Source organism: Dickeya zeae NCPPB 2538 (genome assembly GCF_000406165.1).
GTDB classification, from domain to species: domain Bacteria; phylum Pseudomonadota; class Gammaproteobacteria; order Enterobacterales; family Enterobacteriaceae; genus Dickeya; species Dickeya zeae.
In genome coordinates this window covers 3,680,808-3,796,150 of record NZ_CM001977.1, presented here as the reverse complement: position 1 = coordinate 3,796,150, position 115,343 = coordinate 3,680,808, and the positions used below count along the sequence as shown (strand labels likewise).

95 protein-coding genes and 1 CRISPR repeat array (1 of these 96 only partly in view) are annotated in these 115,343 nt (G+C 55.4%); of the genes, 51 read left to right on the top strand and 44 right to left on the bottom strand.

Annotated features, from left to right (window positions below):
• From ilvI to cra, 3 genes are all read left to right on the top strand, one after another.
• A protein-coding gene (gene ilvI / locus DZE2538_RS16635) for an acetolactate synthase 3 large subunit (protein ID WP_016940608.1) crosses the window boundary here: on the top strand, positions 1-1,243 show its 3' portion. 479 nt of this gene lie to the left of the window's left edge; 1,243 of the gene's 1,722 nt are visible here — the last part of the coding sequence; its start codon lies off the left edge, out of view; it ends in the stop codon at positions 1,241-1,243.
• 2 nt (positions 1,244-1,245) lie between these two features.
• On the top strand, positions 1,246-1,737 hold the full coding sequence (gene ilvN / locus DZE2538_RS16630; protein ID WP_013319477.1) for an acetolactate synthase small subunit: 492 nt from the start codon (positions 1,246-1,248) through the stop codon (positions 1,735-1,737).
• A gap of 243 nt (positions 1,738-1,980) precedes the next feature.
• Positions 1,981-2,985: a catabolite repressor/activator gene (gene cra, locus DZE2538_RS16625; RefSeq protein WP_019843379.1), complete on the top strand. Its 1,005-nt coding sequence runs from the start codon at positions 1,981-1,983 to the stop codon at positions 2,983-2,985.
• Positions 2,986-3,146: 161 nt separating this feature from the next.
• Here the strand turns inward: cra and DZE2538_RS16620 are convergent, their stop codons facing one another.
• The gene (locus DZE2538_RS16620) at positions 3,147-3,608 is read right to left on the bottom strand and encodes an L-alanine exporter AlaE (RefSeq protein WP_019843380.1); all 462 of its coding nucleotides are present in this window, start codon (positions 3,606-3,608) and stop codon (positions 3,147-3,149) included.
• 867 nt (positions 3,609-4,475) lie between these two features.
• Between DZE2538_RS16620 and mraZ the strand changes: the two genes are divergently transcribed.
• From mraZ to lpxC, 16 genes are all read left to right on the top strand, one after another.
• A complete protein-coding gene (mraZ, locus tag DZE2538_RS16615) occupies positions 4,476-4,934 on the top strand; it encodes a division/cell wall cluster transcriptional repressor MraZ (RefSeq protein ID WP_012886172.1) in 459 nt (152 codons plus the stop codon).
• Between the two features lie 2 nt (positions 4,935-4,936).
• On the top strand, positions 4,937-5,878 hold the full coding sequence (gene rsmH, locus DZE2538_RS16610) for a 16S rRNA (cytosine(1402)-N(4))-methyltransferase RsmH (protein WP_019843383.1): 942 nt from the start codon (positions 4,937-4,939) through the stop codon (positions 5,876-5,878).
• The gene (ftsL, locus tag DZE2538_RS16605; protein WP_012886170.1) at positions 5,875-6,198 is read left to right on the top strand and encodes a cell division protein FtsL; all 324 of its coding nucleotides are present in this window, start codon (positions 5,875-5,877) and stop codon (positions 6,196-6,198) included. The genes rsmH and ftsL overlap by 4 nt, the downstream gene beginning before the upstream one ends.
• A 22-nt stretch (positions 6,199-6,220) precedes the next feature.
• Positions 6,221-7,984: a peptidoglycan glycosyltransferase FtsI gene (locus DZE2538_RS16600; protein ID WP_019843384.1), complete on the top strand. Its 1,764-nt coding sequence runs from the start codon at positions 6,221-6,223 to the stop codon at positions 7,982-7,984.
• Positions 7,971-9,455 carry a UDP-N-acetylmuramoyl-L-alanyl-D-glutamate--2,6-diaminopimelate ligase gene (gene murE, locus DZE2538_RS16595; RefSeq protein ID WP_019843385.1) on the top strand — a complete coding sequence of 495 codons (1,485 nt, stop codon included), beginning with the start codon at positions 7,971-7,973 and terminating at the stop codon, positions 9,453-9,455. Before DZE2538_RS16600 ends, murE begins: the two co-directional genes overlap by 14 nt.
• Positions 9,452-10,813 carry a UDP-N-acetylmuramoyl-tripeptide--D-alanyl-D-alanine ligase gene (gene murF, locus DZE2538_RS16590; RefSeq protein ID WP_038916822.1) on the top strand — a complete coding sequence of 454 codons (1,362 nt, stop codon included), beginning with the start codon at positions 9,452-9,454 and terminating at the stop codon, positions 10,811-10,813. Before murE ends, murF begins: the two co-directional genes overlap by 4 nt.
• Positions 10,807-11,889: a phospho-N-acetylmuramoyl-pentapeptide-transferase gene (gene mraY, locus DZE2538_RS16585; RefSeq protein ID WP_019843387.1), complete on the top strand. Its 1,083-nt coding sequence runs from the start codon at positions 10,807-10,809 to the stop codon at positions 11,887-11,889. Before murF ends, mraY begins: the two co-directional genes overlap by 7 nt.
• A 2-nt stretch (positions 11,890-11,891) precedes the next feature.
• Positions 11,892-13,205, top strand: coding sequence for a UDP-N-acetylmuramoyl-L-alanine--D-glutamate ligase (gene murD, locus DZE2538_RS16580; protein WP_038916821.1), 1,314 nt, complete (start codon positions 11,892-11,894; stop codon positions 13,203-13,205).
• On the top strand, positions 13,205-14,407 hold the full coding sequence (gene ftsW, locus DZE2538_RS16575; protein WP_019843389.1) for a cell division protein FtsW: 1,203 nt from the start codon (positions 13,205-13,207) through the stop codon (positions 14,405-14,407). Before murD ends, ftsW begins: the two co-directional genes overlap by 1 nt.
• A complete protein-coding gene (gene murG, locus DZE2538_RS16570; RefSeq protein ID WP_038916820.1) occupies positions 14,404-15,495 on the top strand; it encodes an undecaprenyldiphospho-muramoylpentapeptide beta-N-acetylglucosaminyltransferase in 1,092 nt (363 codons plus the stop codon). Before ftsW ends, murG begins: the two co-directional genes overlap by 4 nt.
• Positions 15,496-15,546: 51 nt before the next feature.
• On the top strand, positions 15,547-17,007 hold the full coding sequence (gene murC / locus DZE2538_RS16565; RefSeq protein ID WP_016940596.1) for a UDP-N-acetylmuramate--L-alanine ligase: 1,461 nt from the start codon (positions 15,547-15,549) through the stop codon (positions 17,005-17,007).
• Between the two features lie 7 nt (positions 17,008-17,014).
• Positions 17,015-17,170, top strand: coding sequence for a hypothetical protein (locus DZE2538_RS21095; protein ID WP_162830906.1), 156 nt, complete (start codon positions 17,015-17,017; stop codon positions 17,168-17,170).
• Between the two features lies 1 nt (position 17,171).
• Positions 17,172-18,026, top strand: coding sequence for a cell division protein FtsQ (gene ftsQ / locus DZE2538_RS16560; RefSeq protein WP_019843392.1), 855 nt, complete (start codon positions 17,172-17,174; stop codon positions 18,024-18,026).
• Positions 18,023-19,279 carry a cell division protein FtsA gene (gene ftsA, locus DZE2538_RS16555; protein ID WP_012768377.1) on the top strand — a complete coding sequence of 419 codons (1,257 nt, stop codon included), beginning with the start codon at positions 18,023-18,025 and terminating at the stop codon, positions 19,277-19,279. Before ftsQ ends, ftsA begins: the two co-directional genes overlap by 4 nt.
• Before the next feature lie 73 nt (positions 19,280-19,352).
• Positions 19,353-20,504, top strand: coding sequence for a cell division protein FtsZ (gene ftsZ, locus DZE2538_RS16550; protein WP_012886159.1), 1,152 nt, complete (start codon positions 19,353-19,355; stop codon positions 20,502-20,504).
• A gap of 94 nt (positions 20,505-20,598) precedes the next feature.
• On the top strand, positions 20,599-21,516 hold the full coding sequence (lpxC, locus tag DZE2538_RS16545; RefSeq protein ID WP_012886158.1) for a UDP-3-O-acyl-N-acetylglucosamine deacetylase: 918 nt from the start codon (positions 20,599-20,601) through the stop codon (positions 21,514-21,516).
• 18 nt (positions 21,517-21,534) lie between these two features.
• Here the strand turns inward: lpxC and DZE2538_RS16540 are convergent, their stop codons facing one another.
• On the bottom strand, positions 21,535-22,056 hold the full coding sequence (locus DZE2538_RS16540; RefSeq protein ID WP_012886157.1) for a DUF721 domain-containing protein: 522 nt from the start codon (positions 22,054-22,056) through the stop codon (positions 21,535-21,537).
• 27 nt (positions 22,057-22,083) lie between these two features.
• Between DZE2538_RS16540 and secM the strand changes: the two genes are divergently transcribed.
• The 3 genes from secM to mutT all read left to right on the top strand — a co-directional run bounded on the left by secM (position 22,084) and on the right by mutT (position 25,848).
• Positions 22,084-22,590, top strand: coding sequence for a secA translation cis-regulator SecM (secM, locus tag DZE2538_RS16535; RefSeq protein ID WP_019843394.1), 507 nt, complete (start codon positions 22,084-22,086; stop codon positions 22,588-22,590).
• 96 nt (positions 22,591-22,686) lie between these two features.
• Positions 22,687-25,380, top strand: coding sequence for a preprotein translocase subunit SecA (secA, locus tag DZE2538_RS16530; RefSeq protein ID WP_038916819.1), 2,694 nt, complete (start codon positions 22,687-22,689; stop codon positions 25,378-25,380).
• Positions 25,381-25,446: 66 nt separating this feature from the next.
• Positions 25,447-25,848 carry an 8-oxo-dGTP diphosphatase MutT gene (gene mutT, locus DZE2538_RS16525; protein ID WP_019843396.1) on the top strand — a complete coding sequence of 134 codons (402 nt, stop codon included), beginning with the start codon at positions 25,447-25,449 and terminating at the stop codon, positions 25,846-25,848.
• A 126-nt stretch (positions 25,849-25,974) separates the two neighbouring features.
• Here mutT and yacG read toward each other — a convergent pair whose 3' ends face one another.
• Genes yacG through coaE form a run of 3 tightly spaced genes read right to left on the bottom strand, consistent with a single transcriptional unit; the run spans position 25,975 to position 27,589 of the window.
• Positions 25,975-26,160, bottom strand: coding sequence for a DNA gyrase inhibitor YacG (gene yacG, locus DZE2538_RS16520; protein ID WP_033581335.1), 186 nt, complete (start codon positions 26,158-26,160; stop codon positions 25,975-25,977).
• A 60-nt stretch (positions 26,161-26,220) separates the two neighbouring features.
• Positions 26,221-26,970 (bottom strand): cell division protein ZapD, encoded by a 750-nt coding sequence (gene zapD / locus DZE2538_RS16515; RefSeq protein ID WP_019843398.1) that lies wholly within the window; start codon positions 26,968-26,970, stop codon positions 26,221-26,223.
• Positions 26,963-27,589: a dephospho-CoA kinase gene (coaE, locus tag DZE2538_RS16510; protein ID WP_019843399.1), complete on the bottom strand. Its 627-nt coding sequence runs from the start codon at positions 27,587-27,589 to the stop codon at positions 26,963-26,965. Before coaE ends, zapD begins: the two co-directional genes overlap by 8 nt.
• A gap of 165 nt (positions 27,590-27,754) precedes the next feature.
• On the opposite strand from coaE, the gene DZE2538_RS16505 reads away from it, so the two are divergent.
• Positions 27,755-28,795 (top strand): GMP reductase, encoded by a 1,041-nt coding sequence (locus DZE2538_RS16505; RefSeq protein WP_019843400.1) that lies wholly within the window; start codon positions 27,755-27,757, stop codon positions 28,793-28,795.
• 24 nt (positions 28,796-28,819) lie between these two features.
• On the opposite strand, the gene hofC is transcribed toward DZE2538_RS16505, so the two are convergent.
• From hofC to DZE2538_RS16480, 5 genes are all read right to left on the bottom strand, one after another.
• Positions 28,820-30,025, bottom strand: coding sequence for a protein transport protein HofC (gene hofC / locus DZE2538_RS16500; RefSeq protein WP_038916818.1), 1,206 nt, complete (start codon positions 30,023-30,025; stop codon positions 28,820-28,822).
• 9 nt (positions 30,026-30,034) lie between these two features.
• Positions 30,035-31,471 carry a type II secretion system protein GspE gene (gene gspE, locus DZE2538_RS16495; protein ID WP_080638995.1) on the bottom strand — a complete coding sequence of 479 codons (1,437 nt, stop codon included), beginning with the start codon at positions 31,469-31,471 and terminating at the stop codon, positions 30,035-30,037.
• Between the two features lie 5 nt (positions 31,472-31,476).
• Positions 31,477-31,920 carry a prepilin peptidase-dependent pilin gene (ppdD, locus tag DZE2538_RS16490; protein WP_019843403.1) on the bottom strand — a complete coding sequence of 148 codons (444 nt, stop codon included), beginning with the start codon at positions 31,918-31,920 and terminating at the stop codon, positions 31,477-31,479.
• 261 nt (positions 31,921-32,181) lie between these two features.
• A complete protein-coding gene (nadC, locus tag DZE2538_RS16485; protein ID WP_019843404.1) occupies positions 32,182-33,072 on the bottom strand; it encodes a carboxylating nicotinate-nucleotide diphosphorylase in 891 nt (296 codons plus the stop codon).
• Positions 33,073-33,257: 185 nt separating this feature from the next.
• Positions 33,258-34,121: a nucleoside-specific channel-forming protein Tsx gene (locus DZE2538_RS16480; protein ID WP_038914620.1), complete on the bottom strand. Its 864-nt coding sequence runs from the start codon at positions 34,119-34,121 to the stop codon at positions 33,258-33,260.
• Between the two features lie 414 nt (positions 34,122-34,535).
• On the opposite strand from DZE2538_RS16480, the gene ampD reads away from it, so the two are divergent.
• Both ampD and ampE read left to right on the top strand, forming a co-directional pair.
• On the top strand, positions 34,536-35,096 hold the full coding sequence (gene ampD, locus DZE2538_RS16475) for a 1,6-anhydro-N-acetylmuramyl-L-alanine amidase AmpD (protein ID WP_026357740.1): 561 nt from the start codon (positions 34,536-34,538) through the stop codon (positions 35,094-35,096).
• 6 nt (positions 35,097-35,102) lie between these two features.
• Positions 35,103-35,957, top strand: coding sequence for a beta-lactamase regulator AmpE (ampE, locus tag DZE2538_RS16470; RefSeq protein WP_019843407.1), 855 nt, complete (start codon positions 35,103-35,105; stop codon positions 35,955-35,957).
• 127 nt (positions 35,958-36,084) lie between these two features.
• On the opposite strand, the gene DZE2538_RS16465 is transcribed toward ampE, so the two are convergent.
• Positions 36,085-37,431: an amino acid permease gene (locus tag DZE2538_RS16465; RefSeq protein WP_038916816.1), complete on the bottom strand. Its 1,347-nt coding sequence runs from the start codon at positions 37,429-37,431 to the stop codon at positions 36,085-36,087.
• 653 nt (positions 37,432-38,084) lie between these two features.
• On the opposite strand from DZE2538_RS16465, the gene pdhR reads away from it, so the two are divergent.
• From pdhR to DZE2538_RS16440, 5 genes are all read left to right on the top strand, one after another.
• Complete coding sequence (gene pdhR, locus DZE2538_RS16460) at positions 38,085-38,849, top strand: pyruvate dehydrogenase complex transcriptional repressor PdhR (protein ID WP_019843409.1); 765 nt, start codon at positions 38,085-38,087, stop codon at positions 38,847-38,849.
• Between the two features lie 132 nt (positions 38,850-38,981).
• Positions 38,982-41,645: a pyruvate dehydrogenase (acetyl-transferring), homodimeric type gene (gene aceE, locus DZE2538_RS16455; RefSeq protein WP_023640751.1), complete on the top strand. Its 2,664-nt coding sequence runs from the start codon at positions 38,982-38,984 to the stop codon at positions 41,643-41,645.
• 13 nt (positions 41,646-41,658) lie between these two features.
• Positions 41,659-43,545, top strand: coding sequence for a pyruvate dehydrogenase complex dihydrolipoyllysine-residue acetyltransferase (gene aceF / locus DZE2538_RS16450; protein WP_023640750.1), 1,887 nt, complete (start codon positions 41,659-41,661; stop codon positions 43,543-43,545).
• Between the two features lie 215 nt (positions 43,546-43,760).
• On the top strand, positions 43,761-45,185 hold the full coding sequence (gene lpdA, locus DZE2538_RS16445) for a dihydrolipoyl dehydrogenase (protein ID WP_012886138.1): 1,425 nt from the start codon (positions 43,761-43,763) through the stop codon (positions 45,183-45,185).
• 186 nt (positions 45,186-45,371) lie between these two features.
• Positions 45,372-46,550, top strand: coding sequence for a dienelactone hydrolase family protein (locus DZE2538_RS16440; protein WP_038916815.1), 1,179 nt, complete (start codon positions 45,372-45,374; stop codon positions 46,548-46,550).
• 62 nt (positions 46,551-46,612) lie between these two features.
• Here the strand turns inward: DZE2538_RS16440 and DZE2538_RS16435 are convergent, their stop codons facing one another.
• Positions 46,613-47,944, bottom strand: coding sequence for an MmgE/PrpD family protein (locus DZE2538_RS16435; protein ID WP_038916814.1), 1,332 nt, complete (start codon positions 47,942-47,944; stop codon positions 46,613-46,615).
• A 466-nt stretch (positions 47,945-48,410) separates the two neighbouring features.
• Here DZE2538_RS16435 and acnB point away from each other — a divergent pair, with 466 nt between their 5' ends.
• From acnB to DZE2538_RS16420, 3 genes are all read left to right on the top strand, one after another.
• The gene (gene acnB / locus DZE2538_RS16430; protein ID WP_023640747.1) at positions 48,411-51,008 is read left to right on the top strand and encodes a bifunctional aconitate hydratase 2/2-methylisocitrate dehydratase; all 2,598 of its coding nucleotides are present in this window, start codon (positions 48,411-48,413) and stop codon (positions 51,006-51,008) included.
• 100 nt (positions 51,009-51,108) lie between these two features.
• Positions 51,109-51,471: a protein YacL gene (gene yacL, locus DZE2538_RS16425; RefSeq protein ID WP_019843414.1), complete on the top strand. Its 363-nt coding sequence runs from the start codon at positions 51,109-51,111 to the stop codon at positions 51,469-51,471.
• 576 nt (positions 51,472-52,047) lie between these two features.
• Positions 52,048-53,691, top strand: coding sequence for a methyl-accepting chemotaxis protein (locus DZE2538_RS16420; RefSeq protein WP_038916813.1), 1,644 nt, complete (start codon positions 52,048-52,050; stop codon positions 53,689-53,691).
• A 130-nt stretch (positions 53,692-53,821) separates the two neighbouring features.
• Here the strand turns inward: DZE2538_RS16420 and DZE2538_RS16415 are convergent, their stop codons facing one another.
• The 6 genes from DZE2538_RS16415 to DZE2538_RS16390 form a co-directional block, all read right to left on the bottom strand.
• Entirely contained in the window at positions 53,822-54,505 is a 684-nt protein-coding gene (locus tag DZE2538_RS16415) for an SDR family NAD(P)-dependent oxidoreductase (protein WP_038914614.1), read from the bottom strand.
• A 5-nt stretch (positions 54,506-54,510) separates the two neighbouring features.
• Entirely contained in the window at positions 54,511-54,984 is a 474-nt protein-coding gene (locus DZE2538_RS16410) for a NanQ anomerase/TabA/YiaL family protein (RefSeq protein WP_012886131.1), read from the bottom strand.
• A 69-nt stretch (positions 54,985-55,053) separates the two neighbouring features.
• Positions 55,054-56,238, bottom strand: coding sequence for a sialidase family protein (locus DZE2538_RS16405; protein ID WP_019843418.1), 1,185 nt, complete (start codon positions 56,236-56,238; stop codon positions 55,054-55,056).
• A 6-nt stretch (positions 56,239-56,244) separates the two neighbouring features.
• Positions 56,245-57,666 (bottom strand): sodium:solute symporter family protein, encoded by a 1,422-nt coding sequence (locus tag DZE2538_RS16400; RefSeq protein WP_023640742.1) that lies wholly within the window; start codon positions 57,664-57,666, stop codon positions 56,245-56,247.
• A gap of 37 nt (positions 57,667-57,703) precedes the next feature.
• The gene (locus DZE2538_RS16395; RefSeq protein WP_038916812.1) at positions 57,704-58,588 is read right to left on the bottom strand and encodes a dihydrodipicolinate synthase family protein; all 885 of its coding nucleotides are present in this window, start codon (positions 58,586-58,588) and stop codon (positions 57,704-57,706) included.
• Between the two features lie 138 nt (positions 58,589-58,726).
• On the bottom strand, positions 58,727-59,863 hold the full coding sequence (locus DZE2538_RS16390; RefSeq protein ID WP_038916811.1) for an iron-containing alcohol dehydrogenase: 1,137 nt from the start codon (positions 59,861-59,863) through the stop codon (positions 58,727-58,729).
• A gap of 215 nt (positions 59,864-60,078) precedes the next feature.
• On the opposite strand from DZE2538_RS16390, the gene dtnK reads away from it, so the two are divergent.
• From dtnK to DZE2538_RS16370, 4 genes are all read left to right on the top strand, one after another.
• Entirely contained in the window at positions 60,079-61,365 is a 1,287-nt protein-coding gene (gene dtnK / locus DZE2538_RS16385) for a D-threonate kinase (RefSeq protein WP_038916810.1), read from the top strand.
• Positions 61,358-62,338 (top strand): D-threonate 4-phosphate dehydrogenase, encoded by a 981-nt coding sequence (locus DZE2538_RS16380; RefSeq protein ID WP_038914611.1) that lies wholly within the window; start codon positions 61,358-61,360, stop codon positions 62,336-62,338. Before dtnK ends, DZE2538_RS16380 begins: the two co-directional genes overlap by 8 nt.
• Before the next feature lie 28 nt (positions 62,339-62,366).
• On the top strand, positions 62,367-63,191 hold the full coding sequence (locus DZE2538_RS16375; protein WP_016940560.1) for a DeoR/GlpR family DNA-binding transcription regulator: 825 nt from the start codon (positions 62,367-62,369) through the stop codon (positions 63,189-63,191).
• 206 nt (positions 63,192-63,397) lie between these two features.
• Positions 63,398-63,895 (top strand): VOC family protein, encoded by a 498-nt coding sequence (locus DZE2538_RS16370; protein WP_038914610.1) that lies wholly within the window; start codon positions 63,398-63,400, stop codon positions 63,893-63,895.
• 46 nt (positions 63,896-63,941) lie between these two features.
• On the opposite strand, the gene DZE2538_RS16365 is transcribed toward DZE2538_RS16370, so the two are convergent.
• The 4 genes from DZE2538_RS16365 to DZE2538_RS16350 form a co-directional block, all read right to left on the bottom strand.
• Entirely contained in the window at positions 63,942-64,508 is a 567-nt protein-coding gene (locus tag DZE2538_RS16365) for an LOG family protein (RefSeq protein ID WP_038916809.1), read from the bottom strand.
• A 269-nt stretch (positions 64,509-64,777) separates the two neighbouring features.
• A complete protein-coding gene (locus DZE2538_RS16360; protein WP_038916808.1) occupies positions 64,778-65,656 on the bottom strand; it encodes a metal ABC transporter substrate-binding protein in 879 nt (292 codons plus the stop codon).
• A gap of 41 nt (positions 65,657-65,697) precedes the next feature.
• Complete coding sequence (locus DZE2538_RS16355) at positions 65,698-66,552, bottom strand: metal ABC transporter permease (RefSeq protein WP_016940557.1); 855 nt, start codon at positions 66,550-66,552, stop codon at positions 65,698-65,700.
• Positions 66,549-67,250 carry a metal ABC transporter ATP-binding protein gene (locus DZE2538_RS16350; RefSeq protein ID WP_023640729.1) on the bottom strand — a complete coding sequence of 234 codons (702 nt, stop codon included), beginning with the start codon at positions 67,248-67,250 and terminating at the stop codon, positions 66,549-66,551. Before DZE2538_RS16350 ends, DZE2538_RS16355 begins: the two co-directional genes overlap by 4 nt.
• Before the next feature lie 398 nt (positions 67,251-67,648).
• On the opposite strand from DZE2538_RS16350, the gene DZE2538_RS16345 reads away from it, so the two are divergent.
• Together DZE2538_RS16345 and DZE2538_RS16340 are read left to right on the top strand one after the other, a co-directional pair.
• Positions 67,649-68,584 (top strand): extracellular solute-binding protein, encoded by a 936-nt coding sequence (locus DZE2538_RS16345; protein WP_019843427.1) that lies wholly within the window; start codon positions 67,649-67,651, stop codon positions 68,582-68,584.
• A 6-nt stretch (positions 68,585-68,590) separates the two neighbouring features.
• Entirely contained in the window at positions 68,591-69,352 is a 762-nt protein-coding gene (locus tag DZE2538_RS16340) for a molybdate ABC transporter permease subunit (protein ID WP_038916807.1), read from the top strand.
• Positions 69,353-69,399: 47 nt separating this feature from the next.
• Here DZE2538_RS16340 and DZE2538_RS16335 read toward each other — a convergent pair whose 3' ends face one another.
• Genes DZE2538_RS16335 through DZE2538_RS16325 form a run of 3 tightly spaced genes read right to left on the bottom strand, consistent with a single transcriptional unit; the run spans position 69,400 to position 72,161 of the window.
• Positions 69,400-70,293: a glucosamine kinase nucleotide-binding domain-containing protein gene (locus DZE2538_RS16335; protein ID WP_038916806.1), complete on the bottom strand. Its 894-nt coding sequence runs from the start codon at positions 70,291-70,293 to the stop codon at positions 69,400-69,402.
• Positions 70,290-70,823: a glucosamine kinase gene (locus tag DZE2538_RS16330; protein WP_236616972.1), complete on the bottom strand. Its 534-nt coding sequence runs from the start codon at positions 70,821-70,823 to the stop codon at positions 70,290-70,292. Before DZE2538_RS16330 ends, DZE2538_RS16335 begins: the two co-directional genes overlap by 4 nt.
• 30 nt (positions 70,824-70,853) lie before the next feature.
• The gene (locus DZE2538_RS16325; protein ID WP_023640724.1) at positions 70,854-72,161 is read right to left on the bottom strand and encodes an ABC transporter substrate-binding protein; all 1,308 of its coding nucleotides are present in this window, start codon (positions 72,159-72,161) and stop codon (positions 70,854-70,856) included.
• 541 nt (positions 72,162-72,702) lie between these two features.
• Between DZE2538_RS16325 and DZE2538_RS16320 the strand changes: the two genes are divergently transcribed.
• The 6 genes from DZE2538_RS16320 to DZE2538_RS16295 are packed head-to-tail and all read left to right on the top strand — an operon-like array spanning position 72,703 to position 80,555.
• On the top strand, positions 72,703-75,183 hold the full coding sequence (locus DZE2538_RS16320; RefSeq protein WP_038916804.1) for a hypothetical protein: 2,481 nt from the start codon (positions 72,703-72,705) through the stop codon (positions 75,181-75,183).
• 1 nt (position 75,184) lies between these two features.
• The gene (bglB, locus tag DZE2538_RS16315) at positions 75,185-76,288 is read left to right on the top strand and encodes a beta-galactosidase BglB (protein WP_023640722.1); all 1,104 of its coding nucleotides are present in this window, start codon (positions 75,185-75,187) and stop codon (positions 76,286-76,288) included.
• Positions 76,289-76,334: 46 nt separating this feature from the next.
• The gene (locus DZE2538_RS16310) at positions 76,335-77,435 is read left to right on the top strand and encodes an ABC transporter ATP-binding protein (RefSeq protein ID WP_012886109.1); all 1,101 of its coding nucleotides are present in this window, start codon (positions 76,335-76,337) and stop codon (positions 77,433-77,435) included.
• Positions 77,436-77,450: 15 nt separating this feature from the next.
• A complete protein-coding gene (locus tag DZE2538_RS16305; RefSeq protein WP_012886108.1) occupies positions 77,451-78,452 on the top strand; it encodes a carbohydrate ABC transporter permease in 1,002 nt (333 codons plus the stop codon).
• Between the two features lie 15 nt (positions 78,453-78,467).
• Positions 78,468-79,517 carry a carbohydrate ABC transporter permease gene (locus DZE2538_RS16300; protein WP_012886107.1) on the top strand — a complete coding sequence of 350 codons (1,050 nt, stop codon included), beginning with the start codon at positions 78,468-78,470 and terminating at the stop codon, positions 79,515-79,517.
• Positions 79,518-80,555 carry a LacI family DNA-binding transcriptional regulator gene (locus DZE2538_RS16295; RefSeq protein ID WP_038916803.1) on the top strand — a complete coding sequence of 346 codons (1,038 nt, stop codon included), beginning with the start codon at positions 79,518-79,520 and terminating at the stop codon, positions 80,553-80,555.
• Between the two features lie 53 nt (positions 80,556-80,608).
• Here DZE2538_RS16295 and DZE2538_RS21510 read toward each other — a convergent pair whose 3' ends face one another.
• The 15 genes from DZE2538_RS21510 to DZE2538_RS16220 all read right to left on the bottom strand — a co-directional run bounded on the left by DZE2538_RS21510 (position 80,609) and on the right by DZE2538_RS16220 (position 102,454).
• Positions 80,609-83,071 carry a hypothetical protein gene (locus DZE2538_RS21510; protein ID WP_038916802.1) on the bottom strand — a complete coding sequence of 821 codons (2,463 nt, stop codon included), beginning with the start codon at positions 83,069-83,071 and terminating at the stop codon, positions 80,609-80,611.
• A gap of 58 nt (positions 83,072-83,129) precedes the next feature.
• The gene (locus DZE2538_RS16285) at positions 83,130-86,984 is read right to left on the bottom strand and encodes a contractile injection system tape measure protein (protein WP_038916801.1); all 3,855 of its coding nucleotides are present in this window, start codon (positions 86,982-86,984) and stop codon (positions 83,130-83,132) included.
• Positions 86,981-89,437 (bottom strand): hypothetical protein, encoded by a 2,457-nt coding sequence (locus DZE2538_RS16280; RefSeq protein WP_038916800.1) that lies wholly within the window; start codon positions 89,435-89,437, stop codon positions 86,981-86,983. The genes DZE2538_RS16285 and DZE2538_RS16280 overlap by 4 nt, the downstream gene beginning before the upstream one ends.
• A 2-nt stretch (positions 89,438-89,439) precedes the next feature.
• Positions 89,440-90,267, bottom strand: a complete 828-nt coding sequence (locus DZE2538_RS16275) for a hypothetical protein (RefSeq protein WP_023640717.1) — start codon at positions 90,265-90,267, stop codon at positions 89,440-89,442.
• A gap of 51 nt (positions 90,268-90,318) precedes the next feature.
• Positions 90,319-94,443: a baseplate J/gp47 family protein gene (locus DZE2538_RS16270; protein WP_038916799.1), complete on the bottom strand. Its 4,125-nt coding sequence runs from the start codon at positions 94,441-94,443 to the stop codon at positions 90,319-90,321.
• Between the two features lie 63 nt (positions 94,444-94,506).
• Positions 94,507-94,926, bottom strand: a complete 420-nt coding sequence (locus DZE2538_RS16265) for a GPW/gp25 family protein (RefSeq protein WP_038916798.1) — start codon at positions 94,924-94,926, stop codon at positions 94,507-94,509.
• Between the two features lie 2 nt (positions 94,927-94,928).
• On the bottom strand, positions 94,929-95,228 hold the full coding sequence (locus tag DZE2538_RS16260; protein WP_016940542.1) for a PAAR domain-containing protein: 300 nt from the start codon (positions 95,226-95,228) through the stop codon (positions 94,929-94,931).
• A 364-nt stretch (positions 95,229-95,592) separates the two neighbouring features.
• Positions 95,593-97,383, bottom strand: coding sequence for a type VI secretion system tip protein VgrG (vgrG, locus tag DZE2538_RS16255; RefSeq protein ID WP_038916797.1), 1,791 nt, complete (start codon positions 97,381-97,383; stop codon positions 95,593-95,595).
• 12 nt (positions 97,384-97,395) lie between these two features.
• Positions 97,396-98,043 carry a CIS tube protein gene (locus DZE2538_RS16250; RefSeq protein ID WP_038916796.1) on the bottom strand — a complete coding sequence of 216 codons (648 nt, stop codon included), beginning with the start codon at positions 98,041-98,043 and terminating at the stop codon, positions 97,396-97,398.
• A 14-nt stretch (positions 98,044-98,057) separates the two neighbouring features.
• Positions 98,058-98,258 carry a hypothetical protein gene (locus tag DZE2538_RS16245; RefSeq protein ID WP_038914591.1) on the bottom strand — a complete coding sequence of 67 codons (201 nt, stop codon included), beginning with the start codon at positions 98,256-98,258 and terminating at the stop codon, positions 98,058-98,060.
• Positions 98,259-98,278: 20 nt separating this feature from the next.
• Complete coding sequence (locus tag DZE2538_RS16240) at positions 98,279-98,737, bottom strand: phage tail protein (RefSeq protein WP_023640712.1); 459 nt, start codon at positions 98,735-98,737, stop codon at positions 98,279-98,281.
• A 106-nt stretch (positions 98,738-98,843) separates the two neighbouring features.
• Positions 98,844-99,314 (bottom strand): phage tail protein, encoded by a 471-nt coding sequence (locus tag DZE2538_RS16235; protein WP_012886094.1) that lies wholly within the window; start codon positions 99,312-99,314, stop codon positions 98,844-98,846.
• Positions 99,315-99,375: 61 nt separating this feature from the next.
• Positions 99,376-100,929 carry a phage tail sheath family protein gene (locus DZE2538_RS16230; RefSeq protein ID WP_019843445.1) on the bottom strand — a complete coding sequence of 518 codons (1,554 nt, stop codon included), beginning with the start codon at positions 100,927-100,929 and terminating at the stop codon, positions 99,376-99,378.
• A 137-nt stretch (positions 100,930-101,066) separates the two neighbouring features.
• Positions 101,067-101,876 (bottom strand): hypothetical protein, encoded by an 810-nt coding sequence (locus DZE2538_RS16225; RefSeq protein ID WP_038916795.1) that lies wholly within the window; start codon positions 101,874-101,876, stop codon positions 101,067-101,069.
• Positions 101,873-102,454, bottom strand: a complete 582-nt coding sequence (locus DZE2538_RS16220) for a Pvc16 family protein (RefSeq protein WP_038916794.1) — start codon at positions 102,452-102,454, stop codon at positions 101,873-101,875. Before DZE2538_RS16220 ends, DZE2538_RS16225 begins: the two co-directional genes overlap by 4 nt.
• A gap of 228 nt (positions 102,455-102,682) precedes the next feature.
• Between DZE2538_RS16220 and DZE2538_RS16215 the strand changes: the two genes are divergently transcribed.
• The 3 genes from DZE2538_RS16215 (at position 102,683) to DZE2538_RS16205 (ending at position 104,766) form a co-directional block, all read left to right on the top strand.
• A complete protein-coding gene (locus tag DZE2538_RS16215) occupies positions 102,683-103,336 on the top strand; it encodes a hypothetical protein (RefSeq protein ID WP_038916793.1) in 654 nt (217 codons plus the stop codon).
• 182 nt (positions 103,337-103,518) lie between these two features.
• Complete coding sequence (locus DZE2538_RS16210; RefSeq protein WP_038916792.1) at positions 103,519-104,148, top strand: Rossmann-fold NAD(P)-binding domain-containing protein; 630 nt, start codon at positions 103,519-103,521, stop codon at positions 104,146-104,148.
• A gap of 42 nt (positions 104,149-104,190) precedes the next feature.
• A complete protein-coding gene (locus DZE2538_RS16205) occupies positions 104,191-104,766 on the top strand; it encodes a flavin reductase family protein (RefSeq protein ID WP_038916791.1) in 576 nt (191 codons plus the stop codon).
• Positions 104,767-104,826: 60 nt separating this feature from the next.
• Here DZE2538_RS16205 and DZE2538_RS20045 read toward each other — a convergent pair whose 3' ends face one another.
• The 3 genes from DZE2538_RS20045 to DZE2538_RS16195 all read right to left on the bottom strand — a co-directional run bounded on the left by DZE2538_RS20045 (position 104,827) and on the right by DZE2538_RS16195 (position 106,429).
• Positions 104,827-105,516 carry a hypothetical protein gene (locus tag DZE2538_RS20045; protein WP_050568708.1) on the bottom strand — a complete coding sequence of 230 codons (690 nt, stop codon included), beginning with the start codon at positions 105,514-105,516 and terminating at the stop codon, positions 104,827-104,829.
• A gap of 61 nt (positions 105,517-105,577) precedes the next feature.
• Positions 105,578-105,775, bottom strand: a complete 198-nt coding sequence (locus DZE2538_RS20510; RefSeq protein WP_236305780.1) for a hypothetical protein — start codon at positions 105,773-105,775, stop codon at positions 105,578-105,580.
• A gap of 105 nt (positions 105,776-105,880) precedes the next feature.
• The gene (locus DZE2538_RS16195; protein WP_012886084.1) at positions 105,881-106,429 is read right to left on the bottom strand and encodes a single-stranded DNA-binding protein; all 549 of its coding nucleotides are present in this window, start codon (positions 106,427-106,429) and stop codon (positions 105,881-105,883) included.
• A 242-nt stretch (positions 106,430-106,671) separates the two neighbouring features.
• Here DZE2538_RS16195 and uvrA point away from each other — a divergent pair, with 242 nt between their 5' ends.
• Together uvrA and DZE2538_RS16185 are read left to right on the top strand one after the other, a co-directional pair.
• A complete protein-coding gene (gene uvrA / locus DZE2538_RS16190; protein ID WP_023640702.1) occupies positions 106,672-109,503 on the top strand; it encodes an excinuclease ABC subunit UvrA in 2,832 nt (943 codons plus the stop codon).
• Positions 109,504-109,925: 422 nt separating this feature from the next.
• Entirely contained in the window at positions 109,926-110,345 is a 420-nt protein-coding gene (locus DZE2538_RS16185) for a secondary thiamine-phosphate synthase enzyme YjbQ (RefSeq protein ID WP_019843456.1), read from the top strand.
• A 43-nt stretch (positions 110,346-110,388) separates the two neighbouring features.
• Here the strand turns inward: DZE2538_RS16185 and DZE2538_RS16180 are convergent, their stop codons facing one another.
• A complete protein-coding gene (locus DZE2538_RS16180; RefSeq protein ID WP_019843457.1) occupies positions 110,389-111,957 on the bottom strand; it encodes a sensor domain-containing diguanylate cyclase in 1,569 nt (522 codons plus the stop codon).
• A 1,001-nt stretch (positions 111,958-112,958) separates the two neighbouring features.
• Here DZE2538_RS16180 and DZE2538_RS16175 point away from each other — a divergent pair.
• Positions 112,959-114,629: a methyl-accepting chemotaxis protein gene (locus tag DZE2538_RS16175; RefSeq protein WP_038916790.1), complete on the top strand. Its 1,671-nt coding sequence runs from the start codon at positions 112,959-112,961 to the stop codon at positions 114,627-114,629.
• Positions 114,630-114,996: 367 nt separating this feature from the next.
• Positions 114,997-115,324: direct repeats of the CRISPR family, unit length 28 nt; unit sequence TTTCTAAGCTGCCTATCCGGCAGTGAAC.
• Between the last annotated feature and the right edge of the window lie 19 nt (positions 115,325-115,343).

The window sequence follows — 115,343 nt, the reverse complement described above, 5'->3', positions numbered from 1 at the left end:
TTTGCCAAAAGACATTCTTAACCCGGCTAAGAAGCTGCCGTATGCCTATCCTGATCAGGTAAGTCTGCGCTCTTATAACCCGACGGTGCAGGGGCACAAAGGCCAAATCAAACGCGCCTTGCAGACGCTGCTGGCTGCCGAACGCCCGGTTATTTACAGCGGTGGCGGCGTTGTTAACGCCAATTGTCATCAGGAACTGCGCGAGTTGGCGGAAAAACTCAACCTGCCAGTGGCAAGTTCGTTGATGGGGCTGGGAGGTTTCCCGGGCACGCATCGCCAGAGCCTGGGGATGTTGGGTATGCACGGTACCTACGAAGCCAATATGGCGATGCATAACGCTGATGTTATCTTCGCCGTCGGGGTTCGTTTTGACGACAGAACCACCAATAATCTTGCGAAGTACTGCCCGAACGCCACCATTTTGCACATCGATATCGACCCGGCCTCCATCTCTAAAACGGTGGCGGCGGATATTCCGATCGTCGGCGATGCTCGTCAGGTGTTAAGCCTGATGCTGGAACTGCTGACGCAAGGCGGCGAGGTTCAGCAGAAATTCGACGCAATGCGTGACTGGTGGTTGCGCATCGAGCAGTGGCGTTCCCGTCAGTGCCTGAAATACAACACCGATGGTGACGCGATCAAACCGCAGGCGGTTATCGAAACGCTGCATCGCCTGACCCAAGGCAAGGCTTACGTGGCATCCGATGTGGGGCAGCATCAGATGTTCGCTGCGCTGTATTATCCGTTTGACCAGCCGCGTCGTTGGGTTAACTCCGGCGGCCTGGGGACGATGGGATTCGGTTTGCCTGCCGCGCTGGGGATCAAGCTGGCATTGCCGGAAGAAACGGTTATCTGCGTGACCGGTGACGGCAGTATCCAGATGAATATTCAGGAGCTGTCTACCGCATTGCAATATGACCTGCCGATTGTGGTGGTGAGCCTGAACAACCGCTTCCTCGGTATGGTGAAACAGTGGCAGGACATGATCTACTCCGGCCGTCACTCCAGCTCTTACATGGAATCTCTGCCGGACTTCGTCAAGCTGGCGGAAGCCTACGGCCATGTCGGCATCACTATCGATACCCCGGATGAGCTGGAGCCGAAGTTGAAAGCGGCGCTGGAACAGAAAAATCGGCTGGTGTTTGTGGATGTACGAGTAGACAGCAGCGAGCATGTCTATCCGATGCAGATCCGCGGCGGCGGGATGGATGAGATGTGGCTAAGCAAAACGGAGAGGACCTGATCATGCGTCGTATTTTGTCGGTATTGCTGGAGAATGAATCGGGTGCTCTGTCGCGCGTGATTGGCCTGTTTTCTCAACGCGGCTACAACATTGAAAGCCTGACCGTCGCCCCGACGGATGACCCTACCTTGTCGCGGATGACCATCCAGACAGTGGGTGACGAGAAAGTGCTCGAGCAGATTGAAAAGCAACTGCATAAACTGGTGGACGTGCTGCGAGTTAGCGAACTGGGTCAGGGCGCGTATGTCGAGCGTGAACTGATGCTGGTGAAATTGCAGGCCACCGGTTATGGCCGCGAAGAAGTTAAACGCAGTGCGGAAATCTTCCGCGGACAGATAGTCGATGTCACCGCCTCGCTGTATACCGTGCAATTGGCGGGGACCAGCGAGAAGCTGGATGCGTTTCTTAATAGCGTGCGCGAAGTGGCTGAAATTGTTGAAGTGGCGCGTTCCGGCATTGTAGGCGTATCGCGCGGAGACCGCGTTATGCGCTGACGCGGTGCTGAAATGTCGTCGATTGTTTGACGATTTGCTGATTTTCATACAGCAATACCTGCTTTTCTGATGGTATTATTGAGCCCGGCCATGAAGCCGGGCTTTTTTGATCCTGATTGCTGTAAATAATAAAAGCGGTTGCCCGTCAGTGTTTTCTGCGTTTAGATCGGTATCATATCCACGGTTAATGCATGGTTATCTTTCCATTCTTTGTTTTTTGTCCGGCTTATTAAGGGGTTGCCAGTGAAACTGGATGAAATCGCGCGTCTTGCTGGAGTTTCGCGTACGACGGCCAGTTATGTGATTAACGGTAAAGCGAAACAGTATCGTGTCAGCGATAAGACCGTTGAGAAAGTGATGGCGGTGGTCAGGGAGCACAACTACCATCCGAACGCCGTCGCAGCCGGTCTGCGCGCAGGGCGTACCCGTTCTATCGGGTTGGTCATTCCAGATCTGGAAAACACCAGTTACACCCGCATCGCCAATTATCTGGAGCGTCAGGCCCGGCAGCGTGGTTATCAGTTGCTGATCGCCTGTTCTGAGGACCAACCCGATAATGAGATGCGCTGCATTGAACATCTGTTGCAGCGTCAGGTAGATGCCATCATCGTGTCGACGGCGCTGCCGCCGGAACACCCGTTTTATCAGCGCTGGGCCAACGATCCTCTGCCGGTGATCGCGCTTGATCGAGCACTGGATCGTGAGCATTTCACCAGTGTGGTCGGCGCAGACATGGAAGACGCTGAGATGCTGGCGCAGGAGTTGCGTAAAGTGCCTGCTGAATCGGTTATGTACCTGGGCGCACTGCCGGAACTGTCGGTGAGTTTTTTGCGTGAGCAAGGATTCAGACGTGCCTTCGCAGAGGATCCGCGTCAGGTGAATTATGTCTATGCCAACAGCTATGAACGCAGTGCGGCGGCAGCAGTGTTTGAAGAATACCTGAAAACCCACCCCATGCCGCAGGCGCTGTTTACTACCTCATTTCCGTTGCTGCAAGGTGTGATGGATGTAACGCTCAGGCAGAGTGGTCGCTTGCCGAACAATCTGGCTATTGCCACATTCGGCGATAATGAATTGCTGGATTTCCTTGAGTGCCAGGTGCTGGCGGTAGCGCAGCGTCATCGTGAAGTGGCTGAGCGCGTACTGGAACTGGTACTAGCCAGTCTGGATGAACCGCGTAAGCCGAAGCCGGGTTTATACCGTATTCGCCGGAATCTCTATCGTCGTGGTTTTTTGAGCCGTCGTTGAGAGACATCATGCGGTGCGGGAGTCATTTTTCACTCCGCGCCGCATGAGATAATTCTTATTTTTATCTTTATACCCAAAATGATTTGGGCTTCAGGAATGACGCCAAAACACCTGTAACGTGAAATGACGGGTATATTGATATGGCTGTTTATTGTTCAGAATTAATGGCCGACAATTTGTGCACGAGAAGAAACATCCACCCGAAACAGGCGACGGCAATATTCCAGAAAATAACCGTACGCTACTCCCATCACCATCGAGATTATCGCATTGCTGGCGACCGCTTTCAGAATTTGTGATGGTTCTGCACCAATCGTTAACAGAATAGCGACATAAACCGGCGACTGAAAACTGACGTAGGCAAACAGGTCCGCTATATTTTTCCCCCAGCGCGAATTGGCGTTCAGGCGTAACGCCAGTGCAACAATCCAGTCCCGATAAAGTCCGTAAGGCCAGGCAATCACAATATTGACCGGAATCGACAGTAATCGGGAGGAAAGTGACTGCTCGAAGGTCATTCCTGACAATACGATTTCGATTGCCATACCCGTCAGGAAGCAATACACCACCATGGCTACCGTATCGGCGACGATGCCACGCATGCGCGAAATAAAGGAAAACATATCGTAGGGCTCCGTGGTGAAGGACAATAACGTTGCTTATGGTGCGATTTATTGGTGTTTCATTTTGCTTTATTGGTTTTTTTGTAGTGTACATAACTATTTATTATGTTTTAACTAGCTTAAAAAACTTATTTTTGTTCGTTTTTTGTTCAAGGGCGCGACTTTATGGTTGCAAATCATCTTTTTCGTTCGTTTATCGTGAATCATGTGCCTAATTTCATATAAAACAAATGATTAGTAATACTGGGGTCCGGTGGGAAAATAAGAAATCGGAAAAGAAAAAGATTGCAGCGGAAACGTTGCTGGATGGTAAATTGCAAGTGAATGTGAATGGCACTGGAAATAAAACCAGTTATTCTATCTGGCAAGGGTAAGACAGCGGGTTAATGTTTCAGGCATGAATAGATAACCTGAGTTGAAGTGGCTGACACTGTGGTTCAGGTCAAAAAAATGCGATCCCAGAGGCGATAATTTCATTTTTATGGCCATGATTTTTGCTGGCGGGAATAATTATTTCTAAAAATGCTTAAAAATCAGCCTATAAAAATATTTCGACATCGTTAGAATATTTAAGAAATAGGTATCGAACGGTGACAGTCAAAATAATATTGCACCGAAGGAAAAATCCTATATCTTTAGCCCCCTCGCTGAAAGCCATTAATTTTCCTTAAATAATCACAGCGTTAATCCGCATTATTTTTTCGTGGTGGTTTTTGAACTGTTTTTTCACTCTCGAACCTGGCGGGAAATAATGCCCGGGCGCATCCGTGCTGGCTTGACAAGGTTTTCATCCCCTCCGTAAACTCTCAATAGTGGGGATTTGTGGGGCAAAGTGGTAAAAAGGGTCATGAAGGACTAAATACTGTCATGTTTCGTGGGGCGACGCTGGTCAATCTCGACAGTAAAGGGCGGCTTGCCGTTCCTACCCGTTACCGGGACTTACTGAACGAGGAAGCTCAAGGTCAAATGGTATGCACCATCGACCTGCATCAGCCCTGCCTGCTGCTTTACCTGCTACCTGAATGGGAAATTATCGAACAGAAACTTTCTCGCCTGTCGAGTATGAACCCTGCTGAGCGTCGCGTTCAGCGCCTGCTACTCGGGCATGCCAGCGAATGCCAGATGGATAATGCCGGAAGGATATTAATTGCATCGACGCTACGTCAGCATGCGGGTCTTACGAAAGAAGTGATGCTGGTTGGGCAGTTCAACAAATTTGAACTGTGGGATGAACAGACCTGGTATCGACAAGTCAAGGAAGATATTGACGCGGAGCAGTCAACTCAGGAGCCCTTGTCCGAGCGGCTGCGGGACTTATCACTATAGTCATGGCAGAAACGTTTAAGCACACTACCGTGTTGCTGGATGAGGCCGTCAACGGCCTGAACATTCGCAGCAACGGTATCTACATCGACGGTACGTTTGGCCGGGGTGGCCACTCCCGTCTTATTCTGTCCCAGCTTGGGCCGGAAGGTCGTTTGTTAGCTATCGATCGCGATCCTCAGGCGGTTGCTGTGGCTAATACCATTGATGACGCTCGCTTTTCTATTATCCACGGACCTTTTTCCGAACTGGCCGATTACGTCGATGAACGTGGGCTGACCGGCAAAATCGACGGTATTTTGTTGGATTTGGGCGTGTCTTCACCTCAGTTGGATGACCCGGAACGCGGATTCTCGTTTATGCGCGACGGGCCACTGGATATGCGCATGGACCCCACGCGGGGCCAGTCCGCCGCCGAATGGCTGATGAAAGCGGAAGCAGACGATATTGCCTGGGTGTTGAAGACATTCGGCGAAGAGCGTTTTGCCAAGCGTATCGCTCGCGCGATTGTGGAGCGTAACCGCATCGACCCGTTGACCCGTACCAAAGCGCTGGCGGAGTTGATTGCAGCTGCCAGCCCGATTCGGGAAAAGCACAAACACCCGGCGACACGGTCATTTCAGGCTATCCGCATTTACATCAACAGTGAGCTGGAAGAGATCGAACGGGCGTTAGACGGCGCATTGAAAGTGCTGGCTCCCGAAGGGCGTTTGTCGGTAATCAGCTTTCATTCGCTGGAAGACCGTATTGTGAAACGTTTTATCCGTCAGCATAGCCGGGGGCCGCAGGTGCCAGCCGGTTTGCCGTTGACGGAAGAACAACTGCGTAGTCAAGGCGGCCAGACGCTCAAGTCTATCGGTAAAATGATGCCGCCGGATGATGAGGTGGCAGAAAATCCACGTGCGCGCAGCTCGGTATTGCGCTTTGCCGAGAGGCTGCCGTCGTGATCGGGAATGAACGCCATTCGCTGGGCGGTGTCATCGGTGATGACCTGCTGCGTCATGGCAAGTTACCGCTGTTGCTGCTGATAGCGGTATTGGTGTCCGCCATCATGGTGGTCACCACCGCACATCGTACACGTCTGTTGACGGCAGAGCGTGAGCGGTTGTTGCTGGAGCGTGATGCGCTGGATATCGAGTGGCGCAACCTGATTTTGGAAGAAAACGCCCTGGGCGATCACAGCCGTGTCGAGCAGATCGCCACCGAGAAACTGCATATGGTGCACGTTGATCCTTCACAGGAAAATATTGTGGTTAAACAACAATGAATTAGCAGGTATCGCCTAAATTATGAGAGCAGCGCGACCAGGAAAAGTGAAACGTCAGGAAGAACATGCCAGCTTCGTCAGCTGGCGTTTTGCGTTGCTTTGCGGCGGTATTTTGTTGTGCATGTTGGGATTGATGTTACGCGCCGCATACTTGCAGGTGATCGCGCCTGATAAGCTGGTACGTGAAGGGGACATGCGTTCCCTGCGCGTACAAGAAGTGCCGACCGCTCGCGGTATGATCAGTGATCGTGCAGGCCGACCGCTGGCGGTGAGCGTACCGGTCAATGCAGTCTGGGCTGACCCGAAAGACGTGAATGATCATGGCGGTATCTCGCTGGACACGCGCTGGAAGGCGCTGGCAGATGCATTGGAAATCCCGCTGGATCAGATAGCCACTAAAGTGAACGCCAACCCGAATGGCCGTTTTGTCTATCTTGCCCGTCAGGTAAACCCGGCGATCGGCGAATACATCCACAAGCTGAAGCTGCCGGGCATCAACCTGCGTCAGGAGTCCCGTCGTTATTATCCTTCCGGTCAGGTAACGTCGCACCTGATCGGTTTTACCAATATCGACGGTCAGGGCATTGAAGGAATTGAGAAGAGCTTCGATCGCTGGCTGACTGGCCGCCCCGGTGAGCGTACCGTGCGCAAAGACCGCTTTGGGCGCGTCATTGAAGATATTTCTTCGGTGGACAGTCAGGCGGCGCACAACCTGATGCTCAGTATCGATGAGCGCCTGCAGGCATTGGTATACCGTGAACTGAATAACGCCGTGGCGTTCAATAAGGCTGAGTCAGGTACTGCCGTACTGGTTGATGTGAATACTGGCGAAGTGCTGGCCATGGCCAACAGCCCTTCTTACAACCCGAACAACCTGAGCGGCACGCCGACCGACGTTATCCGTAACCGCGCTATCACCGACATTTTTGAGCCCGGTTCCACCGTAAAACCTATGGTGGTGATGACGGCGCTACAGCGTAATGTGGTCAAGGAAAATGCGGTACTTAATACACTGCCGTATTACATCAACGGTCATGAGATCAAGGACGTTGCGCGTTACAGCGAGCTGACATTGACCGGGGTGTTGCAGAAATCCAGTAACGTTGGTGTATCGCATCTGGCACTGGCGATGCCTGCTTCCGCATTAGTGGACACTTACTCTCGCTTTGGGCTGGGTAAAGCCACCAATTTGGGGTTGGTGGGCGAAAGTCTGGGGCTGTACCCGAACCGTCAGCGCTGGTCGGATATTGAGCGCGCTACCTTCTCGTTTGGCTATGGCCTGATGGTCACACCGCTGCAACTGGCGCGTGTCTACGCGACCATTGGCAGTTTCGGCATCTACCGCCCGCTTTCCATTACCAAGGTTGACCCGCCGGTACCCGGAGAGCGTGTGTTCTCTGAACAGATTGTTCGTACCGTGGTGCACATGATGGAAAGTGTCGCCCTGCCCGGTGGCGGTGGTACCAAGGCCGCGGTGAAAGGCTACCGCATCGCGATTAAAACCGGTACGGCGAAAAAGGTCGGCCCGGATGGCAAGTACATCAACAAATACATCGCCTATACCGCAGGGGTGGCACCAGCCAGTAACCCGCGCTTTGCGCTGGTGGTGGTGATTAACGACCCACAGGCGGGGAAATACTACGGTGGTGCGGTGTCGGCACCGGTATTTGGCGCGATCATGGGCGGCGTGCTACGCACCATGAATATCGAGCCTGATGCGTTGGCGACCGGTGAAAAAAGTGAGTTTGTAATCAACAGAAAAGAGGGTTCAGGTGACAGATCGTAACTTGCGCGATGTCCTGGCTCCGTGGGTGAACGACGCCCCAGAGCGCGCGCTGCGGGAAATGACATTAGACAGCCGCGTGGCGGCTGCCGGGGATCTGTTTGTGGCTGTGGTCGGCCACAAGACGGATGGGCGGCACTATATTCCGCAGGCCATTGCGCAGGGCGTCGCGGCGGTTGTCGCGCAGGCGGATGATGCTACGCCCGATGGCACCCTGACTGAAATGCACGGCGTACCGGTGATTTACCTGGCGCACCTCAACCAGCGTTTGTCGGCGTTGGCGGGGCGCTTCTACCGCCAGCCATCGACTTCGTTGCAATTGATTGGCGTCACCGGGACTAACGGTAAAACGACGACGACCCAGTTACTGGCGCAGTGGAGTCAGGCTCTGGGTAAAACCAGTGCGGTCATGGGCACAGTGGGTAATGGACTGCTGGGGCATGTGGCACCTTCGGAAAATACCACCGGTTCGGCGGTGGATGTACAGCAGATCCTGAGCCAGTTGGTGGAGCAAGGGGCCGACTTCGCTGCCATGGAAGTGTCTTCCCATGGGCTGGTGCAGCATCGGGTTGAAGCCTTGTCGTTTGCCGCCACTGTCTTTACCAACCTGAGCCGCGATCACCTCGATTATCACGGCGACATGGCGAATTACGAGGCCGCAAAGTGGCGGTTGTTTGCCGAGCATCAGGTCGGTCAGAAAATCATTAACGCCGACGATGAGGTCGGTCGTCGTTGGTTAAGCCGTCTGCCAGACGCCGTGGCGGTGAGTGTGGCGGGCAGCATCGATAGCTCACGGGCGCGTTGGCTGAAAGCCACCCACATCGATTATCACGACAGCGGTTTTACGGTGCAGTTTGATTCCAGTTGGGGAGCCGGTTCCATCAATAGCCGTCTGATGGGGGAGTTCAACGTCAGTAACCTGTTGCTGGCCCTGGCGACACTGTTGTCGTTAGGGTATCCGCTGGAGCAACTGGTGGAGGCCGGTTCTGCGTTGCAGCCTGTTTGCGGTAGAATGGAAGTTTTTCTTGCCAGCGGACGCCCGACGGTCGTGGTGGATTATGCCCATACCCCAGATGCGTTGGAAAAAGCACTGGCGGCGGCACGTTTGCATTGTCGGGGAACGTTATGGTGCGTCTTCGGGTGTGGCGGCGATCGCGACAGAGGTAAGCGCCCACTAATGGGAGCGATTGCAGAACAACTGGCAGATCGGGTGATTGTGACCGATGACAACCCGCGTAGCGAAGACCCGCAGGCGATCGTGACGGATATTTTGAGTGGGCTGCTGGATGCCGGTCGGGTGCAGGTGATCGCCGGACGTGCGGAAGCTGTCACCAGTGCGGTGATGCAGGCGGTGGCCGATGATGTGGTACTGGTCGCCGGTAAAGGGCATGAAGATTACCAACTGGTAGGAAATGAGCGATTGGATTATTCGGATCGCATTACGGTCGCACGTTTGCTGGGGGTTATCGTATGATCAGCGTGTCGTTGCGACAGTTGGCTGATGTGCTGGGTGCCCGTCTGGTGGGCGAAAACCTGACTATCAGCGATGTTGCTACCGATACCCGCAAGCTCAATGCCGGGTGTCTGTTCGTCGCGTTACGCGGCGAAAAATTTGATGCTCATGATTACGCGGCGGATGCCGTTAATAATGGGGCAGCGGCATTATTGGTGAGTAAGCACTTACCAATTAATGTGCCGCAATTGGTGGTAGACGATACGCGTTTGGCGCTGGGTGTAATGGCCGGTTGGGTGCGCCAGCAAAGTCGTGCGCGCGTCGTGGCGCTGACGGGGTCATCGGGAAAAACGTCCGTTAAGGAAATGGCCGCATCGATTCTGCGTCAGTGCGGTAACGTGCTTTACACCGCCGGTAATTTCAATAACGACATCGGTGTGCCGTTGACGTTATTTCGCCTGACGCCAGAGCATGACTACGCCGTTATCGAGCTGGGCGCCAATCATATTGGCGAAATCGCCTACACCACGGCGATGGTACGACCGGAGGCGGCATTGGTGAATAACCTGGCTGCTGCGCATCTGGAAGGCTTTGGTTCGCTGGAAGGGGTGGCCCAGGCCAAAGGTGAAATTTTTGGCGGCTTGCCCGCTCGGGGTGTGGCGATCGTCAATGCGGACAGCAACGATGAAGCCCGCTGGCAGAATGTGCTGACAGGGAAAACGCTGTGGCGCTTTTCCCCACAGGGACGTGCTGGGGTTGATTTTTACGCCAGTGATATCCGTGTCAGCGAACGGGGTACCGATGCAGTGTTGCACACGCCGATGGGCGATATCGCCGTGACGCTACCGTTACCGGGGCGTCACAATATCGCCAACGCGCTGGCCGCAACGGCGCTGGCGCTGGCGGTCGGGGCATCACTTGAGGCGGTGAAAGCGGGCCTTGAGCAGTTACAGGCGGTGTCTGGGCGCTTGTTCCCCATTGCGCTGGCCCCCGGGAAGCTGTTGCTGGACGACAGCTACAACGCCAATGTCGGCTCAATGACGGCTGCCGCGCAAGTGCTGGCGGAAATGCCCGGCTATCGGGTGATGGTGGTCGGCGATATGGCAGAGTTGGGTCAGGACGCTCAGGCATGCCATCGCCAGGTGGGTGAAGCAGCCCGCAAGGCGAACATTGATAAGGTGCTGAGCGTGGGAACACTGAGTGCGTTGATTGGTGAGGCGAGCGGCACCGGCGAGCATTTTGATAATAAAGCAGCGTTGATTGAGCGTTTGCGTGGGCTGGTAACGCAACATAATACCATTACCGTCTTAATTAAAGGTTCACGCAGTGCTGCGATGGAACAGGTAGTACACGCATTACAGGAGAATGCTACATGTTAGTTTGGCTGGCCGAGTATCTGGTCAAGTTTTATTCCGGCTTCAACGTCTTTTCGTATCTGACGTTTCGGGCCATTGTCAGCCTGCTGACGGCATTAATTATTTCCCTGTGGATGGGGCCGCACCTGATTGCCTGGCTGCAACGTCTGCAAATCGGTCAGGTGGTGCGTAACGAAGGGCCAGAATCCCATTTTAGTAAGCGTGGTACCCCGACCATGGGCGGCGTGATGATTCTCGCGTCGATCATTATTTCGGTGTTGTTGTGGGTCAATCTGGCTAACCCCTATGTCTGGTGCGTACTGCTGGTGCTGGTGGGATACGGCATCGTCGGGTTTGTGGATGACTATCGCAAGGTCGTGCGTAAAGACACCCGTGGACTGATTGCCCGCTGGAAGTATTTCTGGCAATCAGTGCTGGCGCTGGCCGTGGCGTTTTCTATGTACGCGATTGGTAAAGACACCCCGGCAACACAACTGGTGGTGCCGTTCTTCAAAGACGTAATGCCACAGCTGGGCCTGATGTATATCGTGCTGGCCTATTTCGTGATTGTCGGCACCAGCAACGCGGTTAACCTCACCGACGGTCTGGATGGGTTGGCTATCATGCCAACGGTGTTTGTGGCGGTGGGTTTTGCGCTGGTGGCCTGGGCGACCGGTAACATGAATTTCGCCAGCTACCTGCACATTCCGTATATCCGGCATGCCAGTGAACTGGTGGTGGTGTGTACCGCGATTGTCGGCGCCGGGCTCGGGTTTTTGTGGTTTAACACTTACCCTGCGCAGGTATTCATGGGGGATGTCGGCTCACTGGCGCTGGGTGGCGCATTGGGCACTATCGCCGTGCTGCTGCGTCAGGAGTTTTTGCTGGTGATTATGGGCGGGGTTTTCGTGGTGGAAACGCTGTCCGTTATTTTGCAGGTCGGCTCTTTCAAACTGCGTGGCCAGCGGATTTTCCGCATGGCACCGATCCACCACCACTATGAACTGAAAGGGTGGCCGGAGCCGCGAGTTATCGTGCGGTTCTGGATTATTTCGCTGATGTTGATGCTCATCGGACTGGTAACGCTCAAGGTACGGTAAAAATGGACTATCAGGGTAGAAAGGTTGTCATTATCGGGTTAGGGCTGACAGGGCTCTCCTGTGTTGATTTTTTCCTTGCACGCGGGGTAGTGCCGCGCGTGATGGATACCCGTATCAGTCCGCCGGGTCTGGATAAACTGCCTGATTCCGTTGAGCGTCATCTTGGCGGCCTTAATGATGAATGGTTGCTGTCTGCTGACCTGATCATTGCCAGCCCCGGTATCGCATTGGCGACGCCGGTGCTGTGCGATGCGGCGACGGCCGGTATTGAGATTATCGGCGATATCGAATTGTTCTGCCGTGAGGCACAGGCACCGATTGTCGCGATTACCGGCTCTAACGGCAAAAGCACTGTCACCACACTGGTGGGGCAAATGGCGCACGCGGCCGGTTGGGCTGTCGGTGTGGGCGGTAACATCGGTGTTCCGGCACTGGAATTGCTCAAGCAAGAAAGCCAGCTGTATGTGCTGGAGTTGTCGAGCTTTCAACTGGAAACCACCCACAGCCTGCATGCGGCTGCCGCAACGATCCTCAACGTCACTGAAGATCATACCAACCGTTATCCGCTTGGTTTGCAGCAATACCGTGCCGCCAAGCTGCGCATTTATGAAAATGCCAAAGTCTGCATTGTGAACGCCGATGACGCCCTGACGATGCCGGTACGCGGCGCTGATGCACGTTGTCTGAGCTTCGGGGTGGATGTGGGCGATTATCATCTGAACCGGCAACAGGGTGAAACCTGGCTGCGGGTGAAAGGTGAACGGGTGTTGAATACCCGCGAAATCAAACTGGTCGGGCAGCATAACTACACCAATGCGCTGGCAGCGCTGGCGCTGGCGGATGCGGTGGGTATCCCGCGCTCATCGGCCTTGACCGCGCTGACCACCTTTACTGGTCTGCCGCACCGTTTCCAGTTGTCGCTGGAGCGTAACGGTGTGCGCTGGGTGAATGACTCTAAAGCCACCAATGTTGGTAGCACCGAAGCGGCATTGAGTGGGCTGCATGTCGATGGAACGTTGCACCTGTTGCTGGGCGGGGACGGAAAATCGGCTGATTTCTCTCCGCTGCTGCGTTACCTGCAAGGTGATCGTATTCGGCTGTACTGCTTTGGTCGTGACGGCGGGCAACTGGCGGCGTTACGCCCGGAGATTGCCGAGCAGACTGACACCATGGAGCAGGCCATGCGCCTGATAGCCAGCTGTACTCAACCGGGGGATATGGTGTTGCTGTCACCGGCCTGTGCCAGTCTCGATCAGTTCCGTAGTTTTGAACAGCGGGGCGATGAGTTCGCTCGTCTGGCGGAGGAGTTGGGATAATGCGCCTTATCGGGGCCAGCCTGTTCGGGCGTCTTAAGAGCTGGGTGATGGGGACGCGTGAAAGCGACAACCTCAGCACTGTGCTGTATGACCGGACGTTGTTGTGGTTGACCCTGGGGCTGGCGGTTATTGGTTTTGTGATGGTGACGTCGGCGTCGATGCCTGTCGGGCAGCGTCTGGCCAGCGATCCCTTCCTGTTCGCCAAGCGTGATGCGCTGTATCTCGGGCTGGCGTTCGGTTTATCGCTGGTCACCATGCGCGTACCGATGGAAGTCTGGCAGCGTTACAGCGTGGTATTGCTGCTGGTATCGATAGTGATGTTGTTGATCGTGCTGGTGGTAGGGAGCTCGGTGAACGGGGCGTCACGCTGGATTTCTCTGGGGCCGTTGCGTATCCAGCCTGCGGAATTATCGAAGTTGTCGTTGTTTTGCTACCTCTCCAGTTACATGGTGCGCAAAGTCGATGAGGTGCGAAACAACTTCTGGGGATTTTGTAAGCCGATGGGCGTGATGGTGGTGCTGGCGGTATTACTGCTGGCCCAGCCGGACCTCGGTACGGTGGTGGTGTTGTTTATTACGACGCTGGCGATGTTGTTTCTTGCCGGAGCGAAGTTGTGGCAGTTTCTGGCGATCATCGGTTGTGGCATCTTCGCCGTCGCGCTGTTGATTATCGCAGAGCCTTATCGTGTGCGTCGTGTCACCTCGTTCTGGAACCCGTGGGACGACCCGTTCGGCAGTGGTTATCAGTTAACGCAGTCACTGATGGCGTTTGGGCGCGGTGAATTGTGGGGGCAGGGGCTCGGTAACTCGATACAGAAACTGGAATATCTGCCGGAGGCACACACCGACTTTATTTTCTCCATTCTGGGGGAAGAGCTGGGCTATATCGGTGTGGTTTTAGCGTTGTTAATGATATTCTTCGTCGCTTTTCGAGCGATGTCGATTGGGCGTCGCGCACTGGAAATCGACCAGCGTTTTTCGGGTTTTTTGGCGTGCTCCATCGGTATCTGGTTTAGCTTTCAGACGCTGGTGAACGTTGGTGCCGCCGCCGGTATGTTGCCGACCAAGGGGCTGACATTACCGCTTATCAGCTACGGTGGGTCCAGTTTGCTGATTATGTCGACAGCCATTGTGTTGTTGTTGCGAATTGATTATGAAACGCGCCTGACCAAAGCGCAGGCGTTTACGAGAGGTGCCCGATGAGTGGCGAAGGCAAGCGTTTGATGGTGATGGCTGGCGGGACGGGGGGACATGTGTTTCCCGGTTTGGCCGTAGCGCATCACTTGATGGCGCAAGGCTGGCAGGTCCGCTGGCTGGGCACGGCTGACCGGATGGAAGCGGATCTGGTGCCGAAGCACGGTATCGACATCGACTTTATCCGCATTTCCGGTCTGCGTGGCAAGGGGCTGAAAGCCTTGTTGCTGGCACCGGTGCGTATTTTCCGGGCGGTGCGGCAAGCGCAGGCGATTATGCGTCGCTATCAGCCGGATGTGGTGTTGGGTATGGGCGGTTATGTTTCCGGCCCTGGCGGTTTGGCGGCCTGGCTGTGTGGTATCCCGGTAGTGTTGCATGAGCAAAACGGTATTGCCGGATTGACTAACCGCTGGCTGTCCCGCATCGCCAAAAAAGTGTTACAGGCGTTTCCGGGGGCATTTCCGAATGCGGATGTAGTCGGGAATCCGGTACGTACTGACGTACTGGCGCTACCATCCCCGACAGAACGGTTAGCCGAGCGCAGTGGCCCGGTGCGAGTCTTGGTTGTTGGCGGAAGTCAGGGTGCCAGGGTATTGAATCAAACCCTGCCTGGCGTGGCGGCGCGATTACATGATGCGGTTACCATCTGGCATCAAACCGGCAAAGGGGCACAGGCGGAAGTAGAGGCAGCCTATGCAAAAGCCGGTGAGTCTCAACACCGGATTACCGAGTTTATCGACGACATGGCGGCGGCGTATGCGTGGGCAGATGTCGTCGTGTGCCGTTCTGGTGCCCTGACGGTTAGCGAGATTGCCGCCGCCGGGTTGCCGGCGTTGTTTGTGCCGTTCCAGCATAAGGATCGGCAGCAGTACTGGAATGCATTGCCGCTGGAGCAAGCTGGGGCGGCAAAGATTATCGAGCAGTCTGAACTGAGCGTGGACGCGATAAGCGACGTGTTGTCCTCCTGGGATCGCACCACCTTGCGTGATATGGCGCAGAAAGCCCGAACCGTTGCGATCCCCGATGCGACGGAGCGGGTAGCGGCTGAGGTTGCGGCAGCGGCGATGCAGCGGACAGCTCAGGCTGTTCGGAATTAATTGATGATGGCCGACAGTCGTCGGCGTTGATGTAGGTTGCGATAAAAGATAGTGAATACTCAAGAACTGGCGAAACTGCGTTCAATCGTGCCCGAGATGCACCGTGTCCGGCACATCCATTTTGTCGGCATCGGCGGTGCTGGCATGGGCGGTATCGCCGAAGTACTGGCTAATGAAGGGTATGAGATCAGCGGTTCCGATCTGGCACCTAATGCGGTAACGCAACAACTGACCGATCTGGGCGCCCGGATCTATTTCCACCATCGTCCGGAAAACGTGAACGAGGCGAGCGTTGTGGTCGTGTCCAGCGCGATTTCGGCTGATAACCCGGAGATTATCGCGGCACATGAGGCCCGTATTCCGGTGATTCGTCGGGCAGAGATGCTGGCAGAATTGATGCGCTTTCGCCACGGCATCGCCATTGCCGGGACGCACGGCAAGACCACCACCACCGCGATGGTCACCAGTATCTACGCGGAAGCTGGTCTGGACCCAACGTTTGTGAACGGTGGTTTGGTTAAAGCGGCGGGAACGCACGCCCGTTTGGGGTCAAGTCGTTACCTGATTGCGGAAGCCGATGAAAGTGATGCGTCGTTCCTGCATTTGCAGCCGATGGTCGCAATTGTGACGAACATCGAAGCCGACCACATGGACACCTATCAGGGAGATTTTGAGAACCTCAAACAGACGTTCATCAACTTCCTGCACAACCTGCCGTTTTACGGCCATGCGGTGATGTGTCTTGACGATGCGGTGATTCGTGAATTGTTGCCGAAAGTGGGGCGTCACATCACCACCTACGGCTTTAGCGAAGACGCGGATGTGCGGGTCGCTGATTACCGGCAGGTAGGGGCTCAGGGGCTGTTTACCCTGGCGCGTCAGGGCAAACCGTTGCTCAACGTGACCCTGAACGCACCGGGTCGTCACAATGCGTTGAACGCGGCGGCAGCAGTGGCGGTGGCGACAGAAGAAGGGATTGATGACGAGGCTATCCTGCGGGCATTGGTGCGTTTTCAGGGAACAGGCCGCCGGTTCGATTTCCTGGGCGAGTTTCCGCTACAGCCGGTCAACGGCAAAAGCGGCAGCGCCATGCTGGTGGATGATTACGGGCATCACCCGACGGAAGTGGACGCCACGATTAAAGCAGCGCGAGCAGGCTGGCCGGATAAGCGTCTGGTGATGATTTTCCAGCCGCATCGATATACCCGTACGCGCGATCTGTACGATGACTTTGCACATGTGTTATCGCAAGTGGATGTGCTGCTGATGCTGGATGTGTATCCGGCAGGTGAAGCACCGATTCCGGGAGCGGATAGCCGATCGCTGTGCCGCACGATCCGTGGTCGCGGTAAAATTGACCCGATCATGGTGCCCGATGTCGAGACGCTGCCTGAGTTGTTAGCGCAAGCGTTGCAAGGCGATGATCTGGTGCTGGTTCAGGGTGCCGGCAATATTGGCAAACTGGCTCGTCGGCTGGCGGAAAACCGCCTGCAGGCGAAGTCTACAGACTGAGAACAGGATGACTGAGCTTGTGATGGTAGTGATGAAACACGCCAACGCTGACTACGATGAAACCCGCCAACGGCAGGTTGAGGTGTGTTACATCGATATGTCGCGCCCAGTCATGACACACAATGGTTACCGCCGCGTACCTGTTGTGGAGTTAGCGGATTAGTATGTCGCAGGCGGCGCTGAATACACGCGGACGTGAGCAGGAAAAAGGCGCACGGCGTAGCAATGGTAGCCAGTTGGCAGGGATTGTTTTCCTGTTGATGGTGGCTGGTACCATCCTGTGGGGAAGCTGGATGGTGTTGGGCTGGATGAAAGACGCCAGCCGTTTGCCACTGTCCAGATTGGTGGTGACCGGTGAGCGGCACTACACCACCAATGACGATATTCGTCAGGCGATTTTGTCGCTGGGGCCGCCCGGCACGTTCATGACCCAGGACGTGAATGTCATTCAGCAGCAGATAGAACGTCTGCCCTGGATTAAGCAGGCCAGCGTGCGCAAGCAGTGGCCGGACGAATTAAAGATTCATCTGGTTGAATTTGTTCCGTTTGCGCGCTGGAATGACCAACTTATGATTGACAGCGAAGGCAATGCCTTTAGCGTGCCAGCAGAACGTATCGGCAACAAAAAAATGCCGATGCTGTATGGCCCGGAAGGTGGAGAGGAGGATGTGCTGGAGGGATACCGCGAGATAAGCCAGACACTCGCGGCAGGCAAATTTACGGTAAAGATGGTGGCGATGACCGCGCGTCATTCATGGCAGGTTGGGCTGGACGATGATATTCGCCTTGAACTGGGTCGTGATGACAGAAGCCGCCGTCTGGCGCGTTTTCTGGAGCTTTATCCGTTGCTGCAGCGGCAGGCTCAAAATGAAAACAAGCGCATCAGTTATGTGGATTTACGGTATGACACCGGCGCTGCAGTAGGTTGGAGCCCGGCATTTATTGATCAGCAAAAAGACATTGATCAGCAAAAGAACGGTAATCAGCAACAGAATCAGGCACAGGCTAAACAGCAATGATCAAGTCGACGGACAGAAAACTGGTAGTTGGGCTGGAAATCGGTACAGCAAAAGTCGCTGCACTGGTCGGTGAAGTTCTGCCTGATGGCATGATCAATATCATCGGTGTGGGAAGCTGCCCGTCACGGGGCATGGATAAAGGCGGCGTCAACGATCTGGAGTCGGTGGTCAAGTGCGTGCAGCGTGCCATCGATCAGGCGGAACTGATGGCCGATTGCCAGATCTCTTCAGTGTATCTGGCGTTGTCCGGCAAGCATATCAGCTGCCAGAACGAAATAGGTATGGTGCCTATCTCCGAAGAAGAAGTGACGCAGGATGATGTAGAAAGCGTGGTGCATACGGCCAAGTCTGTCCGGGTACGTGACGAGCACCGCATTCTGCATGTTATCCCGCAGGAATACGCCATTGATTATCAGGAAGGGATTAAAAATCCGGTCGGTTTGTCTGGTGTGCGAATGCAGGCCAAAGTGCATCTGATCACCTGTCATAACGACATGGCAAAGAACATTGTTAAAGCAGTGGAACGTTGTGGTCTTAAAGTTGACCAGCTGATTTTCGCCGGTCTGGCATCGAGTTATGCGGTGTTAACAGAAGACGAACGCGAGCTGGGCGTGTGTGTGGTAGATATCGGCGGCGGCACCATGGATATGGCGGTGTATACCGGCGGCGCGCTGCGTCACACAAAAGTGATTCCTTATGCTGGTAACGTAGTCACCAGCGATATAGCCTATGCGTTTGGTACGCCGCCGACAGATGCAGAAGCGATAAAAGTGCGTTACGGTTGCGCGCTCGGTTCCATTGTCAGCAAGGATGAAACCGTGGAAGTACCGAGTGTTGGCGGGCGTCCACCACGTAGTCTGCAGCGTCAGACTCTGGCGGAGGTGATTGAGCCTCGCTATACCGAATTATTGAATCTGGTGAATGACGAGCTGTTGCAGTTGCAAGAACAACTGCGTCAGCAAGGTGTGAAGCATCATCTGGCAGCTGGCATCGTGCTGACCGGCGGTGCTGCGCAAATTGATGGCCTGGCAGCCTGCGCACAGCGTGTGTTCCATACACAGGTGCGTATTGGTCAGCCGCTGAACATCACCGGATTGACGGACTATGCGCAGGAGCCCTATTACTCGACAGCGGTGGGGCTGCTGCATTACGGCAAAGAGTCTCATCTGAGTGGTGAACACGAAGTTGAGAAACGGACTTCGGTCAGCAACTGGTTTAAACGCCTCAATAGCTGGCTGAGAAAAGAATTTTGACGGTTATCAAAAGAGATCATGAGCACGACTTTTTTGATCTTGAAGCAATACAGGCACAAGACGGAGAGAAACTATGTTTGAACCAATGGAGTTAACCAACGACGCGGTGATTAAAGTCATCGGCGTCGGTGGTGGCGGCGGTAACGCTGTCGAACACATGGTGCGTGAACGCATCGAAGGTGTTGAATTCTTTGCGGTTAACACCGATGCCCAGGCACTGCGTAAAACAGCTGTAGGCCAGACTATTCAGATCGGTAGCGGCATTACCAAAGGTCTGGGCGCGGGTGCTAACCCGGAAGTCGGCCGTAATTCTGCCGAAGAAGATCGCGAAGCGCTGCGTTCTGCCCTAGAAGGGGCGGATATGGTGTTTATCGCCGCAGGTATGGGTGGTGGCACCGGTACTGGCGCTGCACCGGTAGTGGCTGAAGTCGCGAAGGATCTGGGTATCCTGACCGTGGCGGTTGTGACCAAGCCATTTAATTTTGAAGGCAAAAAACGCATGGCGTTTGCCGAGCAGGGGATCGCGGAGCTGTCTAAGCACGTTGATTCACTGATTACCATCCCCAATGACAAGCTGTTGAAAGTGTTGGGGCGTGGTATTTCTCTGCTGGATGCGTTTGGCGCGGCTAACGACGTGCTCAAAGGCGCAGTACAGGGTATCGCTGAGCTCATCACTCGTCCGGGTCTGATGAACGTCGACTTTGCTGACGTGCGTACCGTCATGTCCGAAATGGGCTATGCCATGATGGGTTCTGGCGTGGCTCGCGGCGAAGATCGTGCCGAAGAAGCGGCTGAAATGGCGATTTCCAGTCCACTGCTGGAAGATATCGACCTGTCTGGTGCGCGTGGCGTACTGGTCAACATTACTGCCGGTTTCGATCTGCGTCTGGATGAATTTGAGACTGTTGGTAATACCATTCGCGCGTTTGCATCCGATAATGCAACGGTAGTGATTGGTACATCGCTCGATCCGGATATGAACGACGAACTGCGGGTGACTGTAGTGGCGACCGGTATCGGCATGGACAAACGTCCTGAAATTACGCTGGTTACCAACAAGCAGAGCAGCCAGCCGGTTATGGATCACCGCTATCAGCAGCATGGTATGGCGCCGCTGACGCAGGAAAAACCGGCGGCCAAAGTGGTGAATGACCAGAGCGTACAGACCAATAAAGAGCCGGATTATCTTGATATTCCCGCTTTCCTGCGTAAGCAGGCTGACTAAGGTTTGGTTGGATTCTCCGCTCTTTGTGCTAAACTGTGCCACCGGCCTTAGTGTAAGCTAAGGCTGTAGGTTCAGATGAATGCGAGATAATACGATGATCAAACAACGTACATTAAAACGTATCGTACAGGCGACAGGGGTCGGTCTTCATACCGGCAAGAAAGTCACCCTGACTATGCGTCCTGCACCGGCTAATACCGGGGTCATCTATCGTCGTACTGACTTGAATCCACCGGTTGATTTTCCGGCTGATGCCAAATCCGTGCGTGATACCATGCTCTGTACTTGCCTGGTTAATGAGCATGACGTGCGTATTTCAACGGTGGAGCATCTGAATGCGGCTCTGGCAGGATTGGGCATCGACAATATTGTTGTCGAAGTAGATGCGCCTGAAATTCCGATCATGGATGGTAGCGCCAGTCCATTTGTCTACCTGCTGCTGGATGCTGGTATCGAAGAACTGAACTGTGCCAAGAAGTTTGTTCGAATCAAGCAGCCTGTACGCGTAGAAGACGGTGACAAATGGGCAGAATTGAAGCCTTTCAACGGATTCAGTCTGGATTTCACGATCGATTTCAATCACCCGGTGATTGATTCTGGTTCGCAACGCTTCAAGCTGGATTTCTCCGCTGATGCGTTCGTGCGCCAAATCAGCCGCGCGCGTACCTTTGGTTTTATGCGCGATATCGAGTATCTGCAGTCCCGTGGTTTGTGCCTGGGCGGTAGCTTCGATTGTGCGATCGTGGTGGATGACTATCGCGTGCTGAACGAAGACGGTTTGCGCTTTGATGATGAATTTGTTCGCCACAAGATGCTGGACGCGATTGGCGACCTGTTTATGTGTGGCCACAACATTATTGGCGCGTTCACGGCATTCAAGTCTGGTCATGCGCTTAACAACAAGCTGTTGCAGGCGGTGTTGGCCAAACAGGAAGCATGGGAATACGTGACCTTTGAAGACGAAGCGGAAATGCCGCTGGCTTTCAAAGCGCCGTCTACCGTTCTGGCCTGAGTCTGTTCTGATATGACATTATGACGACTGGTTTTTGCTGGTATTCTCTCCGGCCAGCGAAGCCAGTCGTTTTAATATTTTCTGCAGCCGTTCCGGGCTTTGCTCCGCTAATCCTTTCAATATCTCCGCACTCTGTGCGCTGAGTATCCTTGTGGTAGTCGTGGTTGTTGCATCTGTTGACGCAACGGCAGGTGTTTTCTCGTTTTCATGTATTTTTGCGGCCAGCACTGGATTAATCCTGATGTCGATCGCCGCCAATGATGGTAGTATTTGTGCGCGCAGAGCGGAAAGCAGGGCGGGTTGTTCATAACGTAACCGCATCAGCCAGTTGGCGCTGGCAGTTTCCAGCACCAGCAGTCCGTGACGATAGTTGGCTACCCGACAATACGGACGCAGCGCAGTCGGCAGCAGCGCATGCACAGCCCGATTGAGCTTTAACAGTGCGAGCGCGCGTTGTTGAATGTCATGCAATGGGCCTGACCCGGTTTGCGATGCGCCATCGAAAAATGACTCCAGTGATTGTGGACGGTTATCACGCATAACGCAGGCTCCGACGGAAAGAAACTTGTGATTGGTATTTTAAATCGTTGGCGACAATTTGGCAGACGTTATTTCTGGCCTCACCTGCTGTTGGGGATGGTCGCGGCGACGCTCGGCCTGCCTGCTAACTTCGCTGAGTCCCGCGATACCGCTACCGAGCCCAATTCCGCTTCGGCGTTTAGTCGTCCCAATGTATCCTATTTCAATCTCACTGATCTGGCGGCGTTAAAAGACTCGCGTCGTCGCTCGCCGTTCAGTAATGATTTCTGGCATCAGCATGCCATCCGCACGGTAATCCGTCACCTGTCGTTTGCGTTTACGCCGCCCGCTACCATTATTGAAGCGGCGGAGGCTTCCCGGTTGCACCATCACCAGGTGCTATTGGAAACGCTGAATGCGTTGCTGACTCGCGAAGCTGCGCCGCAACGTACTGCCAGTACTGAGCTGGTACCGACATACTTTTCTCCTTCCCATCACACCGGTCTATGGCTGGCGCAGGTTCAGGGTATTCGCGCCGGGCCGATGTTCTCCTGACTGCCATCGTATTTTGTACCAGGCCTGTGGCCGTAGACCTTTTTTCTGATGTCGTGCCAGCATCGATAAACTGGCATTGTTGAGATTAAAATTACTATGTTAATCAAGTTATTGACGAAAGTTTTCGGTAGCCGTAATGACCGTGCATTGCGCCGTATGCGCAAAATTGTGGAAGTGATCAATCGCCTCGAACCAGACATGGAGAAGCTCTCTGATGACGAGCTGAAGGCGCAAACTCAGGTATTCCGCGACCGTATCAAGAAAGGTGAGACCCTGGAGTCGCTGTTGCCGGAGGCATTTGCCGTGGTGCGCGAAGCCAGTAAACGTGTGTTTGGTATGCGTCACTTCGATGTACAGCTAATTGGCGGTATGGTGCTGAATGAGCGTTGCATCGCGGAAATGCGTACCGGTGAAGGTAAAACGCTGACGGCTACGTTGCCGGCTTACCTTAATGCGCTGACGGGGCGTGGTGTGCACGTGGTGACCGTCAACGACTATCTGGCGCAGCGTGACGCCGAAAACAATCGCCCGTTGTTTGAATTCTTGGGCCTGACGGTTGGCATCAACCTGCCGGGGATGCCGGCACCGGCCAAACGAGCTGCGTATGCTGCCGATATCACTTACGGCACCAACAACGAATACGGTTTCGATTATCTGCGCGACAACATGGCGTTCAGCCCGGAAGAGCGTGTACAGCGTGAACTGTATTATGCTCTGGTGGATGAAGTGGACTCCATCCTGATTGACGAGGCGCGTACCCCGTTGATTATCTCGGGTCCGGCGGAGGACAGTTCTGAGCTGTATATGCGGGTGAACAAAATCATCCCGCATTTGATCCGTCAGGAGAAAGAAGACTCAGATACTTTCCACGGTGAAGGCCACTTCTCGGTGGATGAGAAAGCGCGCCAGGTTAACCTGACTGAACGCGGTCTGGTTAAAATTGAAGAGTTGCTGGTGCAGGGCGGCATCATGGACGAGGGGGAATCGCTGTATTCTCCAGCCAACATTATGCTGATGCATCATGTAACGGCGGCGCTGCGTGCACACGTGCTGTTTACCCGTGATGTCGACTACATCGTGAAAGATGACGAAGTCATCATCGTTGATGAACATACCGGCCGTACTATGCAAGGTCGTCGTTGGTCTGATGGCTTACACCAGGCGGTGGAAGCCAAAGAAAACGTCAAGATCAACAACGAAAACCAGACACTGGCGTCGATCACCTTCCAGAACTACTTCCGTATTTACGAAAAACTGGCCGGGATGACCGGTACGGCAGATACCGAGGCATTCGAGTTCAGCTCGATTTATAAGCTGGATACTATTGTGGTGCCGACTAACCGCCCAATGATCCGTAAAGACCTGCCAGACTTGGTGTACATGACCGAGCAGGAAAAAATCAATGCGATCATTGAAGATATCAAAGAGCGCGCCGCTAAAGGGCAACCGGTGTTGGTGGGGACCATTTCCATCGAAAAATCCGAAGTGGTGTCGCATGCGTTGACCAAAGCGGGTATCAAGCACAACGTGCTGAATGCCAAATTTCATGCGATGGAAGCGGATATCGTGGCTCAGGCCGGTCGTTCAGGCGCGGTAACTATTGCGACCAACATGGCCGGTCGTGGTACGGATATCGTATTGGGCGGTAGCTGGCAGGCTGAAGTGGCGGAACTGGAAAGCCCGGATGACGCGCAAATTGCCGCTATCAAGGCAGAATGGCAAAAACGTCATGACGACGTACTGGCGGCGGGTGGTTTGCACATTATTGGTACCGAACGCCATGAATCTCGCCGTATCGATAACCAGTTACGTGGTCGTTCCGGTCGTCAGGGTGACCCAGGTTCTTCCCGTTTCTACCTGTCGATGGAAGATGCCTTGATGCGTATTTTCGCATCGGATCGCGTTTCCAACATGATGCGTAAACTGGGCATGAAAGAAGGTGAAGCGATTGAACACCCTTGGGTAACTAAAGCTATCGCCAATGCGCAGCGTAAGGTAGAAAACCGCAACTTCGATATTCGTAAGCAATTGCTTGAATACGATGATGTGGCTAACGATCAACGTCGTGCTATCTACACCCAGCGTAATGAACTGTTGAACGCCTCTGATATCAGCGAAACCATCAACAGCATTCGTGAAGATGTGTTTAAAGTGACCCTTGATGCTCACATTCCCCCCCAGTCTCTGGAAGAAATGTGGGATATTCCGGGGCTGGAACTGCGCCTGAAAAATGATTTTGACCTCGAATTGCCGATAGCAGAATGGCTGGATAAAGAGCCAGAACTGCATGAGGAAACGCTGCGTGAGCGTATCTACGAGCAGGCAGTCGACGTGTACCGTCGTAAAGAGGAAGTGGTCGGCAGTGATGTGATGCGCAACTTCGAGAAAGGTGTGATGCTGCAAACGCTGGACTCGTTATGGAAAGAGCATCTGGCTGCGATGGATTATCTGCGCCAGGGGATCCATTTGCGCGGTTATGCGCAAAAAGATCCGAAGCAGGAATACAAGCGTGAGTCGTTTGCGATGTTTGCCGCGATGTTGGAAGGCCTCAAATACGAAGTTATCAGTACGCTGAGTAAAGTGCAGGTGCGTATGCCAGAAGAGGTTGAAGCGATGGAGCAGCAGCGCCGTGAAGAAGCCGAGCGTCTGGCCCGCCAACAACAATTGAGCCATCAGGATGAAGCGGCTGGCAGTTCACCGTATGCTGATCGTAAAATCGGTCGTAACGATCCTTGCCCGTGTGGTTCAGGCAAAAAGTACAAGCAGTGCCACGGCCGCCTTCAGAAGTAAGGCGGATAACGTAGTGACATATCCCAAAGGCGGTCGTTGACCGCCTTTTTACTGGTTGAAAAGATAATGATGCAAAAAACTTTATCTGTGGCGGTGGGAATTATCCGCAATCCGCAGCGTGAGTTCTTCATTGCCTGCCGTCCAGCTGGCGTACACATGGCTGGGAAATGGGAATTCCCCGGCGGCAAGGTGGAAGAAGGGGAAACGCCGGAGCAGGCGTTGGTGCGTGAGCTGCATGAAGAAGCCGGGATTGAGGTGATCAATCCGAGCCCGCTGGGCAGCAAAACGTTTTCTGCTGGCGAACGTCTCATCACGCTGCATTTCTTTTTAGTTGAGCAGTGGCGTGGCGAGCCGTATGGCCGTGAGGGCCAGCCGTCGCGTTGGTTAACGGCTGAAGAATTAGACGAGCACGAGTTTCCACCGGCCAACGCCGAGATGATTCAGCAACTGAAAGCCGGTCGCGTATAAGCGTAAATCGGGTAGATTGTCTGGGGCCTGGACTTGTTTGTGTTCTTTGCAGCGATTCATGCCCGCAGGCATGAATCGTGACAAGGTCAAGAAATAGCGTATCGCTATCGTTGGGGTTGTAAGGGTTCAGTGCTGCGTTTCGCCCCAAACGTCGCTATCTGAGATGTCTTCCGCGCTGGGTATCCGTTTTTCTTCGTCAGCCCACTCGCCTAAATCGATCAACTGACAGCGTTTGCTACAGAACGGTCGATAAGGGCTGTTCTCGCTCCACTCCACCGGTTTGGCGCAGACGGGGCATTTTACAACGGTCATTTCGTTATCCACGTTTCATTCTTCTCCAGAAACTTACGGTCGCCAGCAAGTTAATTCTATCTAGCAGCACGCCAACTCGAATTCCAACCGTGCGGGTGTCGGCCCGTCACTGTCTAATGGCAGAAAACGAATGGCATAACGGGTCTTATGACCCGATATTTGCGGGTAGAGCTGATGAGTGAGATCAATCCGCAGGCGCAACAGATCGGCATCGGTTGCATTATCCTGATAAAACCCGTTAAGGCTAGTTTGCTCTTTAAAGGCTCCCGCATGACGAATCAACTCCAGTATGCTGTCGAGTGAACGTTTGAGCGCCGATACGCTCTCCAGCCACATGTAGATGTGCCGCTGTTTTTGCTCAGGCAACTGGTGCAGCCAGATATGCAAGGTGGGCAGGTCAAAGCTGCAACATCCGCCTGGCAGGCTCAGACGTTGGCGTACCATACCGATTAATTTGTCTTCACGCAGCCCTTGCCCCATTCGTGGCGCAGCAATCAGCTCAGTAGACAGGTTGCGTAATTTTTGACGTAACGTGTTTATACGCAAAATATCCGCTTCCGGCAGTTCACCCCATTGCGCCAGTTTCTGTTGCTGTCGCTCCAGCTCTTTTAGCAGGTCTGGGCGGGCATCCCCTCGTTCGAGAATATCCAGTAACTCTGAGACGGCGCGGAAAAACGTCAGAGCAACGCCGATGTCTTTCAGGTCATGGTTGTCGAACATCTGTTGCAGTAAAAATTCCAGGCGTAACCAGGTACGCATTTTTTCATTCAGCGGATATTCAAAAAGAACTGTTGAGGAAACGTCACTCATTATGGGTCGTCCTGTCGGTTGCGGATGCGGCCAGCTCAAGGTAATGCTGATGTAGAGCGGCAATCCGCGGAGCCAGTAAGCTCGGATTGCTGTTGTTATCGATAATATCATCAGCGCAAGCCAGCCGCTGTTCACGGCTAGCTTGCGATGCCAAAATATTTTCCGCCTGAGCGCGGGATACACCATCCCTACTCATGGTACGTTGTAATTGTGTTTCCAAGGGGACATCGACCACCAAAATACGGTGCGCTTTCCCTTGTAGTTGATTCTCCACCAGCAAAGGTACCACCCATAACGCATAAGGGGTGGTAGCGGCAGCGAGCTGGCGTCGGGTTTCTTTCTGAATCAACGGATGCAGCAACGCGTTGAGCCAACGCTTATCTTCCGGGTTAGCAAAAATACGCTCACGCAGGGCGCTTCGGTTTAATGCACCGTCTGGTTGTAATATTTCCCGGCCAAAGTATTCCACGATAGTTGCCAGCGCGGGTTGCCCCGGTGCTACAACCTCACGGGCTATCACATCTGCATCGACAATAGTGGCGCCAAGCTCTGCAAACCCCTGAGCAACCGTGCTTTTCCCACTTCCTATGCCGCCTGTAAGCGCGACGATATATGCCATGATAATCAACTAGAAATGGCCAGGTAAATTTATCGGATTTTAGCCCAAATTGAGGAAAAATCGCAGTCTTGTCGCAGGATTATTCGAGCGTATGATCACAATGAATTGGCGCATTATCGCCTCTTCTTCCCTGAATCATTCTCCCACTTCATCAGGTCGTACATCATGCGTATTGAAGAAGATATTAAACTGGGTTTCAAAGATGTGCTTATTCGTCCTAAACGCTCCACGTTAAAAAGCCGTGCAGACGTTGAACTGACACGTGAATTCAGCTTTTTGCATGCAGGGTGCGGCTGGTCGGGGGTCCCCGTCATTGCGGCCAATATGGATACAGTGGGGACGTTTCAGATGGCGCGTGTCCTGGCGTCGTTTGAGTTACTGACCGCAGTACATAAGCATTATTCCGTGGCTGAATGGCGGCAGTTCATCGAGAGTACGCCTGCTACGGTTTTACGCCATGTCATGGTGTCGAGCGGCACATCGGACAGTGATTTTGAGAAGATGACACAGATTCTGGCGTTATCCCCAGATTTGAAATTTATCTGCATCGATGTTGCTAACGGATATTCGGAACATTTCGTCAATTTTGTGCAGAAAGCACGTGACGTTTTCCCTGATAAAGTCATCTGTGCCGGTAACGTGGTAACCGGTGAGATGGTGGAAGAGTTACTCTTATCAGGGGCGGACATCGTCAAGGTGGGGATTGGCCCCGGTTCTGTTTGTACGACGCGGGTTAAAACCGGCGTTGGCTACCCGCAATTGTCCGCGGTGATCGAATGTGCTGATGCCGCTCATGGGCTGGGTGGACAGATTGTCAGTGACGGTGGCTGCACCGTGCCGGGGGATGTGGCCAAAGCCTTTGGTGGCGGTGCTGATTTTGTGATGTTAGGCGGACTGCTGGCTGCGCATGACGAGAGTGGTGGTGAAATTGTTGAGGAAGATGGCCGCAAGATGATGCTGTTTTACGGCATGAGTTCTGCCTCAGCGATGGAACGGCATGTCGGTGGTGTTGCTGAATACCGCGCAGCGGAAGGTAAGACCGTACGTCTGCCATTGCGTGGCCCGGTAGAACATACAGTACGCGATGTTCTCGGTGGGTTGCGCTCCGCCTGCACCTATGTGGGAGCGGCACGCCTGAAAGAGCTGACCAAGCGTACCACCTTCATTCGCGTTGCCGAGCAGGAAAACCCGGTATTTAACGGCTAAGCTCCTTGTTATGTGCTGGTGCGGTCAGGCACCCGCCAGCACATTCCCCAACTGGAAAATCGGCAGATACATGGCGATAACCAGTGTTCCCACCAGACCACCAACGATGACCAGCAGCAGTGGTTCCAGTGTTTGCGTTAACGTGTCTGCAAACTGTCGGGTGTGATTCTCATACCAGCCTGCCAGTCGGGCAAATAACTGATCCAGCGCCCCGGTTTCCTCTCCGACGCTGATGAGCTGGTGGCAGGGTGCCGGGTAGAGCAGAGGCTCATCATGGATGGCTTGCCCGAGCGGAATGCCCTGTTCAAGCTGGCGTTGTATCTCAGTAAGTGACTGTCGGTAAACCAGGTTGTTTACCGTGGCGGCGGCATTGAGGCCTGACAAGAGCGTTAATCCTGCCTGTTGCGTCATGGCCAGGGTGTGAAAAATTTGGCCCAGACAATGACTTTGTATCAGTGTGGATAGCAGCGGTAGTTTCAGCAATAGCCGTTGTTCCCGTTGTTGCCACTGTGCGTTTTGTCTGCGTAACCGCCGATAACCCAGTAGTATGCCACCAGACAGGAGAAAGAGGATCACACCATGACGGCTTATCCCATCCGATAATGCCAGCATCATGCGGGTCAGCCAGGGAAGTGGGGCACCAAAAGAAGCGTACAGCTCTGCGAACTCCGGTAATACCAGCGTGAGCATCAGTAGCGTGACCAGTAACCCTACCGCCACCACAAATACGGGATAGCGTAAGGCTTTTATCACTTTTCCCGTCAACTGGCGTTGCATTTCCTGATAGTCCGCCAGGCGGGCACAGCATTCGTCTAGTTTCCCAGTCAGTTCCCCCACCGAGATCAACGAACGACACATAACCGGGAAGATGGTCGGATACGCTGAGAGTACCTCTGACAGTGGGCGTCCCTGGCTGACCTGTAGGCGAATGTCCTGTAACAGACAGCGCCAGCCCGCTTTTTCGTGCTGACGACCCAGCAGTTCTAATGCATCCAGTAAGGGTAGTCCTGCCTGCAATAAGGTCGACAGTTGCCGGATGATGATGGCGAGCTGGGGGCCTTGCCAGTAACGTGGTGTCAGATACGCACCGGTTTTTAATCGTAAAGGCTGATAGCCGAGCTCCAGCAGGTACTGATAAATTTCACCCCGCTCAAAACCGATACGTTCACCAGCGCAAGGTTCGCCATCCTGGCGTAGTGCCTGCCAGTAGTAGAGTTTTTGTACTGCCATGAGCGGCCTCTATTCAATGTGATCGCCTATAACGCGATAGACCTCTTCCAGAGACGTGACGCCTTCGTGAACCAGTGCCAGTCCTGCGGATAGCAAGCGGGTTTCCCGCTGTAATGGAGATGTCAGGCCGTGGTCAGCTAATGATGTGACACCGGATGATGTGGCACCGGACAATGCCCGCTGGAGTGCAGGCGTGACCGGCAGTAGATCGTAAATAGCGGCCCGGCCGTAGTAACCAGAAAAACAGTGCTCACACCCGGTTGCCTGCCATTGCCGTAACGGGCCTTGCCATAGCGAGTGGGGTAAGGTGGTGGAGTCTTCTCTCAATTGGCGGCAGTGTGAGCATAATCGTCTGACCAGTCTTTGGGCAATCACCAGTTTGAGCGCTGCAGCCACCAGATAACCGGGGATGCCTAAATGCCCCAGTCGGATCAGCGTATCCAGCGCCGAATTAGTATGCAGGGTGGACAGCACCAAATGACCGGTTTGTGCGGCTTTGACGGCGATCTCTGCCGTTTCGGCATCGCGAATTTCACCAATCATGATTACATCGGGATCCTGGCGTAGTAACGCGCGTAATACCCGGGCGAAATCTAACTGACTTTGTGTATGGATGGCGGTTTGATTGATACCGGGCAAGGGAATTTCCACCGGGTCTTCTACGCTGCAAATGTTACGGCTGGTGTCATTTAACCAGCGGATAGCACTGTACAGTGTGAAGGTCTTACCGCTACCGGTGGGGCCGGTAACCAGGATCAGGCCTTGCGGCAGGCTGAGGGTTTGTTTGAATTGTTGCAGCGCATAGTCGGACAGGCCTAGCGCGCCGAGCTCCAGAGCGTGTTGCTGTGTTTGTAATACTCTCAACACGACTTTCTCACCGCCCTGAACGGGTAACGTGGCGATGCGTAGCGAATAGGTGTATTGCTCCAGACGGAGGCTGAATTGCCCGTCTTGTGGCAAACGGCGTTCGGCAATGTTCAGTTTCCCCATGATCTTGAGGCGGGCAACCATACGGTTTGCGGGTAAATCCGGGTTGGCCGGTATTTCATGCAATACCCCGTCGATACGCAGCCTGACGCGATAACCTGCTGATAAGGGTTCTAAGTGGATATCAGAGGCGCGGCGCTGGATAGCCAGTTTTAGCGTTTGGTTGATGAACTGGACCACTGGCGCATCATCGGGCTCTTCGGGGGATACGGCATCAGCCTGATAAGGGGCGGTCGCCTCTTGGGCTTGCGGCGACGTAAGTTGTTGCTCCAGCCGTGCAGCGGGCCATTGTTCTACCAGAACGCGGCGATGACTGGCGAAACGCAGCGCAGCGATCAGATCTTCTGCTACCGATCCGGCCACGGCAACAGAGATCGTTTGTTCGTCTATATCCAGTAGCAGGGCGTGATAACGACGGCAAAGCAATTGTAATTCATGGTGTTGTGTCTGGTGTGTCATGGCTGTCACCCTGCTGCCGAGTCGAAACGAAACACGTCTTCACATGCCTGACGCAGGCTGTCAGCTCCGGCGCTGGTGCGGCAGGCCCTTGTCCAGCGGGATGCGCCGTTTTGCGCATCCAGTGTGGGCGTCATCACCACACTCAACCCTTGCAAGGTCGACTGGCCAGTCAGGGTAATCACACCCTGATTGATCGTGACGGCACTGACATACCGCGATGTCGACGGTGTGGGGATCCCCTGGCTACCGGCGTTACATCCTTCCAGCCCCGCATTGCTAAGGCTGCAGAGATCGACTGCGGTTTTATAGGCGCTCATGCTTTGCAGCATGTCAGTCATGGCGGCTTTTTGCAGATACCCTTGATACGCCGGGATCCCCAGCGCGCTCAGAATAGCGATGATGACAATAACCACCATCAATTCAATCAGTGAAAATCCTTGTTGTGTCATGTTATTGGTTCCCTGGTGTGGCTGGTGATGGCAGGGTAGACACAGAGAGTGATGCTGGCTATCCCAATGTTTTTAATCAGGAACCTGTTGTGCAACCTTCGGAGGATTACAGCAGGGGGTTACAAAAAACAGGCGAGCGGGCTCGCAAAATGAGGAGGGAAAACCAAAGAGAAGGTGGCGAGAGAACCAATAGTGCTACAGCATAACAATCAACCCGGCGCACCGGGCTGATGGAGGAGTACTGTAATGCAACGACAGGTGTTAACGAAAACGCATCGACAGGTCGAGCGCCTGCACATGTTTTGTGAGCGCGCCTACCGAGATATAGTCGACACCGGTGGCGGCGTAATCCGGCAGCGTTTGCAGCGTCACATTGCCAGAGACTTCCAACAACGCGCGGCCATCGGTCAGGGTGACGGCTTCGCGGATAGCATCCAGCGTGAAGTTGTCCAGCATAATAATATCCGCGCCGGCGCTCAGTGCTTGTTGCAGTTCGTCGAGAGTTTCTACCTCGACTTCTACCGGTACATCGCTACGCAACTGGAAGGCTTTTTCGACCGCCTGCCTGATGGAGCCTGCGGCAATAATGTGGTTTTCTTTGATCAGGAATGCATCAGCCAGACCGAGGCGATGATTGCTCCCACCACCGCACAGTACCGCGTATTTCAGCGCGGTGCGCAAGCCGGGCAGCGTTTTTCGCGTGTCCAGCAGCCGGGTAGGTGTGCCGACCAGTTGTGCGACATAACGACTGACTCCGGTTGCCACACCGCAGAGCGTTTGCAGGAAATTCAGCGCGGTGCGTTCACCGGTGAGCAGTATGCGAGACGAGCCATGCAACTGGCACAGCGGTTGATTCTCCGTCAGTACATCACCGTCTTGAACCAGCCAGTCGATGGTAATGACGTTGCCCAACTGACGGAACACCTCGTCTACCCAGCGCTGACCGCAGAACACACCGGCTTCGCGGGTAATAATGACCGCGTTGGCGACGGTGTCATTGGGTAACAATTGTGCGGTGAGGTCATGCTCCGGGTTGGCTTCTCCCCCGAGGTCTTCGCGTAATGCCTGCTGTACGCTGGCGGGGATATCTTGCTCAATACGGCTGAGCAGTTCAGCCTGGCGCTGTTCCTGACTATAACGGCGTGTTGTCATGATGCTACTCCGATGGAATCCGGAATGGATGCTATCCCGTTAATGAGTGATTTAAAAAATTATATTAATTCAATATGTTATTTGTTTTGTTGGCACAGCCCGTCAGGTTTGACACTGTGAGTAAAAAACCTATCCGGGCGGGTTTTTCGTATCCCGGCCTTGACCGGGATACATCATAGCAAAGATCAGAAGTTGTAACCGGCTACCAGATAATAGCCCCATCCCGTGGAGCGGACGTTGAACGGGCCACGACCGAAATCCAGTTCGGTGCCATCAGCCCACTGACCACCGTTATGGAAGTAACGGGCAACGACGGAGTAGTGCCAGTGGTCATAGTTCAGCGCCAGAATATGGCTGGAGGCAATGGCGTTACTGGTGCGAGACGGGCCAGCGGCGTCAGCCAGGTCTGATCCGAAGTCGAAGTTGGTAAAGCCGATATAGGTCAGCTTGCCTCCCCACAACGATGTGAGCGGGTAAAAGTATTTGATTTTAAAACGGTAGCCATCCCAACGATCTTCATTCGGTGCGCTGTAGTTCTGTCCCTGATACTTGGCGTAGATATTGGCAGACAGTGACAGATCCGTACCGGTATTGATATCGGTGCCCAGACCGACATACCAGGTGCTCTGGCGCGAGTCATTATTACGACCCTGATCGTAGATAATGTTGTTAGCGACATACCACTCTTTGAATGGGCCGAACCCCAACTGCGTGTTGGTCAGTTTATCAATCGAGAAACGAGGTTCGATTTCCATGAACAGCGGAGAGCCTTTATTCCAGATACCACGGTCAGGCGTATTACCTGCACCGAAGGTCTTTGGCACATCAACATAGCCATAGAAATCAAACCAGTCTTTACGGGCGAACGCTTCATATTCCAGATACACATCATTGTTTAACTGGGGTCCGAAACGGGTGTGATAGCTGCCAACCACATTGATGCTCTGGTGCCACCAGTCTGAGAGGTATTGCGGGGCGTTAGTGTCCGCAACGGTGGGTAAACTGTATGACAATGTGCTGATTGCACAGGCGGCAAGGATTTTTTTCATGACGATTCTCTGTGTTGCCCGATATAGCGTCAGCGATTCGGCTGGCCGAAGCTGAGCAGATCGATTCGGGCTCTAATAACAAAATAACTGCTGAAAACCTCCCGGAGAGGCGCAGAGGACGAAAACGTTTGCCTGTTATGGCGCATGTGTCGACTGCTTGCCGGAAGGAGGGGGCGCAGCATACCAGAAGAAGGGCGGAACATCATGGTTTGTGTGCAGGTGCAGACAGGGATGATAGCGAATAAACCGGAATGGTTTTTTAACAGGTCAGGAGCAGGGCAGATGCGGTAAGATGTTGGCATGATGAGTGCGATCAGTTGGTTAGCGCTTGTGGTGCGATACCTGATTGCTGCCGGGCAAGATGTGCCCTGGTGGTTGTCGTTTCTGAAGGGTAGATCGATAAAAGGAGCGGTGATGAGAGTGGAGCATGGCTGGCTGACAGAAGCCAGACGCGTATTGTCGCCACATCAGGATGAGCGCCCGCAAGGTGAGTTGCCTTCTTTGCTGGTGATTCACAACATCAGTTTGCCCCCAGGCGAATTCGGCGGGCCTTACATCGACCAGCTCTTTACCGGTACGCTGGACGCAACGGCGCATCCTTATTTTGCGTCCATATGCCACCTGAGGGTGTCGGCGCATTGCCTGATTCGCCGTAATGGTGAAATTGTACAGTATGTGGCGTTTGATCAACGAGCCTGGCATGCCGGTGTGTCGCAGTTTGATGGACGAGAGCGTTGTAATGATTTTTCGATTGGTATCGAGCTGGAAGGCACTGATACGCTGCCATTTACCACAGAACAATACGCCCGGCTGGCAGACGTCACCCGCCTGCTGAGTGAAACTTATGGCATTACGCCTGAACGTATTACCGGACACAGTGATATTGCACCGGGTCGTAAGACTGACCCTGGCCCGGCGTTCGACTGGGCGCGATATCAACAGTTATGGCAGACACCACCAGAACAAGGGGAGTAATCACAGATGACGTTGTTTAGCCTATTGTTGGTCCTGGGATGGGAGCGGTTGTTTAAACGTGGCGACCACTGGCAACTGGATCACCATTTGGAACGGGTGTTTCGTCATCTTTCTGCCCCATCGCTGGTGCAAACATTGCTGTTATCTATTATAGGCATGGCGGTGGTGTTGGCGGCGCAGTGGGTACTCAGCGGGTGGCTATTTGGCTTGCCGCTGCTGCTGTTGTGGATTGCCGTCGGCTTGATGTGCATCGGTGCGGGCGAAATACGCCAGCATTACCACCGCTATATTCAGAGCGCTCAGCGTGGTGAAGCGGATGCTTGCCGGGAAATGGCTGAGGAGCTGGCGCTGATTCATGGCCTGCCGCTCGATGGCAGCGAGCGTGAACGTTTAAAGGAATTACAAAACGCGTTGCTGTGGCTGAATTTCCGCTTTTATCTGGCGCCATTGTTCTGGTTTGTCGCGGCGGGACCTTATGGTCCGGTGGCATTGGTGGGGTACACGGTGTTGCGCGCCCGGCAGTGCTGCCTGGCCCGTCATCATACCCCGCTGGAACGAGCGAATTCGGGTGTCGATACCTTACTGCATTGGCTGGACTGGATTCCGGTACGGCTGGCCGGTGCCGCTTATGCGTTGCTGGGGCACGGTGAGAAGGCATTGCCCGCCTGGTTTGCCGCGATGATGGACGCACACTCTTCTCAGTACTGGGTACTGACAAAGCTGGCGCAGTTTTCACTTGAACGTGAACCGCATGGCGACCCGATTTCTACCCCGAGAGCGGCAGTGTCGCTGGCGAAAAAAGTGACGCTAGTGTTGGTTGTCGTCGTGGCGTTACTCACCATCTACGGTACGCTGGTCTAATGTATCGTGAAAGTCACGTTAATCGTAAAGACGGGAACATCATGAAAGCAGGAACATCATGAAAATAGTATGGCCGCTGCGGCGGCCATACTGAGAAAGGATGGTGTTATTCTAGGAAAGGAACGTGTTACTGGCGCTTTTTGAAACGGTAGCCGATACCCAGCACGAGCAACCAGATAGGAATCAACAAGACCGAAATCTGGATACCTGGCGTCAGGGACATGATGACCAGAATACCCGCCATAAATGCCAGACACAGGTAGTTGCCGAACGGGAACCACAACGCTTTAAATCGGGTCTGCGCACCTTCACGGTCTTTGGTGGCACGAAATTTCAGATGCGCCAGACTGATCATCGCCCAGTTGATAACCAGAGCAGACACCACCAACGCCATCAACAGCTCAAACGCTTTACCCGGCAACACATAGTTGATCAGTACGCACAGGGCGGTAGCCAGCGCGGATACGCCGATAGCGACCACCGGCACACCGCGACGGTCTACTTTCAGCAGTGATTGCGGGCCATTTCCCTGCTTAGCCAGGCCGTACAGCATACGGCTGTTGCAGTAAACGCAACTGTTGTATACCGACAGCGCCGCAGTCAGCACCACAATATTCAGGATATTAGCCACCAGCTCACTATTCAGTGCGTGGAAAATCATAACGAACGGACTTCCGCCTTCAACTACTTTGCCCCACGGATAGAGCGACAGCAGCACCGTTAATGAACCGACGTAGAAAATCAGGATACGATAGATGACCTGGTTGGTCGCGCGCGGAATGCTCTCTTCTGGTTTGTCTGCTTCCGCTGCTGTAATGCCCACCAGTTCCAGACCGCCGAAAGAAAACATGATAACCGCCATCGCCATCACCAGACCGCTGATGCCGTTGGGGAAGAAACCACCCTGTGCCCAAAGATTGGTAATAGACGCGTCCGGCCCGCCATGGCCACTGAGCAACAGCCAGCCACCGAACACGATCATGCCGACAATCGCCACCACCTTGATAATCGCAAACCAGAATTCCAGCTCGCCGTACATCTTCACATTGGCAAGGTTAATGGCGTTGATCACGACAAAGAACACTGCAGCGGAAACCCAGGTAGGAATGTCTGGCCACCAGTATTGTACATAGATGCCAACGGCACTCAGCTCCGCCATCGCCACCAGCACATACAGCACCCAGTAGTTCCAGCCGGAAGCGAAACCGGCGAAGTTGCCCCAGTATTTATAGGCAAAGTGGCTAAATGAACCGGCAACCGGCTCTTCCACCACCATTTCGCCTAACTGGCGCATGATGAAAAACGCAATCAGACCGCCGATCGCATAGCCCAGCAGAACGGATGGCCCAGCCATCTTGATCGTTTGTGCGATACCGAGGAACAACCCGGTTCCAACCGCGCCCCCCAGAGCAATCAACTGTATGTGACGGTTTTTCAGTCCGCGTTGTAGCGTACCGTCTTGTTGATCTTGCATGCTTTTTACCCTCAGCCGATGAAAAGACAAACCGTTCACCGACGGTGTGGCGCGGGCTGGCACGTTTGTCTTTTTACGTGTGTGTAATTTTATATTTACGACGCTGACAAACTTAAATCGCCGCCAGCGCTATCGCGCGTCAGAGAATAGTGATATGCGCACAGAATTGCACTGATTTCTTGCGAGGCATGACATAAAAGTGTGATGTCATGATCAGCGTCATCCGTACGGCACGGCTTTGTGCTTTTACCGTGGTTTACAGGGGGAAAAACGTCGTTGCCTTTTCCATGTCATACACGCGCGATATGTTCGGGAGGGGGCAAAATAAGGCCATGGTCTCCAAATTGAGTTTGTTGGTTTTTTATTCATTTATTGTGATTTTAAATTCATTAAATAGCAGGTTGAACGGTTCAGCTTTGCCTGATTTGAGTTTCAAAAAAGTTAAAACGAACAGGCTTTAACAAATGGTAATACCACTGAACGATTCGTGCTTTTGCCACAAGATTCTGGGCATTTGTTAAAAACTAAGGTGATTGGTAATTTCGCTCATCGTCTGTATGGACAGAAGGTGAATACTTTGTTACTTTGTGCGTCATGTTTTTAAAATTGGTATTACCAATTGACTCCGCGCTTTTTCGCCGGGAAGAATTCACATGGCCTACAGCAAGATCCGTCAACCTAAACTGTCAGATGTGATTGAACAGCAACTGGAGTTTCTGATCCTTGAGGGAACCTTGCGTCCTGGAGAGAAGCTGCCACCGGAACGCGAACTGGCAAAACAGTTTGATGTATCCCGCCCCTCGCTGCGTGAGGCGATTCAACGGTTGGAAGCCAAAGGTCTACTGTTACGCCGTCAGGGTGGCGGTACCTTTGTTCAGAATAACCTGTGGCAGAGCGTTAGCGACCCGCTGGCGGAGCTGTTAAGTAACCATCCGGAATCCCAGTTCGACCTCCTCGAAACTCGTCATGCCCTTGAAGGGATCGCCGCTTACTATGCCGCCTTGCGTGGCACGGAAGAGGATTTGCAGCGTATCCGTGATTGTCATGCCCTGATTGAAACGGCGCGCGAAGCCGGCGATCTGGAAGGGGAGTCTGAAGCGGTCATGCATTATCAGGTCGCAGTGACGGAAGCGGCGCACAACGTGGTGTTGTTGCACCTGTTGCGTTGTATGGGGCCGATGCTTGAGCAAAACGTCAGGCAGAATTTTGAATTGCTTTATCTGAGTCGCGAAGTTCTGACGCAGGTGAGTAGCCATCGTGCCAGGATCTTTGAAGCGATTGTCGCTCGTGAGCCGGAAAAAGCCCGCGAGGCATCACATCGCCACCTGGCCTTTATTGAGGAAGTATTGCTGGAACTTAACCGGGAACATAGTCGGCGAGAACGCTCGTTGCGCCGGCTCCAGCAGCGCAAGGATTAGGCCGTCGACTGGCGGTCGTTTGCGGCAACAAGACGAAGGGCCTGTCTTCCTGTGCTTTCTCCAACAGGAACAGAGTACAAGAAGACAGGCTCCAGACAAATCAACTGATTAGAAACAGATAAGGAATACACCATGTCAGAACGTTTGAACAATGACGTGGATCCGATCGAAACGCGTGACTGGCTGCAGGCGATCGAATCGGTTATCCGTGAAGAGGGTGTTGAGCGCGCTCAGTTCCTGATTGATCAGGTATTGACTGAAGCACGTAAAGGTGGGGTGAAAGTGGCTGCGGGCAGTGCTGGCAGTAACTACATCAACACCATCGCGGCAGAAGATGAACCCGCGTATCCGGGGAACCTTGATCTGGAGCGTCGTATCCGTTCCGCAATCCGCTGGAATGCGGTGATGACGGTACTGCGCGCATCTAAGAAAGATCTGGAGCTGGGCGGTCATATGGCGTCTTTCCAGTCTTCCGCTACCTTCTATGAAGTGTGCTTCAACCACTTCTTCCGTGCTCGTAACGCACAAGACGGCGGTGACCTGGTGTTCTTCCAGGGGCATATCTCCCCAGGGGTTTATGCGCGCGCCTTCCTGGAAGGTCGTTTGACTGAAGATCAGATGAACAACTTCCGTCAGGAAGTTCACGGTAATGGCCTGTCTTCCTACCCGCATCCGAAGCTGATGCCGGAATTCTGGCAGTTCCCGACCGTATCAATGGGTCTGGGCCCGGTCAACGCGATTTATCAGGCTAAATTCCTGAAGTATCTGAATAACCGCGGTCTTAAAGATACCACCAAACAAACCGTATACGCCTTCCTGGGCGACGGTGAAATGGATGAGCCGGAATCTAAAGGTGCGATTACTATCGCGACCCGTGAGAAACTGGACAACCTGGTGTTTGTCATCAACTGTAACCTGCAGCGTCTGGACGGCCCGGTCACCGGTAACGGCAAGATCATTAACGAACTGGAAGGCATCTTCAGTGGTGCTGGCTGGGAAGTGATCAAGGTTATCTGGGGCGGTCGTTGGGACGAACTGCTGCGTAAAGACACCAGCGGTAAGCTGATTCAACTGATGAACGAAACCGTTGACGGCGATTACCAGACCTTCAAATCCAAAAACGGTGCCTACGTGCGTGAGCACTTCTTCGGTAAATACCCGGAAACCGCTGCACTGGTCAAAGACTGGAGCGATGACGATATCTGGGCACTTAACCGTGGTGGTCACGATCCGAAGAAAGTCTACGCTGCACTGAAAAAAGCACAGGAAACCAAAGGCAAGCCGGTGGTTATTCTGGCTCATACCATCAAAGGTTATGGTATGGGTGATGCGGCTGAAGGCAAGAACATTGCTCACCAGGTCAAGAAAATCAACATGGACGGCGTGCGTTATTTCCGCGACCGTTTCAATGTGCCGGTTGCTGACGCTGATGTTGAAAAACTGCCGTTCATTACCTTCGATAAAAACTCCGAAGAGTACAAATACCTGCACGAACGTCGTCAGGCGCTGGAAGGCTACCTGCCATCCCGTCAGCCGAAATTTGATGAGAAGCTGGACCTGCCGACGCTGGAAGACTTCAGCTCTCTGCTGGAAGAGCAGACCAAAGAAATCTCCACCACCATCGCCTTTGTGCGTGCACTGAACGTGATGCTGAAGAACAAGTCTATCAAAGACAGACTGGTTCCGATCATCGCCGACGAAGCACGTACCTTCGGTATGGAAGGTCTGTTCCGTCAGATCGGTATTTACAGCCCGAATGGTCAGCAGTACACCCCGCAGGACCGCGAACTGGTCGCTTACTATAAAGAAGATCAGAAAGGTCAGATCCTGCAGGAAGGGATCAACGAACTGGGTGCAGGCTCCTCCTGGCTGGCGGCGGCAACGTCTTACAGCACCAATAACCTGCCGATGATCCCGTTCTATATTTACTACTCCATGTTCGGGTTCCAGCGTATCGGCGACCTGTGCTGGGCGGCTGGCGACCAGCAGGCACGTGGCTTCCTGATCGGCGGTACATCCGGTCGTACCACACTGAATGGCGAAGGTTTGCAGCATGAAGACGGTCACAGCCACATCCAGGCACTGACTATTCCGAACTGTATTTCCTACGACCCGTCGTTCGCTTATGAAGTGGCGGTCATCATGCATGACGGTCTGGTTCGTATGTATGGCGACGCGCAGGAAAACATTTACTACTACATCACCACGCTGAACGAAAACTACCACATGCCGGCGATGCCGCAGGGCGCCGAAGAAGGCATCCGCAAAGGTATCTACAAGCTGGAAACCGTGGCGGGCAGCAAAGGCAAAGTTCAGTTGCTGGGTTCCGGTTCTATCCTGCGTCATGTGCGCGAAGCCGCACAGATTTTGGCGAAGGATTACGGCATCGGTTCTGATGTGTACAGCGTTACCTCCTTCACCGAACTGGCCCGCGACGGTCAGGACTGCGAACGTTGGAACATGCTGCACCCGACCGAAGCGCCGCGCGTACCGTACATCGCTCAGGTGATGAACGACGCACCGGCAGTCGCGTCTACCGACTACATGAAACTGTTTGCCGAGCAGGTACGTACCTACGTTCCAGCCAGCGATTATCGCGTACTGGGCACCGATGGTTTCGGCCGTTCCGACAGCCGTGAAAATCTGCGTCACCACTTTGAAGTGGACGCGTCCTACGTGGTCGTTGCTGCACTGGGCGAACTGGCTAAACGCGGTGAAGTTGAAAAATCTGTTGTGGCTGAAGCCATCAAGAAATTCGACATCAACCCTGAAAAAGTTAACCCGCGCGTAGCATAAGAGGGAAAGAGTAATGGCTATCGAAATCAAGGTACCGGATATCGGTGCAGATGAAGTTGAAGTCACCGAAGTGCTGGTCAAAGTGGGTGACAAAGTGGAAGCCGAGCAGTCGCTGATCACCGTTGAAGGTGACAAGGCTTCGATGGAAGTCCCCTCCCCGCAGGCGGGTGTGGTTAAAGAGATTAAAGTGGCGGTAGGCGACAAAGTCGAGACCGGCAAACTGATCATGGTCTTCGAAGCAGAAGGTGCGGCGGCTGCCGCACCGGCTCCGACCGCTGCTGCGCCAGCACCGGCTGCGGCACCTGCCGCTGCCAGCGCGGTGAAAGACGTTGAAGTGCCGGATATCGGCGGCGACGAAGTTGAAGTGACCGAAGTGATGGTGAAAGTCGGCGACACCGTAGCGGCAGAGCAGTCGCTGATTACGGTGGAAGGCGACAAAGCCTCTATGGAAGTCCCGGCGCCGTTCGCAGGTACAGTAAAAGAAATTCGCATCAAGACCGGTGACAAGGTGAAAACCGGCTCACTGATCATGGTGTTTGAGGTGGCGGGTGCAGCGCCTGCTGCTGCTCCGGCACCTGCCGCGAGTGCACCTGCCGCCGCGCCAGCGGTGAGCGGTGGTGCTAAAGACGTCAACGTGCCGGATATCGGTGGCGATGAAGTCGAAGTGACGGAAGTATTGGTCAAAGTCGGTGATAAAGTGGCGGCAGAACAGTCGCTGATCACCGTGGAAGGCGACAAAGCGTCAATGGAAGTTCCGGCACCGTTCGCCGGTACCGTGAAGGAAATCAAGGTTAGCACCGGCAGCAAGGTGAAAACCGGGTCGCTTATCATGGTATTCGAAGTGGAAGGCGCCGCACCGGCTGCGGCTCCTGTAGCGGCGGCCCCGGCTCCGGCCGCGAGTGCACCAGCACCGGCGGCAGCGGCACCCGCTGCGGCGAAAGCTGATAGCAAAGGTGAGTTTGCTGAAAACGACGCCTACATCCATGCCACACCGGTCATTCGTCGTCTGGCGCGTGAGTTCGGCGTCAACCTGGCGAAAGTAAAAGGTACTGGCCGTAAAGGTCGTATCCTGCGCGAAGACGTACAGGCTTATGTGAAAGAAGCCGTGAAACGCGCTGAGTCTGCTCCGGCAGCGGGTGCGACTGGCGGTTCTCTGCCGGGTCTGTTGCCGTGGCCGAAAGTTGATTTCAGCAAGTTTGGTGAAATTGAAGAAGTGGAACTGGGTCGTATCCAGAAAATCTCTGGTGCTAACCTGAGCCGTAACTGGGTGATGATCCCGCATGTTACGCACTTCGATAAAACCGATATCACCGATCTGGAAGCGTTCCGCAAACAGCAGAACGTGGAAGCTGAGAAGCGTAAGCTGGATGTGAAGATCACGCCGGTCGTGTTCATCATGAAAGCGGTTGCCGCTGCGCTTGAGCAGATGCCTCGCTTCAACAGTTCGCTGTCTGAAGACGGCCAACGCCTGACGCTGAAGAAATACATCAACATCGGTGTTGCGGTAGATACGCCGAATGGTCTGGTGGTTCCGGTATTCAAAGATGTGAATAAGAAAGGCATCGTTGAACTGTCTCGCGAACTGATGACCATCTCTAAGAAAGCCCGTGACGGTAAACTGACCGCAGGCGAAATGCAGGGTGGATGCTTTACCATCTCCAGCATCGGCGGCCTCGGCACGACGCATTTCGCGCCGATCGTCAACGCGCCGGAAGTGGCTATTCTGGGTGTGTCTAAGTCCGCCATGGAACCGGTCTGGAATGGTAAAGAGTTTGTTCCGCGTCTGATGATGCCGATCTCTCTGTCCTTCGACCACCGTGTCATTGACGGTGCTGATGGTGCACGCTTCATTACCATCATCAACAACACCTTGTCCGATATTCGCCGTCTGGTGATGTAATCAAAAAAGCCGGCCTGACGGCCGGCTTTTTTCTGATAAGCTGTTATTTGTTACAGCTATCAGTGATTAAGGACAAATCGTTAGTCGCTCGTTGTTTCAAAATTGTTAATGATTTTGTAAACTAGCGCGGCAAAGACACGTCCCGGTGGAAGAGGGCGTTAAGACTCAACAATAATGACGTCACAGACCCGCCGGAAATTCATTAAGAGGTCATGATGAGTACTGAAATTAAAGCTCAGGTGGTGGTACTTGGCGCGGGCCCTGCAGGTTATTCCGCAGCGTTCCGTTGTGCAGATTTGGGTCTGGACACCGTGCTGGTCGAGCGCTATTCCACGCTGGGCGGCGTATGTCTGAATGTAGGCTGTATCCCCTCCAAAGCACTGCTGCATGTAGCGAAAGTTATCGAAGAAGCCAAAGCGCTGGCTGAGCACGGTATCGTGTTTGGCGAACCGCAGACGGATATCAATAAAATTCGCACCTGGAAAGAAAAGGTTATCACTCAACTGACTGGCGGTCTGGCTGGTATGGCGAAAGGCCGTAAAGTCAAAGTCGTCAACGGTTTTGGTAAATTTACCGGCCCGAACACCCTGGTGGTTGAAGGGGAAAACGGCAGCACCACGGTAAATTTCGACAACGCGATTATCGCTGCCGGTTCCCGTCCGATTCAGTTGCCGTTCATTCCGCATGAAGATCCGCGTGTATGGGACTCTACCGATGCGCTGGAACTGAAAACCGTTCCCGGCCGTCTGCTGGTCATGGGCGGCGGTATCATCGGTCTGGAAATGGGTACTGTGTACCACGCGCTGGGTTCACAGATCGACGTAGTGGAAATGTTCGATCAGGTTATCCCTGCTGCGGACAAAGACGTCGTTAAAGTCTTCACCAAACGTATCAGCAAGAAATTCAACCTGATGCTGGAAACCAAGGTGACGGCGGTAGAAGCCAAAGAAGACGGTATCTACGTGTCGATGGAAGGCAAGAACGGCCCGGCAGAACCGCAGCGTTATGACGCGGTACTGGTGGCTATCGGTCGTGTACCGAACGGTAAACTGCTGGATGCTGGTCAGGCTGGTGTTGAAGTTGACGACCGTGGTTTCATCCGCGTTGACAAACAAATGCGTACCAACGTACCGCACATCTACGCTATCGGCGATATCGTCGGTCAGCCGATGCTGGCGCACAAAGGTGTGCATGAAGGTCACGTCGCGGCTGAAGTCATCTCCGGTAAGAAACACTACTTCGATCCGAAAGTGATCCCGTCTATCGCCTACACTGAGCCGGAAGTGGCATGGGTTGGCCTGACCGAAAAAGAAGCGAAAGAAAAAGGCATCAGCTACGAAACCGCCGTGTTCCCGTGGGCCGCATCGGGTCGTGCGATTGCCTCCGACTGCGCTGACGGTATGACCAAACTGATTTTCGACAAAGAAACACACCGTGTGATCGGTGGTGCGATTGTCGGTACCAACGGTGGTGAACTGCTGGGTGAAATCGGTCTGGCTATCGAGATGGGATGTGATGCAGAAGATATCGCACTGACTATCCACGCTCACCCGACGCTGCATGAATCCGTAGGTCTGGCGGCTGAAGTCTTTGAAGGTAGCATCACCGACCTGCCGAACCCGAAAGCCAAGAAGAAATAATTCGTTTCCCCGCAGCCGTGGTTGTGGGGAACAAACGTCTTGTCTGTTCAATGCGAATCCGGCACCTGTTGCCGGATTTTTTTTACCTTCCTCCCAGAATTCTGATCTACTCCTGTCAGCGGTATCTGCTTCATTTACAATCAACTCCACCGAAAAGGAACGATGTTTTATTTTTGGAGGATGATAATGAAAAAATACGGATTACGGCGTACCCTCGGTATTTTGATGTGCTGTCTGGCGAGTGCCCCGCTTATGGCAAACGATCATTCCTATACAACGACGTCGGTAACGGATGACGCCTTGCCCACGTACTACCCGCAACTGAAGCAGCAACTGACTTACCCAGACTCCTGGCTGGCCGGGCATGAGGCGCATTTCAACCAATGGCGAGAGCATGCCCGGCAGCTAGTACGATCACTGCTGCTCACGCCGGATTCTCATCGCGCTTTCGAGCCACAGGTGGTGGACCGTCAGGACCGCGATACCTATGTGGCCGAGAAAGTGGCGTTTAATCTCACCGATGAAAGCCGGGTGGCGGGATTGTTACTGACGCCGAAAACCCCGGGACCACATCCGGCAGTGCTGCTGCTGCATGATCACGGTGCGAAATTTGATATCGGGAAGGAGAAAATGATCCGCCCGTGGGGGGATGACGCGCGTATCGCTTCTGCCAAGGCGTGGGCCGATCGTTACTTTACTGGCCGCTTTGTTGGGGACGAACTGGCCAAACGGGGTTATGTGGTGCTGGCGGTAGATGCGCTGGGGTGGGGAGACCGCGGGCCGCTGAAATACGAACAACAGCAGGCGCTGGCCAGTAATTTTTTTAATCTGGGGCGATCGCTGGCAGGGGATATGGCCTACGAAGATACGCGGTCGCTGGATTTTCTGGCGTCGTTGCGCTCGGTTGACCCGAAACGCGTGGGGGTCGTCGGGTTTTCTATGGGCGCTTACCGTGCCTGGCAACTGGCCGCCTTGTCAGATAAAGCGGCGGCGACAGCGGCTATTGCCTGGATGGGAACCTATGACGGTTTAATGGTACCGGGCAACAATGTGCTGCGCGGTCAGTCTTCTTTCTATATGTTGCATCCGGGGTTACCTGCTCATCTTGATTTCCCTGATGTTGCCAGTATCGCAGCACCGCGTCCGATGCTGTTTTTCAACGGCGGCAAAGATAACTTGTTCCCACAACAGGCGGTACAAGCGGCGTATGAGCGCATGCATCAGGTGTGGCAGTCGCAACATGCTGATGACCGGCTGGAAACCCGCATCTGGCCTGAGTTAGGGCACGTGTTCTATCAGGAGCAACAGGAAGCGGTGTTCCAATGGCTGGATCGCTGGCTGGCACCTGCGCCGGAGCGGCGTTAAGTACCGTGCACCAGCCCGGCTGAATGTCAGGCCAACACAGCGGGAAAGCATCCCACTGTCGGCTATGACAGGAGACGAACCAGCTCAGCCAGCGCGTTGGGGGTGCGTAACTGGCTGTGGCTGAGCACCTCGTCAGCCGCCAGCCACGGCAGCAGGGTGAGTGTCTGGCTCAGCTTGGCAGTGACATCCGTTTTTACCGCAGCGGTTTGCTGCCAGGTGACTCTGGCATGAAAATATGACCCATCGTTCATCTGCATACTGACGTCATGGAAGCGGGCATCGGGGTTCTGTTCATCCGGCGGTGCGCTCAGGTCTGCCTGACGTGATACTTTGCTTGCCAGTGCGGCAATGCGCGGGTCGACCGGGCTTTCGGTAAAACGCTCCAGTCGCAACTGGCCTTCCAGTAGTGCGGCGGCAATCACGTACTCCAGGCTAAAGCGGCCTTCGACGCCGGTGGTGGCCTGCCGGATAAACGGTGCCGCGTCGCCACCCGGTGGGAACCGCACCGTAATACGTTGAATGGCGTCGGGCAGGTCGTCGGGGGCGTGCCCATCCTGCGCGACCCACTGTTCCCGCAGGATAAATGCTGCTTCCGCCGCACTGTGGGTACCGCCACAGGTGGGGTAACGCTTAAAGGTCAGCCCGGGTGACACCAGTCGCCAGGGGGCTCCCCAGTGCGCGGTCAACGCGTCATCGTGGTGTTGGCCGTCGCCGTGGGCTGCGAGAAACGCCTCCAGCACGGTATCGGGGTTGCCGTGGAATCCCGCCAGTGCCAGTTGCGTGGCACTTAACCCGGCACGCGCGGCCAGCCCGGCATGCAGCGGCTTCATCGCGGAGCCGAACTGCGCACGCAGTCCGGCGGCTTGTGACGCTGCCAGTCCCAGCGCGTTAGCAGTTTGATCCGGTGTTGCGCCCATCAGTCGGCAGCTTGCCGCCGCAGCCGCAATGGCACCCAGCGTCGCCGTATTATGGTAGCCCTGACTGTAGTGGCGTGGCCCTGCCGCTAGCCCCAACCGCCCGGCTGTTTCTACACCGATAGCGTAGGCGGTAAGGAAATGCGCCTGCGTGAATGTCGGGTGTTCACCCACCAGAGCCAGCAAGGCAGGCAGAATAACGGTGCTGGGATGACCACGAAACCCGGAGTGAAAATCGTCAAAATCCAGCGCATGACCTGCATAGCCCAGCAGCAGGCTTCGGCTCTGGCTATCGTTGCCGGGGTAGACCGATGTTAACGGCGCAAGCCCGCTGTCTGCGACCGCCCCCTGCCAAACCGGCAGTGCGCAGGCGAGAAAATCCATGACGCCTTCGCGGGCGAGATCGATAACGGTAGTATCCGGTTGAGTGGTGACGAGCAGGTGCGCCAACCGGGCGGTAATACGGGAATGGGCTGACATGGCGATATCTGTGCTGTGACGTAAATGTGAAGAAAGACAATGCCGCGAATGACGCGCGAAGCATAGCAATTTTTTCTGCTTTTAATGGCGATTATCCGTTATATCGGGGCGGTAATAGTGGGTGTGGTATTCGGCGGCAATGGCGAATATTCTTTTTATTATCCTTATCGTTTCTATGGGCTAAGCGGTGGTTGATTTTGCCGCCAACTGCTATGCTGGCCTCAAGGGAGGAGGCTTGGCTTATGTCGTTTAACGCCCCCATCCTTGAGAAAGCAGTACAGGTATAAAAAGCAGTACAGGTATAAATGTTGCCTTAATGTAAACGAATTAACAAACGGTTCAAACTCTGATATGTTGAACGGGCTGGACCGGGCACTCTGACCTTACCTATCCATACGCTGACAATCAGCCTAAAGCTGGAACTGAGCGCCAGGCATAATTAGACAATGAGAGCGAGGAGAACGTCGTGCTAGAAGATTATCGCAAGCACGTAGCCGAGCGGGCTGCACAAGGGATCGTCCCCAAACCGCTAGAGGCTTCGCAAATGGCGGCACTGGTGGAATTGCTGAAAACCCCCCCCGCCGGAGAAGAAGAGTTTTTAGTCGACCTGTTAGTCAATCGTGTTCCGCCGGGTGTTGATGAGGCGGCCTACGTCAAAGCCGGTTTCCTGGCTGCCATCACCAAAGGTGAGACGGTTTCTCCCTTGGTTACCCCGGAAAAAGCGACTGAGCTGCTGGGTACCATGCAAGGCGGCTACAATATTCATCCGTTGATCGATGCGCTGGATAACCCCGCCCTGGCACCGGTTGCCGCCAAAGCCCTATCCCACACCCTGCTGATGTTCGATAATTTCTACGACGTGGAAGAAAAAGCCAAAGCTGGCAATGCCCACGCGCAGCAGGTTGTCAAATCCTGGGCTGAAGCCGAGTGGTTCCTGTCCCGTCCGCAACTGGCGGAAAAAATTACCGTGACGGTATTCAAGGTCACTGGTGAAACCAATACCGATGATTTGTCTCCGGCGCAGGACGCTTGGTCACGCCCGGATATTCCGCTGCATGCGCTGGCCATGTTGAAAAATGCCCGTGATGGCATCGAGCCGGATCAGCCGGGTGCGGTCGGCCCAATCAAGCAAATCGAAGCACTGAACAAGAAAGGCTTCCCGTTGGCGTATGTCGGCGACGTCGTCGGTACCGGTTCTTCCCGTAAATCCGCCACCAACTCGGTGCTGTGGTTCATGGGTGACGATATCCCGAACGTGCCGAACAAGCGTAGCGGTGGCGTGGTGCTGGGTGGCAAGATTGCGCCGATTTTCTTCAACACCATGGAAGATGCTGGGGCACTGCCGATTGAGGTCGACGTCACCAAGCTGAACATGGGTGATGTGATTGATGTTTATCCGTACAAGGGTGAAATCCGTCATCACGATAGCAATGAGCTGCTGGCCAGCTTTGAACTGAAAACCGATGTGCTGCTGGACGAAGTTCGTGCGGGCGGTCGTATTCCGCTGATCATTGGTCGCGGTCTGACCAGCAAAGCGCGTGAATCGCTTGGTTTGCCGCACAGCGACGTATTCCGTCATGCTAAAGATGTGGCGGCGAGCAGTCGTGGCTTCTCGCTGGCGCAGAAGATGGTTGGCCGTGCCTGCGGTGTAGCCGGTATTCGTCCGGGCGCTTACTGCGAACCGAAGATGACCTCGGTGGGCTCTCAGGATACGACCGGGCCGATGACCCGTGACGAACTGAAAGACCTGGCTTGTCTGGGCTTCTCGGCTGATCTGGTGATGCAGTCTTTCTGTCACACGGCGGCCTATCCGAAGCCGGTTGACGTGAATACTCACCACACCCTGCCGGACTTCATCATGAACCGTGGCGGCGTGTCGCTGCGCCCGGGTGATGGTGTTATCCACTCCTGGTTAAACCGCATGCTGTTGCCGGATACCGTCGGCACCGGCGGTGACTCTCACACCCGTTTCCCGATTGGTATCTCCTTCCCGGCAGGCTCTGGTCTGGTGGCGTTTGCCGCTGCGACCGGTGTGATGCCGCTGGATATGCCGGAATCAGTGCTGGTGCGTTTCAAAGGTCAGATGCAGCCGGGGATTACCCTGCGTGATCTGGTCCATGCGATCCCGTATTACGCTATCCAGCAGGGGCTGCTGACCGTTGAGAAGAAAGGTAAGAAAAACATCTTCTCCGGTCGCATTCTGGAAATCGAAGGGTTGCCGGATCTGAAAGTCGAGCAGGCATTCGAACTGACTGATGCCTCGGCAGAGCGCTCGGCAGCGGGCTGTACCATTAAGCTCAACAAAGAGCCGATCATCGAGTACCTGAACTCCAACATCGTTCTGCTCAAGTGGATGATTGCCGAAGGTTATGGTGATCGCCGCACGCTGGAACGCCGTATTCAGGGCATGGAAAAATGGCTGGCGGATCCGCAGTTGCTGGAAGCCGATGCCGATGCAGAATATGCCGCGGTTATCGACATCGATCTGAACGAGATCAAAGAGCCGATCCTGTGTGCGCCGAACGATCCGGATGATGCGCGTCTGCTGTCCACCGTGCAGGGCGACAAAATCGATGAAGTGTTTATCGGTTCTTGTATGACCAACATCGGCCACTTCCGTGCTGCCGGTAAACTGTTGGATCAGAATAAAGGGTCATTGCCGACTCGTCTGTGGGTGGCTCCGCCGACCCGTATGGACGCTGCACAGTTGACCGAGGAAGGCTATTACAGCGTCTTCGGTAAGAGTGGTGCACGCGTCGAAATCCCGGGCTGTTCACTGTGCATGGGTAACCAGGCGCGTGTGGCAGACGGTTCGACGGTGGTGTCGACCTCTACCCGTAACTTCCCGAACCGTCTGGGCACGGGGGCCAATGTCTATCTGGCCTCGGCAGAGCTGGCGGCGATAGCGGCGCTGCTGGGTCGTATTCCGACACCGGATGAGTACCAGCAGTATATGGCGCAGGTGGACAAAACCGCAGACGACACTTACCGTTATCTGAATTTTGACCAGTTGCAGCAGTACACCAACAAAGCGGATAAGGTGATCTTCCAGACTGCTGTATAAACCGCTATAGTTTATTGTAATAACAGGAAGGGAGGCCGAAAGGTCTCCCTTTTTTTACTGTTGTGGCACGCGATAGCGAATCAGGCAGAGGAGAACGATCATGGATTATGAGTTTTTGCGTGATGTCACCGGGCAGGTGGTGGTCCGGATGTCGATGGGCCATGAAGCAGTAGGGCACTGGCTTAATGAGGAAGTTAAGGGTCAGCAGGCCGTGTTGGATGAAGTGGAGGCGGCGGTGCGTGAACTTTCCGGCAGCGAGCGCCAGTGGGAACGAGCCGGTCATGAATACACGCTGCTGCTGGACAGTGAAGAGGTGATGGTGCGCGCTAACCAACTGGCGTTTGAAACCGACGAGCTGGAAGAGGGCATGAGTTATTACGATGAAGAAAGCCTGTCGCTCTGCGGTCTGGAGGACTTTCTGGAATTGCTGGAGAAATACCGGACGTTTGTCGACAAGGGGTGATGTTGACGGTCGATAACGAATGATGTATTTCACGCCATACTGCATGCCTCAGAGGCAGGGACGCTGCTTGTGTGTTTGTATTCGCATTCCCCCAATTGTTCGCCAGGACCACGGTACCCATCGCTTATCGATGTTGAAAGGTTATGCTGACAAGCAACGTTGAAAAGCCATATTAAAAACCCACATTGAAAACCGACGTAGGCTCTGTAACCTGAAATATGACGGATATATAGCAATTGTCTCCAATTGTATTAATAGTGCGAGCCGATGCTTTTCCCTATCGATTATGATGCCAGTTTGACTTAGTATGAAACACAAATACGGCAGTCACTAAAACAGACAGTAACCACTTATCCAGACAGGTTATTTTATTTGCCATTTTGGCGTTGGGCAGTGTTCGGCATCCGCACGAATTGGTGTGTGTGGGTTTCGTTTACGCTACCCAGATTTACATGAGCTGCGTCGATAATATTTATTGGCATAGATTCTATACCCCAAATAATTCGAGTTGCAGTCAACACACCTACAACTTGAAGTATGAAAGGTATATATAGTTAAGTTGGCATCGGGGGACACATGAAAAATACCATGACGGTAAAACGACAAATTGTAGTGGGTTTTATTATTCCTATATTAGTCAGTGTAGTATTGGGTATTTCAGGTTTGATAACCATTCGCCACATCAGCAATATATTAACCGAAGTGAATGATGAAAATAGCGTTAAGCAATTCTATGCGGTGAATTTGCGTGGTAGTGTTCACGACCGCTCGATTGCTGTTCGGGACTTATTGATTGCCGACAAGCAAGAGCTTTCAGTGATTATCAATAATATCAATAAACTGGCGGATATTTACCAACAGTCGGATGTGAAGCTCGACGCGATGTTGAACCAGTTGGCGATATCTGGTCACGAAAAAACCTTATACCAAAATATACAAAATTCGAATAATAAGACCAGCGCAATCATTGCCCGATTAATTGCATTGCAAAATGCGGGCAATATCGACGCTGCGCGTACTCTCTTGCTGAGTGAAGGTCGCGGTGCATTTGTACAGTGGCTGGCGGATGTGAATGCGTTTATTAATTATGAGGCGGAACAGAATAATCAGTTGACGCATACCGCCAGAGAAACAGCAAGGTATTTTAGCGTGGCAATGCCGATTGTTTTAATCGTCGCCCTATTACTGGGGGCGCTGGCGATGTTTGCGACCCGCCGCCGCATTTTTCAGGCACTGGGTGCCGAACCGGCTGTATTACTGACGATGACCCGTGCGATTGCCTCCGGTAATTTAACCGAGAAAACCCTCATTAATGATAAGCAGCAACACAGTGTCATGGCAGCGATTGAAACCATGCGCCAGTCATTAATTAATATTGTCGCTAATGTGTCGACGCATGCTGAAGGGGTGACGGTTGCCAGTGAAAATATCAGCAAAAGCAGCGTAGCGTTGTCGCAGCGTACCGATATGCAGGTGTCGGCGTTGCAGCAAACTTCGGCAGCGATGGGGCAGGTGTCCGAGTCGGTGAAAGACAATGCCGCCAGCGCCAGACAGGCCAGTCAGTTATCTGAAAATGCGGCCAGCGAAACGCATCAGGGTAATCAGCTGGTGAGTAAAATCGTGGATACGATGGAGAACATCAAGCGGCATTCGGACAGCATTTCGTCTATCACCAAAGTGATCGAGGATATCGCCTTCCAGACCAATATTCTGGCGATTAATGCGGCGGTAGAGGCGGCGCGAGCGGGGGAAGTAGGGCGCGGTTTCTCGGTGGTGGCGGCTGAAATTCGCACCCTGTCGCAGAAAACCACGGCATCGGCGCATCAGATAAAGCACCTGATCGATGCATCATCCGAGAAAATTGGCGAGGGCTACAGTGAAATCAGCCAGGCCTCTGAAGTGATGCAGAAAATTAATCAGGCGGTTGATTTGTCGAGCGAGTTTATCAGGAAGATTGCGGATACCTCGGCGGAGCAGTCCATCGCAACGCAGGAAATTGCCCGGTCGCTGGCTGAGATGGAGCGCACAACGCAACAGAATGCTGCGATGGTTGAGCAAACCACGACAGATACCGCCTATCTGGAAACGCATTCGCAGGAACTGAAGCAGTCCGTCAGTCGCTTTACGATTGCCGATTCGATGACCGCCAGCGCGATGACTGTTGATTCAATGATGATCAGCAAAACGCCGCGACTGGCATTGAGCGTCGCCAGCCGTTGAATGCTTGAATGGATGAATGGATGAATGGATGAATGGATGAATGGATGAATGGCTGAGTGAATCGGCCTGAGCTCCCGGCCACACGGCGTAGCGCGGTGTGGCCGGGTTAGCACTGACTGGCGTAACGGCGTTATAACGAGGCACCGCCGCATATAACCAGTTGTTGTCCGGTGATGGCGGCTGCGGCGGGGGACAATAGGTATGCCACCAGATCGGCCACTTCCTGCGGTTGAATAAACCGGCCAATGGGCGGCAGTTTCGGCGGTGAACTTTGTCTTCCCGGCTGGTTGAGCATCGGTGTTTCGGTGGCTCCCGGTGCCACGATATTCACCGTGATGCCGCGTGGGGCCAGTTCGGCCGCCCAGCTTCGCACCATGCCGATCATCGCCGATTTGGTGGCGACGTACTGGCTACGTCCGGCAGCACCACTGGAGGTCCGGCTACCCAGCAGGATGATGCGCCCGCCTTGCGGCAGTTTGTTCACCAGTCTGTCGGCTAGCACTTCCGCCACCTGAATATGCAGCTTCCACAACTGCTCGCTGTCGGCGTAGGACAAGGTGCCCAGTGTCGCCGCTTTCATCACCCCGGCGGCGTGGATCACTGCGTCGACAGCGGGCAGGCTGTCCAGCAGGGCACAGAGCGCAGGCGTATCGGTGATATCCAGTGGACAATGCCTGAAATTCGGGTGCTGATGCGCGCCCGGTTGACGTGACAGACCGATGACTTTCCAGCCTGCCGCCAGCAAGGTGGCGGTAATGGCGGCACCGATACCGGAGCTGCTACCGGTAATCACCGCCTGTTTCTGTGCTGACATACGCTTTACCCCTGTGTGTTCAGTTGTTCAACCGGTATCTTAAACACCGCTTTTTTCACTGGGGCTGGCTGGTCGTTGATGGCGCACAGCGCCTGATGGGGCTCACCCGGATAGAAGGTGACGAAATCCCCGGCGGCCAGTCGAATGGCGTGCGGTACCTGCGACTGTTCCAGAATAAACAGGTCCGGTTTGCGTTCGGTGGCGGCGCGATCACTGGCGTCGTTCAGGTCGTAGCCGATGATCTCTTCCCCTGCCAGAATTAGTTGAATATCGAGAAAACGGCGATGGAATTCGGTATGACGTTCGGCTTTCGGTGCGGTGGATACCGTGCCGATAGAATAGAACCAGTCCACGTTATCCGGCTGGTATTTCCCTTCCGGCAGCGCGTTTAGCTGCGCAAGCGTGAAGCCGGAAAGAATGCGCCACAGTGGTTCGGGCAAGGTGGCCAGTGACAGATGATTCAGATTACCTGCGATCATAAGTGGTTCCTTAGCAAGTAGACGGGAAACGGCGAAAGCCCCTCCCTGTAAGAGGGAGGGGAGACCGGGTTAACCTTTGACCCACTCTTCGCTGACGCAGACGTATTTAATCGCCTGGCGGAAGTAGGTAAACGCGATGTGCAGTTTGCCGTCTGGCCCCTGTTTAATGCTGGGGTAGGAGAACTCGCGGTTACGTTTATCCGTCGAGTTATTGGTCATGCAGTAACCGTCACCCACTTCCAGATTGCGCTGCCACGGCCAGGTTTTCCCACCGTCTTCAGAAATCGCCAGCGTCATCGGCGCACGTGGCGCGCCCCAGAAGGCGCTACGTCCGGTGGCGATTTCCGGCATTTTGGCATCGCTCTCTTCTTCGTCTTCGATTTCGTCATACAACGACAGGCGACGTTCGGTTGCGCCGTCGGCATTCATGGCGTTGAACACCAGCGCCAGGTGGCCGTTGTCCAGTGTGGTCACCTGAATCGACGAGTTGTTGTTTGGCAGGTCTGTCGCCTCTGGCTCCGACCAGGTTTCCCCGCCGTCGGTCGAGTGGCTGCGGTAGATGAAATCGGCCCAGCGGCTACGGAACAGCGCCAGTAAGGTGCCGTCTTTGAGCAGGGTGATGTTCATGTGTACGCAGCCGGTGCTGTTCGGCACCACCGACTCACGCCAGGTTTGCCCGCGATCGCTGGAGATTTTCACCGCGCTGATATCATCGTTGCCGACCCATTTTTCACCCGGCTGGATGCGGCAGTAGAACACCGGCAGCAACCAGTCGCCGTTGGGCAGCACGGTAATCGGCTGGCGGATAAAGGTGCCGGGTTGTTCCAGCAGTACGCCAATTTCACCCCAGGTGTAGCCCTGATCCTGTGACTGGCGATAACGCACGATGGCGGTATCCTGATTGCCAGATTTCTGCGCGGTGTACAGTAACCACAGTATGCCGTCCGGTGCCAGAAACAGCACCGGGTTCTGTTCGGAACGGGTCGGGTCGTCGGAGAGTTTGACGGCAGGCGTCCATTGGTTGCTCCCGTTGACCAGTCGTGACAGGTAAATCGAGATGTCAGACACCCCTTCCTGGGTGCCGCCGAACCAGACGCACAGCACATCGCCGTTAGGCAGATGCAGCAGGTTAGACGCATGGTTCTGCGGACATTCTGACGGAATGTACGCGTCAAGACGTTGGTTGTCAGCGTCAGCCGGGCGGACCAGGCCGTCGCGTTCGATGGTAATGGTTTCGGTCGTTTCGGTCGTCATGACTACTTAGGCTCCAGAATGAGGTACGGATGGTTCAACTTTCTGTCCGGCTTTGGCGGCTTTGTTGGGGATCAGACGGTCAATCGCCATCACCACAGCCGGTGTTGCCAGTGCAATGTACATGTTGTCGATGCCGAACGGGTTACCCATGATGTACCAGACTGAGGTGACGACACAGGACAGAATCAGGCCGGCGTTGACGCCACGCGAACTGCTAAAGAACGGCAGGTAGAAGGCGACCATCGCCACCACGGAAATCGACAGGCGAATGGCACGGGTAAAGAACGACAGTTTCAGTACTTCCGGCACCAGCAGCACGAATACCAACGGCAGGAAGCCGATGATCAGCGAGAACACGCGGGTCATCTTGAATTCTTTTTCCGGTGTCGGTTTGCAGTACGGCACGTAGAAATCTTTTACGATCAGCGAGGCAATCGCCAGTGCAACCGTACTCACGCTGATAAAGATGGAGGCGACCAGCGAGGTGGTGACGAGCCCTGCCAGCCACGGATTCATGTCCTGCAGGAAGATGGGCAACGCATACAGGCTCTTGATTTCCGGGTGTACGAATTTGGCGGCGACACCGATGATGGCAATCGCGATGGCGATCGGCATACAGAACAGGAACGCAATCCAGGTCGCCCGTTTGGCGGATTTCTCATCTTTGGTGGACGCGATAGCCTGAATCACAAACTGGGTACAGAAAATGGAGCCGATGGTACCGATAAGCCATGCGCCAATGGTGCTGGCACCGATATTGCCGTCCCAGGTCCAGTAGAATTCTGGCATCTTCTCGACCATCGGCGTGATGCCGCCGGTCATTTTCAGTGCCACGAACAGAATGACCATCACCCCGATGTATTTCATGCCGCTGTGGATCAGTGTGACGTAGGCAACGCCTTTGATGCCACCGAAGTAGAAATAGAAGGTACTGACGATAGCGGTGATGAGTGCCGCCACCGGCAGGCTGACTTTCAGCACGGTGGAGATAGCCGCGGCGCCGCTGACGTAGTTACCTACGTTAACCAGCAACAGCGCGTAGATCATGATGATGGAGATAATGTTCTTGGTGGTGTTGCCATAACGTTCGGCGATAGCACCGGAAATGGTGATTTTCCCGGTGTTATAGATCTTCTTCACCAGAATCATGCCAAACAGCAGGAAGCCGATAGCCGCGCCAATCACCGACCAGGAGGCCGCGATACCACTCTCAAAGGCGGCCTGTGAGGTACCGACGGTTGATTTGGCACCGATAAATTCGGTCATCAGCAGGATACCGACGATGAAGGCCGGCAGTGCGCGTGAGCCTTCCATGAACTCCGAGTTGGAGTTACTGCGCAGGCGCAGGGTCAGCAAGGAGGTAAGGGCAATGTAGACGACAATTATCCCGACGATGATAAGTGTGTCTGTCAGATCAAAATGGTTCATGGTTTTCGATCCTGTACGAGTAAGGGTAGGTTCTCATTCACTGTGAGAACGGTTTAATAATGGTGCGAATTGTCTCTTCGTCTTGTGCTGAGAACGCAATCGGGTAGCGGCTCACCCCGACGTCCTGCCCCATCAGTACCAGCGCTTTTTTCACCACCGCAGGTGAGAACGCTACCGCGTACAGCGTTTTACGCAGTTCACTCACCTGCTCCTGCGCCTGACGGGAACCGTCAATATCGCCAGCATGGAAGCGGTGCCAGATTTCGCTGATGGCCTGTGGCGCGACGTTGGCCAGGCCGGAAATACAGGCGGAGCAACCGTCGACAAACCCCTGATGAATCAGCGAATCCGGGCCATTGAGCACGTCGCAGTTCGGCATATCTTTCACGGCTTTCAGGAAACCGCTCAGGCTTTCGTAACTACCGGCGCTGTCCTTGATGCCAATAATGTTCGGGTGCTCGGCCAGCACGCGCACCGTTTCCGGTTGCAGCGTATTGCCGGTACGGGCCGGAATGTTGTACATGAACACCGGTACCGGCAGTGCGTCCGCCACCGCGCGGTAGTGGTCTATCAGTTCGCTTTGTTTGAGCGGTACGAAATACGGCGTGATGACGGAAACGGCATCCACGCCCAGTGCGGCGATGCGCTTGCCGAGCTTGATGGTTTCACGGGTAGAGATTTCACCGATGTGTGCCACAACCGGTACTTTTCCGGCGGCTTCGTCCACGCAGGTTTCGGTGACGGCCACTTTCTCATCGGTGTGAAGCACAAAGAATTCACCGTTGGTGCCGTTACAGAAAATTCCGTTGCCATAGCGCATCTGGCGTTGAACCTGCTGGCGCATGGCGGTGGGGCTGAATTCCCCCTGATGGTCAAAAGGCGTGACGATCGCCGTCAGTACGCCTGTAATCGCTTTAGTCATCGTTATTGTTCCTCGGTCTTTTTCATTATCCAGAGCGACGTTTTTAGAACGGTTGTCGTTAAATACGGATGTCGTTAAAACGGATACGGTTGATGCACTCACTTATAAATTTTTTAAAACAACAGGTTAGGTTGTTCGTTAAAACAGCGTTGAATAAATGGCGTGGACATCCTGCGCCGTCACGGTAGTCGGGACATTCTTCATCAGTCGCTGTACCTGCAAGGCGGATTCCACCAGATACGGCAGGTGATCCGGGCTAATACCCAACTGTTGCAGCGACGACGGCAGATTCAGTCGTTTCACCAGCGCGGTGAAGTAATCCACCAGTGCGGCGGCTTTCTGTTCAGTGGAAAGCGACAGGTCGGCGTCTGGCAGCAGGTCATAAGCCTGCGCGAATTTTTCCGCCGCCGCGTGCTGGACGAAGCGCATGCACGGTGCCAGCAGAATGGCGTTCGCTACCCCATGAGGAATGTGGTACTTGCCGCCCAGCGGGTAAGACATGGCGTGGACCAGATGAGTGCCGGAGTGGGCGATAGACGCACCGCCGTAATAGGACGCCCACAGCATGTTCAGGCGCGCTTCCAGATTAGAAGGTTCGTTCACCGCGGTTTCGATGTTGGCGAACAGTTTCTTCATGCCGATTAAGGCATAGTTGTCGGCCACCGGGTTGGCGATGGTGGCGGTAAAGCATTCGATCAGGTGACAGAGCGCATCAATGCCGGTTGAGGCAGCAATGTGCGCTGGCATGCTGGTGGTCAGTTCAGGTATCAGCGCCACATAATCCGGCAGCATTACCGGGGTGATGATCCCGACTTTGGTTTCTTTTTCCGGAATGGCCAGAATGGCGTTTGGCGTGGCTTCGGAACCGGTGCCTGCTGTTGTTGGGATCAGCAACGAGGTGGTGCGCCGTGTCGGTTTGCGACCTTCCAGCAGGCTATTGAGCGTGATGCCTTCTTCGCCGGCGCACAGCAGCGACAGCAGTTTGGCAACGTCCAGTACGCTACCGCCCCCGACACCGATCACCAGATCAGGCTGGGTGGCAGGCAATTGTTGCAAGACTGCCGCCACATCGTGCTGGCTGGGTTCGGCTGGCACGTTATCAATCAGGGAAAGGTGCGGCACGCTGTCCTTCAGTTGTGCGATCAGAGTCTGAACCCCGGCCAGTCCCACGATGTTCTTGTCCGTCACCAACAGTACGTGCTGCCTGCCGCGCAGGAGGTAGCCCAGATCCTGGAGTGCCTGATAACCGCTGATGAGGGTGCTGTTGATATTCATACTGGTACCTTGTCTTTTTGCTGTGACTTCAGCTGGATAGGTCTGATTTTTTTCAATCATATTTCTATGCTGTGATGGAAAAAAATCGTTTTACTCGCATTGTGTGGGGTAATTTATAGGTGAAATTGGTTTTTAATAATTTGATGTTGCTCACATATAATCAATCATGATTCAATATAATCATTTTCAGGTAATCGAACTGATGGAGAGTGGGTATGCCGGACGGGCGTGATTTCACCCAAATCATGGTGGTGGCGGATGACTTCACTGGTGCGAACGATGCGGGCGTCGGTTTGGCGCTGCAGGGCGCGCGGGTGAATGTGATGTTTGACGTCACGGCTATCCATACCGGACAGACAGATGACGCGCTGGTGGTGAACACTGACAGCCGTGCTGTCACGGCTTCTGTGGCGGCGGAGCGGACCGCACAGGCGGTGGCGTTGTGGCGTAAAACCGGCGCGCGCGGTTGGATCGTTAAAAAGATGGATTCGACCCTGCGTGGTAACCCTGGCGCAGAAATAGACGCGGCACTGAATGCGGCGGATCTGTCGCTGGCATTGATTGCGCCTGCCGCGCCGACGCTGGGGCGCATTACCCGTGACGGGCAGGTGTGGGTACATGGCGTGTTGCTGACGGATACCGAATTCGCCAGCGACCCGAAAACGCCGGTACGTTCGGCATCCATCGGTAAACGACTGGCGGAGCAAACCCAATTGGCTCAGGCAGCGTTGTCGCTGGACGAGGTGCGTGGCGGCAATCTGGCGGCTCGACTGCAACAGCTCAGTGATAGCGGTGTGCGGCTGGTGGTGCTGGATGCAGAGAGTCAACAGGATCTCGACCGTATTGTTGCGGCTGCCGCCCAATTGGCAGAAAAACCGCTGCTGGTCGGGTCTGCCGGGCTGAGTGAGGCGCTGGCGCAGCATCTGTCGTTCCCGGCACCGTGCCGGTCGTTGCTGGCGGTGATTGGTTCGATGAGTGAAATTGCTCAATTGCAGATTAAGGCGGCCGGTCAACGACCCAATGTGCGGTTAATCGATGTTGATATCGCCGGGTTACTGACGATGGATGACGGTTTGCTGGTGCACATCAGTCAGCAGGCGGCGGCCGTGTTGGCCACAGGACAGCACTGTGTGCTGCGCACCTGCCGTGACGATAATCAGCGATTTGAGGTGGACAGTCTGTGCCAGCGCTACGGCATGAGTCGTCAGCAACTGGGGGAGACCATCAGTCGCCAACTGGGTGAACTGACGCGGCGTATCGTGCAGCGTCAGCGACCGGGCGGGCTCTATTTATCCGGCGGGGATATCGCCATTGCGGCCGCGACCGCGTTACAGGCCAGCGGATTTCATATCAAAGGACAGATTGCTTCCTGCGTCCCCTGGGGACGTTTGCTCGACAGCCTGGTAGGCGATATTCCCGTCATGACGAAAGCGGGCGGGTTTGGCGATGAGGCCACCCTGCTGAATGTATTGCGTTTTATTGAGGAGAGCGTGTGTGAGTAAAATTATTGCGGTAACTATGGGTGACCCGGCGGGCATCGGCCCGGAAATCATCATCAAGTCGTTGGCCGAAGGCGAACTGTCCGGTGCACCAGCGGTGGTGGTGGGCTGCGTACAGACGCTGCGCCGTATTCTGGCGTTAGGCGTTGTGCCACAGGTCGAACTCAACGAAATCGAACGGCCTGCCGACGCACGTTTCGCTCCCGGCGTTATCAACGTGATCAACGAGCCGCTGGCTGACCCGCAGGGCCTCAAGCAAGGCGTGGTGCAGGCGCAGGCGGGCGATCTGGCCTACCGTTGCGTGAAACGCGCCACCGAGCTGGCGATGGCGGGCGAAGTCCATGCGATTGCTACTGCGCCGCTCAACAAAGAGGCGCTGCACTCCGCCGGTCACCTCTATCCGGGGCACACTGAATTGCTGGCGAAGCTGACCCACAGCCGTGACTACGCGATGGTGTTGTACACCGACAAACTGAAAGTGATTCATGTTACGACCCATATTGCGTTGCGTAAATTCCTGGATACGCTTAACCGCGATCGGGTTGAAACCGTGATTGCGATGGCGGATACCTTCCTCAAACGTGTGGGCTATCAGTCGCCGCGCATTGCGGTTGCCGGGGTGAACCCACATGCGGGTGAAAACGGCTTGTTTGGTGATGAAGAGATTACTATTGTCGGCCCGTCTATCGAGGCGATGAAAGCCAAAGGTATCGACGCCTACGGCCCGTGCCCGCCGGATACGGTGTACCTGCAGGCATACGAAGGGCAATATGACATGGTGGTGGCGATGTACCACGATCAGGGGCATATTCCACTTAAGCTGCTGGGCTTTTATGATGGAGTGAATATCACCGCCGGGTTACCGTTTATCCGCACCTCGGCGGACCACGGTACCGCGTTTGATATCGCCTGGACAGGTAAAGCGAAGTCTGACAGCATGGCGATCTCCATCAAACTGGCGATGCAACTGGCCTGATATAATCGCGGTATGGAGCCTGTTGAAGATGTCGTGGGGTGCAACATTGACTGATACGTTACGCGTAAATGGAGAGCGAGTGAGAGGACAAAGCCGTCTTGATCAGATTCTGGATTATCTGAAAAGCCATAATCTGGTGACGGTGGATGAACTTGTGACGGTCATTGATGCGTCCCCGGCGACCATTCGCCGCGATTTGATCAAGCTCGACGAGCAGGGCGTCATCAGCCGTAGCCACGGCGGGGTGACGCTCAACCGTTTCATCCCTTCTCAGCCGACGACCAATGAAAAGCTGCAGCGCAGCCTGGCGGAAAAGCAGGCCATCGCCCGGCGGGCGGCGACACTGGTACAACCGGGAAATGCGGTGGTGTTGGATGCCGGTACTACCATGCTGGAACTGGCACGCAACCTGACGCATCTGCCGCTGCGGGTGATCACCGCCGATTTGCAGATAGCGCTGTTTCTCTCTGAGTTCAAGCAGATAGAAGTGACGATCATCGGTGGGCGTATCGACGATAGCAGCCAGTCCTGCATCGGCGAGCACGGTCGTCGTTTGTTGCGCAGCGTCTATCCGGATATTGCCTTTATCAGCTGTAACTCGTGGAGCCTGGAGAAAGGCATCACCACCCCCACGGAAGAAAAAGCGGGCATCAAACAGGATCTGGGTATGAACGCCAGCCGTCGGGTGTTGCTGGCCGACAGCAGCAAATACGGCGCTTACTCACTGTTTTGCGTGTCTGCGTTGAATGAACTGACCGATATCATCACGGACAGCGGCCTGTCGCCAGACGTGGAGCGTCAGTTACGAGGTCAACCCTTTATGCTGCAACTGGTGAGTGTAGAAAGCCGCTGAATGGCGGCTTTCCTGTCGCTCTTTTTTCTTCATACTTTCTTCTTCATACCTTTCTCTTTACGCCTTTTTCTTGTGTATGCCTTCGCGTTTCGATGCTTTTCGGCTCATGCGCCCGGCGACTTTGGTTGCCGGAAATCGGCATATGTCCCGCTGTCATCGTGTGTCAGGATAGGTGTTTATACCAGCAGGCAACTAAGGAGATGACGATGGGGATTACCCGCCTGAATCACGCGGTGTTGTATGTGTCCGACGTGGAGAAAAGCACCGCATTCTACCGTGATACGTTAGGGTTTCGCCCCAAGCCGGGCGGCAGTCAGGCCGTATTTACCCAGGCGGCGGAATCGGATAACGATCATGACCTGGCACTGTTCGCCAAAAATCTCGGTCAGCAGCGGGCTGGCGTGTTTCGCGCTCGCGGCGAGCAACCTGGCGAACATGAGCCACCGGCGGGTTTGTACCATTTGGCCTGGGAGGTGGATACGTTGCATGAACTCAAGCGGATTCGTGACCGGCTGGCGCAAGAAGGACGGTTGGGGCTGGAGGAAGACCATGGCGTGCATAAAAGCGTATACGGCCACGATCCGGACGGCCTGCTGTTTGAAGTCACCTGGTTTATTCCTGCGGATCAACTGACGCAGGCGGATCGTAACGCCAGGGGAATTCAGCCACTGGATTTCGACAAAGAACTGGCGCGTTTTGGCTAACCGGATATGACGGGCATAGGCTGAGGCATCTCAGCCTATGTGCCGCTTATTGATCCCATTTGGCTTTGGGCGGCTGATAAGACAGCGCTTTGTCCAGCACCGCTTCGGGGCTGTCTGAGACGATCAGCATGTCGAGGTAATCCTGCTTCATGAAGCCATCGCGCACGGTGCGGGCGACAAAATCGATAAAGCCATCATAGTAGCCGTTGACGTTGAACAGGATGCAGGCTTTGTGATGCAAGCCCAACTGCGCCCAGGTCCACTGTTCGATAATTTCTTCCAGCGTACCGGCACCGCCCGGCAACGCGATGAACACATCCGCCAGTTCAGCCATTTTCGCTTTGCGCTCATGCATGTCTTCGGTGATAACCAGTTCAGTGAGCGTCGGGTGTGCCAGTTCTTTATTCACCAAATGCTTAGGGATAACCCCGGTTACCTGACCGCCACAGGCCAGTGCGGTATCCGCCACCAGTCCCATCAGGCCCACCTTTCCACCACCGTAGACAATGCCGGCGTTCTGGCTGACCAGATAGCGGATAAGGGATTGCGTCTGTTGCTGATAAATCGCGTTGTTACCGGGAGCTGAACCGCAAAATACGCCGAACTTCAACATAGTATTCCTTCTGTGGCCTGAGTTGATCGATGCTGTCTGTCAGATGACGGCGGGAGCGAGTGGGGTATGCCTTCGCACGATGAACCGGAACGTTATCGCGCTATCAGCATAATCGAAACCGGTAGGAGGGGCTATCGGACGATAATCAGATTGGATAAGCAGATTGGATAATAAGCAGATAGTGAGTGAGGCGCTGGCGTGGTGTGGTGACAAGGGGCTCGTTACGGGTTGCCCGGCGATACCGGGCAACCTGATGACGACTTACTCGCTTACTTCATGCCAGCCGCGATGGTATCGACATTGTGTTTGAACGCTGCCGTGTAGGTGGCGGCGGGGCCGTTGCTGTCGGTCAGCGCTTCCGGGTAAAGCTCGCCACCCGGCTGTGCGCCACTGGCATCGGCGATTTGTTTCACCAGACGTGGGTCGGTCTGGTTCTCGATAAAGTACAGTTTCACGTGCTCTTTCTTGATCTGATTGATCAGTGTAGCCACGGTTTTACTGCTGGCTTCCGACTCGGTGGAGTAGCCCACCGGCGACAGGAAACGCACCCCGTAGGCGGCAGCGAAATAGCCAAACGCATCATGGCTGGTCAGCACTTTACGTTTCTCTTTCGGGATGGCGGCAAACGTCTGGGTGGCGTAATTATCCAGTTGTTGCAACTGCTGGATGTAGCTGTCGCCCTGTTTACGGTAATCGTCGGCGTGTTCCGGGTCCGCTTTGACCAGGGCACTGACGATGTTGTGGGCATAGACGATACCGTTTTTCATGCTGTTCCAGGCGTGCGGATCGGTGATGGTTTTCCCGTCTTCTTCCATTTTCAATGTTTTGATGCCGTTGGACGCGGTAATGACCTCACCTTTGTAGCCCGAGGCTTTTACCAGACGGTCCAGCCAGCCTTCCAGCCCCAGTCCGCTGACAAAGACGACGTCCGCCTGTGACAGGGTTTTGCTGTCTTTTGGCGACGGTTCGAATTCATGCGGGTCACCATTCGGTTGCACCAGATCGGTGACGTGGACGTATTGGCCGCCAATCTGGCTGACCATATCGCCCAGTACCGAGAAACTTGCCACCACATTCAATTCTTTCGCCATTGCCAGTGGACTCAGTAACAGGCTGGACAGTGTCATAACCAAAATGGAACGTTTCATCTTTTCCCCTTCATCTCGTTGCCATGCAAAACCATGATGTGTCAGCGACGTGTGCGCAACATGCCGCCATTAGAACCAAACAGTACCGAAAAGCAGAAAAATAGCGTGGTAGTAAGAATGACTGCCGGGCCAGCGGGCAAGTCAGCGTAATAAGACCAGGTCAACCCCACCAGGCTGGCACAGGCACCAATGCCCACCGCCGTCAGCAGCATGATGGGCAGACGTTGACTCCAGAAGCGGGCGCAGGCGGCCGGTAGCATCATCATGCCGACGGCCATCAGCGTGCCGAGTAACTGGAAGCCCGCCACCAGATTGAGCACCACCAGCGACAAAAACAGACCGTGGATCAGCGCCCGCGACCGGCGTGACAGAATTTTCAGAAAGGTGACGTCAAACGACTCGATCACCAGCGCCCGGTAGATCAACGCCAGTACCAGCACCGAACAGGAACTGATGGTGCCGATGGTGATAAGCGCACTGGCATCGATAGCCAGAATCGAGCCGAACAGCACATGCAACAGGTCGACACTGGAGCCGCGTAGCGATACCAGCGTGACGCCCAGTGCCAACGAACCAAGGTAAAACCCGGCGAAACTGGCGTCTTCTTTCAGTTCGGTATGGCGGCTAACCACGCCAGACAACATGGCCACCGCCAGCCCGGCGATGAAACCGCCGACCCCCATAGCGACCAGCGACATGCCCGATATCAGGTAGCCGATCGCCACCCCCGGTAACACCGCGTGGGACAGCGCATCACCGATCAGGCTCATACGGCGCAGCAGTAAAAAACAGCCGAGCGGCGCGGCACTCAGGGTCAGCGCCAGACAACCCACCAGCGCCCGACGCATAAAACCGAAATCACCAAATGGCTCGGTCAACAGATGCAGTAACGTCATGGCACCAGCCTCAGTTGCGGCGGCGTGGCCACGGCCGTGGGGGTATGCAGTACATCGGGACTCTCGCCCCACCGGGGGCCTTCCGCACTGAGCATCAGTACGCGGGGAAAGTGGGCTTCCACTTGTTCCAGGTCATGTAACACCGCCAGAATGGTGCGTCCTTCCTGATGCAGTTGTCGGATAACGGCCAGCAGGGTGCGGGTAGTCTGAGCGTCGATACCGGTAAAGGGTTCATCCAGCAGAATAACCGGCGACTGCATCACCAGCAGTCGGGCAAACAGTACGCGCTGTAACTGGCCGCCTGAAAGCGTGCCGATGTGCGCCGGTGCGAATTCCGCCATGCCGACGGTATCCAGCGCGTCGGTGGCTTTTTTTCGCCACGCACCGGAAATACGGCCGAACATCCCGCAATGCGGGACACACCCCATCAACACCAGGTCGTTAACGCTCAGTGGAAACTGGCGATCAAATTCAGTCAGTTGGGGCAGGTAACCTAACTGGCGTCGCGCCTGCGGTGCCATACAGAAATGACCGCCCAGTGGTGGCAATAGACCGGCCAGTGTTTTAAGCAAGGTGGATTTGCCTGCGCCGTTCGCGCCGATAATGGCGGTCAGCGAGCCGCTGTCAAAGCATCCGTCCAGCGTACCCAGCGGGGGCTGGCCCGAATAACCAAATGTCAGTGAATGTAATGCGATCATGCCAGTGCCACCGCCCAGGAAATCAAACCCCATAACAGCACCAGCAACACACCGGCGATACCCAGCCGGGCCACAGCGGAAAAAGCGTAAAGACTGGTCACAGTATCCTCCATCAGAATCGTTATAATATAACATAACGGTTTTATGCCAGTCGATGAGAGGTAAGAAAATGTGTCAGGGCCTCTGCGGCGGCAGGGGATGAGGCGTGTACAGCCGAGGAAGGTCTCAGATCAGCGTTTGAGTGGGGGATGTCGCTGCTCGCTCCTCTTTTGCCTGTCGCGACAAGGTGGGTGAGTGACTCTGCGGGATTACATATTTTGTCGCATTTTATTTTTTCAATTTGCCATATTCAGGAGGATTCTCGTTGTGCATTTTTTTATATAACGAATGGAGTGAGTGTGAGCAACCGGATAACGTACTCGTGCGTCGCCGTGCTGGTGGCGACATTGTTGGCAGGTCAGGCAGCACAGGCGCAGGATAAAATTCAGCTAACCTACGCCGGGTCGATGGGCGTGGTAATGGACAAGGCGCTGGGGCCGACGTTTGCCCAACAACAGCATCTGACCTATCAAGGGCAGGGGCAAGGCGCATATGGTATGGCGCGTCTGCTGGCCAGTAAGAAGGTGGTGGCAGATGTGTTCGTGTCTATCACGCCGGGGCCGATGCAGATCCTGAAAGAGGCCGGGCTGATTGACGAGGCGATACCGGTTGCCAGTACCCGCATGGTGATTGCCTATAACCCGAAAAGCCCGTTCGCTGCCAGACTGGCCGCCTCGGATAAGGCCCACAACAGCGACTGGCTGGCGGTGTTGCAGGATACATCGCTAAAATTTGGCCGTACCGACCCGTATAACGACCCGCAGGGGCAGAATATCGTGTTCACCATGCTGCTGGCCGAGAAGTATTACCACCAGCCAGAGGCGGCGAAAAAAGCGCTCGGTGAGGTACAGAACCCGGCGCAGGTCTTTATGGAAGGGGGATTGCTGACCCGGCTGGAGTCAGGCCAGATCGACGCCACCTCCGGTTATGAAAGCGCGGTACGCTCCGCCAAACTGCCATACGTGACACTGCCTGATGAAATCAACCTCAGTAACCCGGCGATGTCAAAACAGTGGTACGACACCGTGAGTTTCACCATCAAAGACAGTGCTGGCAAGGATCAGGTATTGCACACTCAGCCATTGGTGTTTTACGCCGCGGTGCTGAAGAACGCACCCGATGCGCCGCAGGCCCGACAATTCGTCAACTTCATGTTAAGCCCGCAGGGGCAGGCGCTATTTCACCAGAACGGCTATGACGTACCGAAAGGGACGGCGCTTTACGCCGCGAAATAGCCGACGATGACGTTCTGGCTGGCGATACCCGCTTTGCTGCTGTTGGCGGTACCGTTTGTCACGCTGCTCGGCATTACTCCCTGGCATCATTTTCAACTGGCATGGGGCGATGGCGATGCTATCGCTGTTTCCGTTGGCCTCGGTTTGCTGGCGATAGCGTTGGTTATCGTGCTGGGGTTACCGGTGGCGCTCTGGCTGGCACGTGCGAGCCGTTCTCGCCGTCGCTGGCTGGTGGAGCTGTTGGTGATGATCCCGCTGCTAACGCCGCCGCTGGCGATGGGGATTCTGCTGGTCTCGGTATACGGGCCGTACAGCCCTATCGGCGTGCTGTTATCCCGCGTAGGGCTGGCGTTGGTCAATAATCCGGCTGCGTTCGTGGTCGCACAGGTATACGGCGCTTTGCCGTATTTCATTACTGCCGCCCGTTCCGCTTTTGCCAACATACCGCCCTCGGTGGACGAGGCCGGGCGTATTTTGGGGGCGAACGCCTGGCAACGCCTGATTTACCTGACCATGCCGCAGGCCGCCTCTGGTCTGGCGGCCGCGGTTGCGATTGCCTGGGTTCGGGCGATGGGCGAATTCGGTATCGTGATGATTTTCGCTTATTTTCCGCAGGGTATTCCGGTGAAGCTGTACATCAACCTGCAAAACGACGGGGTCGATGCGGTGTATGCGTTGGTGTGGCTGTTGCTGGCGATGACGTTGCCGCTGCCGTTGCTGTGCCTGCGCTGGGCAAACCAGCGTCAGGCGCGAGATATACCGGTGTAACCGGTGGTATTGTAGTGCCAGAACTGGCATCAGGCATCACGAATGCATCAGGTATAGAGTGCGTAGCCGTGCAGTGCAATCAGCCGTGCGCCGTCCAGTGCATCGCCATCAGGTGGCGACAGCCGCTGTTGCCAGCTTTCCGTCAGCCAGGGGCGAATATGCAACCCGATGCTGCCCATTAGCGACAGGCGGGGCAGATCATGGGTCGCCACGGCGGCCAGCAACCCTTCCACCTCGCGGGCGGTCTGTTGCAGCAGGCTGATTGACAGCGCATCGCCCTGACGGGCGCAGTCAAACACCGGCCGGGCAAAACGGGCGTAGTCACCCGGCCTGGCTTGATTCAGCCAGGTCGCTGCGTCCGCGTCGTTATCAAACGGCAGCGTCTGTTGCTGACTTAACGCCGATGGCGTAGCCCAGCCTTGTCTGACACCCCACAGGTGTTGCAGGGCCGCAAGCCCGAGACGCGCGCCGCTACCCTGATCGGAAATCGGAAACTCATGGCCGCCGTAGGCGGTGATGGTGCGTTGATGCCAGGCCAAACCACAAGAGCCGGTTCCGGCGATCACGACCCCGGCGTCGTTCCCCCGGTTCACCGCCAGACAGGCACCCAGCGCATCGGTATTGAGTATCTGTGCGGCATCAGGAGAAGGCAGTGCCAGAAATGCCTGATAAGCGCGGCGATGTTCGGCACCGGCCAGCGCCAGGCCGACGTGTAAACGCGCGCGATCCTGCGACGGTAGTCCGCTGTGCTCCAGCGCCTGCAACAACGCCTCATCCACCGCGTGACGTACCGTTTCCACGCCCAGTAACAGATTGGCGCGACCGCCGACACCCTGTCCGAGTGGCGTGCCGTCAGCCCGATAAATGCGCGCCCGACAACCGGTGCCGCCGCCGTCAACACCGGCATAAAGTGCTTCCCCGGTATACGGTGTGGCGGTCATGAACGGGCCTCCTGGCTCAGGTAAGGCAGACACGCCGAGGCAAGCGCACCGCTAAAGCAGATTTGCTCCGGCGCGTGTTCTGCGATGTTTGGCAAGCGTAACAGTAGCGCCAGTTCGTGGGCACAGCGTTGTAATAGCGCTACGGCCAGCGGGTCGGCAGGGTGGGCGAGGATATCGACCGCCAGCGTGGCGTAGTCACTGGCCTGGGCCTGCTTTGACCACTCGACAACCTGCTCAATCTGGTGATTGAAACGGGCAAACAAGGTATTGACCAGCGGGGTGAGCGGTGTCATGCCCTCGACGGCTTGCAGCATGGCTTGTACGCCCCACAACCCAAGCCGCGCCTGACTGGCCGGGTCGCCCACGGGAAACAGGTTGCCGCCATAGTGCTGCAACCGACCCTGCCGCCAGCATAGCAGCCGGGTGAAGGTGCCGGTGACAACCAGAAAGCGGTCTTCATCCGGCCACCGTTGCTGGCAGAACGTGTATTCCGTCTGCCAGTCAAACGGGACGTCACCATTGAGCGGCAACGGAACCAGTGGAGTGGATGTGTCATACCGTTACTGTGCTTTCTGTTGCTGCCGGTTGGCGGCAATCGTCTGGTTAAGCCGTTTCACGTCGTTTTCCGTCAGGCGCAGATACTCGTCGTACGAAACCTGATTGTTTAGGTACTGCGTAAAGCGGGTGAGGATAATCGGGTAAAGTTCATTGCCGCCCAGACTTTCCATTTTTTCCCAGTCGAAGACATACGCCGGGATTTTGGCGATTTCGGCACGTGCGGTATTCAGACCGTCGATCACGTGCTGATCCTTGGTCTGATAGTGCAGGTCGGGAATATCGGCACCGACGATAATATTAAAGCGCTCGGCGATTTCACGCTGAATGGCATCGCTACCCAGCCACTCCATGAATTCCGCCACTTCTTTCGGATGCTTGCTGGTTTTGAACGGCATAATAAAGGTGGCACCGCCCATTGAAATACATTTTTCCTTGCAGGGGGCAGGGAGCATTTTCCAGTCGAAGCCGTTGCCGATTTGCTTGCTGAACTGGTTTAACTGCCAGTTGCCGGAGAAATAGGTGACGATGTTGCCGTTCACAAAGTCGTCCGCCATGCTCTTGTATTGTCCACCGCCTGCCGCTCCCCACATTTCACGCGGGAAAATCCCTTCGTCTGACCAGCGTTTCAGGTCTTTGATCCACGCCTGTGCGGCCGCGTCGGGGAAGTTAATCAGGCCATCTTTGTCGTAACGGGTACCGTAGGAATACGCCGGGCCGGAGAAACGAAAGCCACTGCGGTCAATGGTAAAAGGAATGGTGACACCGGTTTTGGCCGCGACCTGTTTTGAGGCCTGCATCAGTTGTTCCATGGTGTAACCCGGTTGCGGCAGTGGCACACCGGCTTGCTGGAACAGCGTCACGTTAACGAACGGTAAGTCGGCCGTCCAGGAGGCGACAAAACCCGGCAGGGCGTTGTCTTTGTGCACCCCTTTGATACGCATGATTTTTTCAATACCAGCACCGTAGCGTTTTTCAAATCCGGCTGGGTCCGCCAGATAAGGGCGCAGGTCGAGGGTGTAGGAGAGCAGGCCCATCTGGGTGGTTTTGGCGATATCCGGCCCCAGACCGGCGGCCAGTTGCATCGGCAACTGGGTTTGCAGCGCGTTATAACCGGTGCTGACAAAATTCACGTCAATATGATCGTTATGTTGTGAAAACGTCTTCACTTTCTGTTCCATGAAATGGACCAGTTCCGGGTCGTCGTCGCTGTATAAAAAGGTAATCTGTGTTTTTTCAGCGAAGGCATGGCTGCTGGCAATGGCACCCAGCGTCATGAAGGAAAATAACAGTGCGTGCTGATAGCGATTCATCATTCTCTCCCACCCATTATAAATAGCTGACCCGTCATGGGTCAGGTTGCAGGTGCATTGGCATTATTGACCGATGATTCCAGGTTTATTTCGACGACCCTAGAACGTGAATGCAAATTTGCATGAATAAGCCATTCAGCGGCTTATCATGAACAAAAATGGTGTTCTTTTCTGTGAGGCATATTAAATATATTTCGATAGTACGCTGAGTCAACGTCTTTTTGTGATAAGAATCGCATATTGTTCACGCGATAATTTACTCTATAATGCAAAAATACGATGTTAAGTGCAAATTGCCTAATTATGCAAATTTGCATTAATTGCGTGCTTATACTGAGCCGGGTAGTGAAAAAGCGTCGTAAACTGGCAGTGGAAAATAGCACTGCGCCAAATAACGGCAGAGGGCGCACAGTAATAGTGCAAATAACCACAATAGTGCAAATAAATACCTTCAGGTATTTCTGGGTTATTAGTTTTTTCTTATTGAATAATACATTTTTGCTATTTCATTTATACCTTTGTGCGGTAACAAGGAATCGCCATGAATATCGGTTGGGTGTTAAAGAAAAATAGTGTGATTAACCGGTTTATGATTACCGAGCTGGAGGAGAGTGATTATCCTGCAGAACCGGATACGTTACCGGATAATGTTAACTATCGTTTTATTAATGGCTTTGTCGATGTCGGCGTATTGCCTTGTCGGGTGCGTTTTCTGCGGGAAACGGCCCCCCGTGCGATTAGCCTGCCGGAATCATTGCGTTTTCACACGCTGTGGAGCGGTGGCGATGATAGCCAGTCCGTCAATTTCAGCGATTTCTGGCCGTGCCCCGCCCATGTGCAACGCTTCGCCCGTTGCTATGTGCATAGCGACAGCCTGCAAGCGGCCCCTTTCCAGCTGTCTACCTGCGGTGGCGTAACCGTATGGCTCAATGGCAAGCAGATTTGCCGTTTCACACCGTTTAGCCGTAACACCGAGCAGCAATGCGAACTGACGCTGCCCTTGCAACTGGGGCTGAATACGCTGGTGGTGCATGCTGAAGAGCTGTGTGAGCGTGATACCGACTATCTGTTCAGCCTGCGCTATGTCGGTGAAAGGCCGCTACGCTGGCAGGTTGCGCCGGATGCGGCCTGTAGTGAGCGCATGTGGGCGTTGGACCGCTGGCTCAACAGTGTGTCGCTGGTTGATAACCTGACTGACGGCGACGAGCTGGCCCTGCGTACCGACATACCGCTGCCGGAAACGGTCGAGCTGCACCACCATCTGCTGTGTAACGTCAACGAATCGGTACCCCCCTGGCAGCAGCAGTCGACACTGGCGGCGGGGAATACCGGCTGGCAGGTGACACTGCCGGATGGGCTGGTAGGGTATTACGATGTGGTATGTCGTGTCGTGTGCCACGGCATCACCCTGACGCGCAGCCTGAGCTTCGGTCGTTTGCCAACGCAAACGATGTCGATGCACACCACGCCCGCGCTGTCGACACTGGCGGCCAGACGCGATTACCTGTTACGCCACATCGCGTTGCACGGTTTCGAGCGCATCGGTCGGGTGCTGGCCGCCTTTGCCACGGGCGAAGGGACGGACCGCATCATGCCTGCGCTCAATCAGGCGCTGCATAAAATCAGCCGCCGGGAAGACTGCGCCGATTTTCAACTGGTACCACTTATCTGGCTGTGGCAACGCTATCAGGGTCAGCGACTGGCGGCCCATGACTGGCGGCGTGTGCGCAGCGCGATTCTGGGCTTTCGTTACTGGATAGACGAACCGGGCAACGACACCATGTGGTTTTGGAGTGAAAACCACTGTCTCTGTTTCCATGTCGCACAATATCTGGCCGGGCAAAACTTTCCTGATGAGGTGTTCGTGTGCAGCGGCCGTCGGGGGCGCGAACAGCAGGCTATCGCCCATCAGCGCCTGGACAAATGGTTTGACGCCATTCTGGAGCACGGGCTAGTGGAGTGGAACTCTGCGGCGTATTACCCCATTGATCTGATTGGACTGGTGGCATTAGCCGAACTGGCCAGCGATGACAGCCTGCGCACCCGCGCCCGCACGGTGATTGACCGTATTATGCTGATGACTGCCTGGATACACCAAAACGGTGTGGCGGTTGGCACCATGGGGCGGGCTTACGATAAAGAGCTGCGCTCCGGCATGTTGACCGAGTTGTCCGGGTTGTGTGCGCTGGTCTGGGGCGAAGGGTGGTTGATTCCGCATTGTGCGGCGCTGCCGCTGTTGTGCCTGAGCCAGTACCAACCGCCCGATGAAACGTACGCTATCGCCCAGTGGCAGTCACCTCAGGGCGCGCAGGCGCGCTGGGTGCAGGGGCTGAACCGCAGTGCCCGCGTCATTGCCTGGAAACAGCCGGATGTCGCGTTTTCTTCCGTGTTTGATCACCACCCCAGCCAGCCGGGGCATCAGCAGCATGTGCTGGATATTCGTCTGGGTCGTCATTACGCCGCCCGACTGTGGGTTAACCATCCCGGTGAAGATCGCCCCGACGGGGTACACCGCCCGTCGTACTGGGCGGGGAATGGCCGCCTGCCGCACGTGATGCAGCATCGCAATCGTGCCTGGATTGTCTTCGATTTGCAGCAGGATCTCCGCCGCTGGACCCACCTTTACCTGCCGCGCACCGCACTGGACGAGGTGGTGGTGGAGTCGCACTGGTGTTTTGTGCGCGGCGGTAACGGCTACGCGGCGCTGCATAACCCGGCGGGGCTACAGACCCATACGCCGGACGGCGGGCAGCCGGATAGTGAACTGCGCGCCGTGGGTGAGCGCAATGTCTGGTACATCGCGGTGGACAGCGGCCAGGGTGCGGCGGATTTTCAGGCGTTTATAGACCGTTTCCGCCACCGTCAGGCGCAATGGGCGGATGACGGCGGCGTCGCGTTTGATGACCCGGAATACGGCCTGATGCACTGGCATCCCGCACAGGGTTTTACAGTTAATCATCATCCTTTCATCTTTCCCGACACGGTGTCGGTAATGCCTGAGCGTACCGAGGAGGATCGGTAACATGACAACACAATCAATCAACAGATCCGCTGGCAGTCAGCCGATCGATGCGCTGCTGGACAAGGTCGCACTGGCGTTCTGTCGCCTGAAGGCTATCAACAGCGTGACCGATGGCGAACCTACCCATGAGACGCTGACCATCCAGTTTGAAGAATGGGACTGGGAGGTGGGCGTTGGGCTGTATGGCTTTTGGAAACTGGCGCGTCAGCGGCAGGATAGCGCCATGCTGGCGGCGCTCGAACAGTGGTATGAGCAAAAATTACAGGCCGGGTTGCCGCCACGACAAATCAACTCCACGGCACCGATGCTAGTGCTGGCGTTGTTGTGTCGTGATAACCCCAAACCGCACTGGCTGGCAGCAGTGGCGGAGTGGGCCGACTGGCTGCTGCATTCCTTGCCGAAAACCGAAGACGGTGGTTTCCAGCATACGGTGAAAGAACGCCCCAACACCGGACAACTGTGGGATGACACGTTATTCATGGCCGGGCTGTTTCTGGTGGTCAGCGCCGGGGTGCTCAAACGTCGTGAACTGCTGGAAGAAGCGGAATACCAACTGCTGACCCACGCCCGCTATCTGGCCGATGCCACCACCGGGTTGTGGTACCACGGCTGGACGTTTTTGGGCCGCCATCACTACGCCGGGGCATTCTGGGGGCGCGGCAACGCCTGGGTCACGCTGGTGCTGCCGGAGATGTGCTGGCTGACGGATTCGCCCTTGTCGGCACCGGTACGCCGCACGCTGGAGGCGATCCTCACCCAGCAGACCCGTGCGCTGGCGCTCTGTCAGCACGAGTCCGGGTTGTGGCACACGCTGCTCAACGATCCCGACTCACCGCTGGAAACCTCTGCCAGCGCCGGTTTTATCGCCGGGATCCTGACCGCGCGTCAGCTTGGCATGCTGGCAGATTTCCCGCAGGAGGTGCTGGATAACGGGCTGGCGGCGGTGATGGCGCAAATCGATGAACAGGGTGTGGTGCAAGGGGTGTCAGACGGCACCGCGATGGGCCACGACCTGCAGTTTTATCGTGATATCCCCAATGTCGCGGTGCCTTACGGCCAGGCGCTGGTCATGCTGATGCTGCTGGCGCAGCGACATTCTGTTTGAAAAACAGAGCTGGGTTTGAAAACAGAAACAGGTTGAGGAAACGGTGATGGCGAGTCTGGAACTGAAGAACGTCCATAAAAGCTATGGATCAATACAGATTATCAAAGGCGTGGATCTGACGATCCGCGACGGGGAATTCATGGTATTCGTCGGGCCGTCCGGTTGCGGCAAATCCACGCTATTACGGATGATCGCCGGTCTGGAGCCCATCACCGACGGCGATCTGTGGATTGGCGATCGCAGGGTTAACGATCTCAGCCCGGCGGAGCGGAAAATCGCGATGGTATTCCAGTCTTACGCGCTGTATCCGCATCTGTCGGTGCGCAAGAACCTGGCGTTCGGGCTGGAAAACCTGCATTTCCCGAAAGATGAAATCGAGCGGCGCATTGAAGAGGCCGCCCGCATGCTTGGGCTGGAGCCGTATCTGGACCGCAAACCACGGGCGCTGTCCGGCGGGCAACAGCAGCGTGTCGCTATCGGCCGCGCCATCGTGCGTGACCCGGACCTGTTCCTGTTTGACGAACCTTTATCCAACCTTGACGCCAAACTGCGGGTGCAAACCCGTGGCGAACTGACCCGACTGCACCAGAAGCTGCGCACCACCATGATTTATGTCACCCATGATCAGGTTGAGGCGATGACCATGGCGCAGCGCATCGTGGTGCTCAATGGCGGACGTATCGAACAGGTGGGAACGCCGCTGGAGCTGTTCAATCGGCCGAGAAACAAGTTTGTGGCGGGTTTTATCGGTTCGCCGCGCATGAATATGTTCCGCGCCACCATCAGCAGCGCCTCGGATGACGGCGTGGAGGTTCGCTGTCCCTCCGGCACGCTGTTGCGCCTGCCGTTTCGTGGCGAAGAGGGTAAAACGGTGGATCTGGGCATTCGGCCGTCGCATTGCCAACTGGTGAGCGAGCATGACGAGGGGGTGTCGTTGTGCATCGACCGCTGCGAAATGATGGGGCATGAAACCTTCATCTATGGCCGCTGCGCCGGTATTGAAGATGAGATCATCGTGCACCTGCCGGGGCATCACGAATTCCGTACGGCGGAACTGGTGTTTGTCCGCTTCCCAGAGGCCTATTGCCATCTGTTTGACGCCGAGAGCGGCCAGACACTGCCGCGTCTGACCGAACAACTCGCCTGATCGCAGGAGACAACCATGAACCGAAAATCGCTGATTCAGCCCGGCTCATCGCTGGTGGATACCCTGGTCACACCGGTGGAAAAGTCCGTCAACCTGCTGCAAAAATTCGGCGGCCGCCGGGTGATGCCGTGGTTTTTCATCGCACCGAACATGCTGCTGTTTGCCGTGTTCGTGTTTATTCCGATCCTGCTGGCGGTGTGCTACGCCTTCACCGGGGGGACCAATATCCTGCTGTGGGACCGTCCCTACGTCGGGTTGCAGAACTTTTCCACCCTGTTGAGCTGTGAGCAGTATACGGTGCCGTCGACTTGCGAGCAGGACCTGTTCTGGACCGGCATTTACAACACGGTGTCGTTCACCTTTTTTAACGTGACCTGCACGCTCGGTGTGGCGCTGGTCACCGCGCTGATCCTCAATCGCAAGATCATCGCCCGTGGCTTTTTCCGTGCCATTTTCTTCTATCCGGTGTTGCTGTCACCGGTGGTAGTGGGGCTGGTGTGGCAGTGGTTTTTGAACCGTAACGGGTTGCTGAATCTGGTGTTGTCGTCACTGGGCGGCCAGCCGGTCACCTTTTTGCTGGAGCCATCGCTGGCGCGGTTTTGGGTGGTGTTCGTGTCGGTGTGGTTTCATGTTGGCTTTTATACCCTGATTCTGCTGGCCGGGTTGCAGGCGATCCCTCGGGATATCTATGAAGCGGCGGCGGTGGACGGCACCTCACGCTGGCGCGGTTTCTATATTCTGACGTTACCGTTGCTGGCACCCAACATTCTGGTGGTGGTGATCCTGCTGACCATCAACAGCGTGCAGATTTTCGATGAAGCCTGGGTGCTGACCAACGGCGGTGGGCCAGGGACGGCCAACAACTTTATTGTGCAGTACATCTATCAGACCGCGTTTTCGTCTAATGCGTCACTGTATGGGCTGGCATCGGCGGCTTCGGTGTTGATGGGGCTGGTGCTGATGATCCTGACGGCGTTGCAGTTTCTGCTCACCCGCCGTCTGGAAGGCAAAAAATAACCGGGAGTCAGCGGCATGAAGATCATCTCGTTTCTTACCCGTACCCGTTATCCGGGGCGGATTCACATCACCGACATCATGAGCTGGGTGTGGTTGGTGGTCGGTACCTTGTTGGTGTTGATTCCGGTGATGTGGGCGGCGATGTCATCGCTGAAAACACCGGCAGAAATCAACCGTTTCCCGCCCAGTTTTCTGCCGGAGGCCGCCAGTACCGTTACGCTGCCAGACTACCCGAAACCACTGGAGCTGTGGCAGGCGAAGCAGGACGACGGCAGCAGCAAAACGCTGGCGATGGTGCGGCGTATCGGTTTGCTGGCACAAATGGTGGACCCGAAAGCGCCGCAAGAGGTGGTGCGGGTTCCGGTGCAGAACCTGACACCGCAGAAAACCCTGCATCTGGAAACCGATAACTACACCACGCCGTTGTCGAAATTCCACTTCGCCACCTACCTGAAAAACACCGTGTTCGTGACGGTGATGGCAACGCTGCTGACGCTGCTGCTCAGTTCAATGGCAGCCTTCGCGCTGGCGAAATACGAGTTTCGTGGGCGTGGCACGGTATTAACGCTCTTTTTATCTACCATGATGATCCCGCTGTCGGTGGTAATGGTGCCGACCTTTCTGGTGGTGATCGGCCTGCGGATGGGCGATAACCTGTGGGGGGTGATCATCCCGACGATCGCCACGCCTACCGGGGTGTTCCTGCTGCGCCAGTACATGCTGACGATCCCGGATGAGCTGATCGAAGCGGCGCGTATCGACGCCGCCAGTGAGTTTCGCATTTACTGGAAGATCATTTTGCCGCTGACCGCACCGGCGCTGGCGGTGCTGGCGATCTTCTCGGTGATCTGGCGCTGGAACGACTTCCTGTGGCCGCTGATTGTGCTGTCCAGCCAGGACAATTTTACGCTGCAAATCGGTCTGAATGCGTTTCAGGGGCAGTTCTCGGTGCAGTGGCACTATATTCTGGCGATGACGATGCTCTCGCTGTTGCCGGTGACGGCGGTGTTTGTGTTCCTGCAAAAATACATCACCACCGGTATTGCCAACACAGGAATGAAATAAATGACGACGCTCAAGGATATTGCCGAGCGCGCGGGTGTCTCGATCAGTACGGTGTCACGGGTGCTGAACGGCACCGCGCCGATTAGTGCCAGCGTGCGCCAGCAGATTATGGCGATTGCCACCGAACAAGGGTATCCGCTGCATAAGACGGGCAAAGCGCTCGAGGCTCCAGACCCGCTACGGCATATTATGCTGGCTACACCGCGTAATCTGATGCTGGAAAGTGATATCAATCTGGTGTCGCTGACGTTAATCAACCGGCTAAAAACCCTGTGCCAGCAGCGCAACATCCAACTGAGTCCGTTTGTCGGCGAACCGGACAGCATCAACGAGCAACAACTGTTGCAGGCGCTGCGGGCTGGCAAGGCTAACGCTATCCTGATCGTCAATGACGACCACCCCACCTTGCTGAACGCGGTGGCGGAAAGCGGCGTACCGGCGGTACTGATCAACGGTGAAGACCCGACCATGCGGCTTAACACCGTGATGCCCGCGAACTACTATGCGGCGACGGAGGCGGTGCGCTATCTGATAGCTCAAGGACATCGCCGCATCCTGCACCTGACCTGGCCTTCACGCCAGACTATCCGCGAGCGTGAGCGTGGTTATCGTAGTGCGCTGGCGCAGTCTGACATCGCGCTGGATGAGCGCCTGATTCTGTCGCTGCCGGATTTTCAACCGCTGACTGCCCGTGACGCGTTGCTCGACTGGCTGGTGCGCCATCCAGACAGACTGGGCGTGACCGCTATCTTCTGCGCTGCTGACAATCAGGCTATCGGGGTGACCGACGCGCTCAGCCAGCACGGCCTGCGGGTACCGCAGGATATCTCGGTGATGGGGATGGACGACATCCTGCCGCTCGACATGCTGCCGCTGTCGCTCACCACGGTACACCTGCCATTTGAAGAGATGGCGCGTGCGGCGCTGCACCTGCTGACCCAACAACTGCTGCCTGCACAGGACCTTGGCATCGCCCAGCGCATCGAACTGGCCGGTCACCTGGTTATCAGGGAATCGGTGCGAGGGATGACGTCGTAGGCCTGTCGTTATGCCGGTGTGGCCGTTTCTCTTTGGCGCGGGGGCGGCTGGCATCACGGATTTCGATCCCGCCGGTTTTTCCGCACGCGTTGCAGCATGGCGATGGCGACTACCACGGCGGCGAACAGCAGCAGGATCAAGGTTTGGTATTGCTGCCAGTATGGATCCGCGACCAGCGCCAGCATCAGCGTTGCGGCAAACAGCACCACAAACCCCGCAAACCACAGTGATTCGGTCACCCGGCGCACCGGGAACAGCCACAGGCTGACGAGCCCGGTGATGACAATGCCCCAAAAGGTGATCAGCAGAATCAGGCGCAGTACCCAACGATTAGGGCAGATGACGTCGATAATGGCATCGGCGACGGCCGCTATCTGCGCCAGCGGCGCGGGCAGGAGGGTGCTGGGGTAATACGTGTGGCTGATAAGCTGTTGGCTGGTGTCGTTAAGCGGCAGCGGCCAGTAAGCCGCACTGAGGAAGTTCCAGCTACTGTAATGCACCAGTTCGGTCAGCTCCGCCGTTTGCTGGCGGTTGGCGTCGGTAATCAGGATAGGCACCATCTTGCGGTACAGGTCGGCAATACCGTCCTGTGGCTGCTGGCTTAACGCGTAGCGCAGATCGTTTAGTTGGTCGCGTGCCCGGCGCGGTTCGCCGACCCCATCGGGTGGATCCGATTGCAGGATAAACCGATCAACATACGGCAGCAGTTCGCGCAGGTTATCCAGCGTATAGAATCCCTGTCGCTTCAACAGCAATTCCACTGGCACTATCAGGTTGATGGCGTAGTGGGGCGGTGGATTGAAGCGGTGTCCGGCGGGCGTGAGCGCGTTGCGCAGCGCCTGTACAAAGCGAATAAACGCCTGTTGACCGGCGCGGGTGGTCAGCCGCGTCAGGTCGATGTCTAGCGTGACGCCATCCGCCATGGTGTAAATCGTCCCCAGACCCAGAGTCAGCCAGGGTTTCGCGCCATTAATCCAGTCCTCTAGCGGCGTTTGCACATTGGCGCTCAGGCGGGCAATCACTGAGGGGGTGAACAGGCTGACCAGCGTTGCCGATGGCAGTTTTCGTGGCGTGGAGACTACCAGGTCGACATCCGTGCGATAACGATGCGCCAGTCGGATAAAGTTGGAATACGGTTTGTTTTTCCGCCAGTTGGGTGGCAACACCAGTTGTGGTTCGCGTCCCCCCGGCAGGAGGGCGGCAGAGAAATACCCGATGCGGTCCAACTGGCGGAAATTCAGGCTTTGCCCTTCTGCCAGCGGTTGCCAGTAAGGATAAAAGCCGTAGAACGTGGCGTCATCGCCGTTAATGTTCGGGGCGCTGTCTTCACATCCGCAATCCGCCGATGCCCGCCAGACCATCGGCGGCAGAGTGGCTGACGGCGCGCCGTCTTTGCGGGCTATATCAATAATGCGTTGCCAGCTCTGGCGAGTGAGGCGGCCAAGCCCGGCCAGCTTCAGCGCGACCGTCAGTTGGTAACGGTCGGCAAACGGTATGTTTTTCAGTGTTGCCAGTTGCGTCAGGGCATCCTTATCGACCGATACCAGGTTGAGATCGAGATAAGCCAGCTCCAGTGCATTCTGGTTGAGCGAGTAAGCCATCATCGTATTGGCATCGCTGGGTTGTGGCGTATCTGACGGGAGAGCTGGCGGGGTATCCGCGCTGTCGTCGCTGGCCTGCGCGCCAGGTGGCGTACCCTCGGGGGAGGTGGCAACAAGGGGCGTCTGAGCGCTGCCAGCGTTGACCGGTACGGCGTCGACAATTTGCCGCAAAATCTGCTCTTCATTACCGTGCAATTGACGGATTAACGGGCGTACCGCGTTGTTCAATTCTACCGGGCTGGTGAACTGGTGGCCTGTCAGTGCGTCCAGTTGGCTCTGAATGGCGTTGCGCTCCGCCAGTTTGCTCAGGTCGTCCTCTGTCAGCACGTAGTACTCCACGGGGGCGGCCTCCGTAGACGGTGCGTTCATTGCTTCCACCTGCGCGCTAAGAAACTCGATGGTTTTCTGTGTCGGCCACTGCAACAGCTCCGGTGCGCTCATCCGGCTACGCCAGTAAGGAAACAGTTGATCCAACTCGGACACTTTAGCCAGCGACACCAGCAACGCCTCGACGAAGGTGTTGCGATTCGGCGCAGGCGTGATGTCGAATTCGCCACAAAACGTCGCCAGCCATTTGCGGGTTTTGGGGCCGAACACCCCATCGGCAAGGTAGTCCCCCGGCTGATGATAATCGTGCTGATAGTCGTCATTATCGTGGTAGATAATCGCCAGTTTATCCTGCGTGATGTGGGTAAACCGTCGGCTGTCCATCCGTTCCAGCACCTGAAGGCATTGGGCATAGGTGGGCGTGGCAGTGGGCGTGTCTGCTGGCAGAGAAGACACCGCCTCCGGCTGTGCGGCAGAGGCCATCGGCGTGAGCGGTAATGCCAGTACACACAGGCAGGCCACTAACCCCAGCAAGACGCGCTGTGGTACGGGTATGGCACGATGCACGATAAAACGGTGAATCCTCATGACGGTGGTTTACTCCCTTAACAGGTGTCGATAGCAGGTGCCGACAGGGCGTGGCGGCTTAACGCCAGACCACGTGCAGCGGCCTGTCCATCCAGGGGTATTTGATGGTCGAATATCCCCACGGCAGTCGGTCGATAAGCATGTCGAACGGGCCGGGGTCCACTTCCAGTTTCCAGCTATCTGCCTGTCGCCACAGGGTGCCTTCGCGTTGCAAAAAGGTCTGACGCAGGCCCTCTACCGAGGTGTGACCTAACGCGTTCCAGTGTTGCAGGATGGCGGCCAGTAGCGTGTCCAGCGTGTCGCAGGTGGCGGTGTCCGGTGTCATCGCCCGTGGTAGCAGCGCGTTGAGCGGCACCCCGCACAGCAACTTGTTCAGCGCTAACTGGTATTCGGCATAGTCGCGCTGCGGGCTGACCAGATATTGCAGGCAGTAAATGGCCTGATAGCGGGTATCCGGTGCGGTAAATTCCCCGTCTTGTACCCACCCCAGCCGTGCCAGCAGACGAGGCAGCCAGGGTGAGGCCAGCACCAGCCCGGCGTTGGCGACAGACAGCGGTTCGTCGGTGCGCAGGGCGTCATCACCCTGCCAGTCGCTGATAACCGGCGTGCGTGTGGGCGCTACCAGTGCAGGCAGCGGTGTATCGCCTGCATCGGAGGGGGCAGAGCAAGGCTCCTCTGTGCTGTGGTGTTCCGCGGGTTGCCCGGTATCGCTGCCATCGGCGATATCGGCAGGTGCAGCGGGTGGGGTGTCCTGATGCAGACCGGCGGTGGTGATGAGCTGTTGCAAACGCTCGACCAGTAGGCGGGTTGCCGGTAAGCACTCGGCCTGTGCCTGTTCCAGTAGAAAACGATAGAACGCCGCCGGTGACGCCTGATGGCTGCGCGTTTGCCAGTCAGCCGCCAGTTGGTCAAGAAAATAGCGGATAAACGCGGCGATAGCCATCGGTGAGTCGGTGGCGAACAACGCGTGGTACAGCGCCCGCCTGAACCGTTTTTCCAGTACCGACGATGCCCTGTCGTTCGCTGGATCATAGTTATCCGGATCATAGTACGCCAGATGGCGATAGCAGAGGTTGGTAACCAACCGGCCGTATGGGTACAGCGCCAGGAAATCGTGACGGCGCAACAGCAGCAGTAACGCGGTGTGCAGCGTGTCGGGGAGTCTGTCAGCCAGTTGTTCGCCAAGAGTCGATGAGCGCAGCGCCGGTAGCAGTAAACGGCGGATGGCCTCGGGCTGTGCAGGCAGCAGGCGTGCCAGTGCTGCCGGGAGTGTGCTCAGGTCGCTTTCGGTGACGGCGGCCGGGCCGTGATCCGCTATCCGCTGTAATAACGCCAGTGCATTGGCTTCATCAATAGTGCGTGGCGTCTGGGCGACGGTGTTTGAAGCCGGTGGCGGTGTCGTCACGCTGGTGGCTGAGTCAGCCTGGCTGACCGCATCACGGATTGCCAGCCAATCCGGTGTGCGGTTGGCCGCCAGTGTCTCGATCATCTGCCCGTAGAAGGCCTGCCGTTGGGCAAGGCTCAGGCGGCGGGTGGCGGTGTCGAGCGTCGCCGACAGGTGGCGCAGATTGGCGGATGGCTGGCGCAGCATGATCAACAGCGCCAGTAACCGGGCGGCGTGTGACGGGCGCAGTGCGGCGCACAGCCGCAACCAACTGGCGGGATGGTGTGTGGATACCGCCAGCCAGCGTTGGATTAATAACGGGTGGTGGCGCTGTAACTGTTGCAGGCAGTACAGCAGGTCGGCACCCGCAGGGGACGAGGCCGCATAACGGGTATCCGATACCGCTTGCGTCGGTGTAAAACGACGCGACGGTGAGCCGTCGATCAACACATCGTACAGGTATTGGTAACAGGCTGCATCGAGCAGCGGGTCGGCCGGGGGCGGAAAATCAGCCTCGATCGAGTATGTCTGCCCGGCGGACGGTTGATTCTGTTTTGACGGTGACGGTGACGGTGACGGCAATGGTGACGGAGACGGTGCGCCCGGCTCACTGTCTTGCCAGCGGCTGAGCAGGGCCAGCAGCGAACGGCGTACCTCGCTGTCGGCGGTGGTATGGCGCAGGTGCTGCAACAATGCCTCAACCAGCGTCTGGCGTGACAGGTTATGGTGTGCCGCCAGTTGCCGCAGCAACGCCTCCAGATAGCTGTGGCGGTTGAACTCGCTGCCGCGCTCGACCAGCAGATAGCTGAAAGTGAGGCTCCACAGGCTGTGTGTCAGCAGCGGTTCGCCGGGCGCGTGGGCGGCGTGGGCGTTGATCGCCGACTGGCTGGCGCTGACCTCAGCCATCAGGTCACGAATAAACGGGGCCTCAGTCGGTTCCAGCAACGTCAGCAGGCGATAGCGCGCGGCAGCGGAAAAACGCACCGCCCAGCGCTGGCGCACCTGACTTTGCTGACCGCAGTGGATCAACAGTGGGCGTAACATCAGTAGCACAGCCGGTGCGCTGTGACGCCATAGCCGATGGAACGCTGCTTCATCGGCCTGTTGCAGGGCATCCAGCCAGTGCTGTCGCCATTCGGGGGTGAAGGCCTCTGCGGTGGTTTGCCTTTGTGTACCGCGCTCGTGGGTTGTCGCACGGTACTGTACCGGCTGAACGCCTGACAAGGGGACGGACAACAGTGGCAGTGACCGGGCGGGTGCGGCGATTTCTTCCCACAGCGTGGTCAGTAACGACAACAGCGGCTGCTTCAGCGCCCGGTCGCCCGGCCAGGCGGCCAGATGCAGGTACAGTGATTGCAGTACCTCGGTGCGCTCCCTATTGTGGTGCGCCGCCAGACGGCCAATCAACCCGGCCATGTAGCGCTGTTTATTGAACTGACCGCCGCGCTGTACCAGCAGGTAATGCAGGGTGAATTCCCGCAACAGGTAGGGTGGTTCTGCCGGGGGGATGACGTCGTCAGGCTGGCGGAGCCACATCGGGTGGTTCAGTACCTGCTGGATGAACGGCTGAGCCTGCGGTGCCAGTAGGATCAGCAGGTCGTTGAAGGTGGTGTCATCTAACGCCTGTGCCATCGCGCGTACTACATCAGCGTGTTGCCCGCAGGCGTACAGCGCCAGCAGAAAACGGGGGCGCTGCTCGCCGAGCAGTGTTGACCAGACGGGGAGTAATTCCTGGCGCAGACGGTGCTGCTGCAACGCCTGATGGATGCGTTGGTGCCAGTGGCGATGCAGCCGCCCCCGCAACGCAGCAGGCATGTCCCGCTGCGGTGGCCGTTCTGCCAGACAGCGCAGCGCCATGTCCTGATGGGCCGGGGAGAGCTGTTCCAGCCAGCCATTGAGCGCGCTCAGCGGCAGTTGCGAAACCAGTCGGGCGATCAGGCTTGCCGCGTGGGGGCTGGCGTTCAGTAACTGGTTGAGCTGTGTAGCGTGTAGGCGCACCGTCTCGGTCAGCCAGTGACGGCGGTGGTTATCCACCCGCCACCAGCCTTGTCGGCTGGGGTAATGCCAGGGCATCACGCCGTGTTGCAGGTAAAACGCCAACTGACGCCATTGGGCGGCGGGGCCATCCAGTACATCTTGTTGTACTTCTTGTCGTACTTCTTCTTGCCGTACTGCTTGTGGCACGGCTTGTCTGGCCGAGGCCTCTGCCTCATGTCCGTCATCTGGCGTGTTCACGTTCCGCCGTTGCGCGCGCAGCGCTTGTGTGAGCTGTTGTGTGAGTTGTTGTTGCAGTGCGGCCAGCAACGCAGAGGCCAGATCTGATGCCGGCAGTGCGCCCAAATCACAGTTCAGGTGGTCGATAACCCACAGTTGATGCGGCGGCGAATACTGATCAAACAGCGTGTCGATCAATGGCAACAGCTGGTGCTGCACCAGATGTGGGGCCTCGCGCTCAAACCGCTCCGCCTCGGACGGATGGCAAAAGTCGAGCGTCAGGCTGGCGGTATGGATCCGGTGTGGCTGCGTCATGCGTCCTGTCCTTCTGGTTGAGAAAACGGCGATGGGGTGTGCCAGTCGTGCAACAGCGCTGTCAGTCGGGCGCTGGCCTCGTCGCACAAGGGCTGACCGGGGGCGTGGCGTCGAGCATCGAGCCAGGTGAGCCAGGCGGTTTCGAAGCTGTGCATGGCATCGAGATCGAGCCAGTGGCAGCGCGGCAGCAGGTGCGCCGGGCACTGGCGGGCGATTAACGCTTCGGCCTGCCCTCGAAACAGCGGGTTGCCGCCCCGGGCGGTGTAGCCGGGCAGGATCAGGCTGAGCTGGCCGCGAAACGGGTCGGGGCGGTATTCTTCACAGCAGTGCGGCAGTGCCGGTTGCAGCAGCAGGTGCTCTACCACATACACCCCTTCGCACTGCTGGTTGAGCCGAATCAACCGACGGCGCAGTTGATTAACGAGGTGCACCAGTTGCGCCGGTCGGCTGCTGTCGCCCAAATAGAGCCACAGTGCGCTGTGTAGCGGCGTGGTCGCTGACGATAACCGGAACAGCGCCTGATAACGGCTACCGGTGCGTGGCGGCAAAATACGGTAATGCGCCAACGTGACACCGTGCTGCAACAGCGTGGCTGGCAAGGGATGGTCGCAGAGTGCCTGTATGTCGCGCGCCGTCGCGGCTTCCTCCGCGCTCCCCGGCTCTGGCGCTTCCCGTAGCGGCACATCAAGCAAACTGTCGAGTGAGCGTTGATCCAGCCATTGCAGGCGGGACTGCCCCTCAGTGCAGTGCAGCAGGGCGTCGTCGGTGATAAACCGCCATCCCTGCCGGACCAGTGTCTGGCTGTAGGGCCAGTCGGCGGCGTCGTCCATGCCGAGCAGGAGTGCTACACGGTGCGCGAATCCTCCCCGGTTTTCCCGGTGGGTCATCGGCTGGCTCAGGTTGAAACCCGCGCCCCGATCGCGGGTCAGGCGGTCGATGGCCTGAATAAACCGGCGTGGATATTCCAGTGACAGTGGGCCTGGCGCGCTGTCATCCGGGGTTTCGCCCAGCTGACGCCATAAACGGGTATCCAGCGTTTCGCCGTATAACGCCAACAGATAGTCGAATAACCGACCTTTGCGTTCCGGGTAGTGGTCGATACCGGCCAGCAGGTGCTGAAAGCGGGTCGCGGCGTCGTCAGGATAGAGGTCATCCACCCCACGAAACTGGCTGTCATTGAGCAAGCCAAAGGCGTAACTGCGCCCGGTGTCGATAGACGGGGAAAACAGGTCACGCAGGTTAGCCAGATTGGCGCAGAAGTTAGCCATCAGTTGTTCAAACAGCAGCAGATAGCCACGAAATTGTTGTACCTGCCGGTGTTCCTGCGGGTTCATCGCGGCCGGAAAACGCGGTGCGTCCAGTTGGTAGACGCGGGGGAACAGCGACTGGAGAGAATGATACTCCGCCAGCGCGCGCCAGGTGCCGTGTGGCACCGGGGTCAGGGTGTCGGTCTGGCGGCGGATTTGCTCGCCCAGCGAACCGTTTTGCGCCTGCCGTCGCACCAGCCGGATACTCATGGCGCTGAAGTCAATCGGCACGGGATAACCCTGATGGGTAAACCTGAGGTGAATGTCATCGTGCTTTTTCGGCAGCAGGACCCAGTCACCGGGGCTGAAGTGTTCGGGGCTGACATGATCAGAACGGAGGTGATCAGCACGCGCGTTGGAGGCCCCTTCCCGTTCAGGCGGCGGGATCAGGCGCAATTGTTGGATATGGCTAATCCCATCGAGGCTGATGAGCCGGGTATAGAGTGACGAGAGGGCGCGGGTCGGGGCTATGGGGTCATTATCGGGTATCTCGTCGGCGCGGGTGTCGTCGCCGCGCAGCCACTGTTCGGCCTGAAAGTAAATGTCCGCCGCCAGCGCGTCGGCGTTATCGTGGCGTTGCAGTTTGATATCGGCGTACAGACGCAGCCCACGGCTGTCGATGATGCGCACCCCGGCGAGGTCTTCACACAGGTTGCGGTTGCGGTGGTAAACCTTGGTGACCGCCGTGATGATGGCATCGCGTAGCGCCGGATGGTGTTCGCAACGCTGACGGGCCGACTCGGTGAGCAGCAGGTCAAGGTGATAGTACTGCGGGCATTGGGCGTCCAGTGTCACCCAGACGCGCTCGACGTCATCGACGTTGTCTTGTATCGCACGTTGGTAATCTTCTCGGGTGCAGGGGCGTGCCGGGAAAATCTGCTCCGGCAGCATCAGCCCCTGTGCGGCGTAATCCAGCTGGCCGTCAGGCGTTGTCAGATAATCGGCAATGTCGAAATCGGTGCGATAGATAAGGTCCGTCAGTGCGAAACACAACAGTTCCAACAGCGTGACGCCGGGGTCGTGCAGGTTGTAGTCGGTCCAGCGGTTGCCGCTGAGTGTCTGCACGAGTTTCAGCCCGTCGCGCAGCAGGCTGGCAACGTTGTCCGGGTCATCCGTCTGCCTCGGAATAAACGACGACGGTGCCATGCTCACTTCTCCTGCGCCGGTAACAGGCAGTCGTGCATGTAGGCGTCATGCCACAGTTGGGTGAGGTGGTAGCGAATCACGATGCCGTCGCCGTAACTGGTGTGGGTGCGAATCTGCAACCGGTAGGGGCGGATACCGTCATGACCGTGCGTGGGGGTATCGTCGCGCAGCCAGCGCAATGTCAGCTTGTCAGCCCGTGAATGGTAATAGGCGTGGTGCGCGTTGATACGGTTTTTGTGGCCGAAAAAGTTGAACAGAAAACCGCTGGGCGCGCAGGTATTCAGGGCGATAGCGTGGAGCAACGCGTAACGCCCTGAATGGCGGATACCCACACCGGCCATGACTTCAAACGCCTGGCACCCTTCCAGTTTTGGGGTGATATCGTGCCACTGACCATCAGCCGGTAGTGTCTCTGCCCATTGCGCCCCGGCGCGGCCTTGTGCGCCGATCACTCCGTTGACCTCAAGCGCATGGCGCGGCGCGCTGGTATTCACGCCCATTCGCCCTTCCGGGGTGAGCGTCAGCAAGGGGGCGGTGTCGTCCATCACCTCCTGCCCGTCACTGAGGTGGCGGTCTATCTGTAAGCGGTCGCTGTCCGGTTGCAGGCCGACTGACCACAACTCACGGCTGGGGTCACTGTCGCGGTAAAACGTCATCAGTCTGGCGTGGGCGTCCAATGCGGCGACCTTTAGCCCGTGTTCCGGTGTTTTATCGAACCCTTCCTCGATTTTGTTGACTGACGAGTCGATCAAATCGGAAAAGTGCTCGGCGGACGGCATGGCGCCCTGACGGAAATAGTTTTTCAAGGTGCCGCGATTTCGTTTTGCCACTGACCTACTCCTTTTGTCGCTTCTCCCGCGTGGCCGTGCCGTTATCGCGGGTTAGCGGACGGTGATAAAACTGTCGCCGATGACCAGATCGCCAATACCGATTTTTTCCGGCTCAAGCGGGCGCAGCTCGGTACTGAGCTGCAACGCGTGTTGTTCAACCGGCAGGATAATATTCCAGGGATAGCGCGGACTTAGCCCGGTCAGATTCGGGGTGTTTGCGGCGGGATCGCGGGTGTTATCGTGCGACGGCGCAGCACTGTCAGATAACCACCAGCCCGTCGTCGGGTCATCGCACTCATCGCGGGTGTCCTGACGCAGGATGACCAGTGAAAAGGCGGTTACGAAACGCACGTAGTCGAGGTGGGCGATGAATGACTCGATTTGATGTAGCGCCACGTGGGAACCGAAGCCCTGGCTGACGCTGTCTTCGCGCCACGGGCAGAGGTAGGCGCAGATATCCCGGTTCAACGTTCGCAATGCCTGCCCCGGGTGCTGTCCCGGCTGAAACGCGACGCTACAGCGTACCTGAACCCGGTCGTACACCGGTGAACGCACCGCGATGTTGGCCCCCGGCGGCGCGACGGTTTGCAACCAGCTTTGTATCCGGTGCAGCAGCGCGGCGCTGGTGTGCCGCGCGTCACAGGGGTGGTGCTGACAGGCTGGGTGGCGCTGACGCACCAGTAGCAGGACATGCCCCGGATGATGACCCGGTACGCCGAAACGGGTATGTGGAAAACAGCGCACCTGTTCGATATCCGCAAACTGTTGCAGCACCAGCCGTTCATAATCCCAGCCGGTCAATGCTCGTCCTTTGTGGCGCAACTGCTCGCTGACGCGCTGGTGGAACTGGCGCAGGGACTCATGCGGCGCTTCACCCTGCACTGGCAGCATCAGGCTGACGCCGCCAAGCCCCGGCGGTGGCGACAATACCTGCCAGCCTGAGGCGGTGGTGGGCGGCACGGGTGGGTTATCGTTTTCCTGCCCTGACGTCCATTGCCGATGTGCCTGCACCACGTGGGTGGCGACATGCAGGCAGTTGGCGTACTCGCCGATGCCCTGGCGGGTGCTGACCTGCAACCAGTAGAGCTTATCCGGCATAACGGTGTGCCGATCGTTAATCTCTGTTGGGATCTCCAGCGTGATGATGCCGGAGGTGATAAAGCCGCAGGTGGTATCGGCAATGACCTGATGCGGCGGCAGAATGCGCCAGTCGTTATCCACCAGATAACGCCACTGAAACGCCTGTCGATGGCGAATGGCGGTGGGGGCAGCCTGATCGTCGAGATGGAAAAACAGGTTCAGCATGCCACCCGGTGATGAGGCCTGTAAGCCGATGAACAGGTTACCGTCATCCTCGTAGCGGGGGAAAAAGGTGACGCTACGGGTGGCCTCGTCGGTGGTACGCATCGGGGACAGCACTTTATCGTCGGACAATACTTCATAGCCGAAAGGATGTAAATGCAGCAGATGGCTGTCCGGCAGCGGTGTGTGGCTGGTGTGCCCTGTGTGGCTGGGTAGGCCGGGGGTGAGCCGGGAGCAGGCGCGGTAGCCGAGCGTCAGCCGGTTTATCGCCGGGGTATACGGCGGGTTGGGCAGCGGTAGTGGCGTACGGTGTTTGGCATTGTGTATCAGCGTCTGGCTCAGCAGTGACGCGTATTGCTGGTGGCCAAACGCGTGCTCCGGTTCGCACAACGACAAGCGAATCAGACCGTTGCGGCTGGTACTGTCGAAACGAAAGGTATCCGCGTCGACGGCGTGGCGGCTTGGCTGAAACGCCTGCTTCAGCGAGGCGTGAATCTGCCTGTCGGAACGCAACCGATCGCTGCCCGCTTCGCCGTCAAACAGCGCGATATCGTGACTGACGACTTTCCATTCACCCTCACGCAGTACGGATAGCTGTGCGTTAAAACGCGTGGTGGCGTAATCGCCGGGGTAAGCCTGATAGTGCTGGCGAAAGCCGTCGCTGCCGCCCGGCAGGTTTGCCCAGTCGATGGTCAGCGTGATGTCCTGTACCTGCTTTTGGGCAAGTTCGTAGCAGGCGATCGTCAGCGAGGACTGGCTGACGGGCTGTGCGCCAAAGGGATAAAACACCTTGCTGGCGTCGGCCTGGCCTTCCGGCGTGTAGACCTGAATCGCCTGAACGCCGGAGACCTCTGTGTTGAGGAGTAACGGGCCGAGCACAAAATGGCGAAACACCGAATAGGGGAAAAAAGGGGTCTCCGGCTTCATGGTCACCTGTAACGCCGGGGCGTGGTAACACCACCTCTCACCGTGGATCGCCGGGTCACAGGGGATGACGGCCCCAAACCCCGGCGGCAGGGTAAAGGTCAGCCGAAAACCGTAGGGGCCATCGTCGTCCGCACACAGCGGATGGATACGGTACGTGGTGATAGGTTGCCAGCCACTGTCGGTGCTGATGCGTAGCGAGAATAACTCGCTGCACAGGCGGTAGAAGGTGGCTTGCCGGTTGCCATTGAGCAATTCTGCCAGCGACAACTGGCTGTCCGTGGGCAGCAACTGGCGGCTTCGGGCCACAATCCATTGCCGGTCATCGTCATTCAACCAGTCGGTCAGGCTCAGGCACTGGCGGCTGAACAGATGCCCCAGCGCACGACGATAACAGGCCGGGTCGTCGGTCTGGCGCAATACGCCCAGTAACAGGTATTGGTACAGACGGCTGATGATGTGGTCGTCGCTGCCGTGTTGCAGTGCCTGTAGCTGGCGGGAAGATAACGCCTCCACCAGCGAGTGGATAGTAGCGGGGGCGCTGTCGTCAGGCAGCAGCGGTGTCATCGCGCGTGCCAGCGAGAGCAATAACGTGGTCAGCCGATTTCGCAACAGGGCCGGATAAGGGGTATCGCGCAGCAGGTAAAGTTGTTGCGCCAGTAGCGAATGTTGCGCTTCGTGGAGATTAATGGTGAGGCTGACCCGACGCCGCCCTTCAGGCAGGTAGAGTACCGGGTCGATAATGGCGATGCCCGGTTCACAGGGCGACGGGTGGCGTTGTAACGCCGGTGTTTCGCCAAATAGCGTCAGCAGGGTGCGGGAGCGCGGCTGGTCATCGTGCCACGGCCACAGGCTGTCGCTGTGGATAGCGGTGACGAAATCCAGCTCCCGTTCTGGTGACATCAACGGGTCGCGCCTGAGCAGCAGCGAGTGAACCTGTTTGACTTCCGCGTCGGTCACCAACACCGGGTGTTCGCTGTGGTAGAGCAGGTCACGCAGTCGGTCATCCTGCCCGTGGCTAAAGGCGGTGCCGCGCGCCAGTGACACGGCAGGCGTCGTGGGATGTTCCAGCGTCAGTTTTAAAAAGGCGGCGTCAGCGTTGAGCGGTTGTGGCTGCTGGCGCAGCACCTGCCGGTAGTAAAAATCGAGGTGTCGGGCGGTGAACCGGTTAAGCCGGGCCTGCGCTCTGGCGAATAAGCGCAGAAACGTCAGATATAACGCGACTTCCGGGGCGTGATCGGCATGAGACAACGCCTGTTGCAGATGGCGGCGGCACTCGGCTTGCAACTGGCTGACGGCATTGATGGCGGCGGAAAAACACAACTGCAACTGTTCTTCCAGGATCGCAATACCCGGTAATTGCTGCTGGAGCAACGGGTGCTGTTCACTGGCGACAAACTGGCCGTTGTCGTAGCCAATCCCCCACAACGGGTCGAGGGCGGTCAGGTTATCGTCCGCCAGCAGCGACTGGCGATAGTCCCCCAGCGCCTGTGCCAGGATCACCACGTACTGAAAGGGGCGCACCAGCTGTGTTTTCAGCACCGTTTGGATCGTCAGCTTGATGTGGTCGGCACTGAGGGTCTGGACGGGAATAAAAGCCCGGTACCAGCGATCCAGATTGCCGTAGAGGGCGATCAAATACGCCAGCGTTTGATCCAGACCGCGTGACTGCGCCCGACGAAAACGGTTCTGCTCCAGCGTGGTGTCGAACGACAGCATGATAGCCATCCCGGTGACTTCGCTTTTGGCAAACAGCGCCTGCCAGTTACCCGGCGACGAGGCGTCACCGGCATCGAACGACAGCTGGGCGGCGATGTCACTGGCCAGTACCAGCAAGGTTTCAAACGACATTTCGTCTGCCAGAAACGCGCCGTCCTCCAGTGCTGGCGGCAGGCGCTGGTGTTGTGAGGTGCCAGCAGGCGGCAATGGGGGGCTCCAGTGTGTAGTCATGATTTGGCGACCTTGGTTAATGGGTGTCCGTCAGGGGCAGAGGTGAACGGCGGCCGGGGCCGGTTAGGGGGTTGCGGTCAATGTGCCTTCCCGTAAATAGAACGGATACACCATGTTGCTGCGGGTATTGGTGACAATCAGCGTGTAGTCGAGGTTAATCAGCAAGGTGCCGTCGTGGGCATGGCTACTGTCGATAGTGATCGCCTGTAGCTGAATCCGTGGCTCAAAAAACAAGATGGCCTGCTCAATACGGGTTTTCATGTCGGTCAGGGTGGAGAGCGTGAGGTCTTCAAACACCATGCCCTGAATATCGCAACCGTACCGGGGGGCCATAATGCGCTCGCCGGGGCGGGTGGAGAGCAACAGCGCCAGGCTTTGCCGGATATCCTCATCGCCGCTGACCATGCCAATACTGTGGGTCGCGGTATCAAACTGCGGCGGAAATCCCCAGCCGGTACCGAGAAACGCGTTGTCGTTATTCACGGTTATCCTCCTATCAACACAGTAAAATCGCCCAGCGCGATATTGCCGCCATGGGCGGTGGTATCACCGAGGCGCGCCGCCGGTTTACCGCCGATCAGCACCGTGGCGGAGCCTTTTACGATGGCGTCCGGTGGCCCAACACAGACGCAGTTATCCCCCAGCACCGCCGCTGGCAGTTTGCCAATCAATACGGTCGGTACGCCGGGGCCGATAACCGGCCCGCCGACATGAGGAATCGGTGGTAACCCCGGCGTCACCATCGGGCAAGCGTGTAAATCAGTCAGGCGAGCAGCAGGCGGCATAAGGTGTTTCTCCCGGTTTTTTGTCGATAACCAACAACGTTGTCTCGTTGTACCTGTTTGGCGTTAAAAACTGTGCTGAGGTGGGCGACCCCGCCGGGTGAGCCGCATGGATGCGGCGAAAGCCCGAGCCGTGCTGGGAGCACGTCACGGGCGGCCCGAACAGCGGGGGCGAACGCCGAAGGCACCGCGTAGCGGCACAGTTTAGCCACCAGCCAGTGGTCAAGGAGAGGTGGCGTTTGAACCTCTCCTTGTCGTGCGTGCGACGATGCTGCAAAGAGAAGACGAGGCTTATCCCGCACGAAATGTTGCTCAATTCCACCAGACATTCGACAACAGCCCCTCTACTGATCTCAGTTAATCAACCCTAGTTGATCATCACGATGCCGCCTTTCACGGTGGTTTGGCCGGAGGCCGACAGTTCAGCGGTGGCGTTGCCTTTGGCGGTCAGGCCGGTTTTGGCGGACAGGTTGATGTTCATCCCCTCGGCGGTGACGTCGGCTTTGGCGCTGATATCCACGGTGCGCCCGGCGCTGAGTTCGATTTTCCCTTTGGCGCTGAGGGTGATGTTCTTCGGGCTGTCGAGCGTGATGCCAGACGCATCCAGCGTGACGCTGTTGCCGTTCTGGTCCTGTAACGTCACCGTTTTGTTTTTGTCGTTCAGCATCACCTGATTACCGCCGGGGGTCGTCAGGGTGATGGACTTGTCCTCTTCGTTGAACTGCAACGTTAACTGGCTGCGGGTCATCAGCGTTTTGAGGGTGTTTTTGGCTTCCGGTGTGACCGGCGGTGGGTTCTTGCTGCTGTACAGGCTGCCGAGGATCACCGGGTCGGACGGGTTATTGTTGAAGTAACCCAGTATCACCTCGTCGCCCACCTCCGGCATGAACTGTGCCCCGATGCCGGATGAGGCGTAATAACTGGCCAGCCGCGCCCACAGGCCGTCGTTTTCCGCCTGCGTCACCGGTAGCGACACCTGAACGCGGTGTTGCTGTTGTGGGTCGCCGTCGAGCTTTTTGACGATGCCTATCTGCAAGCCATCCACGCCCGGCAGCAGACCGGCGGCAGGCGGCGGCGTGAGGTCCCGGTGTTCAGCCGACCAGACCGGCGGCATACCGAAATCGATGTGGGTCAGCCACTGCCCATCCTGAATATGGTGGCGAACGCCGCTGACGTAGCGGTGGCCGTTAAAGCGCGCGCCGACGCCAGCCAGCTCAATCAGTGTGTTGATGCGTGCGCGAGCGCTGCCCTGACAGGTCAGGGTGCCGCGCAGGCGGGAGAGGGCGGATTTTACCTGTTGACCACTCGCCCAGTCCCGCAGCGCGCTGGCTGGCAGCGGCGTGGCGCTTTGCAGCCGAAACGCGGGCAGCCCCAGTACGCGGGCCAGCTCATCGGCACTGAGGTTGCCTTGCTGGCTGACGGATTGCGCGGCGGCGTTTTCCTGTATCGGCTGCTGGTTTTTGATATCCCAGCCAACGCCGGTGACCGAGCTGAACTGATAACGGGCGTCGATATCGGCGGTCAGTGACATCAGGTCGTCGCCGTAGGTGAGGGTCAACACTGGCGATGCGCTCAGACAGGGCGCGGTGACCGCTACCGTATTATCGTCGTTGCAGACCACCAGTCCGTTGGCTTCCGCTCGGGTCAGCAAGAAATCCCAGTCGGTGCAGTTGAATTGCACCAGTTCGTCGTGCTGGGTGGTTGTGGTGTCGACACGGGCGGTGAGCCCGGCGCAGCGGCCGATCAACTGGCGTAAGATGTCGCTGTCTTTCTTCTTGAGGTAGTTGTTGTTGCGGCGCGCGACCGTCATGCCGATAGCGCTGTCCCGGCATTCGATGATCAGCCGTGAATGACCCGCCCCACCGAGGCGGATGCCGTGGCGAATGATGATCCCCTCGAACAACACCTGTTCCTGGCTGGCGTAACCGGCGGCGATAGTCAGCGTGTTACCCGGTTTGAACAGCGAGCCGCTACTGAGCGGAAAGCGATTTTGCGGCATGTCGCCATCCTCAATCACCAGTTCGGCGCGGGCGATATGGTTCACCCGTTTACAGACATGGAGGGATAACACCTGGATAGCGTTACCGATCTCGGTGCCGTTGCTCTTGATGGTGTAGGTCACCACGCCGTCATGGTGTGTTGCCGGGGAGTCCGCCATATCGTGATTCCGTCAGGCCAGGGGGGGAAAATACAGACGTGTGCCCGGTGCAATGTGCATCACGCTGTTCAGGTTGTTGTAACGGGCGACCGCCACGTAGTAGGCATTGTCCTGATAAATCGCATGACACAGTTGCGGTAAGGTATCGCCTTGTTTCACCACCACGCTGTGGGTGAGGTCCGGCGAGGAGCGATTGGCCCGCAACGCCTGCTCGCTGCTGTCCAGATAGTTGTCGAAGCGCAACCCGAGGGTGGCGCGCAGTGGCGCACCGGCGGCGTCGAATAACGAGTAGCGAATATCAAGACGGGTCAGGCGTCCTTTGAACGACAGGGTGCCCCAGGTCAGTACCACTACGCTGGGTTCGTGCTTCTCGCCGACATAGCGGTACACCACGTTTTTCAACTGAGTGACCTGACTGGCGACATCGGGTTTTTGCGGCTGCTCGACCACGCCGGTGCCGTCAATCATCAACTCGAAACTGAGGTTCTCGCTCTGGTAGCTGGCAAAATCGAGCCGTGGTGCCAGACTGCCGAGTGTACGGTTGCCCGCCACCGCCCGGTTGGTGTAGTTGATGCCGTGCTCGTGACGGAGGCAGGCAGGGTTGAGCATCACGTCAAACTGCTGCTTTTTATCGAGGGTGCGGATAGTCAGCTTCTGCATGATAGCGCCTCCGGTTAGCGTTCCCGCGGCCCGCTACTCAGGTGATGCAGTACCTGCGTGCCTGCTGGCGCGGTGTGTGCGGCATCTGGCCCACTGTTGCTCGCCGTGTTGTCTGTGTCGCTGTCGAGGCGGCCCGTGTCCTGCCGCGGAGCATCCGGGTCATTCGGCTGAATAACCCGTGAGTAAATCGTCAGTTGTCGCACTTCTATTGCCATGATGGTGTCTCCTTCTGCGGTTACTGCTTGCGTGTCGAACGACTAAAACACAGCACAATCTCTTCAATCGCCACCTCGTTGCGGGTGGCGTGGAAGCGGTCAACCCGCCAACTGATGGGGTAGGCGTTATAAAACAGCCACACTCGCAACGGGTCGCCCTGTTCGTTCAGCAGGCTGACGCTGACCTCTTTGGTTTCCAGCGGGCCATTTAACTGCCCTTCAAAGCAACGCTTACACCAGCGCACCAGCGGCGAACTGGCCGAACCCAGGCCCCGGCGCAGCGTGAGCGGCCCGTGTTTCACCGCCACCGGCAGGTGATACAGGTTGTTATTGCCACCCTCACGGAAGGGTTCGGTTTCAATACGTGCCTCAATACCGGACACTTCCTGAAAGGCCTGATCGTCGCCGCTGTTGTCGATGTTCACGCTGAAATAAAACGCGGGTAGCGGCCATTCACTGCTGGACGATGGTTTTTGCATCAGCATTACCGGGTCTGGTTATTGGCTACGTCAGATGAGCCTGATGGCCGGGTTAATGCAGCGGCAACCCACTGCATTAACCGTTCCTCACGCCGTGAACCGGCGATTACACCGCGACTTCCAGCCCTTCGTGCGCCAGTTCGATGGTTTCAACCGCCACTTCATTGCCGTCTGATTTCAAATCCGTCCCGCTGATTTTGGTCGGCCAGGCGTTTTTGAGCTTCCACGTCATGGCCGGGCTGCCGCTTTCATCAAGCAGACTGATGGTGACGGCGGTGCGGGCAATGGTGTTCATCTTGATTTTCGAGAACCAGTCGTAAAAGTTGTTATCTTTGACGAAAATGCCTTTTTTCAGCGTCACATTGCCGGACTTGATAATTCCGGGCATTTTGATGGTGGAAAATACCGGGCTGTTACCCGCGCGGTATTCAATAATCTGGGCTTCGATATCCAGGCCGCTAATTTCCTGAAACGACGCCACCATGCTGGCGCCCGCGCCGCCGTCCCATTTCACTTCAAAGTGAAATTTGGGCATCGGCCATACGGTGCTTGACTGAGCGGAACCGTCATCTGCCATGGGTGTTCTCCTTGAAGAGGGTGATAAAATCTGTGGTCGTTAAAATTTCATACCGTCAGCGTCAGGATTTCTGCATCTGCTGCTGGAAGGTGATTTCGATAAACTCGGCCGGGCGGCTGATGGCTACCAGTACGGTGATACGCAGGATCCCTTCCAAAATGTCCTGCGGCGTCATGGTTTTACCAAGACCGACATCCACGCTGTAGGCGTCTTCCGGTGAGGCTCCCGCCAGCCCGCCACGCTTCCAGATGCCGAACAGAAAGTTTTCGATCATGCTTTCCATCGACACCCAGGTATTGGCGGTGTTGGGTTCGAACACGTAGGCTTTGGCCGCCTGTTTGATCGATTCCTCCAGCATGATCATTGTCCGGCGCACGTTGACGTAGCGCCAGTCGAGGCTGTTGCCGTCCAGCGTACGCGCGCCCCACACCAGCGTGCCTTCGCCGGTGAAAGTACGCAGCGCGTTGATCGATTTCCCCTGGGTGGTGACGTTCAGGTCTTCCTGCTCGTCGGCGCTGATATTCACGCTGGGTGACACCACCGCGTTCAGGCTGACGTTGGCCGGGGCTTTCCACACGCCACGGGCGTTATCCACCATGGTGTAGATCCCCGCCATCGACGCGGCGGGTGGCAGCAGGTTTTGCTGACGCCGGATGTTTTCCAGCACGCTTTTGTAAATGGGGCTGATAGAGAACAGGATTTTGTGCAGCAAGGTTTTTTCCGCTTCGCTCTGCTCCACCGTCAGCTTGGCGACTTCGTCCAGCATCTGTTGCTTTTTGGCCGCTTTGAGCTTGTTGCCGCCGCTGTTTAACTGCTCAGCGCTCAGGCCATCCAGCTCTTTGAAGGCGGAGGCGATTTCCGCGTTCAACACGGTGATCAGAATGTCCGGGTTGTTGACGTTGGCGAAGCTGATGTCGCTGTCCTGAATGATTGAGGTGTTCAGCCACGGGTAGTACGCGGTGGCGTAATCCAGGTAGTTGATGCCCAGTTTGGAACGGAAGTTGGCGATACAGTCGCCGCTCGGGTCTTGTCGGTCTTTATACCCTTCCCAGACATCAAGAATAGCGATGCGGTTTTTCATGGTACCGCCGCAGTGAGCCAGCACCGCCTGCTGCACGTTGATGCAGTCATCTTCTTTCAGGCATACCGCTTCCGGGGTCAGCACCATGGTGGGTTCCGGCTCTTTGAGTAGCGGTGTGACACCGTTTTTCAGTGCATCGGCATCAATGGCGTCTTGATAGCCCCCCACCGAGATGATGTAACAGGGGCCGCCGCCATTCTGGAAAAAGAACAGCATGCTGTAGTACAGCAGGTAGCGGGTATTCGCCAGGGTCAGGGTATAGGCCTTACCTGCCTGATTGAAAGCCGCATCCCCCGGTACTTGATCGGTTTTTTCGACGATATCGAATTTATGCAGCGGCGCGCCGCCAAAATAATGGCGAAAATCCGACATCGAGGTAATTCGCCACGCTTTATTACGCAGTGATACGCCGCCATTTTCCGCTTTTTCGGTATAACCAATAAAGGCCGGTACCGCCGTGGCGACTTCAACAACAGAATTGGGGAAAGCGTTCTTTTCAACAATATAAACGCCTGGGGTTTTCATCACGCCCATAGTGTGATTCCTTCTGATTGAGAGAGATAACCACCCCGCGCCCTTTCGATGCCGAGAGTAAAAGGTACCTGCGCCGGTATGGCGGTATCGCTATTTTTTTATTGCGCTATTTTTATTGCCCTGTCTTTCTTGTTATGTCAGTTAATAATGATTTCAGAGACAACGGTGGATGATTTATCCACCTGCAATCGACATTGATGTTGCGGCATGGCGACCGGCAATCGTTCAATCAATACGGTGTTGTCCTGATAAAGCTGAAAATAATAGTCAGACCTTTTTTGTATTTTTAATGGTTCACAGGAAATAAACGCCTGCGCCCGTTGGCCATTAGCCAGTATTTCTTCTCCCAGATAATCAAACTGATTATTCTGACGGTTATCCCGAATACGCGTATTCGAATTGACATACGGCGCGGTGAACAGATATTTCCAGCGCCGCCGTTGGCAGTGAAACGGCATAATAAAGACCGGTGCTGTTCGCCGGTTGAGAAATGCCGTTATCGCCGTTGCACTCATCTCAATATCCACCTGCCAGATTCGCCCTTTGGCTGAGGGCAAACTGTTCGATGCCTCTGATGGCGTGTCGCTGCGCATTTCCAGACGCACCTCGCCGGGTTCTACGCCGTTCAGTGTGTAACCAAAGTACGGCGTTTTCGGTTCCACTAGCCCGCTGGTGTCGGTCGCACTGATGTCCGTATAGCTGAAAAAATTCGGCTCCCGGCTGCCAAACCACCACCGCAGCGTGACGTTCTCCACCGCCTGAAGGGCGGGATGGGTTCTATCCGCCAGCACCAGCACCCCGTCGGCCTGCGGTTTGGTCAACAGCCCGATGCTTGTCGCCGCCTGTTGGCTACCCGGCTGCCATTCGCCATAAAACGGCAGACTGGTACAGCCGGTAAAAAATTCATGTTCGATACGCAATTGAAATAATGCGTCGTAATCGCTCATGACGTTGTGCCCTTAGTCACGGTGGCAGGCAATTGTCTGACACGTTCGGTCTGCGACTGAATCGCCTGGCTATCAGCAATTCTCACCCGCACACGGTATACCGCAGACGGCAAATAACGGCTGCCTAACATCGTCCACATCGTGCTGAGCTCGTGACGCGGCAGGCTGTCCATTTCCAGTAATAGTTGCTCAATTGCCTCGTCCATATCTGGGGCGTTATAACGGTTAAGCAGGGCATTTTTATGAAAGAACGCCATCGCATGGGCGATCATTTGTAATCCTTCCGCGTATTGCGCACCGCTAAAATTTGCTGCCACCACCAATGAAATGCGTACAAATAACGGCGGCGTACTCACAGCAAAACGATTCCCAGGATTAGCGGCATTATTGCGATACGCCACGGTTTCTTTTTCAATATTCGATAAAAACACCACCAGTTTATTTTTCGTGAGGGGAAACATCTTACCCTCGTCATCAGCCGGGTTCGCAATAACCACAACGTCATCGTGCAGGTTCAGGGTATTTTTTAGGTATTGATTTAATTGTCGGGTCAGGTAATGGATAGAGGCGTGGATCATGGAGGTTCCTTTATTAATTATCCTCTGTAGAACTCGCTATAAATGAGGTAGCTGTAAGTCGTACAGCAAGTATTGCTGATAAAATTTATGCCGAAAAGATCATTCGTATTTATGACTGAATTAACCATGGTTTTTACTTGTTTTTGAAGCAATGTATTCATTTCTATTGCTTCTTTTTTATGTGACGTTTTTTACCTGCTTTTGTTAAATATATTTTGGCGCTTTTTTGTGATTGATTCTTATGATATTGTTACAAGATTATTGGGCCTGACCCTGCCGATTGACAGAAGTTTAAACCCTATTTTTGAGGTTTTTCTCGTCTTTCTTATTGATGATTTTATTATCTTTCTATTAGCTATTCGGAGGCTATACATGACCTTGGGGCGTTCTATCAGTCTACTTTTACCCCTTATTTTCCTTTCTTCACACGCTATTGGAGCGGCGAAGTCATTCGATGGTATAACTTGTAAGAGTGATATTCCCTCGGCATTAATCGGGCGCCATATGCCAAATGAGAGTACTGTGGCCACCGAAGAGCGTTACAAGAGTATTGATCTTAAAGATTTGGGGACTTACGGCATGGAAAGTGATGGTGATCCCTGGTCGCTTGAGTCATGGCAAATATGCGGTCGGGAGTATTTCTTACTCGATCGTCGTGAAATCGTCAAAGATGTCCTCTCGTCACCTTCACCGAAAGAAAACCCTAAAGCACAAATCGTTTCGTGTGTAGTTGATGGTTCGAATTCCCACGATACGTTTGTTACGTTTATCCCCTCGGAGGAAAAACCATGGCCAAGGACGGTTGAACACGCCTGGCGCATCAATGACAAGACAGTCAAATTTACGAAGGTTGAAGGCAAGGAAATTGTTTGCAACCCATAGTCATTAGCATTTGGGATAACCAGCAGATGGTTGAACGGATCGGTACAAAACACCGTGCGGTCTGTTCATCTGTATTATGTCGGGCTTAAATCTATTTGTGTAATCTGGGTTATGCCCTTTGGTGAGTTCTGCCATGTTGCGATGCTGTTTCATGCCACTATTCCATACGGAGATAAATAGAAATGAAACTACTACTTGTCGGCGCAACCGGGTTGGTCGGCCATCAGGTGCTATTAAAGGCTCTGGCAGAGTCGCGTATTACGCAGGTGACGGCACCGGTACGGCGTGAATTACCTGCTCACGACAAACTGCTGGCACCGCAGGTGAGTTTTGAACACTTGCCGCAAGATGCCGACTGGTGGCAGGCCGATGCCGTGATCTGCACGCTGGGCACCACCATTAAAACGGCGGGGAGCCAGGCGGCATTCTACCAGGTTGATCATGACTACCCACTGGCGGTTGCACGTCTGGCTAAGCACCACGGCACGCCAACCTACGTGCTGAATTCAGCCAGAGGGGCGAGCGTTACGTCGCGGTTTTTCTACAACCGGGTGAAAGGTGACGTGGAGCGCGATCTGGCTGGAGTGGGGTTTTCTTCGCTGACGCTGGTGCGCCCAGGATTGATTGGCGGCGAGCGACACGATCGACGTGCTGGTGAATGGGCGGCACAACAGGTATTGCGTGTATTGCATCCGGTGCTACCACGGGCTTTGCGTATTAACCCTGCGGAAAACATTGCGGACGCGTTGCTGGCGGCGGCGTTGAATCCGGTTGGCGGTGTGCAGGTGATTGGCTCTGAGCATCTGGTGTAAAGTGAAGGTCACTCTGTATAACGGAATAACGCAGGAGCCACTATGAATAGCGAAATTTCACCAGTTGAGCTGGCAAAAGCCTATCGGCTGGTTAACCACGGGCCGACAGTGTTGGTGTCGGCCTGCCATAACGGGGTAGAGGATGTGATGGCGGCGGCCTGGTGCTGTGGGCTGGATTTCGCACCGCCTAAACTGACCGTAGTGCTGGATAAGGCGACCAAAACACGTGAACTGCTGGAAAACAGCGGCTATTTCGCTGTTCAGGTACCAACAGTGGCACAACTGCAATTAACCAATCAGGTTGGGAATATCAGCCTGCGGGATAACCCGGACAAACTGGTGCACTGCCAGGTGGAACTGTTTCGCACCAGCGAGTCGGATGTGCCGCTGGTGGCCGGTTGTGCGGCTTGGCTGCTGTGCAAACTGATCCCTGAACCTCACAACCAGCAAACCTACGATCTGTTTATCGGGGAGGTCATCGGGGCCTGGGCGGATTCACGCATATTCAGTGACGGTCACTGGCATTTTGAGAAGGCCGACCCGGCGTGGCGTAGCCTGCATCACGTGGCGGGTGGGCATTATTACGCCATCGGTGATGCGCTGGATGCAGGGGAATAGCGATATAAACGAACGCTCTGCAAGGGCAGGGCGTTCGGCCCATAATCAATATGACTCTATTTATTGTGGTTTGCTGTTTTCTATTGATGGGAACGGGGATGAAGGCTTAAGTGATTCCATACCCCATTGCCAGATTTGTGATTTTCTTTCTGGTGTAGTTAATAGCCCCACCATACCATAGATAAAAATAAATAAGAGAACGCTGGCAATAATTCCAGAAAATCCACTCCATATCCATGATAATACACGTAATGCAATGGGTGTTTTTTGCTTTTCTTTTCTTGATGCAGCACGAAAAAACTCTTTGATGGCTTCTTCTTTCGCATGTTCAATAGCCTGGTGTTTTATTATATCGCTCTCAGCTATTTCTTTGCTTTTTCTATCTATTTCTATTCTGAGGTTTTCTATTTCTGCGTTTTTATTTTCGATAATATCGATCTGTTGTTGATAATCTTTCCTGATTTCTTCTTCCCAGTCTTCCAGCAGGCGAGAAAACATTGTTCTGGCGTTATCACGATAAGCATCTAAACGCAGTTGAGTATGTACAACCTGTTCATGAAATTGCTTTACGGCAAGATCAATTTCCTGCGTGGTTTTTCCTGTGGCACGTAACTTTTCGGCGTATTGGTTTTTTTCAAGTTTATAAAACGAGTAGGCTATTAAGCCAATACTGTCTTCTGGATTTTTTACCAGTAATTGGAAAACCCATGATTTTTCACTAGTTATAACCAACGAATTATCGTTTTCCATCGACCTAAAATAACGTCCCTTGTTAATCTGAAAGTTTTTCTGTCAGTAAGCTAATTTTCTTTTACTGCTCACTCTCATTGGAGCGTAACACCTGATTCATTGCTTGATTAATCAGTGAATTTAGATCTGATTGGGAGAGTGTTCTTACTGTTGCTGCTGCACCTGCGGCGCTAGCGCGACTTGATGCCTGCTCAACAGATTGCAATATTGCCTGACGATGAGCTTCGGAAATTCTCTGTAATTCAAATGAACGTGACATAGGCAGTATTCTCATCCTTTTCCTGACTTATGTGGTAACTGGGTTCATCCTTGAACCTGTACATCATACCGGAACCTGTGTTGGCCCCGGCATTGATGATGGTTATCAGAACGGAATGTCGTCGTCAAAATCCATCGGCGGTTCGTTGCCCGGCATTGGGGCGCTTTGCTGCGGACGGGATTGACCGCCACCGCTGAACTGGTTGGCTTGCTGCGGCTGTTGCGGTTGACCCCAACCACCTTGTGGTGCGTTACCACCACCTGTATTGCCGCCCATGTTGCCACCAGCAGGTGCACCGCCGCCGGTACGGCCGCCCAGCATTTGCATGCTGCCGGAGATATCGACCACCACTTCAGTGGTGTAGCGATCCTGGCCGCCCTGATCCTGCCATTTACGGGTACGCAACTGACCTTCGATATACACCTGAGAGCCTTTGCGCAGGTACTCACCGGCGATTTCCGCCAGCTTGCCGTAGAGGGCGACGCGGTGCCACTCTGTACGCTCTTTCTGCTCGCCGGTCTGCTTGTCGCGCCAGCTGTCCGACGTGGCCAGAGTCAGGTTAGCGACTGCGCCGCCATTCGGCATGTAACGGACTTCCGGGTCCTGACCCAGATTCCCGATAAGAATCACTTTATTAACGCCTCTGCTGGCCATGTTGGTGTCTCCTGAACAATCACTTTTTAAAGTTTAAGCGAAGAATTCTAGCATGTCAGCGCTACAGATTATACCGGTGTGAGAGTCGCGAGCCAGCTCCGGTCTTTTTTCCCATGTTGCTGTTGTTGCAGTCAGATACTGGATATTCATTCAGTTTATTTTGTGCCATAATCGGCCGTTTCTACTGGTTTCCTTTCTTAGATAAAGGATAAAAAACAGCGTCTACTGCGGGAAAAGTGTGCATGGATAAGATCGAGATTCGTGGTGCCCGTACCCATAACCTGAAGAACATCAACCTGATTATTCCGCGTGATAAGCTTATCGTCGTGACGGGGTTATCCGGTTCGGGTAAATCCTCGCTGGCGTTCGATACGCTGTATGCCGAAGGGCAACGTCGTTATGTGGAGTCGCTATCGGCTTACGCGCGCCAGTTCCTGTCATTGATGGAAAAGCCGGATGTGGACCACATCGAAGGGCTGTCGCCCGCTATTTCCATCGAGCAGAAATCTACGTCCCATAACCCGCGTTCTACCGTCGGCACCATCACTGAAATCCACGATTATCTGCGTTTGCTGTTTGCCCGTGTCGGTGAGCCGCGCTGCCCGGAACACGATATTCCGCTGGATGCCCAGACTGTCAGCCAGATGGTGGACAACGTCTTGTCCCAGCCGGAAGGCAAGCGGCTGATGCTGCTGGCCCCCATCGTGAAAGAGCGTAAAGGCGAACACACCAAGACGCTGGAGAACCTGGCGACGCAGGGTTATATCCGTGCGCGTATTGACGGTGAAGTGTGCGACCTGTCAGACCCGCCGAAACTGGAACTTCAGAAAAAGCACACCATTGAAGTGGTGGTAGACCGCTTTAAAGTACGCAGCGATTTGGCACAGCGTTTGGCGGAGTCGTTCGAAACCGCGCTGGAGTTGTCCGGCGGCACCGCTGTGGTGGCGGATATGGACGATCCGAACGCGCCAGAGCTGTTATTTTCCGCCAACTTTGCCTGCCCGGTGTGTGGCTACAGCATGCATGAGCTGGAACCGCGACTGTTTTCGTTCAATAACCCGGCGGGTGCCTGCCCGACGTGCGACGGGCTGGGCGTACAGCAGTTTTTCGACCCGGCGCGTGTGGTGCAAAACGGCGAACTGTCGCTGGCAGGCGGCGCGATCCGCGGCTGGGATCGCCGTAATTTCTACTATTTCCAGATGCTGCGTTCACTGGCGGAGCACTATGAGTTCGATGTGGAAGCGCCGTTCGATAGCCTGAGTCCAGCGATTCAGAAGGTGATTCTGTACGGTTCTGGCAAAGAGAATATCGAGTTCAAATATATCAACGATCGCGGCGACACCTCGGTACGTCGTCATCCGTTCGAAGGGGTGCTCAACAATATGGAGCGCCGCTACAAAGAGACGGAATCGACCGCGGTGCGCGAAGAACTGGCGAAATTCATCAGTAACCGGCCGTGCGCCAGCTGTAATGGCACCCGATTGCGTGAAGAAGCGCGCCACGTTTACGTCGAACAGACGACGCTGCCACAGATTGCTGACATGAGCATCGGCCATGCGATGGAGTTTTTCCATAACATCAAGCTGAGTGGTCAACGGGCGAAAATTGCCGAAAAAGTGCTGAAAGAAATCGGCGATCGGCTGCGTTTTCTGGTTAACGTGGGTCTGAATTACCTGTCGTTGTCGCGCTCGGCGGAAACCTTGTCGGGCGGCGAAGCGCAGCGTATTCGTCTGGCGAGCCAAATCGGTGCCGGTCTGGTCGGTGTGATGTACGTGCTGGACGAACCGTCTATCGGCCTGCATCAGCGTGATAACGAGCGCCTGCTGGAAACATTGATTCACCTGCGTAACCTCGGTAACACGGTGATCGTGGTGGAACACGATGAAGACGCCATCCGCGCTGCTGACCACATTATTGATATTGGCCCCGGTGCTGGCGTACACGGCGGTCAGGTGATTGCCGAAGGCACGGCCACGCAGATCATGGCGGTGCCGGAATCGTTGACCGGGCAGTTCCTGAGTGGGGCGCGCAAAATCGAGATCCCGGCGCAGCGCGTGCAGGCCGACCCGTCTAAAGTACTGAAACTGATTGGCGCGCGTGGCAACAACCTCAAAGACGTGACCCTGACGCTGCCAGTCGGGCTGTTCACCTGTATTACCGGGGTGTCCGGTTCAGGTAAATCGACGCTGATCAACGATACGCTGTTCCCGATTGCCCAGCGCCAGCTTAACGGTGGTGAACTGAACGAACCGGCACCGTACCGCGAGATCCAGGGGCTGGAGCAATTCGATAAGGTGATCGACATCGATCAAAGCCCGATCGGTCGTACCCCTCGCTCGAACCCGGCCACCTACACCGGCGTGTTTACGCCGATCCGCGAATTATTCGCTGGTGTACCGGAAGCGCGCAGCCGCGGCTATAACCCCGGTCGGTTTAGTTTTAACGTGCGCGGCGGGCGTTGCGAAGCCTGTCAGGGCGACGGGGTTATCAAGGTGGAAATGCACTTCCTGCCGGATATTTATGTGCCCTGTGACCAGTGCAAAGGCAAACGCTATAACCGCGAAACGCTGGAGATTAAATACAAGGGCAAGAGCATCCATGAAGTGCTGGAGATGACCATCGAAGACGCCCGCGAGTTCTTTGATGCCATTCCGGCGCTGGCGCGTAAGCTGCAAACCCTGATCGATGTCGGTTTGTCTTACATCCGTTTGGGGCAGTCGGCCACCACCTTGTCCGGCGGTGAAGCGCAGCGCGTGAAGCTGGCGCGTGAGCTGTCGAAGCGTGGCACCGGGCAGACGCTGTATATTCTGGATGAGCCGACGACCGGTCTGCATTTTGCTGATATTCAGCAGTTGCTGGCGGTCTTGCACCAGTTGCGCGATCAGGGCAACACCATTGTGGTGATCGAGCACAATCTGGATGTGATTAAAACTGCTGACTGGATAGTCGATCTGGGCCCGGAAGGGGGCAGTGGCGGCGGCGAGATTCTGGTGTCCGGCACGCCGGAAACGGTAGCCCAGTGCGAGCAATCCCACACCGCCCGGTTCCTGAAACCGATTCTGGATCGGGGTTAGTCAGTTTAGGTTATTGATAAAACTTCCTATCTTGACGGAAGTGGTTTTTCCAGCGTCAAAACTGTGCTGAGGCTAGCGGATTCGCCGGGTGAGCCGCATGGACGCGGCGAAAGCCCGTGCCGTGCTGGGAGCACGTCACGGGCGGCCCGAACAGCGAAGACGCTTGCCGAAGGCACCGCGCCAGCGGCACAGTTTAGCTATCAAGCCAGTGGTCAAGGAGAGGCGGCGTTGAGCCTCTCCTTGTCGTGCGTGCGATGACGTTGCAAAAGAATCACCACATTTACTACGCACGAAACTTTTTACCGTTCTGGTATAAATTCGCCTATAAAAAACAATAGCCTGTTTGTTTACAGCCTCATCGCGGTGTGCCGCGCTTTTTTATGGCATCCTCTGGCGATGGTTACCACCACAGGAGAGATGAAATGTGGAAACAATACGATATTCGGCTTAAACCCCGGTCCCGTGGTTTTCATTTGATCACCGATGAAGTGCTGGGGCAGGTGACGGATTTACGTCAGGTGAAGGTCGGGCTGCTGCATGTGTTTATCTGCCATACATCCGCGTCGTTGACGGTCAATGAAAATGCCGACCCCACGGTGCGCCAGGACTTCGAGAACTTCTTTAGTCAGTTGGTGCCGGAAGACGAACCCTATTACCGCCATACCTATGAAGGCAGCGACGACATGCCAGCGCACCTGAAGAGCAGCCTGTTGGGCAGCAGCCTGATGCTACCGGTACGCAACGGTCGGTTGCATATCGGCACCTGGCAGGGGATTTACCTGTGTGAACACCGTAACCACGGCGGCAGCCGCTCGCTGGTGGTAACTTTGCAGGGTGAATAACCGGTGCCGTATCGGTTGAGTACTGACGGCAGCTCGGCGCTGCTTAATGTTGTGCCAGTGAAATGTCGTCAGAGAGGTATTCCACCACCACCTGATTACGCCCGCCGTTTTTCGCTTTGTACAGTGCGTTGTCTGCCGTTTTAATGGCGATATCCAGCGCGGATTTTTGCGGGTTAAAGGTGGTCACGCCGATGGAAATGGTAACCTGATGATGGTGCGCACCTGGCACATAGACCGTGTTGGCGACGTTATTGCGCAGCCGTTCGGCTATCACCGTCGCGACATGGATATCGGCACCGGGCAGCAAAATAAGAAACTCTTCACCGCCAATTCGGCAGACCAGGTCGGTTTTGCGGAAGTTTTTACGGATTTGCTGGCTCAGTTTGCGAATGACCGTATCCCCCACGTCATGCCCAAAAGAGTCATTGATCGATTTGAAATGGTCGATATCGATGGCGATGACCGAGACTTTCTTATATTCACCCCGGATCTCTTCCATGCTTTCCAGCATACCCCGCCGGTTCAACATGCCGGAAAGCGGGTCGGTGTGTGCTTCTGAACTGAGGCGACCAATACGCTTGTGCAACAGCACGGTTCCCATCAGCAGCACCCGCTTGAGCTGTTCTATCTCCAGATACCAGGCTTTCACCGCCCGGATTTTACCAATCACCCCAGGCTGTTCCATGCTACTGGCTGATTTGGCCAACTGACGTAGCGGCTTGGCGATGTAGTAGGCCAGAATACTGAGCATCAGCAGGGTGACGATACCCAGCGGTGTGCCTTGTTTTAGCACATTCAGCATGACATCGTTCAGCGCCTCTTCAATGGAGTGGAATGACTGTTGGGTAATAATAATCCAGCCTGATTTTTGTGTTCTGATAAAGGCGGCCGGTGAGGGAATACCCTGTTCATCTGGCATCATAAAACTGCCTTTATTCTGGCCTTTAATCGATGATAAGAGGGTGGGATCAGTAAATTTAGTGCCGACTTGCGCAATATCGTGGTGATAAATAATGGTGCCTTCGTTATCAATAACGTAAGTATTAAAGCTGTCATTGCTAAATTGTGTATTCATGAATTCATTCAGAATGCGCCGGTTATTAAGGTAAAGCGAACCACCGACATAACCGAGGTAATGTCCTGCATCATCCAGAATAGGTTGGGAAATAAAAATAATATAATTGCCACTCAGAGAGGTATACGGTGAGCTGATAAAGAAGCGTTTTACTTTATTAGCGGTAAAATGCTGGCGGGAATTGACGGTAAGGCCGGTCAAATTCAGTGACGTGGGTGACGACGCAATAATTTGCCCACTTTCCGTCACCACCACCATGGAGTTAAAAGCATGGCTTAATCGATGAATGCGTTGCAATTCGGTTTGCAGCGCTTGTAAATTGCCGGACTGAGCATGTTGGACGAGCAGCCTGGCACTATACGACAATTGCTCCTCTGAAATAGAGAAAAAATTGTCTACGGTGATAGCTAATTTGTATGAATAGCTTGAATTGACTTTAGTTGCTTGTTCAATAAGTAATTTTTTCTGTACATGATAAAAAGTGAAATAGCTGTTCAGCAGTGTAATAAACATACTGGCAATAGAAATGAATAGCATTAAATGCAAAAGGTTTATTCGAAGCAGGTTTTTTATTCGCATTTAGTTATCGTTACCACATTTATTACCATTTCTGGTGGCACAAGATGTGCGATTCATTTGTTTTTTCGTTAAGGGAGGACATACAGCTAGCCTTAATAATTAAGTAGTAGTCAAGGATTAAAATAGTGTCAACCTGTGTGGCGGGAAATTTTGGGGCGGAAATCAAAAATAAAAAAGAAACTGTGTTTTAATTGAAGTTATGGATGTAAATAATAATATATTGCATTGAAATGCGTACCATAATCTCAGGCTGAATACTAATTAACTCGCTATTAATTACTTTCTTTAGTATCAGCTGGATTCACGTTGACCATCAGCATGCCATGCTGGCAGTGATGGACTGTATCTGTCTAATTCTTTAGAGGTATTGATGTATTAGGGCAAGGTTGGGCAGTCGGTTACGTTTACCGATAAAGACGTATCTTCCCTTCTTTTTCTTACCTGATGTCTGTTGTTACGCACACCTTCTGTTCCTCACTTTCTCACGACGTTAACCTTAACAATTGTGTGACTTTTTTGTTGCTATTTCCGATCAATAAATAAAATTCAATAGCTATTGCCTATTTATAGTCGTTGTTTGAATGTTTTTATCGATCAAACTGTAAAGGTTGATAGAATGAAAAACCGATAGCGGGTCAGGGTGCCGACCAGAGCGTATTCAATGGCGACAGGTAGTGATGATCTCGAGTCCGTGTTCTTGGAATACTTTTAAATCTCTTTTTTTAATGTTTGTGTTTTACTCACTGTGGAAAAGAAATGCTTTTTATCGCCGGAAAAGGGGATGAGAAATATTTCATCGTGATGACTGGCTGAGATATTCGCCTGGTTGTTGCTTTTCTCTAATCACGATTAATGACAGTAACGGATGAGATACCTGTTTTAGCCGCAGTTCTGTGTTTGCCTCTGAAAAAGTCATGTTTATGACATTGTGTTCTTAATAAAGGAATGAGGAGCGGAATATGCGTTTATCTGATTGGCGAATCGGGTATCGGCTCGGAGCCGGTTTTGCCGTCCTGGCGGTCATGCTGGTTTTTGTCGGCATGTTATCGATGGCGAAGCTGTCAACGTTTCATGAAGATGCCCGTGACATTGTGCAGGAGATTTATCCCCAAACCGTTGATGCCAACACCCTGATAGAAAATGTGAATGAAGGGGTGCGAATCTTCCAGCAATTACTGCTGGTCTCGGGTGATGATCGTATCAAAGCGGTATCCGATCAGATTGCACCGGTATCAAAGGAAATTACCCGATTGATGGATGTGTTGGAAAGAGAAGCCAATGAATCCAATAACGCGAAAATTCAGCAACTGATTGGCGATATCCGGCGTATCCGGGCTCAGTTTCTGGAGTCCGGGCAAAAAATGGTGGCGCTGGTGAAAGCCAATAACCGTGAAGAAGCGCTGGATGAATTTAATCAGCACCTGAATCCGGCACAGCGAGAATACCGTAATGCGGTACGCCAACTGGTGGATTATCAGGATAACGCCATGATGAGCACCGTGGATGCCATGTCCGCCACGTATCACGATATTCGGTTAGTATTGCTGGCGATTCTGGGGGCCGGTGTGCTGCTGAGTATCTGGGTGGCGATGGCGATAACCCGCAGCGTGACCCAGCCGATTCAGCAGGCACTGCTGATGGCAGACCGCGTCTCGCAAGGCGACCTCACCGCACAGATTTCCTCCACCCGTAAAGATGAAGCCGGGCAACTGTTGCAGGCGCTGGATCACATGAATGCCAGCCTGCGCCAGATTGTCGGCCAGGTGCGTGACGGCGCGGAAGCTATCTCCACCGCCGCCTCGCAAATCGCCGCCGGTAATCAGGACCTCTCTTCTCGCACCGAAGAGCAGGCCAGTTCGCTGGAACAAACGGCAGCCTCGATGGAAGAGTTAGTCTCCACCATCAAAAACACCGCCGATAACACACACCAGGCCACCTCGATAGCGAATCTGGCATCCTCCGCCGCGCATCGCAGCGGCGAAGTGATGCTGTCCGTCACCCATAAAATGCGCGGTATTCGTGAATCCTCGATGCGCATGGCGGAGATCATCGGCGTTATCGACGGCATTGCCTTTCAGACCAACATTCTGGCGTTGAACGCGGCGGTGGAAGCAGCGCGTGCTGGCGAGCAGGGGCGTGGGTTTGCCGTGGTCGCGGGCGAAGTGCGTTCTCTGGCGCAACGCAGTGCCACCGCCGCCAAAGAGATCAAAGAGCTGATCGATGACTCGGTCGACAAAGTGCAGGAAGGGATGGATCTGGTGGATAACGCCGAATCCACCCTGACTGACCTGACCAGCCACGTCAATGATGTGCATAGCATCATCAACGAGATCTCGCAGGCGAGCCATGAACAGAGCGACGGCATGAGCCAGATCAACATCGCCGTCGGGCAGATTGACACCACCACCCAGCAGAACGCCGCGTTGGTGGAAGAATCGGCCTCTGCCGCGCTGTCGTTGCAGTCTCAGGCTTCTCTGCTGGCCGAAGCCGTCAGCGCGTTTCGCCTGACGACGCAGGGCCACGGCGGCACAACACCACCAGCCCGTCCGTCAGCGGTGCTATCTCCGGCGCTGCCGGAAAAGCGGGCCGCCGCGGCAGCGGGTAGCAATAGTGATTGGACGTCGTTCTGATAGGTTGCCCTTTTCCGGGCGCTAGATAGTGAGGGTTATCGGTAGAGTGAGGGTTTCGTGCGGGATAAACCGAGTCGCTTCTTTGCCACATCATCGCACGCACGACAAGGAGAGGTGCAAGCGCCACCTCTCCTTGACCTCTGGCTTGATGGCTAAACTACGCCGCTAACGCGGTGCCTTCGGCGTTCGCCTTCGCTGTTCGGACCGCCCATTACGCGTTCCTTACGCGGAATGGGCTTGCACGGCATCCCTGCCGTGCATCCGGCGAAGTCGCTCACCTCAGCGTAGTTTTAACGCCAGTAAACCCGTCAAGCGCTGCCTGTGCGGCAGTGAACTTTCCACCATACTCGTTTTACAAACTTATGATTTTCTAAGCTGCCTATCCGGCAGTGAACCCGAGCAGACCAAACTGGCCGGGGAGTATGCTTTTCTAAGCTGCCTATCCGGCAGTGAACAGGACGGACACGAACTTCCAGACCAGTTTCCGTTTCTAAGCTGCCTATCCGGCAGTGAACAGCGGACGCTATCGGGCATGGATTCTCTGCGCATTTCTAAGCTGCCTATCCGGCAGTGAACGAGGGCGATGGCAGCGCCTCGGCTGACCTGCTTTTCTAAGCTGCCTATCCGGCAGTGAACCAACCGCAGTCGGCAATGAAGCCTGCATCAATTTCTAAGCTGCCTATCCGGCAGTGAACGTCAGACCGTTTATACAGG

What these genes read in the sequence shown, in the direction of transcription:
- ilvN (WP_013319477.1), top strand. Translation starts at nt 1,246, where the DNA reads ATGCGTCGTATTTTGTCGGTATTGCTGGAGAATGAATCGGGTGCTCTG.
- DZE2538_RS16620 (WP_019843380.1), bottom strand. Translation starts at nt 3,608, where the DNA reads ATGTTTTCCTTTATTTCGCGCATGCGTGGCATCGTCGCCGATACGGTA.
- mraZ (WP_012886172.1), top strand. Translation starts at nt 4,476, where the DNA reads ATGTTTCGTGGGGCGACGCTGGTCAATCTCGACAGTAAAGGGCGGCTT.
- rsmH (WP_019843383.1), top strand. Translation starts at nt 4,937, where the DNA reads ATGGCAGAAACGTTTAAGCACACTACCGTGTTGCTGGATGAGGCCGTC.
- DZE2538_RS16600 (WP_019843384.1), top strand. Translation starts at nt 6,221, where the DNA reads ATGAGAGCAGCGCGACCAGGAAAAGTGAAACGTCAGGAAGAACATGCC.
- murF (WP_038916822.1), top strand. Translation starts at nt 9,452, where the DNA reads ATGATCAGCGTGTCGTTGCGACAGTTGGCTGATGTGCTGGGTGCCCGT.
- mraY (WP_019843387.1), top strand. Translation starts at nt 10,807, where the DNA reads ATGTTAGTTTGGCTGGCCGAGTATCTGGTCAAGTTTTATTCCGGCTTC.
- murD (WP_038916821.1), top strand. Translation starts at nt 11,892, where the DNA reads ATGGACTATCAGGGTAGAAAGGTTGTCATTATCGGGTTAGGGCTGACA.
- ftsW (WP_019843389.1), top strand. Translation starts at nt 13,205, where the DNA reads ATGCGCCTTATCGGGGCCAGCCTGTTCGGGCGTCTTAAGAGCTGGGTG.
- murG (WP_038916820.1), top strand. Translation starts at nt 14,404, where the DNA reads ATGAGTGGCGAAGGCAAGCGTTTGATGGTGATGGCTGGCGGGACGGGG.
- DZE2538_RS21095 (WP_162830906.1), top strand. Translation starts at nt 17,015, where the DNA reads ATGACTGAGCTTGTGATGGTAGTGATGAAACACGCCAACGCTGACTAC.
- ftsQ (WP_019843392.1), top strand. Translation starts at nt 17,172, where the DNA reads ATGTCGCAGGCGGCGCTGAATACACGCGGACGTGAGCAGGAAAAAGGC.
- ftsA (WP_012768377.1), top strand. Translation starts at nt 18,023, where the DNA reads ATGATCAAGTCGACGGACAGAAAACTGGTAGTTGGGCTGGAAATCGGT.
- ftsZ (WP_012886159.1), top strand. Translation starts at nt 19,353, where the DNA reads ATGTTTGAACCAATGGAGTTAACCAACGACGCGGTGATTAAAGTCATC.
- lpxC (WP_012886158.1), top strand. Translation starts at nt 20,599, where the DNA reads ATGATCAAACAACGTACATTAAAACGTATCGTACAGGCGACAGGGGTC.
- DZE2538_RS16540 (WP_012886157.1), bottom strand. Translation starts at nt 22,056, where the DNA reads ATGCGTGATAACCGTCCACAATCACTGGAGTCATTTTTCGATGGCGCA.
- secA (WP_038916819.1), top strand. Translation starts at nt 22,687, where the DNA reads ATGTTAATCAAGTTATTGACGAAAGTTTTCGGTAGCCGTAATGACCGT.
- mutT (WP_019843396.1), top strand. Translation starts at nt 25,447, where the DNA reads ATGATGCAAAAAACTTTATCTGTGGCGGTGGGAATTATCCGCAATCCG.
- yacG (WP_033581335.1), bottom strand. Translation starts at nt 26,160, where the DNA reads ATGACCGTTGTAAAATGCCCCGTCTGCGCCAAACCGGTGGAGTGGAGC.
- zapD (WP_019843398.1), bottom strand. Translation starts at nt 26,970, where the DNA reads ATGAGTGACGTTTCCTCAACAGTTCTTTTTGAATATCCGCTGAATGAA.
- coaE (WP_019843399.1), bottom strand. Translation starts at nt 27,589, where the DNA reads ATGGCATATATCGTCGCGCTTACAGGCGGCATAGGAAGTGGGAAAAGC.
- DZE2538_RS16505 (WP_019843400.1), top strand. Translation starts at nt 27,755, where the DNA reads ATGCGTATTGAAGAAGATATTAAACTGGGTTTCAAAGATGTGCTTATT.
- hofC (WP_038916818.1), bottom strand. Translation starts at nt 30,025, where the DNA reads ATGGCAGTACAAAAACTCTACTACTGGCAGGCACTACGCCAGGATGGC.
- gspE (WP_080638995.1), bottom strand. Translation starts at nt 31,471, where the DNA reads ATGACACACCAGACACAACACCATGAATTACAATTGCTTTGCCGTCGT.
- ppdD (WP_019843403.1), bottom strand. Translation starts at nt 31,920, where the DNA reads ATGACACAACAAGGATTTTCACTGATTGAATTGATGGTGGTTATTGTC.
- nadC (WP_019843404.1), bottom strand. Translation starts at nt 33,072, where the DNA reads ATGACAACACGCCGTTATAGTCAGGAACAGCGCCAGGCTGAACTGCTC.
- DZE2538_RS16480 (WP_038914620.1), bottom strand. Translation starts at nt 34,121, where the DNA reads ATGAAAAAAATCCTTGCCGCCTGTGCAATCAGCACATTGTCATACAGT.
- ampD (WP_026357740.1), top strand. Translation starts at nt 34,536, where the DNA reads ATGAGAGTGGAGCATGGCTGGCTGACAGAAGCCAGACGCGTATTGTCG.
- ampE (WP_019843407.1), top strand. Translation starts at nt 35,103, where the DNA reads ATGACGTTGTTTAGCCTATTGTTGGTCCTGGGATGGGAGCGGTTGTTT.
- DZE2538_RS16465 (WP_038916816.1), bottom strand. Translation starts at nt 37,431, where the DNA reads ATGCAAGATCAACAAGACGGTACGCTACAACGCGGACTGAAAAACCGT.
- pdhR (WP_019843409.1), top strand. Translation starts at nt 38,085, where the DNA reads ATGGCCTACAGCAAGATCCGTCAACCTAAACTGTCAGATGTGATTGAA.
- aceE (WP_023640751.1), top strand. Translation starts at nt 38,982, where the DNA reads ATGTCAGAACGTTTGAACAATGACGTGGATCCGATCGAAACGCGTGAC.
- aceF (WP_023640750.1), top strand. Translation starts at nt 41,659, where the DNA reads ATGGCTATCGAAATCAAGGTACCGGATATCGGTGCAGATGAAGTTGAA.
- lpdA (WP_012886138.1), top strand. Translation starts at nt 43,761, where the DNA reads ATGAGTACTGAAATTAAAGCTCAGGTGGTGGTACTTGGCGCGGGCCCT.
- DZE2538_RS16440 (WP_038916815.1), top strand. Translation starts at nt 45,372, where the DNA reads ATGAAAAAATACGGATTACGGCGTACCCTCGGTATTTTGATGTGCTGT.
- DZE2538_RS16435 (WP_038916814.1), bottom strand. Translation starts at nt 47,944, where the DNA reads ATGTCAGCCCATTCCCGTATTACCGCCCGGTTGGCGCACCTGCTCGTC.
- yacL (WP_019843414.1), top strand. Translation starts at nt 51,109, where the DNA reads ATGGATTATGAGTTTTTGCGTGATGTCACCGGGCAGGTGGTGGTCCGG.
- DZE2538_RS16420 (WP_038916813.1), top strand. Translation starts at nt 52,048, where the DNA reads ATGAAAAATACCATGACGGTAAAACGACAAATTGTAGTGGGTTTTATT.
- DZE2538_RS16415 (WP_038914614.1), bottom strand. Translation starts at nt 54,505, where the DNA reads ATGTCAGCACAGAAACAGGCGGTGATTACCGGTAGCAGCTCCGGTATC.
- DZE2538_RS16410 (WP_012886131.1), bottom strand. Translation starts at nt 54,984, where the DNA reads ATGATCGCAGGTAATCTGAATCATCTGTCACTGGCCACCTTGCCCGAA.
- DZE2538_RS16405 (WP_019843418.1), bottom strand. Translation starts at nt 56,238, where the DNA reads ATGACGACCGAAACGACCGAAACCATTACCATCGAACGCGACGGCCTG.
- DZE2538_RS16400 (WP_023640742.1), bottom strand. Translation starts at nt 57,666, where the DNA reads ATGAACCATTTTGATCTGACAGACACACTTATCATCGTCGGGATAATT.
- DZE2538_RS16395 (WP_038916812.1), bottom strand. Translation starts at nt 58,588, where the DNA reads ATGACTAAAGCGATTACAGGCGTACTGACGGCGATCGTCACGCCTTTT.
- DZE2538_RS16390 (WP_038916811.1), bottom strand. Translation starts at nt 59,863, where the DNA reads ATGAATATCAACAGCACCCTCATCAGCGGTTATCAGGCACTCCAGGAT.
- dtnK (WP_038916810.1), top strand. Translation starts at nt 60,079, where the DNA reads ATGCCGGACGGGCGTGATTTCACCCAAATCATGGTGGTGGCGGATGAC.
- DZE2538_RS16375 (WP_016940560.1), top strand. Translation starts at nt 62,367, where the DNA reads ATGTCGTGGGGTGCAACATTGACTGATACGTTACGCGTAAATGGAGAG.
- DZE2538_RS16370 (WP_038914610.1), top strand. Translation starts at nt 63,398, where the DNA reads ATGGGGATTACCCGCCTGAATCACGCGGTGTTGTATGTGTCCGACGTG.
- DZE2538_RS16365 (WP_038916809.1), bottom strand. Translation starts at nt 64,508, where the DNA reads ATGTTGAAGTTCGGCGTATTTTGCGGTTCAGCTCCCGGTAACAACGCG.
- DZE2538_RS16360 (WP_038916808.1), bottom strand. Translation starts at nt 65,656, where the DNA reads ATGAAACGTTCCATTTTGGTTATGACACTGTCCAGCCTGTTACTGAGT.
- DZE2538_RS16355 (WP_016940557.1), bottom strand. Translation starts at nt 66,552, where the DNA reads ATGACGTTACTGCATCTGTTGACCGAGCCATTTGGTGATTTCGGTTTT.
- DZE2538_RS16350 (WP_023640729.1), bottom strand. Translation starts at nt 67,250, where the DNA reads ATGATCGCATTACATTCACTGACATTTGGTTATTCGGGCCAGCCCCCG.
- DZE2538_RS16340 (WP_038916807.1), top strand. Translation starts at nt 68,591, where the DNA reads ATGACGTTCTGGCTGGCGATACCCGCTTTGCTGCTGTTGGCGGTACCG.
- DZE2538_RS16335 (WP_038916806.1), bottom strand. Translation starts at nt 70,293, where the DNA reads ATGACCGCCACACCGTATACCGGGGAAGCACTTTATGCCGGTGTTGAC.
- DZE2538_RS16325 (WP_023640724.1), bottom strand. Translation starts at nt 72,161, where the DNA reads ATGAATCGCTATCAGCACGCACTGTTATTTTCCTTCATGACGCTGGGT.
- DZE2538_RS16320 (WP_038916804.1), top strand. Translation starts at nt 72,703, where the DNA reads ATGAATATCGGTTGGGTGTTAAAGAAAAATAGTGTGATTAACCGGTTT.
- bglB (WP_023640722.1), top strand. Translation starts at nt 75,185, where the DNA reads ATGACAACACAATCAATCAACAGATCCGCTGGCAGTCAGCCGATCGAT.
- DZE2538_RS16310 (WP_012886109.1), top strand. Translation starts at nt 76,335, where the DNA reads ATGGCGAGTCTGGAACTGAAGAACGTCCATAAAAGCTATGGATCAATA.
- DZE2538_RS16305 (WP_012886108.1), top strand. Translation starts at nt 77,451, where the DNA reads ATGAACCGAAAATCGCTGATTCAGCCCGGCTCATCGCTGGTGGATACC.
- DZE2538_RS16300 (WP_012886107.1), top strand. Translation starts at nt 78,468, where the DNA reads ATGAAGATCATCTCGTTTCTTACCCGTACCCGTTATCCGGGGCGGATT.
- DZE2538_RS16295 (WP_038916803.1), top strand. Translation starts at nt 79,518, where the DNA reads ATGACGACGCTCAAGGATATTGCCGAGCGCGCGGGTGTCTCGATCAGT.
- DZE2538_RS21510 (WP_038916802.1), bottom strand. Translation starts at nt 83,071, where the DNA reads ATGAGGATTCACCGTTTTATCGTGCATCGTGCCATACCCGTACCACAG.
- DZE2538_RS16285 (WP_038916801.1), bottom strand. Translation starts at nt 86,984, where the DNA reads ATGACGCAGCCACACCGGATCCATACCGCCAGCCTGACGCTCGACTTT.
- DZE2538_RS16280 (WP_038916800.1), bottom strand. Translation starts at nt 89,437, where the DNA reads ATGGCACCGTCGTCGTTTATTCCGAGGCAGACGGATGACCCGGACAAC.
- DZE2538_RS16270 (WP_038916799.1), bottom strand. Translation starts at nt 94,443, where the DNA reads ATGACTACACACTGGAGCCCCCCATTGCCGCCTGCTGGCACCTCACAA.
- DZE2538_RS16260 (WP_016940542.1), bottom strand. Translation starts at nt 95,228, where the DNA reads ATGCCGCCTGCTGCTCGCCTGACTGATTTACACGCTTGCCCGATGGTG.
- vgrG (WP_038916797.1), bottom strand. Translation starts at nt 97,383, where the DNA reads ATGGCGGACTCCCCGGCAACACACCATGACGGCGTGGTGACCTACACC.
- DZE2538_RS16250 (WP_038916796.1), bottom strand. Translation starts at nt 98,043, where the DNA reads ATGCAGAAGCTGACTATCCGCACCCTCGATAAAAAGCAGCAGTTTGAC.
- DZE2538_RS16245 (WP_038914591.1), bottom strand. Translation starts at nt 98,258, where the DNA reads ATGGCAATAGAAGTGCGACAACTGACGATTTACTCACGGGTTATTCAG.
- DZE2538_RS16240 (WP_023640712.1), bottom strand. Translation starts at nt 98,737, where the DNA reads ATGCAAAAACCATCGTCCAGCAGTGAATGGCCGCTACCCGCGTTTTAT.
- DZE2538_RS16235 (WP_012886094.1), bottom strand. Translation starts at nt 99,314, where the DNA reads ATGGCAGATGACGGTTCCGCTCAGTCAAGCACCGTATGGCCGATGCCC.
- DZE2538_RS16230 (WP_019843445.1), bottom strand. Translation starts at nt 100,929, where the DNA reads ATGGGCGTGATGAAAACCCCAGGCGTTTATATTGTTGAAAAGAACGCT.
- DZE2538_RS16225 (WP_038916795.1), bottom strand. Translation starts at nt 101,876, where the DNA reads ATGAGCGATTACGACGCATTATTTCAATTGCGTATCGAACATGAATTT.
- DZE2538_RS16220 (WP_038916794.1), bottom strand. Translation starts at nt 102,454, where the DNA reads ATGATCCACGCCTCTATCCATTACCTGACCCGACAATTAAATCAATAC.
- DZE2538_RS16210 (WP_038916792.1), top strand. Translation starts at nt 103,519, where the DNA reads ATGAAACTACTACTTGTCGGCGCAACCGGGTTGGTCGGCCATCAGGTG.
- DZE2538_RS16205 (WP_038916791.1), top strand. Translation starts at nt 104,191, where the DNA reads ATGAATAGCGAAATTTCACCAGTTGAGCTGGCAAAAGCCTATCGGCTG.
- DZE2538_RS20045 (WP_050568708.1), bottom strand. Translation starts at nt 105,516, where the DNA reads ATGGAAAACGATAATTCGTTGGTTATAACTAGTGAAAAATCATGGGTT.
- DZE2538_RS20510 (WP_236305780.1), bottom strand. Translation starts at nt 105,775, where the DNA reads ATGTCACGTTCATTTGAATTACAGAGAATTTCCGAAGCTCATCGTCAG.
- DZE2538_RS16195 (WP_012886084.1), bottom strand. Translation starts at nt 106,429, where the DNA reads ATGGCCAGCAGAGGCGTTAATAAAGTGATTCTTATCGGGAATCTGGGT.
- uvrA (WP_023640702.1), top strand. Translation starts at nt 106,672, where the DNA reads ATGGATAAGATCGAGATTCGTGGTGCCCGTACCCATAACCTGAAGAAC.
- DZE2538_RS16185 (WP_019843456.1), top strand. Translation starts at nt 109,926, where the DNA reads ATGTGGAAACAATACGATATTCGGCTTAAACCCCGGTCCCGTGGTTTT.
- DZE2538_RS16180 (WP_019843457.1), bottom strand. Translation starts at nt 111,957, where the DNA reads ATGCTATTCATTTCTATTGCCAGTATGTTTATTACACTGCTGAACAGC.
- DZE2538_RS16175 (WP_038916790.1), top strand. Translation starts at nt 112,959, where the DNA reads ATGCGTTTATCTGATTGGCGAATCGGGTATCGGCTCGGAGCCGGTTTT.